General features: G+C 66.3%; 108 protein-coding genes and 1 tRNA gene (1 of these 109 running past the window's edge). 40 read left to right on the top strand and 69 right to left on the bottom strand.

What is annotated here, in order from left to right:
* The 7 genes from C1876_RS03330 to C1876_RS03300 all read left to right on the top strand — a co-directional run.
* Positions 1–217, top strand: the 3' portion of a protein-coding gene (locus C1876_RS03330) for an ABC transporter permease (protein ID WP_114545307.1). Its footprint begins 803 nt before the window's first position; the window shows 217 of its 1,020 coding nt (coding positions 804–1,020); its start codon lies beyond the left edge, outside the window; the stop codon is at positions 215–217.
* Positions 218–222: 5 nt separating this feature from the next.
* Positions 223–1,152, top strand: coding sequence for a nickel transporter permease (gene nikC / locus C1876_RS03325; protein ID WP_211309494.1), 930 nt, complete (start codon positions 223–225; stop codon positions 1,150–1,152).
* A gap of 4 nt (positions 1,153–1,156) precedes the next feature.
* Positions 1,157–2,284 carry an ABC transporter ATP-binding protein gene (locus C1876_RS03320; protein ID WP_114545305.1) on the top strand — a complete coding sequence of 376 codons (1,128 nt, stop codon included), beginning with the start codon at positions 1,157–1,159 and terminating at the stop codon, positions 2,282–2,284.
* Positions 2,281–3,327 carry an ABC transporter ATP-binding protein gene (locus tag C1876_RS03315; RefSeq protein ID WP_114545304.1) on the top strand — a complete coding sequence of 349 codons (1,047 nt, stop codon included), beginning with the start codon at positions 2,281–2,283 and terminating at the stop codon, positions 3,325–3,327. Before C1876_RS03320 ends, C1876_RS03315 begins: the two co-directional genes overlap by 4 nt.
* 255 nt (positions 3,328–3,582) lie before the next feature.
* Positions 3,583–6,579: an insulinase family protein gene (locus C1876_RS03310; RefSeq protein ID WP_114545303.1), complete on the top strand. Its 2,997-nt coding sequence runs from the start codon at positions 3,583–3,585 to the stop codon at positions 6,577–6,579.
* 241 nt (positions 6,580–6,820) lie between these two features.
* The gene (locus C1876_RS03305; RefSeq protein ID WP_114545302.1) at positions 6,821–7,597 is read left to right on the top strand and encodes an ABC transporter ATP-binding protein; all 777 of its coding nucleotides are present in this window, start codon (positions 6,821–6,823) and stop codon (positions 7,595–7,597) included.
* A 60-nt stretch (positions 7,598–7,657) separates the two neighbouring features.
* A complete protein-coding gene (locus tag C1876_RS03300) occupies positions 7,658–8,587 on the top strand; it encodes a SufB/SufD family protein (RefSeq protein ID WP_114545301.1) in 930 nt (309 codons plus the stop codon).
* A 213-nt stretch (positions 8,588–8,800) separates the two neighbouring features.
* On the opposite strand, the gene larC is transcribed toward C1876_RS03300, so the two are convergent.
* From larC to C1876_RS03285, 3 genes are all read right to left on the bottom strand, one after another.
* A complete protein-coding gene (gene larC / locus C1876_RS03295; RefSeq protein WP_114545300.1) occupies positions 8,801–9,355 on the bottom strand; it encodes a nickel pincer cofactor biosynthesis protein LarC in 555 nt (184 codons plus the stop codon).
* Complete coding sequence (larB, locus tag C1876_RS03290; protein ID WP_114545299.1) at positions 9,352–10,131, bottom strand: nickel pincer cofactor biosynthesis protein LarB; 780 nt, start codon at positions 10,129–10,131, stop codon at positions 9,352–9,354. The genes larC and larB overlap by 4 nt, the downstream gene beginning before the upstream one ends.
* Positions 10,132–10,281: 150 nt before the next feature.
* Positions 10,282–11,307 (bottom strand): substrate-binding periplasmic protein, encoded by a 1,026-nt coding sequence (locus tag C1876_RS03285; protein ID WP_114545298.1) that lies wholly within the window; start codon positions 11,305–11,307, stop codon positions 10,282–10,284.
* A 506-nt stretch (positions 11,308–11,813) separates the two neighbouring features.
* On the opposite strand from C1876_RS03285, the gene C1876_RS03280 reads away from it, so the two are divergent.
* From C1876_RS03280 to brnA, 3 genes are all read left to right on the top strand, one after another.
* Positions 11,814–12,635 (top strand): ComF family protein, encoded by an 822-nt coding sequence (locus C1876_RS03280; RefSeq protein WP_244910018.1) that lies wholly within the window; start codon positions 11,814–11,816, stop codon positions 12,633–12,635.
* A 67-nt stretch (positions 12,636–12,702) separates the two neighbouring features.
* Positions 12,703–12,969, top strand: a complete 267-nt coding sequence (locus C1876_RS03275; RefSeq protein ID WP_114545296.1) for a BrnT family toxin — start codon at positions 12,703–12,705, stop codon at positions 12,967–12,969.
* The gene (gene brnA / locus C1876_RS03270; RefSeq protein WP_114545295.1) at positions 12,953–13,213 is read left to right on the top strand and encodes a type II toxin-antitoxin system BrnA family antitoxin; all 261 of its coding nucleotides are present in this window, start codon (positions 12,953–12,955) and stop codon (positions 13,211–13,213) included. The genes C1876_RS03275 and brnA overlap by 17 nt, the downstream gene beginning before the upstream one ends.
* Before the next feature lie 156 nt (positions 13,214–13,369).
* Here the strand turns inward: brnA and C1876_RS03265 are convergent, their stop codons facing one another.
* Complete coding sequence (locus tag C1876_RS03265) at positions 13,370–14,704, bottom strand: glycosyltransferase family 2 protein (RefSeq protein ID WP_114545294.1); 1,335 nt, start codon at positions 14,702–14,704, stop codon at positions 13,370–13,372.
* Between the two features lie 340 nt (positions 14,705–15,044).
* Here C1876_RS03265 and ahcY point away from each other — a divergent pair, with 340 nt between their 5' ends.
* The 4 genes from ahcY (at position 15,045) to C1876_RS03245 (ending at position 18,666) form a co-directional block, all read left to right on the top strand.
* Positions 15,045–16,304, top strand: coding sequence for an adenosylhomocysteinase (gene ahcY, locus C1876_RS03260; protein ID WP_114545293.1), 1,260 nt, complete (start codon positions 15,045–15,047; stop codon positions 16,302–16,304).
* 179 nt (positions 16,305–16,483) lie between these two features.
* Positions 16,484–17,416: an AEC family transporter gene (locus tag C1876_RS03255; protein WP_114545292.1), complete on the top strand. Its 933-nt coding sequence runs from the start codon at positions 16,484–16,486 to the stop codon at positions 17,414–17,416.
* 84 nt (positions 17,417–17,500) lie between these two features.
* On the top strand, positions 17,501–17,992 hold the full coding sequence (locus C1876_RS03250; RefSeq protein WP_114545291.1) for a flavodoxin: 492 nt from the start codon (positions 17,501–17,503) through the stop codon (positions 17,990–17,992).
* A complete protein-coding gene (locus C1876_RS03245) occupies positions 17,989–18,666 on the top strand; it encodes a flavodoxin (protein ID WP_114545290.1) in 678 nt (225 codons plus the stop codon). The genes C1876_RS03250 and C1876_RS03245 overlap by 4 nt, the downstream gene beginning before the upstream one ends.
* A 154-nt stretch (positions 18,667–18,820) precedes the next feature.
* Here the strand turns inward: C1876_RS03245 and C1876_RS03240 are convergent, their stop codons facing one another.
* From C1876_RS03240 to C1876_RS03230, 3 genes are read right to left on the bottom strand one after another with little or no spacing between them, the layout of a single operon-like run.
* Entirely contained in the window at positions 18,821–19,987 is a 1,167-nt protein-coding gene (locus tag C1876_RS03240; RefSeq protein WP_114545289.1) for an iron-containing alcohol dehydrogenase, read from the bottom strand.
* Between the two features lie 41 nt (positions 19,988–20,028).
* Positions 20,029–20,880 (bottom strand): aldo/keto reductase, encoded by an 852-nt coding sequence (locus C1876_RS03235; protein WP_114545288.1) that lies wholly within the window; start codon positions 20,878–20,880, stop codon positions 20,029–20,031.
* 30 nt (positions 20,881–20,910) lie between these two features.
* A complete protein-coding gene (locus C1876_RS03230) occupies positions 20,911–21,342 on the bottom strand; it encodes a cyclophilin-like fold protein (RefSeq protein WP_211309493.1) in 432 nt (143 codons plus the stop codon).
* A 104-nt stretch (positions 21,343–21,446) separates the two neighbouring features.
* On the opposite strand from C1876_RS03230, the gene C1876_RS03225 reads away from it, so the two are divergent.
* Entirely contained in the window at positions 21,447–22,331 is an 885-nt protein-coding gene (locus C1876_RS03225) for a LysR family transcriptional regulator (protein WP_114545287.1), read from the top strand.
* 44 nt (positions 22,332–22,375) lie between these two features.
* Here C1876_RS03225 and C1876_RS03220 read toward each other — a convergent pair whose 3' ends face one another.
* The 4 genes from C1876_RS03220 to C1876_RS03205 are packed head-to-tail and all read right to left on the bottom strand — an operon-like array spanning position 22,376 to position 27,385.
* Positions 22,376–23,140 (bottom strand): dimethyl sulfoxide reductase anchor subunit, encoded by a 765-nt coding sequence (locus C1876_RS03220; RefSeq protein WP_158544589.1) that lies wholly within the window; start codon positions 23,138–23,140, stop codon positions 22,376–22,378.
* Positions 23,141–23,150: 10 nt separating this feature from the next.
* A complete protein-coding gene (locus tag C1876_RS03215; protein ID WP_114545285.1) occupies positions 23,151–24,026 on the bottom strand; it encodes a TorD/DmsD family molecular chaperone in 876 nt (291 codons plus the stop codon).
* On the bottom strand, positions 24,023–24,601 hold the full coding sequence (locus C1876_RS03210; RefSeq protein WP_114545284.1) for a 4Fe-4S dicluster domain-containing protein: 579 nt from the start codon (positions 24,599–24,601) through the stop codon (positions 24,023–24,025). Before C1876_RS03210 ends, C1876_RS03215 begins: the two co-directional genes overlap by 4 nt.
* Before the next feature lie 12 nt (positions 24,602–24,613).
* Positions 24,614–27,385 carry a molybdopterin-containing oxidoreductase family protein gene (locus C1876_RS03205; RefSeq protein WP_114545283.1) on the bottom strand — a complete coding sequence of 924 codons (2,772 nt, stop codon included), beginning with the start codon at positions 27,383–27,385 and terminating at the stop codon, positions 24,614–24,616.
* Between the two features lie 162 nt (positions 27,386–27,547).
* On the opposite strand from C1876_RS03205, the gene C1876_RS03200 reads away from it, so the two are divergent.
* On the top strand, positions 27,548–28,429 hold the full coding sequence (locus C1876_RS03200) for a LysR family transcriptional regulator (RefSeq protein WP_114545282.1): 882 nt from the start codon (positions 27,548–27,550) through the stop codon (positions 28,427–28,429).
* Here the strand turns inward: C1876_RS03200 and C1876_RS03195 are convergent.
* Positions 28,413–29,330 carry a LysR family transcriptional regulator gene (locus C1876_RS03195; protein ID WP_114545281.1) on the bottom strand — a complete coding sequence of 306 codons (918 nt, stop codon included), beginning with the start codon at positions 29,328–29,330 and terminating at the stop codon, positions 28,413–28,415. The two genes, C1876_RS03200 and C1876_RS03195, sit on opposite strands and share 17 nt — an antisense overlap.
* Positions 29,331–29,733: 403 nt before the next feature.
* Here C1876_RS03195 and C1876_RS03190 point away from each other — a divergent pair, with 403 nt between their 5' ends.
* A complete protein-coding gene (locus tag C1876_RS03190) occupies positions 29,734–30,501 on the top strand; it encodes an aldo/keto reductase (protein ID WP_211309492.1) in 768 nt (255 codons plus the stop codon).
* A 40-nt stretch (positions 30,502–30,541) separates the two neighbouring features.
* Positions 30,542–31,756, top strand: a complete 1,215-nt coding sequence (locus C1876_RS03185) for an MFS transporter (RefSeq protein ID WP_114545279.1) — start codon at positions 30,542–30,544, stop codon at positions 31,754–31,756.
* 27 nt (positions 31,757–31,783) lie between these two features.
* Here the strand turns inward: C1876_RS03185 and C1876_RS03180 are convergent, their stop codons facing one another.
* From C1876_RS03180 to C1876_RS03155, 6 genes are all read right to left on the bottom strand, one after another.
* The gene (locus C1876_RS03180; protein ID WP_114545278.1) at positions 31,784–32,470 is read right to left on the bottom strand and encodes a response regulator transcription factor; all 687 of its coding nucleotides are present in this window, start codon (positions 32,468–32,470) and stop codon (positions 31,784–31,786) included.
* Between the two features lie 3 nt (positions 32,471–32,473).
* Positions 32,474–34,165 carry an ATP-binding protein gene (locus C1876_RS03175; RefSeq protein WP_158544588.1) on the bottom strand — a complete coding sequence of 564 codons (1,692 nt, stop codon included), beginning with the start codon at positions 34,163–34,165 and terminating at the stop codon, positions 32,474–32,476.
* 73 nt (positions 34,166–34,238) lie between these two features.
* Positions 34,239–34,895 (bottom strand): TorD/DmsD family molecular chaperone, encoded by a 657-nt coding sequence (locus C1876_RS03170; protein ID WP_114545276.1) that lies wholly within the window; start codon positions 34,893–34,895, stop codon positions 34,239–34,241.
* Positions 34,892–35,473 (bottom strand): 4Fe-4S dicluster domain-containing protein, encoded by a 582-nt coding sequence (locus C1876_RS03165; RefSeq protein WP_338082055.1) that lies wholly within the window; start codon positions 35,471–35,473, stop codon positions 34,892–34,894. The genes C1876_RS03170 and C1876_RS03165 overlap by 4 nt, the downstream gene beginning before the upstream one ends.
* A gap of 6 nt (positions 35,474–35,479) precedes the next feature.
* Positions 35,480–38,260 (bottom strand): molybdopterin-dependent oxidoreductase, encoded by a 2,781-nt coding sequence (locus C1876_RS03160; protein WP_158544587.1) that lies wholly within the window; start codon positions 38,258–38,260, stop codon positions 35,480–35,482.
* Between the two features lie 339 nt (positions 38,261–38,599).
* Positions 38,600–40,036 (bottom strand): helix-turn-helix domain-containing protein, encoded by a 1,437-nt coding sequence (locus C1876_RS03155; protein WP_114545274.1) that lies wholly within the window; start codon positions 40,034–40,036, stop codon positions 38,600–38,602.
* Positions 40,037–40,354: 318 nt separating this feature from the next.
* Here C1876_RS03155 and C1876_RS03150 point away from each other — a divergent pair, with 318 nt between their 5' ends.
* The 9 genes from C1876_RS03150 to C1876_RS03110 all read left to right on the top strand — a co-directional run bounded on the left by C1876_RS03150 (position 40,355) and on the right by C1876_RS03110 (position 51,050).
* Positions 40,355–40,969 (top strand): hypothetical protein, encoded by a 615-nt coding sequence (locus C1876_RS03150; RefSeq protein ID WP_114545273.1) that lies wholly within the window; start codon positions 40,355–40,357, stop codon positions 40,967–40,969.
* A 48-nt stretch (positions 40,970–41,017) separates the two neighbouring features.
* On the top strand, positions 41,018–43,786 hold the full coding sequence (locus tag C1876_RS03145) for a molybdopterin-containing oxidoreductase family protein (RefSeq protein ID WP_114545272.1): 2,769 nt from the start codon (positions 41,018–41,020) through the stop codon (positions 43,784–43,786).
* Positions 43,787–44,371, top strand: coding sequence for a 4Fe-4S dicluster domain-containing protein (locus C1876_RS03140; RefSeq protein WP_114545271.1), 585 nt, complete (start codon positions 43,787–43,789; stop codon positions 44,369–44,371). It begins immediately after the preceding gene.
* Between the two features lies 1 nt (position 44,372).
* Positions 44,373–45,281, top strand: a complete 909-nt coding sequence (locus C1876_RS03135) for a DmsC/YnfH family molybdoenzyme membrane anchor subunit (protein WP_114545270.1) — start codon at positions 44,373–44,375, stop codon at positions 45,279–45,281.
* Positions 45,282–45,335: 54 nt separating this feature from the next.
* Positions 45,336–46,016, top strand: a complete 681-nt coding sequence (locus C1876_RS03130) for a TorD/DmsD family molecular chaperone (RefSeq protein ID WP_158544585.1) — start codon at positions 45,336–45,338, stop codon at positions 46,014–46,016.
* 27 nt (positions 46,017–46,043) lie between these two features.
* Positions 46,044–46,748, top strand: a complete 705-nt coding sequence (locus tag C1876_RS03125) for a 4Fe-4S dicluster domain-containing protein (RefSeq protein ID WP_114545268.1) — start codon at positions 46,044–46,046, stop codon at positions 46,746–46,748.
* Positions 46,745–47,659, top strand: a complete 915-nt coding sequence (locus C1876_RS03120) for a 4Fe-4S binding protein (RefSeq protein WP_158544583.1) — start codon at positions 46,745–46,747, stop codon at positions 47,657–47,659. Before C1876_RS03125 ends, C1876_RS03120 begins: the two co-directional genes overlap by 4 nt.
* A gap of 229 nt (positions 47,660–47,888) precedes the next feature.
* Positions 47,889–49,646, top strand: coding sequence for a GGDEF domain-containing protein (locus C1876_RS03115; RefSeq protein ID WP_114545266.1), 1,758 nt, complete (start codon positions 47,889–47,891; stop codon positions 49,644–49,646).
* Between the two features lie 186 nt (positions 49,647–49,832).
* Positions 49,833–51,050 (top strand): DEAD/DEAH box helicase, encoded by a 1,218-nt coding sequence (locus C1876_RS03110; RefSeq protein WP_244910017.1) that lies wholly within the window; start codon positions 49,833–49,835, stop codon positions 51,048–51,050.
* 25 nt (positions 51,051–51,075) lie between these two features.
* Here C1876_RS03110 and C1876_RS03105 read toward each other — a convergent pair whose 3' ends face one another.
* From C1876_RS03105 to C1876_RS03095, 3 genes are all read right to left on the bottom strand, one after another.
* A complete protein-coding gene (locus C1876_RS03105; protein WP_114545264.1) occupies positions 51,076–53,424 on the bottom strand; it encodes a cation-translocating P-type ATPase in 2,349 nt (782 codons plus the stop codon).
* A 50-nt stretch (positions 53,425–53,474) separates the two neighbouring features.
* Entirely contained in the window at positions 53,475–54,182 is a 708-nt protein-coding gene (locus tag C1876_RS03100; RefSeq protein WP_114545263.1) for a pentapeptide repeat-containing protein, read from the bottom strand.
* 104 nt (positions 54,183–54,286) lie between these two features.
* Entirely contained in the window at positions 54,287–54,883 is a 597-nt protein-coding gene (locus tag C1876_RS03095) for a hypothetical protein (RefSeq protein WP_114545262.1), read from the bottom strand.
* 167 nt (positions 54,884–55,050) lie between these two features.
* Here C1876_RS03095 and C1876_RS03090 point away from each other — a divergent pair, with 167 nt between their 5' ends.
* Positions 55,051–55,818 (top strand): hypothetical protein, encoded by a 768-nt coding sequence (locus tag C1876_RS03090; protein WP_114545261.1) that lies wholly within the window; start codon positions 55,051–55,053, stop codon positions 55,816–55,818.
* Here C1876_RS03090 and C1876_RS03085 read toward each other — a convergent pair.
* Entirely contained in the window at positions 55,815–56,960 is a 1,146-nt protein-coding gene (locus tag C1876_RS03085; RefSeq protein ID WP_244910016.1) for a HAMP domain-containing sensor histidine kinase, read from the bottom strand. The genes C1876_RS03090 and C1876_RS03085 overlap by 4 nt on opposite strands.
* 5 nt (positions 56,961–56,965) lie before the next feature.
* Positions 56,966–57,652, bottom strand: a complete 687-nt coding sequence (locus C1876_RS03080; protein ID WP_114545383.1) for a response regulator transcription factor — start codon at positions 57,650–57,652, stop codon at positions 56,966–56,968.
* A 191-nt stretch (positions 57,653–57,843) separates the two neighbouring features.
* Between C1876_RS03080 and C1876_RS03075 the strand changes: the two genes are divergently transcribed.
* Positions 57,844–58,458: a zinc ribbon domain-containing protein gene (locus C1876_RS03075; protein ID WP_148044603.1), complete on the top strand. Its 615-nt coding sequence runs from the start codon at positions 57,844–57,846 to the stop codon at positions 58,456–58,458.
* A gap of 8 nt (positions 58,459–58,466) precedes the next feature.
* Positions 58,467–59,849 carry a radical SAM/SPASM domain-containing protein gene (locus C1876_RS03070; protein WP_114545258.1) on the top strand — a complete coding sequence of 461 codons (1,383 nt, stop codon included), beginning with the start codon at positions 58,467–58,469 and terminating at the stop codon, positions 59,847–59,849.
* A gap of 15 nt (positions 59,850–59,864) precedes the next feature.
* Here C1876_RS03070 and C1876_RS03065 read toward each other — a convergent pair whose 3' ends face one another.
* The 5 genes from C1876_RS03065 to C1876_RS03045 form a co-directional block, all read right to left on the bottom strand.
* Positions 59,865–60,182 (bottom strand): TfoX/Sxy family protein, encoded by a 318-nt coding sequence (locus tag C1876_RS03065; protein WP_114545257.1) that lies wholly within the window; start codon positions 60,180–60,182, stop codon positions 59,865–59,867.
* Positions 60,179–60,634 (bottom strand): acetyltransferase, encoded by a 456-nt coding sequence (locus tag C1876_RS03060; protein WP_114545382.1) that lies wholly within the window; start codon positions 60,632–60,634, stop codon positions 60,179–60,181. Before C1876_RS03060 ends, C1876_RS03065 begins: the two co-directional genes overlap by 4 nt.
* Before the next feature lie 48 nt (positions 60,635–60,682).
* Entirely contained in the window at positions 60,683–61,012 is a 330-nt protein-coding gene (locus C1876_RS03055) for an outer dense fiber protein 1 (protein WP_114545256.1), read from the bottom strand.
* 83 nt (positions 61,013–61,095) lie between these two features.
* Complete coding sequence (locus C1876_RS03050; RefSeq protein WP_114545255.1) at positions 61,096–62,436, bottom strand: DNA polymerase Y family protein; 1,341 nt, start codon at positions 62,434–62,436, stop codon at positions 61,096–61,098.
* Between the two features lie 162 nt (positions 62,437–62,598).
* Positions 62,599–63,195 carry a TetR/AcrR family transcriptional regulator gene (locus C1876_RS03045; protein ID WP_114545254.1) on the bottom strand — a complete coding sequence of 199 codons (597 nt, stop codon included), beginning with the start codon at positions 63,193–63,195 and terminating at the stop codon, positions 62,599–62,601.
* Between the two features lie 146 nt (positions 63,196–63,341).
* On the opposite strand from C1876_RS03045, the gene C1876_RS03040 reads away from it, so the two are divergent.
* Positions 63,342–64,484: a YhgE/Pip domain-containing protein gene (locus tag C1876_RS03040; protein ID WP_114545253.1), complete on the top strand. Its 1,143-nt coding sequence runs from the start codon at positions 63,342–63,344 to the stop codon at positions 64,482–64,484.
* Positions 64,485–64,522: 38 nt separating this feature from the next.
* Here the strand turns inward: C1876_RS03040 and C1876_RS03035 are convergent, their stop codons facing one another.
* Both C1876_RS03035 and C1876_RS03030 read right to left on the bottom strand, forming a co-directional pair.
* On the bottom strand, positions 64,523–65,515 hold the full coding sequence (locus C1876_RS03035; protein WP_114545252.1) for a DUF389 domain-containing protein: 993 nt from the start codon (positions 65,513–65,515) through the stop codon (positions 64,523–64,525).
* Between the two features lie 111 nt (positions 65,516–65,626).
* A complete protein-coding gene (locus C1876_RS03030) occupies positions 65,627–65,986 on the bottom strand; it encodes an MmcQ/YjbR family DNA-binding protein (RefSeq protein ID WP_114545251.1) in 360 nt (119 codons plus the stop codon).
* A gap of 356 nt (positions 65,987–66,342) precedes the next feature.
* On the opposite strand from C1876_RS03030, the gene C1876_RS03025 reads away from it, so the two are divergent.
* Positions 66,343–67,080, top strand: coding sequence for a class I SAM-dependent methyltransferase (locus C1876_RS03025; protein WP_114545250.1), 738 nt, complete (start codon positions 66,343–66,345; stop codon positions 67,078–67,080).
* A gap of 31 nt (positions 67,081–67,111) precedes the next feature.
* Here the strand turns inward: C1876_RS03025 and C1876_RS03020 are convergent, their stop codons facing one another.
* The 4 genes from C1876_RS03020 to C1876_RS03005 all read right to left on the bottom strand — a co-directional run bounded on the left by C1876_RS03020 (position 67,112) and on the right by C1876_RS03005 (position 72,950).
* A complete protein-coding gene (locus tag C1876_RS03020; RefSeq protein ID WP_114545249.1) occupies positions 67,112–69,586 on the bottom strand; it encodes an excinuclease ABC subunit UvrA in 2,475 nt (824 codons plus the stop codon).
* Positions 69,587–69,659: 73 nt separating this feature from the next.
* The gene (locus C1876_RS03015; protein WP_114545248.1) at positions 69,660–71,168 is read right to left on the bottom strand and encodes a hypothetical protein; all 1,509 of its coding nucleotides are present in this window, start codon (positions 71,166–71,168) and stop codon (positions 69,660–69,662) included.
* A gap of 4 nt (positions 71,169–71,172) precedes the next feature.
* Positions 71,173–71,835 (bottom strand): ABC transporter ATP-binding protein, encoded by a 663-nt coding sequence (locus C1876_RS03010; RefSeq protein ID WP_114545247.1) that lies wholly within the window; start codon positions 71,833–71,835, stop codon positions 71,173–71,175.
* Positions 71,832–72,950: a helix-turn-helix domain-containing protein gene (locus tag C1876_RS03005; RefSeq protein ID WP_114545246.1), complete on the bottom strand. Its 1,119-nt coding sequence runs from the start codon at positions 72,948–72,950 to the stop codon at positions 71,832–71,834. Before C1876_RS03005 ends, C1876_RS03010 begins: the two co-directional genes overlap by 4 nt.
* 373 nt (positions 72,951–73,323) lie before the next feature.
* Between C1876_RS03005 and C1876_RS17590 the strand changes: the two genes are divergently transcribed.
* The 3 genes from C1876_RS17590 (at position 73,324) to C1876_RS02990 (ending at position 75,558) form a co-directional block, all read left to right on the top strand.
* Positions 73,324–73,968, top strand: a complete 645-nt coding sequence (locus C1876_RS17590; protein WP_158544581.1) for a class I SAM-dependent methyltransferase — start codon at positions 73,324–73,326, stop codon at positions 73,966–73,968.
* Complete coding sequence (locus tag C1876_RS02995) at positions 73,958–74,884, top strand: helix-turn-helix transcriptional regulator (protein ID WP_114545245.1); 927 nt, start codon at positions 73,958–73,960, stop codon at positions 74,882–74,884. The genes C1876_RS17590 and C1876_RS02995 overlap by 11 nt, the downstream gene beginning before the upstream one ends.
* Positions 74,885–74,946: 62 nt before the next feature.
* A complete protein-coding gene (locus C1876_RS02990) occupies positions 74,947–75,558 on the top strand; it encodes a type 1 glutamine amidotransferase family protein (RefSeq protein ID WP_114545244.1) in 612 nt (203 codons plus the stop codon).
* On the opposite strand, the gene C1876_RS02985 is transcribed toward C1876_RS02990, so the two are convergent.
* Genes C1876_RS02985 through C1876_RS02965 form a run of 5 tightly spaced genes read right to left on the bottom strand, consistent with a single transcriptional unit; the run spans position 75,555 to position 79,997 of the window.
* Complete coding sequence (locus tag C1876_RS02985) at positions 75,555–76,982, bottom strand: HAMP domain-containing sensor histidine kinase (RefSeq protein WP_114545243.1); 1,428 nt, start codon at positions 76,980–76,982, stop codon at positions 75,555–75,557. The two genes, C1876_RS02990 and C1876_RS02985, sit on opposite strands and share 4 nt — an antisense overlap.
* A complete protein-coding gene (locus tag C1876_RS02980; RefSeq protein ID WP_114545242.1) occupies positions 76,970–77,632 on the bottom strand; it encodes a response regulator transcription factor in 663 nt (220 codons plus the stop codon). The genes C1876_RS02985 and C1876_RS02980 overlap by 13 nt, the downstream gene beginning before the upstream one ends.
* Positions 77,633–77,680: 48 nt before the next feature.
* A complete protein-coding gene (locus C1876_RS02975; protein WP_244910015.1) occupies positions 77,681–78,496 on the bottom strand; it encodes an ABC-2 family transporter permease in 816 nt (271 codons plus the stop codon).
* Between the two features lie 29 nt (positions 78,497–78,525).
* Complete coding sequence (locus tag C1876_RS02970) at positions 78,526–79,302, bottom strand: lantibiotic immunity ABC transporter MutE/EpiE family permease subunit (protein ID WP_114545241.1); 777 nt, start codon at positions 79,300–79,302, stop codon at positions 78,526–78,528.
* Positions 79,299–79,997: a lantibiotic protection ABC transporter ATP-binding protein gene (locus C1876_RS02965; protein ID WP_114545240.1), complete on the bottom strand. Its 699-nt coding sequence runs from the start codon at positions 79,995–79,997 to the stop codon at positions 79,299–79,301. Before C1876_RS02965 ends, C1876_RS02970 begins: the two co-directional genes overlap by 4 nt.
* A gap of 443 nt (positions 79,998–80,440) precedes the next feature.
* Here C1876_RS02965 and C1876_RS02960 point away from each other — a divergent pair, with 443 nt between their 5' ends.
* The gene (locus C1876_RS02960) at positions 80,441–81,487 is read left to right on the top strand and encodes a hypothetical protein (RefSeq protein WP_114545239.1); all 1,047 of its coding nucleotides are present in this window, start codon (positions 80,441–80,443) and stop codon (positions 81,485–81,487) included.
* On the opposite strand, the gene C1876_RS02955 is transcribed toward C1876_RS02960, so the two are convergent.
* Together C1876_RS02955 and C1876_RS02950 are read right to left on the bottom strand one after the other, a co-directional pair.
* Positions 81,459–83,210: a diguanylate cyclase gene (locus C1876_RS02955; RefSeq protein WP_114545238.1), complete on the bottom strand. Its 1,752-nt coding sequence runs from the start codon at positions 83,208–83,210 to the stop codon at positions 81,459–81,461. The two genes, C1876_RS02960 and C1876_RS02955, sit on opposite strands and share 29 nt — an antisense overlap.
* Positions 83,211–83,372: 162 nt before the next feature.
* On the bottom strand, positions 83,373–83,915 hold the full coding sequence (locus C1876_RS02950) for a VanZ family protein (RefSeq protein ID WP_114545237.1): 543 nt from the start codon (positions 83,913–83,915) through the stop codon (positions 83,373–83,375).
* Between the two features lie 195 nt (positions 83,916–84,110).
* On the opposite strand from C1876_RS02950, the gene C1876_RS02945 reads away from it, so the two are divergent.
* From C1876_RS02945 to C1876_RS02935, 3 genes are all read left to right on the top strand, one after another.
* A tRNA-Thr gene (locus C1876_RS02945) sits at positions 84,111–84,185 on the top strand.
* A gap of 417 nt (positions 84,186–84,602) precedes the next feature.
* Positions 84,603–84,911, top strand: coding sequence for a hypothetical protein (locus C1876_RS02940; RefSeq protein WP_114545236.1), 309 nt, complete (start codon positions 84,603–84,605; stop codon positions 84,909–84,911).
* Between the two features lie 4 nt (positions 84,912–84,915).
* Positions 84,916–85,098, top strand: a complete 183-nt coding sequence (locus C1876_RS02935) for a hypothetical protein (protein WP_114545235.1) — start codon at positions 84,916–84,918, stop codon at positions 85,096–85,098.
* Between the two features lie 106 nt (positions 85,099–85,204).
* On the opposite strand, the gene C1876_RS02930 is transcribed toward C1876_RS02935, so the two are convergent.
* The 21 genes from C1876_RS02930 to C1876_RS02840 all read right to left on the bottom strand — a co-directional run bounded on the left by C1876_RS02930 (position 85,205) and on the right by C1876_RS02840 (position 105,805).
* Positions 85,205–85,954: a peptidoglycan recognition protein family protein gene (locus C1876_RS02930; RefSeq protein ID WP_114545234.1), complete on the bottom strand. Its 750-nt coding sequence runs from the start codon at positions 85,952–85,954 to the stop codon at positions 85,205–85,207.
* Positions 85,944–86,087 (bottom strand): hypothetical protein, encoded by a 144-nt coding sequence (locus tag C1876_RS17585; RefSeq protein WP_158544579.1) that lies wholly within the window; start codon positions 86,085–86,087, stop codon positions 85,944–85,946. The genes C1876_RS02930 and C1876_RS17585 overlap by 11 nt, the downstream gene beginning before the upstream one ends.
* Before the next feature lie 2 nt (positions 86,088–86,089).
* Complete coding sequence (locus tag C1876_RS02925; protein WP_114545233.1) at positions 86,090–86,323, bottom strand: phage holin; 234 nt, start codon at positions 86,321–86,323, stop codon at positions 86,090–86,092.
* Positions 86,324–86,353: 30 nt separating this feature from the next.
* On the bottom strand, positions 86,354–86,638 hold the full coding sequence (locus C1876_RS02920; RefSeq protein ID WP_114545232.1) for a hypothetical protein: 285 nt from the start codon (positions 86,636–86,638) through the stop codon (positions 86,354–86,356).
* Between the two features lie 14 nt (positions 86,639–86,652).
* Positions 86,653–90,909 (bottom strand): phage tail family protein, encoded by a 4,257-nt coding sequence (locus C1876_RS17580; RefSeq protein ID WP_158544577.1) that lies wholly within the window; start codon positions 90,907–90,909, stop codon positions 86,653–86,655.
* A gap of 4 nt (positions 90,910–90,913) precedes the next feature.
* On the bottom strand, positions 90,914–91,354 hold the full coding sequence (locus tag C1876_RS02910; protein ID WP_114545231.1) for a hypothetical protein: 441 nt from the start codon (positions 91,352–91,354) through the stop codon (positions 90,914–90,916).
* Between the two features lie 3 nt (positions 91,355–91,357).
* A complete protein-coding gene (locus C1876_RS02905; protein ID WP_114545230.1) occupies positions 91,358–92,212 on the bottom strand; it encodes a hypothetical protein in 855 nt (284 codons plus the stop codon).
* Positions 92,209–95,955 (bottom strand): phage tail tape measure protein, encoded by a 3,747-nt coding sequence (locus C1876_RS02900; protein ID WP_114545229.1) that lies wholly within the window; start codon positions 95,953–95,955, stop codon positions 92,209–92,211. Before C1876_RS02900 ends, C1876_RS02905 begins: the two co-directional genes overlap by 4 nt.
* Positions 95,955–96,419: a hypothetical protein gene (locus C1876_RS02895; protein WP_114545228.1), complete on the bottom strand. Its 465-nt coding sequence runs from the start codon at positions 96,417–96,419 to the stop codon at positions 95,955–95,957. Before C1876_RS02895 ends, C1876_RS02900 begins: the two co-directional genes overlap by 1 nt.
* A gap of 206 nt (positions 96,420–96,625) precedes the next feature.
* Positions 96,626–96,997: a hypothetical protein gene (locus tag C1876_RS02890; protein ID WP_114545227.1), complete on the bottom strand. Its 372-nt coding sequence runs from the start codon at positions 96,995–96,997 to the stop codon at positions 96,626–96,628.
* An 11-nt stretch (positions 96,998–97,008) separates the two neighbouring features.
* Positions 97,009–98,010, bottom strand: a complete 1,002-nt coding sequence (locus C1876_RS02885; RefSeq protein ID WP_114545226.1) for a phage tail tube protein — start codon at positions 98,008–98,010, stop codon at positions 97,009–97,011.
* On the bottom strand, positions 98,007–98,468 hold the full coding sequence (locus C1876_RS02880) for a hypothetical protein (protein WP_148044576.1): 462 nt from the start codon (positions 98,466–98,468) through the stop codon (positions 98,007–98,009). Before C1876_RS02880 ends, C1876_RS02885 begins: the two co-directional genes overlap by 4 nt.
* 32 nt (positions 98,469–98,500) lie before the next feature.
* Positions 98,501–99,256, bottom strand: a complete 756-nt coding sequence (locus tag C1876_RS02875; protein ID WP_114545224.1) for a hypothetical protein — start codon at positions 99,254–99,256, stop codon at positions 98,501–98,503.
* A gap of 2 nt (positions 99,257–99,258) precedes the next feature.
* The gene (locus C1876_RS02870) at positions 99,259–99,459 is read right to left on the bottom strand and encodes a hypothetical protein (RefSeq protein WP_114545223.1); all 201 of its coding nucleotides are present in this window, start codon (positions 99,457–99,459) and stop codon (positions 99,259–99,261) included.
* Between the two features lie 2 nt (positions 99,460–99,461).
* Positions 99,462–100,610: a phage major capsid protein gene (locus tag C1876_RS02865; protein WP_114545222.1), complete on the bottom strand. Its 1,149-nt coding sequence runs from the start codon at positions 100,608–100,610 to the stop codon at positions 99,462–99,464.
* Positions 100,603–101,412: a head maturation protease, ClpP-related gene (locus C1876_RS02860; protein WP_114545221.1), complete on the bottom strand. Its 810-nt coding sequence runs from the start codon at positions 101,410–101,412 to the stop codon at positions 100,603–100,605. The genes C1876_RS02865 and C1876_RS02860 overlap by 8 nt, the downstream gene beginning before the upstream one ends.
* A complete protein-coding gene (locus C1876_RS02855) occupies positions 101,399–102,943 on the bottom strand; it encodes a phage portal protein (protein ID WP_158544575.1) in 1,545 nt (514 codons plus the stop codon). The genes C1876_RS02860 and C1876_RS02855 overlap by 14 nt, the downstream gene beginning before the upstream one ends.
* A 39-nt stretch (positions 102,944–102,982) precedes the next feature.
* Positions 102,983–104,476 (bottom strand): terminase large subunit domain-containing protein, encoded by a 1,494-nt coding sequence (locus C1876_RS02850; protein ID WP_114545219.1) that lies wholly within the window; start codon positions 104,474–104,476, stop codon positions 102,983–102,985.
* Positions 104,466–104,960 carry a P27 family phage terminase small subunit gene (locus C1876_RS17575; RefSeq protein ID WP_158544573.1) on the bottom strand — a complete coding sequence of 165 codons (495 nt, stop codon included), beginning with the start codon at positions 104,958–104,960 and terminating at the stop codon, positions 104,466–104,468. Before C1876_RS17575 ends, C1876_RS02850 begins: the two co-directional genes overlap by 11 nt.
* Positions 104,957–105,295 (bottom strand): DUF2256 domain-containing protein, encoded by a 339-nt coding sequence (locus C1876_RS17570; RefSeq protein WP_158544572.1) that lies wholly within the window; start codon positions 105,293–105,295, stop codon positions 104,957–104,959. The genes C1876_RS17575 and C1876_RS17570 overlap by 4 nt, the downstream gene beginning before the upstream one ends.
* Before the next feature lie 117 nt (positions 105,296–105,412).
* Positions 105,413–105,805, bottom strand: a complete 393-nt coding sequence (locus tag C1876_RS02840; protein ID WP_148044575.1) for an HNH endonuclease — start codon at positions 105,803–105,805, stop codon at positions 105,413–105,415.
* A gap of 211 nt (positions 105,806–106,016) precedes the next feature.
* Here C1876_RS02840 and C1876_RS02835 point away from each other — a divergent pair, with 211 nt between their 5' ends.
* Positions 106,017–106,475, top strand: coding sequence for a hypothetical protein (locus tag C1876_RS02835; protein ID WP_114545216.1), 459 nt, complete (start codon positions 106,017–106,019; stop codon positions 106,473–106,475).
* 342 nt (positions 106,476–106,817) lie between these two features.
* Here C1876_RS02835 and C1876_RS02825 read toward each other — a convergent pair whose 3' ends face one another.
* From C1876_RS02825 to C1876_RS17560, 7 genes are all read right to left on the bottom strand, one after another.
* On the bottom strand, positions 106,818–107,222 hold the full coding sequence (locus tag C1876_RS02825; protein WP_114545214.1) for a RusA family crossover junction endodeoxyribonuclease: 405 nt from the start codon (positions 107,220–107,222) through the stop codon (positions 106,818–106,820).
* 88 nt (positions 107,223–107,310) lie between these two features.
* Positions 107,311–108,000 (bottom strand): phosphoadenosine phosphosulfate reductase domain-containing protein, encoded by a 690-nt coding sequence (locus C1876_RS02820; protein WP_274542576.1) that lies wholly within the window; start codon positions 107,998–108,000, stop codon positions 107,311–107,313.
* A complete protein-coding gene (locus C1876_RS17565; RefSeq protein ID WP_158544568.1) occupies positions 107,997–108,737 on the bottom strand; it encodes a hypothetical protein in 741 nt (246 codons plus the stop codon). The genes C1876_RS02820 and C1876_RS17565 overlap by 4 nt, the downstream gene beginning before the upstream one ends.
* Positions 108,738–109,051: 314 nt before the next feature.
* On the bottom strand, positions 109,052–111,286 hold the full coding sequence (locus tag C1876_RS02815) for an AAA family ATPase (RefSeq protein WP_211309491.1): 2,235 nt from the start codon (positions 111,284–111,286) through the stop codon (positions 109,052–109,054).
* 4 nt (positions 111,287–111,290) lie between these two features.
* A complete protein-coding gene (locus C1876_RS02810; RefSeq protein WP_114545212.1) occupies positions 111,291–112,889 on the bottom strand; it encodes a DEAD/DEAH box helicase in 1,599 nt (532 codons plus the stop codon).
* 4 nt (positions 112,890–112,893) lie between these two features.
* Positions 112,894–113,409, bottom strand: a complete 516-nt coding sequence (locus C1876_RS02805) for a hypothetical protein (protein WP_114545211.1) — start codon at positions 113,407–113,409, stop codon at positions 112,894–112,896.
* Positions 113,410–113,436: 27 nt separating this feature from the next.
* The coding region (locus C1876_RS17560; protein ID WP_158544566.1) for a hypothetical protein at positions 113,437–113,678 on the bottom strand (242 nt) is incomplete at its 5' end.

The following is a 113,678-nucleotide window of genomic DNA, read 5'->3' as shown; positions in this document are numbered from 1 at the left end:
CAGCCTCCTGGGCGGCGCGCTGCTCACCGAGACGGTGTTCGCGTGGCCGGGCATCGGCAAGTTCGCCGTCGACTGCGTGCTGAAGAGCGACTTCCCCGTCGTGCAGGGCATCGTGCTGTTGGTGGCGGTCATCTTCGTCATCATGAACCTCGTCGTTGACATCGTGTACGCCTACCTCGATCCCCGCATCAAGTACGGCGCGAAGGAAGAGGGGTGATCGATATGGCGAAGAACAAGCAACTGGCCGTTGAGCCGGCCGGAGACGCGCTGTTGAGCGGCCAGCCGGTCAAGGAAAAGCACGAGAGCATCTGGAAAGACGTGATCGCGGGCATCGTGTCGAACAAGGCATCGCTCATCAGCGGCATCTTCATCCTGATCCTGGCCACCATCGCCATCGTGACGAAACTGGCGCCGGGCATCCTGCCCTACGACCCGTACGCGCAGAACCTGAGCGAATCGCTGCTGGCCCCGTCGGCGCAGCACTGGTTCGGCACCGACATCCAGGGCCGCGACATCTTCTGCCGCGTGCTCGTGGGCACGCAGATCACGCTGACCGTGGGTCTGGCCGCCGTGGCCATCTCGCTCACCGTGGGCGTCGTGCTGGGCTCCATCGCCGGCTACAAGGGCGGCAAGTGGGACACCGTCATCATGCGGGTCATGGACATGATGCTGGCTATCCCCTCCATCCTGCTGGCCATCGCCATCATGGCGGCGCTCGGGCCCGGCATCGAGAAGGCCGTCGTGGCCATCGGCCTCGTGGCCATCCCCGAATACGCGCGCATCGTGCGCTCGGAGATCCTCTCCATCAAGGAGAACGACTACGTGGCAGCCGCGCGCGTCATCGGCGACTCGAACTTCAAGATCGTGTTCAAGCACGTGCTTCCCAACGTGCTGCCCTCCATCATCGTGCGCGCGACGCTGGGCATCTCCACGGCCATCCTCGACGCAGCAGCCCTCGGCTTCCTCGGCCTGGGCGTGCAGCCGCCTGCCGCCGAATGGGGCGACATGCTGGGTCGCGGCCGCAACGAGCTGTTCCGCGCTCCGTGGCTCATGATTTTCCCCGGCCTGGCCATCACGCTGACCGTGCTCGCATTCAACCTGTTGGGCGACGGCGTGCGCGACGGCCTCGATCCCAAAGCAAGGAAGAGGTGATCCCGTGCTTCTTTCGGTGAAGAACCTCTCTACGGAGTTCCCCGTCAAGAAGGGCATCGTACGCGCCGTCGAAGACGTGAGTTTCGACGTTGACGCGGGCGAGATTCTGGCCATCGTCGGCGAGTCCGGCTCCGGCAAGTCGGTGACCAGCCTGTCCGTCATGGGCTTGCTGGCCGAGCCGGGCCACGTGGCCGGCGGCTCCATGGAGTTCGAAGGCAAAGACCTCACGAAGCTGTCCGAGAAGCAGTACCGCGAGCTGCGCGGCAACGACATGGCGATGATCTTCCAGGAGCCCATGACGTCGCTCAACCCGGTGTACCGCGTGGGCAAGCAGATCACGGAGGCCATCCGCACGCACGAGAAGGTGTCGAAGGCCGAGGCCAAAACGCGCGCCGTCGACCTTCTGCGCAAGGTGGGCATCCCCTCGCCCGAGGCCCGCATCAACGACTATCCGCACCAGATGTCGGGCGGCATGCGCCAGCGCGTCATGATAGCCATGGCGCTGGCCTGCAACCCGAAGCTGCTCATCGCCGACGAGCCCACCACGGCCCTCGACGTGACCATCCAGGCGCAGATCCTCGACTTGCTGCGCCGCCTGCGCGACGACACCGGCATGGCCGTGCTGCTGATCACGCACGATTTGGGCGTGGTGAGCGAGACGGCCGACCGCGTGGTGGTCATGTACTGCGGCCAGGTGGTTGAGGAAGCCGACGTGCGCGAGCTGTTCGACCATCCGATGCACCCCTACACGCTGGGCCTGCTGAAGTCCATCCCCCGCCTCGAGGACGACGACACGAAGCGCCTGTACATGATCAAGGGCATGGTGCCGAACCCGCTCGAGATGCCGCCGGGCTGCCACTTCTCCGACCGCTGCGACTCGTGCATGGACATCTGCCGCCAGCAGATTCCCGACCTCGTGGATCTCGACGGCCACAAGGTGCGCTGCTTCTTGTACGAGAACGCCGAAGGCGAGGCCAAGAGCGCGGACGCCATCGCCGCCGGCGAAGCCGAGGCGTTGGCCGACGTCGAGGCGGCGCGCGAGATGGAAACCGCCGAAGCCCTGCTCGTGGGCGAGGAGATCCGCGAAGCGGAGATCGAAGAGCTGGAGAAGGAAGAGGAGGCGGGCCGATGAGCGAGAACACCGTGCATACCTCCGGCGAGGGCGCTACGCCCTCGCCGGAGCAGGATATCCTGCTCGACGTGCAGCACCTCACGAAGCGCTTCGCCGCCGACACGAACTTCTTCGGCAAGGCGACGTCCTACGTGCAGGCCGTCGACGACGTGAGCTTCCAGATTCGCAAGGGCGAGGCGTTCGGCCTCGTGGGCGAGTCGGGCTGCGGCAAGACCACCGTGGGCAAGATGCTGGTGAACCTGCTCAAGCCCACGTCGGGCACCATCACGTTCGACGGCAAAGAGCTGACCGCCATGAAGCCGGCCGAGCGCAAGCAGTACTGCAAGGACATCCAGCTGATCTTCCAGGACCCCTACGCGTCGCTCAACCCGCGCATGCGCGTGGGCGACATCATCGCCGAGCCCATCATCACGAACAACATCCTGCCGAAAGACCAGGTTGAAGACCGCGTGAACGAGCTCTTGGAGCGCGTGGGCCTGGCGAACTACATGCGCAACCGCTACCCCCACGAGTTCTCGGGCGGACAGCGCCAGCGCGTGGGCATCGCGCGCGCCCTGGCCGTGAACCCGAAGCTCATCGTGTGCGACGAGCCCGTGTCGGCGCTCGACGTGTCGATCCAGGCGCAGGTGCTCAACCTGCTCGACGAGCTCAAGGAGCAGTTCGGGCTGACGTACCTGTTCATCGCGCACGGCCTGAACGTGGTGAAGCACGTGTCCGACCGCGTGGGCGTCATGTACCTGGGCAAGATGATGGAGATCGCTCCGAAGAAGTCGCTGTACGCCGACCCGCTGTCGCCGTACACCCAGGCGCTGCTCTCGGCCATCCCATCGGTGGACCCGGCCACGAAGAAGGACCGCATCATCCTCGAAGGCGACGTGCCCTCGCCCATCGACCCGCCGCCCGGCTGCCGCTTCGCCAGCCGCTGCTTCGCGAAGGTGGAGGGCTGCGACACGGTGATGCCCGACCTCGTGGAGGTGAAGCCGGACCACTGCGTGGCCTGCCACCGCTACGACGAAGGCGGCCCGGGGACGGCCGTTATTTAGAACGTCGCTCTACAGTCCTGACTCGCACGAGGGCCCCACTGGGGCCCTCGTCGCTTATATGCGTACAGATATTTCACGTGAAACATCTGTACGCAGCAGCGCCCCGGAAACCTTCAACCTGTTGGCAACGGTAGTTTGCGGAAGCGGTGATGAGGGCGGCGGAATGCTCTCGGGCGACGGGCGGTTGTGAGACAATGGGGGCAAAAGCTTGAGCGGCATGCGAACGCGCATGCCTTCGCGAAAGGTGTGACCCCTATGGACCTGACTCCCGGCTCTCAGCTGCACGGCTTTACCGTGCGCTCGAGCGAACCGCTTTCCGAAATCGACGGCACCGCCTACGTGCTCGACCATGACAAGTCCGGCGCGCAGCTGCTGTATCTCGCGAACGACGACACGAACAAGGCGTTCTCCATCGCGTTCAAAACCCCGCCCGCCGACGACACCGGCGTCTTCCACATCCTCGAGCACTCCGTGCTGTGCGGCAGCGACAAGTTCCCCGTCAAAGAGCCGTTCGTGAACCTGCTGAAAAGCTCGATGCAGACGTTTTTGAACGCCATGACGTTTCCCGACAAGACGATGTACCCGGTGGCCAGCACGAACGACCAGGACCTGCTGAACCTCACCGACGTGTACCTCGACGCGGTGCTGCACCCGGCCATCTACCGCAAGCGCGCCATCTTCGAGCAGGAGGGCTGGCACTACGAGCTGTCCGGCGACGTGGAGGCCGCGGCGGGCGATTCCGTGGCAGGCGACGCCGTGGCGGCCACCGAGGCGGCCGACGGCTCGGCGAGCCTCGTGCTGAACGGCGTGGTGTACAACGAGATGAAGGGCGCCCTGTCCGACCCGAACTCGGTGCTGTACGACGAGCTGCAGGCGGCCCTGTTCCCCGACACGGCCTACCGCTTCGAGTCGGGCGGCACGCCGCGCGCCATCCCCGACCTCACCTACGAGCAGTTCCTCGAGGAGCATCGCCGCCACTACCGCCTGGACAACAGCTACCTCACGCTGTACGGCGACCTCGACGCGGACGCCATGCTGGCCTTCCTCGACGAGCGGTACCTCTCCCCCGTGGCCGACGAGCAGGCCGCGGCCACGAGCTTCGACGCCGAGGGCGCGCCCCTCGCGCCGCACCCGCTTGAGAAGCAGGCGCCGGTGGTGGCGCTCGGCGTGACGCGCAACATGGTCACCGCGCCCGAGAACGCGTGCGCGGGGCTGGGCTACGTCATCGGCGACGCGGGCGAGCGCACGCGCATCGTGGCCGTGGACATCCTGCTGGACGCCATCATGGGCTCGAACGAGGCGCCGCTCAAGCGCGCGCTGCTCGACGCGGGCCTGGCGGCCGACGCGCAGGCGTTTCTGGCCGACTCGGTGCTGCAGCCCTTCGCGGTCATGCAGCTGCGCGGTCTCGAAGACGACGGCGCCGCGCGCTTCCGCACGGTGGTCGAGGAGAACCTGCGCGCGCTGGCCGACGGCGGGCTCGACCGCACGCTCGTGGAGGCGTCGCTCTCGCGCGCCGAGTTCGTCATGCGCGAGCGCGACTTCGGCATGTCCGACGGCGTGGCCCTGGCCATGAGCGCGCTGGCCGGCTGGCTCTACGACGACGATGCGGCCACGAGCTACCTCAAGTACGAGGACGACTTCGCGTTTCTGCGCTCGGCTCTGGAAGAAGGGTACTTCGAGCAGCTCATCCGCGAGGTGTTCCTGGAAAGCACGCACCTGGCCGAGGTGGAGATCGTGCCGGTGGACGGCGACGAGGACGCCTACGAGGAGGCGCGCCTGAGCGCCGCCGAGGCCTCCATGGCGCCCGAGGACTTCGTGCGCGTGGCCGACGAGGAAGCGGCCCTGCGCCGCCTGCAGGAGGAGCCCGACGCGCCCGAGGCCCTGGCAACGCTGCCTCGCCTGTCGGTGGCCGACATCGGCGCGGCGCCCGTCGAGCCTCCCTACGCGCTCGTCGAGGACGCTCCCGTGCCCACGCTGCGCCACGACGCGCCCACGCGCGGCATCGCGTACGCCTACCGCTACTTCGACCTGGACCGCGTCGCCTTCGACGAACTGCCCTACGTGACCGTGCTGGGACTCGTGCTGGGCAAGCTGGGAACCGCGCGGCACACGGCATCCGAGCTGGACACGCTCGTCAACGGCAAGCTGGGCAACCTCACGTTCTTCGCCGAGATCTACGAGGACGCGGCCGACCCGTCCGTCCTCGCGCCGAAGTTCGTCGTGAGCTCGAGCGCGCTCACCGAGAACGTGCGCGAGCTGGCCGAGCTGCCGCGCGAGATCATGCTGGAAACCGACTTCTCGGACGCGAGCAAGATCAAGGACGTGCTGCAGCAGCGCCGCATCGGCATGGAGCAGGGCTTCGCCAACGCGGGCCACGCGAGCGCCATGGCGCATCTGGCTTCGTACTACCTGCCCGCGGGCGTCGTGCGCGAGCAGCTGGGCGGCGTGGGCTTCTACCGCTTCCTCAAGAAGCTGCTGGCCTCGTGGGACGAGCGCGCCGACGACGTGGTCGCGCGCCTGGCCGACCTAGCGCAGCGCCTGTTCGCGGACGACGCGCTCATCTTGAGCTTCACGGGCTCCGACGAGGACTACGAGCGGTTCTGGGCCGCCGGCGGCGCCCTCGAGCGCACGGGCACGGGCGAGGCGCTCCTCAAGGTGCCTGCGCCCGTCAAGCGCAACGAGGCGTTCATCGTGCCCACCGACGTGTGCTATGCGGCGCTCGGCTTCGACCGCCGCGCCTTCGACGCGGACTACACGGGCGCCTGGCAGGTGGCCGCGCGGGCGCTGTCCTACGACTACCTGTGGAACGAGGTGCGCGTGAAGGGCGGCGCGTACGGCGCGGGCTTCCAGACGGCGCGCACCGGCAACCTGCGCTTCTACTCGTACCGCGATCCGCATCTCGACGAGACGCTCGAGCGCTTCGCGGGCGCGTCGGCGTGGCTGGCCGCGTTCGACCCGGCCGATGACGAGATGGAAGGCTACGTGGTGAGCACGGTGGCCGGCTTCGACACGCCGCTCAAGGCGCGCGGGCTCGTGCGGCGTCAGGACGGCGACTTCTTCGGCGGCCGCACGCCCGAGAGCCGCCTCGAGACGCGCACGCAGATGATCGAGACGAGCGCCGAGCAGCTGCGCGGCCTGGCCCGGCCCATCGCGCGCGCGGTGGAGGAAAACGACGTGTGCGTGTTCGGCAACCGGGACATCATCGAGGCGTCGTCGGCGGACCTCGACGTGGTGGACCTGCTCAACGAGTAGGCGCGCGGCCGCTTCCCAACCCGCTTTTCAACCCGCTTTTCGCGCGAACAAGACGCCCCGGCACGATTGCCGGGGCGTCTTTGCATATTAGGCTCTTTTCCATCATCGGGAAGCGCATTTCGAGCTAGAATACTCCATTGAACGCACAAGGTGCCGCCGATCGCGCAACCGCGCTTGACTGAGCGCCTCATAAATGTTAGTAATACAGTATCAAATAGACGAGAGACGGAGAGCATCTACTATGCTGGAACTGAAGAACCTCACCTTCGAGGTGCCGCTCGCAGACGGATCGAAGGAAACGAAGCGCATCATCGACGACCTGTCGCTCACCATCCCCGACGGCCGTTTCACCGTCATCACAGGCCCGAACGGCGGCGGCAAGTCGACGCTGGCGAAGCTCATCATGGGCGTGGAGCGCGCCACGAGCGGCCAGATCATCCTCGACGGCGAGGACGTCACCGACCTGTCCATCTCCGAGCGCGCCAACAAGGGCATCGGCTACGGCTTCCAGCAGCCCGCGCGCTTCAAGGGCATGAAGGTGAAGAAGCTGCTCGACATCGCGGCCGGCAAGAAACTGCCGATGCTCGCCTGCAACGAGTACCTGGCGAAGGTGGGCCTGTGCTCGGCCAGCTACCTCACGCGCGAGGTGGACAAGAACCTGTCCGGCGGCGAAGTGAAGCGCATCGAGATCGCCACCATCCTCGCCCGCGACCCGAAGCTGGCCATCTACGACGAGCCCGAAGCGGGCATCGACCTGTGGAGCTTCGACCGCCTCACCGAGACGTTCCGCGACATCCACGAGGCGCGCGACGGCCGCTCCATCGTGATCATCTCGCACCAGGAGCGCATCATCCAGCTGGCCGACGAGATCGTGCTGCTGAAAGACGGCAAGGTGATGGAGACGGGCACGCCCGACGAGCTCATGCCGAAGCTGGGCTTCGTGGCGAAGGGCATCCCCGGCTGCCAGCTGAGCACCCCCACCGAGCTTCACATCACCGAGATCCCCACCACCTGCTAACCGCGTGAATACGAACGAATGTTTCACGTGAAACATTCGCCTGGAAGAGAAGGAGCCACTATGGCTGTTGATTTGTCCCCCATCGACGAGGGCTTGCTCGCCGAGATCGCCAATATCCACGGCATGCCGAAGGGCGCGTTCAACATCCGCAAGGACGGACAGCTCGTCGAGCGCCATTCCTCGGCGAACATCGAGATCGCTACGAAGACGGACAACCCCGGTATCGACATCCGCATCAAGGCGGGCACGAAGGGCGAGACGGTGTACATCCCCGTCATCGTCACGCAGTCCGGCCTCAAGGACGTCGTGTACAACACGTTCTACATCGAGGACGACTGCGACGTCACCATCATCGCCGGCTGCGGCATCCACAACGAGAGCCACGAGGCGTCCGAGCACGACGGCATCCACACGTTCTACTGCGGCAAGAACTCGCACGTGAAGTACGTGGAGAAGCACTACGGCGAAGGCACCGGCACCGGCGAGCGCATCCTGAACCCCGTGACGAACGTCGTCATGGAGGAGAACGCCAGCTGCGAGATGGAGCTCACGCAGCTGCGCGGCGTATCGTCCACCGTGCGCGACACGAACGCCGAGCTGGGCGCGGGCGCGAAGCTCGTGCTCACCGAGAAGCTGCTGACCCACGACGATCAGGTGGCCACCTCGAATATGAAGGTGGAGCTCAAGGGCGACGATTCCAGCGTGCAGGTGATCTCGCGCTCGGTGGCGCAGGACAATTCCAAGCAGGTGTTCAACCCGCTCGTCATCGGCGAGGCCGCGTGCCGCGGTCACGTGCAGTGCGACGCCATCATCATGGGCAAGGCGAAGGTGACGGCCATCCCCGGCATCGAGGCCGCCAGCGAGGACGCGCTGCTCGTGCACGAAGCCGCCATCGGCAAGATCGCCGGCGACCAGATCACGAAGCTGATGACGCTCGGCCTGACGGAAGAAGAGGCCGAGCAGGAGATTCTGGAAGACTTCCTGAACTAGGGGAGAAGCGCGAAGAGTGCCTGTTGAAGTGCGAGAGCCCGCCTGACGGCGGGCTCTTTCTTTTCTCTAGCGCCTACGAGCGCTCCGGGATTATGCGCCCTCGCGTCAGGCGCCGTCGCGCCGCGCTCGCAGGACCCGCGAAGCCCCCGACATCGCCCGCACATAAGAGCGGTCGCTCCCTCGGTCTCACGGCGGGCATGAAAAAGGGACCCCCTACCCCTCGTACCTCCTCACGAAATGCAGGATGACCGCTGCCGATGTGGGGGTGCAGCGTTCGCCGGGGAGCGTGCGCTCGCAGACGGGGATGCCGCGGGCGATGACGGCGGCGGTGGCGGGCGCGGGAATGCTCAGCTCGCCGTGGGCGCACTGCACCGTGCCCTCCCCCGTCTGCACGCGGGTGGCCACGATTTCGTCGGGATCGAGCGCTTCCACGGCCAGGCAGATGGCGGCCACGTTGCGCAGGGCTTCGCCGTTGCCCACCTCGTGGAAGTGCGTCTCCTCAACCGTGCAGCCGTGGGCGGCGGCCTCGGCCTCGGCGAGGATGCGGTACACGGCGCGCATGTCGTCCTTCACGCGCGCGCTCGTCGCAAGGCGGTCGATGGTGGCGTTCACCTCGCCCAGGTCGTGATGGTGGGCGTCGGGCACGCCGGCCGCGGCGGCCGCTTCCTGCACCTGCGCGCGGCGCTCCTCGGGCAGCTGCAGCAGCGCTTCGGCCAGCAGGTGGCGGCGCGTGGCGTTCTCTTCGAGGTTCCAAACAAGCTTCGTCATGCGGTTCTCGCTTTCACGTGGTTGATCATATGGGCCTGATAGCCCGCGCCGAAACCGTTGTCGATGTTCACCACCGACACGCCCGAGGCGCAGGAGTTCAACATGGCGAGCAGCGCCGCGACGCCGCCGAAGCTGGCGCCGTAGCCCACGCTCGTGGGCACGGCGATGACGGGGCACGAGGCGAGGCCGCCCACGACGCTTGCGAGCGCGCCCTCCATGCCCGCCACCGCCACGACCACGCTTGCGGACGCGATGTCGTCGGCGTGCGCGAGCAGGCGGTGGATGCCCGCCACGCCCACGTCGTAGAGGCGCACCACCTCGTTGCCCAGCATCTCGGCGGTGACGGCCGCCTCCTCGGCCACGGGCAGGTCGCTCGTGCCGGCTGCGGCGATGACGATGGGGCCGTTGCCGTCGGGCGCGGGCGCCTGCCCCAGGATGCCGAGGCGGGGGCTCTCGCGATACGTGAACGCGAGCGGGCACGCGCCCGTCAGGGAGCGCTCGACCGCAGCGGCCTTCTCGGCATCGAGCCGCGTGACGAGCACGCGCTCCTGCCCGTTGTCCACGAGCGCGCGGCACACGCCCACGATCTGCTCGGCCGTCTTGCCCGCGCCGTACACCACTTCCGACACGCCCTGGCGCATGCCGCGATGGTTGTCCACCGTGGCGTAGCCGAGTTCCGTGAACGGGGCGATGCGCAGCGAGCGCTCGGCTTCGTCGATGGTCGCCTCGCCCGCCGCCACCCGCTCGAGCAGGGCGCGCAATTCTCGTTGCTCCATAGCGAACCTCTCTTCGGTTTCTTTGAACGCACCCATTGAACCACGTGGAGTGCACTCCAAGTCAAGCGCTTTTCCCTGAGCGAGCCCGTCAAACAGAAAAGCCCCGGATACGCGCGGCGTTCCGGGGCTCTCGCTTGCGGAAAAGCGGTGCTAGGCGGCGATGTCTCCCGGCTGCACGGCGTTCTCGCCTGCCGTGTTCTCCGAGCCGTCATCGGCGGGGGTGTCGGTGTTGTCCGCACCCTCCTCCGGAGCCTCGTTGTCGTTCGCGTTCTCGGTGTTGTCGCCTTCGCCCTCGTCGGTGGTGGGCGTCTCGGTCTTCGTGTCCGTCGACTTGGTGGCGCCGGCCGTGAGCGGCGTGGCCGACAGGTCGAGCGCGGTGCCGAGCCACTTCGTCTCGATGACGCCGATGGTGCCGTTGCTGGACAGCGTGGCAAGCGCCTCGGAAACGGCCTGCTTGAGGTCGGTGTTGGAGTCGGACACGCCCACGCTGTAGCCGCCCGCCTGCTGCATGAGCGCCACGATATGCACGTCGTCGCCCGCGCTGTGCGCCGCATACGTGCCGATGATGGCGTCGGCCGCCACGTACTGCACCTGGCCGGATGCCAGTTCGGCGAACGCGCTCTTGAGGTCGTCGGTGGTGGAGAGGGCCTCGGTGCCGAACTCGTTCGTCACCGCCCACGCGCTCTTCGACGACACCTGCGCGGCGAACTTCGAGCCCGACGTGCTCGTGGGAACCGTCGTGTTGGACGGCACGGCGAACAGCGCCACGCCCGTGGGCAGATAGGCGTCCGACTTCCAGAACGTCGTGTCCGAGTCGGTTTTGTCGATGCCCATCACGATGTCGACGGTGCCTTCCTTGAGCGCGGCCTCGGGGTCGGACCCCACGTTCACGATCTCAAGCTTCAGGCCGAAGCTGTCGGCGAGCGCCGCCGCCACGTCCACGTCGATGCCGACGATCTTGGACGACGAGGCGGGCTGCCCCGCCAGCGGCTGGTTGTCGGTGTTCACGCCGACGCGCAACGTGCCGTCTTTGCCGATTGCCGGCGATGCCAGCGTGGCCGCTTTCTCGGGGGGAGTATAGCTCTGCTGCGATGAGCAGCCCGTCAAGACGGCGAGCAGGGCTGCCATGCACGCGACCGCCATGCAGCAGGACGCGAGCGTTTTATAACGCTTCATAACCGGTGAGCCTCCATCTAGCTTGATCTGCATACTGCCTCTTTCGACTGACCTAGTCTTTGCCCCCACACTCGCGCACCGGAGCTCAGCTTGCGCCCCTGCCCTCTCGCCCGTCGCAACCGTATGTCGCGATACACGGGCGGTGCGTCTTACCTCTAGGATACGCCATGCTCGTCGCGCGGAAACCGCGCGGCTTACGTGGATCCTTTCGACCGCATCTGCCATGGACTAAGGTTGATGACAACCCGCAACTACAGACTCGAAAGAAGCATCGATCAGTGTACCAGATAGTGAAAACGCTCGGAAGCGCGCCCTCATAATCTGCGGGAATCGCGGATCGCGGGACGCAGGGGGAAGCGGATGGCGAGCGCGGGGAGGGCTGCGCTGGACGGGCGCTTGATGCGCGTTGGACGGACGCTGGAACCGCGCTGGAATCGCGGCGGGCGGGCGTTGGAACCGCGCGAGATCGGGCGGCGTTGCACGGGGGCGCGCGGCTAGACGGGCGTGTGCGCCGCCGTGCTATCCTCGAAACCATGACGACGCCTTCGACAGCTCCTGCTTCAACCATCGCCCCCGCCTGCTCGGGCCGCACCCGCGCGGCGCAGGTGGCGCGCAGCTACGGCCGCGGGGTGGCCGACGCGTTCACCGAGACGCTCTGGCCCACGCGCTGCGCCGTATGCGACACGCCGGGAGACGTGCTGTGTGCCCGCTGCAGCCTCAACCTGCAACATCTGGACTGGTGGCGCGCATGCCCGCGTTGCGGGTCGCCCTACGGGCGCACGCAGTGCTGCGCGTGCAACGACGTGGTGCTGGGCGCGCTCGGACGCGAAGAGCCACCCTTCGACGCCTGCGCGAGCGCCGTCGTCTACGACGACGCGGCCGCCTCCATCGTGCGCACCTGGAAGGACGCCGGGGAACGACGGCTCGCGGGCGCTATGGCCGCGCTCATGGCGCCCATGGTGCCGCCGTCGTGGCGCGCCGAGCACCCGATGGTGGTGCCCGTGCCGGCCACCTCGGCCGCGCGACGGCGGCGCGGGTTCGACCACGGCGACGAGCTGGCCCGCGAGGTGGCCGCGCGCCTCGGACTCGCAGTGGCGCCCCTGCTGGCGCGCCCGCGCAGCCGCGACCAGCGCGCGCTCGCCCGCCGCGGCCGCCTCGCGAACATGGACGGCCGCTTCACGGCGCTGCCCGGCGCCACCGCGCCGCCCTCGGCGCTCATCGTGGACGACGTGTACACCACGGGCGCCACGCTGTTCGCCGCCTCCGACGCCGTGCGCGCCGCCGGCGCCCGCACCGTCCGCTGCCTCACCTTCGCCCGCGTGCTGTGAGACGAGCGGAGAAAAGTGGCCTATGGATGTTCAATAGGTGTATAATACGCACCAGATAGGAACAGCAATGCAGTTTGAATACGATCCGAACAAAAGCTCGGCGAACCTGTTGAAGCATGGAATAGATTTCGAGAGCGCCCAGAAGCTCTGGGAAAGCAAAACCGTGACGTTCGTTTCCAGACCCGGCACCGACGAGATTCGCTACAAGACGTTCGGCATCATAGACGACAAGCACTGGACGGCAATCACCACCGATCGAGGCGGTTTGACGAGGATAATCTCCGTGCGCCGCTCGCGTGAAGAGGAGGTCGAGCGATATGAGCAAGAGCATTAAGGCATCCGAGATCGACAAGCGGTTCGACGACGGCGAGGATGTGAGCGAGTTCTTCGACATGGACAATCCCATCGTCGAATACGCTCCCGCTATCGAAGCGAAGCGCGTGAACGTCACCATGCCCACGTGGCTCATCGACGAGCTGGACTCCGAAGCGAGGCGCCTCACTATTAGCCGCCAGGCCGTGGTGGTGACCTGGCTCGCCGAGAAAGCCGAAGAGAAAGCCAACCGCCTCGGGCGTTAGCCGCGAAGCGACCTGCCGCCAGCCGCGCACCCCGCCTAAAGCGAACGGATGTTTCACGTGAAACATTCGGCATGGACCAGCGCGAACGCTCTTCAACCTGCAAAAAAGCGGCGGGCCGAGGCCCGCCGCTTGCATGCGTTTCCGTATGCCGCTGCGCTACATCGTGCGCTCGCGCTGCTTCTGCGTGGTGGTGCTGGCGGCGTCGGAGAGCTCCGCCACGTCCACCGAGATGCTGTGCTTGATGGGCTTCCAGTTGCACTTCTTCACGAGCGCCACGAGCGCGATGGGGATGTAGGTGATCATGAACACGGGGAACGTGAACATGTAGAGCACCTTCTTGCCCGTGGTGGAGCGGATGGAGTCCCATTCCACGAACGTGGTGAGCACGCCGAACATGAACATGAAGATGAAGTAGTTCATGAGGCAGAACAGGATGGAGGACACCGACGAGGCCACCATGATGCCCGTGGACATGGCCCCCGTGAGGCTGAGGAACACGATGATGCCGTTGAACAGCACCGACACGATGGTGAGCAGCATGCCCGGCGCGATGGTCATGAGCATGTCGTAGCACGCGAAGCGCGCACCCTTCGGGTTGACGGCGATGCCCTTCGCCAGGCGGGCGCCGTAGTGCCAGAACACCTGGTAGAAGCCCTTCGCCCAGCGGAAGCGCTGGTTCCACGAGTCGCGGAACGTGATGGGCTGCTCGTCGTAGAGGATGGCCGTGGGCGTGTAGCTAATGCGCGTGCCCTCGAGGATGCTGTTCGCCGAGAACTCGATGTCCTCGGTGAGCAGGTGCCACTTCCAGCCGCCGTTCTTCTCGATGATGTCGGCGGCGATGAAGAAGCCCGTGCCCGACACGGCGCAGCTCGTGTTGAGCGTGAGACGCGCCTGGTTGAGGAACTTGGCCTCGCGCAGGAACCACACGGCGTAGCCGGCGGAAATCCAGTTGGAGTCGTAGTTCTTGGAGTTGCGGTAGCTCGTGGAGGCCTTCGCGCCGTTGTCGTAGGTCTTGTTCATCTCGCGGAAGTAGTTCACGTCGAGCACGTTGTCGGCGTCGAACACGAAGAACGCCTCGTAGCCCTTGTCGGCATAGCGCTCGCGGATGCACTGGAAGCCGTAGTCGAGCGCGTAGCCCTTCCCCACTTCCTTGTCGTTGGTGCGGGGGAACACGATGGCGCCGGCTTCGCGGGCCACTTCGGCGGTGTCGTCCGTGCAGTTGTCGGCGATGACGAACACGTCGATGAGCTCGGAGGGGTAGTTCTGCACCTTGATGGAATGGATGAGGTCGCCGATGACGGCGGCCTCGTTGCGCGCCGAGATGACCGCGGCGAACTTGTGGTTCTTCTTCGCCGTAAGCTCCTTCGGCTTACGCGTCAGCACTACGAACACGTAGTAGAGCTGATACGTATAGCAGATCGTGAACGTGAGGAACACGCAGAAGTTGAATATATCAACAAACGAGATCTGCGAAAAAAACTGGTCCAGCACCTTAGCTCCTTTGTCGGGCCGCGTTCTTGCTTTGCGACCGTGCCATCGCGCACCCGTGCCTGCGGGTCGCGCGCCGCCCTCCTGTTGCTGTTCGATTTCGTCTGAGGGTTGTGCGGAACGCAGCGTACGTACGGCGTTCCAAACTGGACAGATTATAGCGGGTGCGCAGCCGTTCAGGGCAACAACGAGTCCGTTCGTTACCGTTTCTTCCGAATTTGTCCGTAGAAATCACCGGTATTCACAAAGGTTCTGCATATGAACTTCATAAATGGGCCGGTTCAGCTGTGATAATCTGAGTGTTTGAGAATCATCACGTCCCTTTGTCAATGGAGGCACCCCCTTGAAGTACGACATCAAAGACATCGAGCTGGCCGACGAGGGCCTCGCCCGCATCCTGTGGGCCGACCGCGACATGCCCGTGCTCGCATCCATCCGCGAGCGCTTCGAGCGCGAGCGTCCGCTCGAAGGCGTGCGCATCGGCGCGTGCATGCACGTGACCACCGAGACGGCGAACCTCATGCGCGCGCTCGTGGCCTCCGGCGCGCAGGTGACGCTGTGCGCGTCGAACCCACTGTCCACCCAGGACGACACGGCCGCTTCGCTCGTGCGCGACTACGGCGTTGACGTGCACGCCATCGCCGGCGAGGACATGGACACCTACGCGCGCCACATCGAAGCCGTCATCGCCACGAACCCGCAGATCATCATGGACGACGGCGCCGACCTCGACACGGCCCTGCACACGACGTTCACCGACAAGCTCGAACACGTCATCGGCGGCACCGAGGAAACCACCACCGGCGTCGTGCGCCTCATCGCCATGGCGGCGGAAGGCACGCTCGCCTACCCCGTGTTCAACATCAACGACGCGAACACGAAGCACTGCTTCGACAACCACTACGGCACGGGCCAGTCCACGCTCGACGGCATCGTGCGCGCCACGAACCGCCTGCTGTGCGGCCGCACCATCGTGATCTCGGGCTACGGCTACTGCGGCAGCGGCCTGGCCCTGCGCGCGAAGGGCATGGGCATGCGCGTCATCGTGTGCGAGGTGGACCCGCTCAAGGCGCTCGAGGCGCACATGGAGGGCTACGAGGTCATGCCGGCCGCCGAGGCCGCGAAGTTCGCCGACGTGTGGGTGACCGTGACGGGCAACTGCAAGGTGGTGGACGCCCCCGCCTTCGAGCATATGAAGGACGGCGCCATCGTGTGCAACTCGGGCCACTTCGACTCCGAGATCAACATCGGCTGGCTTGCCGAGCACGCCGTGAAGGTGGAGGAGATCAAGCCGCTCGTCGAGGAGTACACGCTGCCCGACGGCCGCACCGTCATCGTGCTGGCGCAGGGTCGCCTCGTCAACCTGTCGTGCGCCGAGGGGCACCCGGCATCCGTCATGGACATGAGCTTCGCGAACCAGGCGCTGGCGGCGGAGTACCTCTACCTGCATGCGGGCGAGCTGGAGAACCAGGTGTACGACGTGCCGGCCGCCATCGACGACGGCGTGGCGCGCGTGAAGCTGGAGACGCTCGGCATACAGATCGACGAGCTCACCGAGGAGCAGATCACGTACATGAACTCCTGGAACCTGAGCGAGGCGTAAGCGCCGAGGCGCCCCGCCGTTCCGCACCGACCGAAGACGCCCGCACCTGCGGGCGTCTTTTTTTGTCCCGTGACATAGCTACAAGGCATGAATGATCATGTATCAGAAGTATTGGCTATCGTGAAACATGCTCGGTACACTCTTCTTCGAGGACGCGGACAATCGCGAGGAGGAGCGCCGTGGTCGATCTTTCATCCGCCATCACGCAGATGGCCATCCTGCTGCTCGTCACGATCATCGGATTCGCCGCCGCGAAGCGGGGGTATCTGGACGAGCACGTCAAAGGCAAGCTCACGCTGCTGCTTTTGAACGTCACGCTGCCCTGCATGATCCTGGCCTCCGCCGGCAGCATCGACGCGTCGCAGATGGGCGGGCAGATCGGCTGGACGTTCGCGCTGGGCATCGCGCAGTTCTTCCTGCTGCTCGCATCGGGGGCGCTGTGCAACCTCGTCCTCCGCACGCCGCGCGGCGAACGCCCGCTCTACCTGTTCATGAGCGTGCTCACGAACACGGGCTTCGTGGGCATTCCCGTGATAGCGGCGCTGTACGGCGATCGGACGGTGCTGTTGTCGAGCGTGTTCATCATGGCGATGAACCTGCTCATCTACAGCGTCGGGTTCGCCCTCATCGCCCCGCGCGGAACGAAGACCGGACAATCGCCGTGGAAGGCGATGGCGAATCCCGCCACCGTGGCCTCGCTCGGCGCCATCGGCCTGCTGCTTGCGGGCGTGCGGCTCCCTACCGTCATCGAGGGGACCCTTGACATGGTGGGCGGCATCACCGCCCCCGTGGCCATGCTGCTCGTGGGCGTGATCGTGGCGAACATGCCCCTGCGCGAGGTGGCGACGGAATGGCGGCTGTACCCCTTCATCGCAGTGCGGCAGCTGCTCGTTCCCGCGGCGCTGTTCTTGGCGCTGCGGCCCCTCGTGCCCGACCCGGTGGTGCTCGGCCTGTTCGTCATCATGTTCGCCATGCCGGTGGGCTCGATGGCCTCCATGTTCGCCGGCCAGTTCGGACGCGACCAGGCGCTGCCCGCGAAGGGAACGGTTCTGAGCACCATGGCCTCGTTCGCCATCATCCCCGCCCTCGTAGTGTTCATGGGCACGGCGTGAGGAGGATGCAGGCCGCGGGAGATGCGAAGAGCGTCGTGACCGTCCTCGGCAACCGCGAAGAACCACAAACGATAGGAGCATGACATGAAAAAGAGCGAGAACATCCTGGTGGCGTACTTTTCTGCAAGCGGGCAGACGGCGCGCCTTGCGAAAACCGTCGCCCGCGCCACGGGCGGCGACCTGTTCGAGATCGAGCCCGCCGAGCCGTACACGTCCGCCGATCTCGACTGGAACGACCGGGCGAGCCGCAGCAGCAAGGAGATGAACGACCCCGCCTCGCGACCGGCCATCGCAAGCCGCGTCAAGAACATGGACGCTTACCAGACGGTGTACGTGGGCTTTCCCATCTGGTGGTACGTGGCGCCCACTATCGTCAACACGTTTTTGGAGAGCTACGATTTCGCGGGCAAGACGGTGGTCCCCTTCGCCACCTCGGGCGGCAGCGGCCTCGGCGATACGGCAAGCGTGCTGAAGAGGTGCTGCTCGCCGGCGACGCGCTGGCTGCCCGGCAGGCGCCTGAGCAGCGGCGCGAGCGAGGCGGAGGTGCGCCGGTGGATCGAAGGGATGAACCGATGAGCGCGGGGCGCGGGGCGAACCCCGCGCTCATGGATCGACGGCGGTTCGTGGGCCTGGCCGCAACGGCGGGAGCGGCGGCGATGGCGGGAGCCCTGCTCGGCGGGTGCGCGGGCGAGGAGGAGCATGCGCCTGAGTGGGCGGTGCCCGAAGAGGAAGCGGCTGCGATGGCGGCGCCCTCCCCCGCGGCGCCGGAAGCAAGCGCAACGCTCGTGGCCGTGTTCTCGCGCACCGGCCACACGCTGCAGGTGGCCGAGCGCATCCACGAGCTGGTGGAAAGCGACTTCTTCCGCATCGAGCCCGCCGCGGCGTACCCCGAGGATTACGACGAGATGCTGGAAACGGCGCAGCGCGAGCAGGACGACGACGCACGGCCCGCCCTGGCGAGCGCCGTCGAGAACTGGGACGACTACGATACCGTGTACCTCGGCCACCCCATCTGGTGGGCGCACGTCCCGCAGATCATGAAGAGCTTCGTCGAGCAGCACGACTTGGCGGGCAAGACGGTGGTCCCCTTCGCCACGAGCGGCGGGTCGAGCATCGCCGGCGCGCTGCCCGACCTCGAGGCGCTGTGTCCGGGCGCGACCTTCGCCGAAGGGCTGACGCTCGACGGGGACGCCGTGGACGCGCAGCTCGACCGCGTGGACGCGTGGCTCGCCAACGCGAACCTGCGATAGCGCCCTGCTCCGACCGCCTCGGGGATCACAGGATCCGACTTCCTCGTGGACGGAGGTGCGACGGCCTCGTACTTCTACGGGCCGCTCAAGCCTGCGGCAACGCGCTAGCGCAACGGCAAACGGCCCCTCGGAACACCGAGGGGCCGTTTTCGTCCTACAGGCTTTCCGTCAGAACGCGTTTGGTCTCCGTCTTCGTGAGCGGGTGGTAGCCGCCCTCCATGGGGAAGGTGGCCTCCACGATGCCGTCGAGCATGCCCTCGGTCACGCCGAGCTCGGAGAGGCGCATGACGCAGCCGATGTCGCGCGCCCACGCCTCGAGCGCGTCGATGCCGGCGGCGGCCACGTCCTGCTCGGTGCGGCCCGCGCCGTCCACGTCCCATACCGTGCGGGCGAACCGCGCGAACTTCGCCAGGCCGTACGGCATGACGAGGCGGTAGTAGGCAGGAGAGACGGCCGACAGCGTCATGCCGTGCGTGGCGTCGGTGTAGGCGCCCACGGCCTGGCCGATCATGTGCACCGTCCAATCGGTGGTCTTGCCCTTCGCCACGAGCGTGTTGAGCGCCCACGTGGCCGTCCACATGATGTTGCTGCGCGCCTCGTAGTCGGTCGGATGAACCACGGCGATGCGCGAAGCGTGCACGAGCGAGCGCATGAGGCCCTCCATGAGGTAGTCCGACACGTTGTCGTCGGCTCCGGAGAAGTACTGTTCCATGAGGTGCGACATGACGTCGAAGATGCCGGCCGCCATCTGGTAGCGCGGCACGGTGAACGTGAGCGCAGGGTTCAGGATGGCGAAGCGCGGAAACACGTTCTCGCCGAACACGTGGCCGATTTTAAGCTGCTGCGCATGGTTCGTGATGACGGCGCCGCCGTTCATCTCGCTGCCGGTGCCCGCCATGGTGAGCACGCAGCCCACAGGCACGACGTCGCACGCCACGTCCTCCATGCGCAGGTAGTAGCGCTCCCAGGGGTCCTCGTCGCAGTGCACCGACACGGACACGGCCTTGGCGTAGTCCACCACCGAGCCGCCGCCGACGGCCAGGATAAGATCCACGTCGTTCTCGCGGGCGAGGCGCACGCCCTCGTACAGCTTCTCAACCGTGGGGTTCGGCATGACCCCCGCATCCTCCACGACGGTCTTGCCGCATTCGTCCAGCAGCGCCGTCACCTGGTCGTACAGCCCCGTCTTCTTGATGGAGCCGCCGCCGTAGGCAAGCTGCACCGTGGCGCCGTAGCGCGGGAGCTCGTCGCGCAGGGCGTCGAGCGCCTCAGGGCCGAAGTGCAGGCGAGTAGGATTGACGTAATCGAAGGTTCCAAGCATGGGTTCTCCTGTTCAGGTTGGGTATGAAGCGGACGCGAGTGCTACTGGTCGAAGCGGATGCTGTGGAGGCGGTGGACTTCGTCGAGGGCGCCGACGTCGAGGATGAGGCTCCTCGCCCGGTCGAGGGCGCGGATGCGCTCCACGTCGTCCGGCGACAGCGCGAAATCGTCGAGGGCGAAGTTCTGCTCGATGCGCTCCCGGTGCACCGACTTCGGGATGGCCACGATGCCCTCCTGCCGCAGCCACCGCAGGATCACCTGGGCAGGCGTCTTGCCGTAGGGCGCGCCGATGGCGGCCAGCGTGTCGTTTCCGAAGATGCCGTCGCGACCCTCGGCGAACGGCGCCCAGGCCATGGCCTTGATGTCGGAGCGATCCATGAGCTCGCGCAAGGCGCGCTGCTGGCAGAACGGGTGCAGCTCGATCTGGTTGACGGCGGGCGCGATATCGTGCGAGAGCACGAGGTCGGCCAGGCGGTCGGGCAGGAAGTTGCACACGCCGATGGCGCGCACGCGGCCCTTGCGCACGAGCTCCTCCATGGCGCGCCAGCTACCGTGGTAGTCGCCGTAGGGCATGTGGACGAGATAGAGGTCGAGGTAGCCGGTGCCCAGGTTCGCGAGCGTCTTCTCGAACGAGGCGCGCGTGCGCTCGTAGCCCGCATCCTGTATCCACACCTTCGACGCGATGAACGCGTCCTCGCGCGGCACGCCGCTCTTCGCCAGCGCGGCGCCCACCGCCCGCTCGTTGCCGTAGCAGGCCGCCGTATCGATGAGGCGGTAGCCCACCTCGAGCGCGTCGAGCACGGCACGCTCGCATTGTTCCTGGTCGGTGACTTGGAAGACGCCGAATCCGGTCTGCGGCATGTCCACGCCGTTGTTGAGCTTGACGGTTTCCACGGGTTCGCTCCTTGCCTGCAGCTCGTCCGCTCACGCGGCGGCCGCGATCGTTATCGTCCCTGCGAGGGCTTCGATGCCGTCCGCGCCGGACGTCGCCTGCCCCACTTCGTACAGATCGTCGTTCGGCGCGTACGCGCCGTAGAACAGCACCACGTCGCCCCACGGCTCGTAGTATGCGAGCGTGCCCGCGCCGCCCTGCGCGTGCGGGGCGTCGGACACGTCGAGCGGATGGGGCGGGTAGCATATCTTCTCGTTCGTGCCGAAGTCCTCGACCTCGACGGTGAGCGGCAGCTGGTCGAGCAGCGCGCTCGCGGCGGCGGAGTCGTTGAGCTCGAAGACGACGGTGGCGTCGTTCGCGCTCACCTGGATGGTGCGCGCTTGCGCATGTGCGCACGCCGCCAGGCAGCACGCCAGCGCCACGGCGGCGAGAACCGCCGACAGCTTCTTCATCAATCGCATCATGTCGATCACCTCCTGCGACCCATGGTACGATCGCCGCTTGCAAATAGCCAATACCTATGTAGTATGTTCAAACATAGACACGAGGAATGCTAAGGAGACCGACGATGATCGAGACGCGCCTGCTGCACTACTTCCTGGCCATCGCGCGCGAGCAGAGCATCACGCGCGCCGCCGAGACCCTGCACGTCACGCAGCCCACGCTGTCGAAGCAGATGATGGACCTCGAGCGGCAGCTGGGCACGCAGCTGCTCGTGCGCGGCAAGAAGAAGGTCACGCTCACCGACGAGGGCACCTACCTGCGCAATCGCGCGCAGGAGATGATCGACCTCATGGAGCAGACCGAAGCGGCGTTTCGCGACGAGGAGGAGACGCTCGGCGGCGAGGTGTACCTGGGGTGCGGCGAGACGCGCGTCATGACGTTCGTCGTGGATGTGTTCGCCCGCCTGCGCGAGGAGCATCCGGGGATGCGCCTGCACTTGTACAGCGGCGACGCCGACACCGTGATGGAACGGCTCGACAAGGGGCTGCTCGACTTCGGCCTGCTGCTGGGACCGCTGCACCAGGAGAAGTACGACTACCTCGACCTGGGCATGCACGACACGTACGGCCTGCTCATGCCCCGCGATTGCCCGCTGGCCGAGCAGGAGGCGGTCACGCTCGACGACCTGCAGCGCGTGCCGCTCATCGTCTCCCGCCAACCCTACAGCGGCCATCAGCGCCTCGATTGGTTCGGCGTGGACTTCGAAGCGCTCGATGTGGTGGCCACGTACAACCTGTTGACGAACGCGACGTTTCTCGTGGAGCGAGGGCTGGGCTACGCGTTCTGCATCGACGGGCTGGCGGCCACCGATGGCGCGCGCAACCTGGCCTTCCGCCCGCTCGAGCCCGCGCTCACGCTCGACGCGTGCATCGCCGCGAAGCGCTACCGCGAGCTCTCCCCCGCCGCCAAGCTGCTCCTCGAGCGCCTGCGGCAGGAGGTGCGCGGGTAGCAGCGCAGGCAGCGTCGCAGGCGACAGGCAGACGGGAGGCGCGGCTAGAGGATGCTTGCCATGTAGAATCCGTAGCGCGCGATCATCATCCCCGCAACTCCAAGCACAAGCACGGCGGAGGCCACGAGGCGGACCGAAAGCTTGGGTTTTCCCGCGATGCCCATCCCAGCAGCGACGGCAGCCGCGACCGTGACGACCGCACCTGCAACCAGTAATTCTTGGCCGGCGGCGCCCAAAGCGGCATAGTCGAGGCACTTCCAAATCGTCGCAATGGCGGCAAGGGCGAGAAGCGCGAGAGCGACGATGCCAAACGGCCCCTTGAACCGTCGACCCGACACAAAGGCCCATGTGCAAGCGCCTGCCGACACGTCGCTCAAGACGAAGAGGGCCACCGTGGACGCGCCCGTCCACGCAGGGATGCCGAACACTTCAAGGTAGGCGTAAGACTCGACGGCGATGAGCAGGCAGCCGGCGGCGAGCCCAACGATGCGCACCGCTCGCAAGGTTCGCTTCTTTGCAAGGGCCGTCGCCAAGTCAACGGCGGCGACGAGCCCCATAAGCCCGGCGCAGATGCCCTCGAGCGTCAGCGAGGCCGCAGGGTTGTTGAAGACGCCCAGCACAAGCTCGGGGCGCCCAAGGTGCCCCAAGGCGCCAAAAGAACCGACGGCGATCAGGGCAAGGGAAACCAGGGGAAGGAGCCACGGGCGCTTCTCTTCCTCCTCGGACGGAAACAACGCTGCGATCACGTAAGAGCCTGCCGCAACGCCGGTGAGCGTGGTGAAAACCCAAAGGGGAAATTCTGAAATCATAGTGGCCTCCTTAGCCGTGAGCGGGAACGAGTTCGTTTTCATCCAGTGCGAAGAGCCGCACTGCCTCGAGCCGATGAAGCGCCTCGCGGACGGGCTTCAAGGGGGTATCGCCTTCCGATTCGACAGTCAGCTCGAGAGCGCCGGGGTTGGCTTCGAGCCAGAAGGCCGCCTCGCCTAAAAGCGAACCGTCGGCACGAGCGAACATCGCCAGCGCCTCGGCCGTCTGGGGGTAGGCGATCGCGGTGCGCGATCGCCTCAGAGCCTTGGCGTAATCCGGCATCCACGAATTCAGGTGCTCGTCGACGACGCCCTTCTGGTCGCGAAGCGCAAGCGCCAGCGCTGGCCCGTCTCCGGCGTCAAAGGCCGCAAGCGCACGCCTGGCCAGATGCGCGCAGAAGGCGCATATGAGCGACAGATGGTCGTCGGGCACGCGCTGCAGCCGCTTGGGCTCCAGGCCGTGCTCGCGGTAGCACCTGCGCACTTCGAGCGTCCGCTTCTGCACCGCCGACGGGTCTTTGGTAATGTTGGGCGAGGCCAACGGCACTGCGGGCAAGGAGGCAGGGCCGATGTAGCAGCGGGAGAACTCGTCTCGCATAGCCTCGACGAGCTCGTCTCGATCCGCTTCGCGCAAGGCGTCGAGAAATTCCCGGTAGCTTGCCAGGGCCTCGACGTCGTCGGCGTACTCGTCGAGCGAATCGTGCATGGTATCGCCAAGCAGCAGATCTACCAGCTCCGCCGTGGGCTCGCCCCCCGCAAGCTTGTGGAACATGGTGTAGAGGTAGGCGCGGGCGACCAGCAGAGCCTCCAGAGAGAGCACGTCCCCGGCGCTTGCGGGCCTGTTCGAATCGACCGGCGGCGTTTCCGGCGATTTCGCTGCCGCGGTCATAGCGCTACCTCGTTGAACGTCTCGTCGTCGACGCCCTCGGTGACGCGCAGAAGGAGGTTCGGATGGGTGAGGTCCGCGGGTCCGATGGCCGGGATCTCGCTCACCAAGCCGCTCCCGTACTTCTCCCTCAGCTCGTCGATATCCCCGAAATCGAGCGCGCGCGTGAGGCAGGCATCGACGCATACGGGGTTCTTGCCCGCTTCGCGAAGGTCCATGCACGAGTCGCATTTCACGATCATGGAAGTCGCCTCGTCCCACTGGGGGGCGCCGTACGGGCATGCCATCATGCAGTAGCGGCACTGGACGCACAAGCTGTCGTCGTGAACCACCAGCCCGTCGTCGGTTTTGTGCATGGAGGTGGTAGGGCAGCTCTTCACGCATGCGGGGTCTTCGCAGTGGTTGCACGAAACGGCCACATGGTAGATGCTGGGGTTGGGGAACACACCGCTCTCGTAGCTGGCCACCCGCCTCGTCCTGGGTCCCACCGTTTGCAGATCGTGCCGGTCTTTGCAGGCCACCTGACAGGTGCGGCAGCCGATGCAGCGGCTCATATCGAAGTAGAATCCGTAGCTCATGTTCGTTCCCCCTTAAAACTCGGCTCCGGCAAGGAAGGGCTCGCGCTCGCAATCCTCGACCAAGGGCTCGCCGTCGTATTTCTCTATCTCGAGAAGGATGCTGTTGTAGGTGTTGGAGTGCTGGTAGTAGTTCGAGCTGATGGGGCCGTTCAGTATCTGCTCGGACCCTCCGCGGTCGATTATCTCGTCGCCCGATTCATCCAGCACCGATCGCACGCCGTGGGGTATCGCGACGCAGCCGGGCATGATGGACTGCAGGGGCTGGGCCTTGCGCAGCATGCGGCCGAACTGGTTGTAGCACATGACGGTATCCCCGGCCTCGATGCCTCGATCGGCGGCGTCCGCGGCGTTCATGAACACGGGGTTCAGAAACGCCTCGGAATTCCACGTCGCGTTGTCGAAGTTGGAGTGGGCCCTGCGCATGTAATGGGGCGTATACGCCTGAAGGGGGTAGTCGCCCTTCACCTTGCCGTCCCAGTCGCTGAAGGTGTCCTTGTAGCCGATGGTGGGGTCGAAGTAGTTCGGGTAGGGCTTGATCGGCTCGTCCGCTATGCCGATGACGTTGATCGAGTCCGCCTTTTTCTGGGAGTAGATCTCGAGCTTGCCCGAGCCGGAGGGGCGCGGCCAGGCGGTCTGCGTCACCACCGAGCGGTTGTTCTCGTCGTAGGCCAGCATGTCGTCGCGGTACCCGATGTAGTTGCGGGGATCGTCGTAGTCGCGCGCGACCGTCCAACTTCCCTGGTGGATGAAGTCGTCGAAGGCTATCTCGCCCTGCTGCACGGGGTTGTCGGCGCCGTACTTCTCCCGGTCGGCCTCGGTCCAGGTGATGACGGGCTTCCAGGTCACCATGTCCTTGTCGAGGTACTTGAAGCCGAGGAAGTAGTTGAAGAACTGCTGGCGGTTGTCCACCGGGTACAGCTCGTCGGCATCCAAGCCCACCCGCTCGCAGATGTCGCGGAAGATGTGCTTGTCGTCGCGCGTTTCCCACAGCGGCTTGACCAGCGGGTAGTGCGCGAGGATGACGTCCTTGCGTTGCTTCTGGCCATTGCCGTCGCCGAAGACGCTCGGCCAGTTCAGCTCTCCCCACTCGGGATCGTCGTTGCCCTCGCAATGGGTCGACACGGGGAGGATGATGTCGGCGAACTGGGCGGTGAGCGAGTAGCGGATTTCGAGGGACACGTTGCACTCGGTGGAGCGCATGACCTCGATGGCCTCGGTGAGGTTGGGGCGGGACTGCATGAAGTTCGACTGGTGAGCGAACATGAACTTGGGGTTCACGGTCATCTCGCGCGCCTTATGGAACTCGGGCGTCGAGTTGTTGGTGCTATAGTAGCCTTCGGTGGTCGAGAGGTACTTCCCCTCCTTGAGGGCGCGCCACCATTGCTGTCCCTCGATGCTGGCGTTGGGGTCGAGGGGGTTCGGCGTGGCGTTGTTGAGGTCGGTGTAGTCGCCGTCGGTCACGATGAGGCGGTACCCCGCATCGCCCGCATCCCATGTGTAGGTGCACGCGCAGGCGTTGCCGGGCTTGCCCATGTGCCCGCCGAGCGCACCGACGGTCATGAGGGCCTGCGGAAGGTTCTCGGCGCCCGCGGTGCGCGAAGCGGCGTAGTTATGCAGGATCATCACGTTGTTCTCCTTGCCGCACAGCTCGGCGAACCAGACGATGTCCTCGATCGGGGTGCCGCACATCTCGCTTGCCCACTCGGGCGTCTTCTCCACGCCGTCGTACTCGCCCATGAGGTAGCCGAGCATGCACTCTTCGAGCTTCGCGTCCTCGGGCATGTGGTCCATGTCGAAGCCCACCGTGCGCTCGTTCATGAAATCCCAGTCGATGATGCTTCCGCGCTCCTCGTCGAGGCGCACCATCTCGTGCATGACGGCGAGCAGGAAGGCGGTGTCGGTGCCCACGCGGACGGGGACCCAGCGCGCGTTGTACGTGGACGCGGTCACGTTGCGCGAAGGGCCGACGTACACGAACTCCACGCCCTTTTCCTGGGCCAGGTTATAGAAATGGGGTGCGCCGCCCGTCTGCGCCCAGCAGGGGTTGCAGCTGTAGAACACGATATAGTCCGCATTCTCCAGGTCGTGGCGGTCGTTGGCCATCATGATGTCGGGATGGTCGCCCCAGGAGAACATCCCGATATGGTTGGGAACCATGGGGTAGGTGCCGAACGATTCCGTCTCGGAGTTGGTGATGCAGCCGCCCATCGCCTTGAGGATCAGCGTGCCCGCGTCCCAGTTCCATGCGTTGTTGATGACCGACCGCGGGCCGTAGGCATCGTATACGCGCACGAGCTCGCCTGCCACCAGATCGAGAGCCTCGTCCCAGCTGATACGCTCCCATTCGTCCTTGCCTCGAAGCTCCCCGTGGAAGTCGACGCCGCCGGGCTGCCAATGCTTTCGCTTCATGGGATACTTGATGCGGTCGGTGTTGTACACCATTTGGCGCCAGGAGTGGCCGCGCAGGCAGCTGCGCTGCTGAGGATGGGTCATGGAGTCCTCGTGCGCGTCATCGGTTTTCTGACGGATGATGGTTCCGTCCACCACGTAGCCCATGTTCAGGCACATGCTGTTACAGTTCGAGCAGCAGTGGATGGGAAGCCACTCCCCGCGTTCTTCGACGATGAGCGAGTCGGATGCGACCGCGTCGCGACCGGCCCTGCCCGATGCTTCGGCCGCGCTGGCCTCGGATCCCGACGCTCCGACAAGGGCAGCTGCAGCCGCAGCAGCCGAGCAAGCTTTCAGGAAATCGCGACGACGCAAACTCTTGTCCAATAGAGCCATAGTTCGTACCCCCTTCTCCGGATGCGCGCGCTTCTTGTTGCGCGCGTTTCGAAACTGCTGCCATTGTAGGAAGCTCGCAATCGGTTAGGGAATTGACTAGAATGCAAATAGCTTTTTGCCTCAAAGGCAACGACTGGCCTTCCCCTTGAGAACGGAGCCGATATGGAACTGAGGACCTTGCGATATTTCCAGGTGCTTGCGCAGGAAGGCAGCCTGTCGAACGCCGCCCGCGTTTTAGGGATAACCACCCCTACGCTCTCGCGTCAGCTTGCCGCCCTCGAAGACGAGCTGGGACGACAGCTGTATCTTCGATCCTCGAAGGGAATTGAGCTCACCGACCACGGAATCGTGCTCGCGCGCTATGCCGACACGCTCGTCGATCTGGCGGACAGGGCCGCAGAAGAGGTGTCGCTTCCGGAGCGGTCAGTGAAGGGGACGGTGCGCTTGGCCGTGGGGGAAACCAAAGTCGTCGGGCTCATGGCGCGCGCCATGGCCAAGGTTCGGGAGGGCTACCCCGACATCTCGTTCGCCCTCTATTGCGGGAACACCGTCGATTTGATGGACGATCTCGTGCGCGGCGCTTACGATTTCATGCTCGAATGCGAGATGAAGCCCCGTGCGGGGTTCAACACGCTTCCCCTGCCCATGCGGGACACATGGGGTATCGTCACAAGGCGCGACGACGAATTGGCGACGCTCGACAAGGTTCGTCCGCGCGACTTGGCCGGCCGGCCGCTCATCACGTCGCGGCAGGGGACGACGACGGAACCGCTCCGCTCGTGGCTTTCTGAGGTCGAGGACGATATAAGCGTCGTGGCCACCTACAACTTGCCCCTCAGCGCCAGGTTCCTCGTCGAGGAGGGCCTTGGCTCCATGTTCACGTATGAGGGCATCGTGGAGGAGGGACCGGAGAGCGGTCTCGCCTTCGTGCCGCTCGATCCCCCCATCGAATCGGCGCAGGGACTCGTTTGGCGCAAGACCATACCCTCCAAACCGGCGCAGGTGTTCCTCGACTGCCTCAAGAGCATCATCGAGCAGGGTTGAGCCCTGGCGAGCCCCCTTCCTCTCCGAACGCCGATTCGATGTGGGCCAAGAACCGCTTCGCGATCGGCGAGAGAACGGTAAGGCGCCTCCAGACGAGGTAGATGCCCGTTTCGAGCCTCGGCTCGAGCAGCTTGAACGCCAACCCGCTGCCCTCCGAGACATCGATCAGGTGCTCGAGCGCCAGCAGGTAGCCCAGCCCCTCCCGTGCGAACACGGAGCCGTTGTAGGCGAGCCTGAACGAGCCTTCGAGGACGAGCTCGTCCATCCTGTCCCCGCACCAGCGGGGGATGTCGTTTCTCCAAGCCTGCTCGGAGCAGAACAGCGGGAGCCCCGCCAAGTCGTCGACGGTGACGCAGCCCCCGCTCTTCTGCGCAAGCGGGCTGCCTTCGGGCATCACGACCCCCCACGCATCCTTCTCGGGGAGCGCGACGAACTCGTATTTGTCGGAATCGGGCTCGTCGGCCAGGAGTGCGAAATCGAGCACGCCCCGATCCAGCTTTTCGACGACCTGCTCGGTGTCGCCGCTGGTAATATGGTAGCGCAGGCTGGGGTACGCCCGTCTGAACGCCTTGATCTCGCGGGCAAGATAGCGCACCTGGTACGACTCCGCCAAGCCGAAGTAAACGTCTCCTCCGGCCACATCGCCAAGCGTCGAGAACTCCCCGGATATCCTGTCGGCCAGACCCACCAGGTCCTCGGCGCGCTTCCTGAGAAGAAGACCCTCCTCGGTGAGCCTGATGCTGAAGCTGTGCCGGGTGAACAGCTTTTGCCCAAGTTCTTTCTCGAGCGATTTCATCGCCTTCGAAAGCGTCGGCTGCGTGACATGCAGCAGCTCCGCCGCTCGAGTCATGTTCTCCTCCCGCGCCACGGCGAGAAAGTACCTCATCGTCCTCAGTTCCATGCATCCCCCTTACGATATTCCCAAAAAGAATATCATACATTCGATAATGCAATTAGCGGAATGACACCGCCTCCCTGAAAATGGACACGGAAACGGACAAGATAAAGGACGAGGTCGTGGACGCGATGGAGTCGTTCTTCAAGGAAAACCTCACGCAGTAAAGGAGCAGGCCATGAACAGGGCTTTAACGAGAAGAACGTTCTGCGCGGGCCTCGCGCTTGCCGCGGGAGGCGCTTTGGTCGGATGTTCGCAACCCGCCCTTGAGAGCGCCTCGACACCCTCGACCGATGCGCCCGGCCGCACCGCCGGTGGCGGCGAAGCGCGGCCCGAGATCCAGGAAACAACCCCAGCGGAAGAAAGGGCGCCCCGCATCATGCTCAACGACGGAAGGGAAATACCCGCTTTGGGATTGGGGACGTACTCCCTGACCGGTGACGTCTGTACGGAATCGGTCTACGCCGCCCTGCAGCGCGGCTACCGGTTGATCGACACAGCCTACGCGTATCATAACGAGGCGGAGGTGGGGCAAGCCGTCCGCCGGGCCGTCGCGGACGGCATCTGCGCTCGCGAGGACATCGTGGTGACCACGAAGCTCTACCCCTCGCAGTTCTCGAACGCCGAGGCCGCCATCGAAGAGGCGCTCGGGAAGCTGGACGTCGGCGCCATCGACCTCATGCTGCTCCACCATCCCGGGGACGGCGACGCCGCGGCCTACCGGGCCATGGAGAAGCACGTCGAGGCCGGGAACATCGGATCCGTGGGCGTCTCGTGCTACTACATCGAGGAGATCGCGGCCTTCCTGCCCGAGGTGAACGTCAAGCCCGTTCTGGTGCAAAACGAGATCCACCCCTACTACCAGGATCGGGACGCCACCCGCCACATCCAGTCCCTGGGGATTGACGTGCAGGCATGGTACCCGCTCGGAGGCCGCGGGCATCAGGACGAGCTTCTGGGCGACCCCGTCCTAGCGGCCATCGCCGAAGCGCACGGAGCGACCATAGCCCAGGTGATCCTGCGCTGGAACCATCAGAATGGCGTCATCGTCATCCCGGGATCGAGCAACCCCGACCACATGACCGAGAACATGGGGATCTTCGACCTCGAGCTGACCGACGAAGAGATGTCCCGCATCGCCGCGCTTGAGCGGCGCGAGAAGCACGACTGGTACTAAGAAGGCTCGAAGGCGATCGTCACAAAAAGGAAGTTATCGCATGAAAGTAAGCAAATCCCCACGCACGACGCTCGTGACCGGGCTGCTCGTCGCCCTCGCATTCGCGCTCGGATTCGCCGAGTTCGTGCTCATCGGCATCACGCCGGACGTGGCCGAAGGGCTGGGCGCGCCCCTCACCCTCGTCGGCGACCTCGTGGGGTACTACGCGCTGGCCTGCGCTGTGGCAACGCCCCTCGTCGCGCTGGCCACGGCCCGCGCGAACCGCTTCAAGCTGACGGCGGCGCTGCTCGTCGTGTTCAACGCGGGCAACCTGCTCACCTTGGTCTCCGGCGGCTACGCCTCGCTGCTGGTCTCGCGCCTGCTGCCGGCCGTCACGTCGGGCACGCTGCTGGCCATCGCCATGACCTACGTGCCCGACATCGTGGGCGAGCGGAAGGCGGCGCGCGTCATCGGCCTCGTGCTGGCCGGGTTCTCGGTGTCGAGCGTGGTGGGCGTGCCCGCGGGCACGCTGCTGGCCGATGCGCTCGGCTGGAAGGCAGCCTACGTCTGCGTGTTCGCGCTGGGCATCGCGGTGAGCGCCGCTTTGCTGCCCGCCCTGCCGCGCACCTCGGCGGCAACCGGCGAGCCCGCCACCGTACGCTCGCAGCTGCGCTTGCTGCGCGACGGGCGCGTGCTGCTCAACACAGGCATGATCCTCCTCGGCGCAGCGGCCACCTACGTGTTCTACACCTACCTCACGCCCGCGCTCGAAAGCGTCATAGGGCTGGACGGGGCCGCCGTGAGCGGCGTCCTGCTGCTGGCGGGTGCCGCGTGCGTGGGCTCCAACCTGCTGTCCGGCTGGATTGCCGGACGCTTCGGCCTGCGCGCGCTGCCCTGCACGTTCGCCGCACACGCCGCCGCGCTCGCGCTGCTGGCGTTCACGTTGCCGCTCGGCATAGCGGGCATCGCGAACATCCTCGTCGTCGCGCTGCTCATGTACGTCATGAACTCCACCGTGCAGATGCTGTTCCAGGACGTCGCGCGCGCCGACTACCCGAGCGCCGTCACGTTCTCGGCCTCGCTGCATCCCATGTCGTTCAACGCCGGCATCGCGCTGGGATCCCTCGCCGGGGGCTTCGTGGTCAATGCAGGCGGGCTGTTGGCCACGGGGCCCGTCGGCGCGCTGCTGGCGCTGGCCGCGGCCGGGCTGGCGCTCACGCTCATGCTGGCGACCGGAAGAAAGCGCGCCGCCGCGTCCATAGCCAACGACGCGTAACACGGAATGCTTGCGACGCCCTATTCGCTAGTCGCCGAAGCGGTAGCCCACATGCCATACGGTCTGCACGTAACGAGGCTCGTGCGGGTCGGGTTCGATCTTTTCGCGCAAGCGGTGGACGAGCACGGTGATGCTCGCGCTTTCTCCCGAATATTCCGGCCCCCAAATATCCTCGATGAGGTTCTCCCGCGTGAACACTACGCCGGGATTGCACGCAAGCATATAGAGAAGGTGGAATTCTTTCGGGGTCAGCTCGACTGCCCTACCCTGCGCCGTGACCCTGCGTTTCTTCGAATCGATCACCAGTCCGTCGAACGTGAGCACATCGGGAGAATAGCCGCTCTTCCTTCCTTTCTGGGATCGGCGCAAAAGCGCTTCGATGCGCAGTTGCAGCTCTTCCGGTATAAACGGCTTGACCAAATAGTCATCGGCACCCGCTTTGAATCCGATGTTCTTGTCAACGATGTCGCCTTTCGCAGTAAGCAGCAGGATAGGAGTCGCTGCGTTTTTTGCCCGTAGCGTCGCCGTGACCTCGAAGCCGTTTATCCCTGGCATCATGACGTCAAGAATGAGCAGGTCGGGCCGCTCTCGCTCGTACGTTGCGAGCGCTTCCGCACCGTCCGACACGCAAATGAAATCGTATCCCTCTTCGCGTACGATATGCCCCACGAGCGTCTGCATACCTTCGTCGTCATCGGCTAGCATAATCAACATGGCTTACTCCAAATCTCCCGATTGCCCCGGTTCGGCTTTCAAACGCACGACGAATGCGCATCCCCTTGCATCTCCGTCTTCTGTTTCACGGGGTTGCGTCAGCTCCACGCTTCCCCCATGCAGTTCGGCGAGCTCTCGAACCACTGTCAGGCCCAAGCCACTTCCCCCATGCTTGTGCTTCGATCCGTCTTTACCCTGCACGAAACGTTCGAATATGTAAGGGACGTCTTCGGGCTTTATACCGCAGCCGTCATCGCTTACCGTGAGGACGAGCTCCTCGGTATCCCACAGGTAGCGTGCATCGATGTCTACCGAGCCCTGTTCGTCGACGAACTTGATCGCGTTCGATACAAGGTTCTCAAGAATGCGACGGACTTTCTCGGAATCGATCATCACGACCGGCATATCGCGATCGATGCGCGATGTGATTTTCACCTGCTTCTTGTCAGCGAGGAATCGCATGGTTCCCTTGATCTCGGTAAGCAGATCGGGGATTTCTGAGGGCTCCAGCGCAAGCTCCGAGCGTCCCGCTTCGACGCGAGCCATTTCAAGGATGTTGTTAACCATCGCAAGCAGGATCTGGCTGTTGACGCGCATCTCCTTCATGATGCTTTCTTCTTCCGGGTTGCGCGGATCGTTGGTGCGCGACCAGATGTCGGCAAACGCAAGGATGGACGTAAGCGGCGTGCGTATCTCGTGGCTCATGATGGCCAGAAAATCGCTTTGATAGCGGTTTTCCTGCTCGAGCTTCTCGTTCATGGCCGCAAGTTCTTCCCTTTGTCGCTCGAGAACCCGATTCGACTCGGCAAGTTGCGTTGTTCGGTCTTGAACCTCGCCCTCAAGGTCGCTGTACAGGCGCTTGAGTTGCTCGGCCATGGAATGGAAGTGGGCCGACAGATGCTCTATTTCGTCGCGGTCGCCTATTTTCGTGAGGCTGACATCGAAATCATGCTCTTCGATCTGCTGTGCAGCATCTTCGAGCTTCTTTAGAGGCGAAGTGACGAGCTTCGAAATGCTGAAGAACGTGATGCCCAGCCCCACGAAAACGAACAGGACGAACACGATGGTTTCTTGGATAAGGCTCTCGCGAACGTTGTCCATGTAGGTGTCGGCAGGCATGAGGATGCTCGCCGCGCCCGCCATGTCGCCCTCCTTCATCCCCTCCTTTTCATAGCCCATGATGTCGAGCTCCCCCGCAGGGTCTCCATGACATTCAAGGCATGACTCCGTGATGTAGAGCGGTTCGATATAGCGAAAGACCTTCGTACCGTCCTCTTCTGTTTCGAGCGAATAGTAGTGATCCAATTCCGGATCTGCCTTGAGCGTCTCAAGGGCCTTCGCCTCGAATCCGTCGGGAGCATCGGCAGGTTTGCGTGTGCTCAAGTTGGTATAGTGAATGGCAAAATCGCGTTCGTTGTTCACGGTGAACAGATGGCTGACCGCCTTTGCGGCTACCACGCAGTACAAGTTGCGGGTCCCATCGTCGTTTTCTACGAACTGATTCTCATTGCTCTCCATAAAATCCCAGATAGCATCCATCTCCTGGGCAAGCACTTGGGTGGTTTCAAGCATCTCGTGCTCCACCTGCCGCTCAAGCGTATAGCTCCGCCAGACGATGTTTGCCGCCATAAGAATAGCCATCACGGTTATGAACAACACCGAAAATTTGATCTTGAGCGGTACCTGCTTGAACACCGCGCACCCCCCCCCCGCAAACCGCATTCGCCTTCCTGCAGCCAGCCTGAATCAAGCCGTCCGGACCAAATCGCTACCCGAGCAGACCTTTGAGAACCTTTTCATCAGCGTGGACGAACGCCGCGAGCAATCGGCCCGCTGCGGGATACAGATCCCCCTGCCCGATCCTGGCCAAACCTTCAGAGAACGCATCGACCCACGTGCCGAGATGGAATTCGAGAAACCGCCTGCTAGCATCCAACGCTTTGCCATATTCTACCCGATTGCCCAACATGCATGCATCGACGATGCGATCAGCGAGCGACCGAAGGAAGTCGAGCTCAAGCGCAATGTGATCATCGGCAACACTCGGATACATCTGAGGAATAAGCCCCTCCGACCGGTAGAAATTGCGAACTTCGAGCGTGCGGCGGTGAAACAGGATGCGCTCCTTTGTGACGTACACCGACTCCCATAGCGGTGCGGGAAGCTCGTTCGGACCTATGAACAGGCGTGTATACTCGCCTTTGAGCTTTTCTAGGTCGGTCGATGCGATCTCTATAGCCTCGGACAGCTCATCGGCGCCGCCAATCCCGAGCACGGCCGAAGCCTCCCGCAAAAGCGGGAGGCTGATGGCTTGGAGCCGTTCGCTGCTCGGTTCGTTCCCGAACAGGCTTTGAAGCGCTGCGTACATATACCTGCGAGCCGACAGCGCCGTCTCGAGCTCTTCGCTCGCCATCTCGACCGTCATAGAATCGCTTCCTTGAAGTCTTCACTGAGAGCGGCCGCCTTCGGGTTGATCAGCGTTGAAGGACCCGTCTCTTCAGCCGAGGGGAGGATCGGAAGCTCGCTTACCAGATCGGCTCCGTACTTCTCTTTCAATTCGTCGATATCCCCGAAATCGAGGCATCGCATGTTGCACGCGTCCACGCATACCGGATTCTTCCCAGCATCGCGAAACGGCTTGCACGAATCGCACTTGCCGGCGATGTTCTTCTCCTCGAAAAGCACCGGCACTCCGTAGGGGCACGATTTCACGCACGTGCCGCACCCGATGCACAGCACGTCGTCATGCTGGACGGTGCCGTCATCGGCCTTCTGCATGGCGCTTACGGGGCAGTTCGCCACGCAAGCGGGCGACTCGCAATGGTTGCAGGTTGCGGCGTAGTGGTACAGCGTCGCATCGGGAAACGTTCCCGTCTGAAACGTGCTCACATGTCGGTAGAGCGCGCCGACGGGAAGATCGTTTCGGTCCTTGCAGGCGATCTGGCAAGCGCGGCATCCGCTGCACGCGCTTTGGTTGTAATAGAAACCCAGCGTCATCTCCATGCACCCCTATTCCTCTATGCCCTTCGGCACGACCACAGGCCTTGCTTCATCCGGCAGAATATCCTGCTTCTCGTATTTCTCTATCTCCACGAGCACGGTGTTGTACCCCTGCACGCAAGAGTCTCCGACCGTCGAGTCAGTTAGGAAGTTCGTGCCTCCGTTCACGCTGATTCCTAGATCGGGATCGATTTCCGGCCACGATCCGTGCGGAAGATTGACGACGCCCGGCATCATCGTCTCAAGAGCCGAGACCTGACGCAACACTTCGCCGTTCTGGTTGAAGATGCGCACCCAGTCTCCATCCTGAAGCCCACGCTCCGCCGCATCGTCCGCATTCATGAACACGGGGTTCTTATACGCCTCGCGCATGCAGCCGACGGCGTCGAAGGAGGTATGCGAACGCCTCAGATAGTGGCCGTTGAACACTTGCAACGGATACGCGCCCTTTACCTTGTTGTCCCAATCTTCAAAGGTTTCCTCGTAGCCGTATTTCGGCTTGTGATAATCGACGTAGGGCTTTTGCGGTTCCTTGGAAAAGCCCAAACGATTGAGGATGTTGAGCTTCTCCTGACAATACAGTTCGATCTTGCCGCTCTTGGTGTACGGACGAGGATTGGCTTCGGGGTCGTCGACAAAATCCTTGAAGGCGATGAAACCGTAGTTGTCCCCCTCTTTTCGCGGAACATGGTAGACGCCGGCTTCCATGAGCTCTTTGTATCCGATTTTCCCTTCTTGAACCTTACCCTCCAGGCCTACTTCATCAAGGTCTTCCTGAGTGATGGTGACCAAGGGAACCCAGGTTTTTCCGTCCTCGTCGAGCACCGTGGTGTTGACGATTCGGTCGAAGTGGCGCTGCTCTTCGCTTGCAGGATAGAACAGATCCGCTTCGAACCCAAGCGCTTCGAGCAGGAGGTACTGGATATCACGCTCGCTCTTCGCCTCATAGAGGGGAGCCACCGCCCAATGGGGAATAATGAAAGACTCGCGATTCTGCTGACTGAAAAGCATAGGGTACTTCTCATCGTAGCCGGGCCCCTCCCACGGAGTGGTGCACGGAAACACGATGTCGGAGAATTGAGCGGCGGGCGTGAACACGTAAGATGTGGATACGGCAAAATCAACTTTACGGTACGCTTCGATACCGAGATTGGTGTTCTGGCGCGTCGTGATGAAATTGCACATGTCGGACCAGATCATGCGGATGTCGATCTCGCGCTCTTCGGGTTCCTCGATCAACGACAAGCCCTTCGACCTATCGACGACATTGCCGAAGTACGTGTACTTCCCGTCGACCACGGCCGACCACATGAAGGACGTGAGGATTACATCGTCAACGCGGTTGGGGATGGCCGATCCGCCCAGATACGAAGCTCCGGCTTCTCCGCTCGTATCGAACCCACCGATGCTTTCCAAAACCTTCGGGAGGTCCATATCGCGCATGGAACCAGGCGTGATCAAGGCGGGACCGTCGTTTGATGCCCAGAAATGGTATTGCGGGCCGCAAGCGTGGCCGGGCTTGCCCATATGGCCGCCCATCGACCCGATCGTCATCATCATCTGAGGAAAGCTCTCGGCACCATTGCAGCGCGAAGGGGCGTACGAGAAGATCATAGTTGCAGCATGCGTCTTGCCGATCTTTTCCGCATACCACGCGATATCCTCAGCGGGCGCGCCGCATATCTCGCTCGCCCATTCTGCGGTTTTCGGCGTGCCGTCGTATTCGCCCATCACATAGCCGTAGAAGCATTCTTCGACGGAAGCGTCTTCGGGCAGGCTGTCCATCGTGAATCCTACCGTGTACTTGCCAATGAAATCCCAATCGACAACGTCGCCCTGCTCCTGGTCCAAGCGCAGCATCTCGTGAGCAACGCCCAGCAGAAACGCTGTGTCGGTTGCGGGACGAATGGGAATCCACTTCGCCTCGAGCGTGCTCGCCGTGACGTTGTACTCGGGTCCGATGTAAATGAATTCGGCACCGCTCTGCTTCGCCCGATAGAAGTTGTACAACGGCGTTCCTCCCGAAGCCCAGCCGGGGTTTCCACCTTGGAAGGAAATGACTTCGGCGTTCAGCAGATCCAATCGATCGTTGGTCGAATACGCCGCCTCGCTATGGCCGAAATTGCCACCCATCTCGCCGGTGTACAGAAAATTGCTGCCATACGAATCGGTAAACGTAAAGTTAGTGTAGCCGCCCATGGCCGCGAGAAGCTTCGAATGCGCCTGGGTGCGACCGTAGTTGGCAAACAGCACCGATCGCCCGCCGTGAGTATCGTAGATACGACGCATCTCCTTCGCCGTGAGTTCGATCGCCTCATCCCAGCTGATGCGCTCCCACTCGTCGACTCCGCGCAATTCGCCGTTGACGTTTTCCCCGCCTCCGGGCTGCCAGTTTTTGCGCTTCATGGGGTATTTGAGACGATCTGCGCCGAAGATTGTCATGCGCTGGGATCGCCCGCGAGGACAAGCCCGGTTTTGAAAAGTCTCCAAACTGTCGTCGTATACGTCGTCGGTTTTCACACGCGTGACAACGCCGTCTACCACATACGCCTTGAGCAGGCATTTACCTCCGCAGCTATGCCAACACGGAACGGCTTTCCACTCTCCGCTTACGGCCTCGTCGAGCTCGGCGTCGAGTCGAAACCTCTGTTCTTCGGTTTCCTCCGTCTTCTTGAGCTTGTTCTCGGGTGCGCAACCGGATGCGAGCAGCAAAGCAGCTGCGGCGCTGGCCCCAACAAACCCCCTTCGGCTTATCCCTCTTGCGCTTGCGCTGCGAGCAACCTCTCCCATACTCTTCTCCTCCGCCTGTATCGACATCTCGATCAGCTCAATGAGCATATCAAAAGAATCGCACAGCCGCCTGAGGTCATTCAATTCATCTAGCCTTTCAAATTTATGAACATTTTGAAATATTTGGATAGGGGAGATTGGACAGGAGGCGGTATCGCCCCTCGACGACAAAACCGCAAAGGAAGAGACCCCGGCCTATACTGGGTCGCCTGATCGCATAACGATTTTCCACCGAACAAGCCTTCGAGTCTGGCTAGATTCACGCGCGGCACCGTAGCATCACGACGCATTCCTTAAAACATGCTGCACTCAAGCTCTATTGCTCACCAAGCAATCCCATCAAAAGCAGTTCTCCGCTTCTCGTTTCAGTTCTTCTTCGCTGTGCACTTCGCATTTGAGAAAGATGTTGCGACGATGCGTTCTTACCGTCTCACGGGCGATCACCAATTCGGCGGCAATGTCGTCGATTCCCCTTCCTCGCAGTATCAGTTCTAGAATTTCGACCTCCCGCGCCGTGAGGCCGAAGCGCAGCCCAAGGGCGCGCGCGGCGCGCGCCTCGTCAAGCGCATCCTGTCCCTCCGCCGACAAGGCCGGCTCCTCGCTGTACAAGGAAATGGGCGCGAGATCTCGATCGTCAGGAAGAATAAAGATAGTTGCAGCGATCGCTAGAGCCGCAATGATATTGAACCAGGCGGAAATGTCAGTTTCCGACAACCCTTGAGCCATTAAGGCGAGAGAGGTTTGCCCTCCAAGGAACACCAAGGCTCCATGGACGCCGTACGCCAATCCGAATAGTCGCAGAGCCGAAGCATCATTGCGCCAGCATTGGTGGGTGAGGACGATGATGCACAGGATTTTAACAAGCTCGTCGCAAGCAGATCCGCAGGTGTCGGACACCAATCCCATCAACGGGAAACGGGTGGGCAGCAGCAAGAACGCCACAGCAGTCAGAGGAAGCAGGATGCGGCAAACAAACGAGACGCGAAAACGGGATCCTCCTATGGCCATTCCGACGAGAACAATCAACGCCATGGCAAGAGACCCGACCGCGGTGTACGAACCTGATGAGAACATCTGGTTGCCCATCATGGGCTCACGGAACGCGAGCGCAAAGCCGAACAGGGAGAGCAGTGCGATCATTCGGGCAAGCAAAGGTCCGTTCACCCGGGATTTTGAATCGACGCGACGGGCATCAACGAATCGCACGCCCAGCTTGATGGCAAAGGGCGCAAGCACGGATACCGTAAGACCATACACCGCCAAAGCCTCGAAACCTGCTGCGTAGAGCGGGGAGATGAGCGAGGGCGCTACAAGCGCCGAGAGAAGATAGCAGATGAGAGCCGTGAGAGGTTTGAGTAGCGTGATCGATTCGAACCAGAGCATCGAAACCACGCCTATGCCCATCCCTCCGAGGCTCGCACCACCAAATCGCAAGAAGAACGCCGCTTCGGGAATGTAGGCCGAAGCGAGCATGAGAACCGCCGCCATCACCATGAGGGCCGCACAGACCAGGTAGGGCACGAGCCTGTTAGCGATGGTCGTCAGACGATCCGACAGTGCGAAGCAGACAAAGAACCCGAGCGTGCGAAACAGGATGAAAATCTGATGGGAGCTGTACGTCATGTCGGGAAGATCGATGAGCTCTCCGATAAAGAAGATGTCAGCCCAACCATGAAACAACGCATAGGCCACCACGAGCAATGCGATCGTACGGCACGTCCCAAACGAAACGCCCGTATCACGCATCGCAGCTCCCGTGCGAATTTCGGCCTCCATAAGCCTCGATCTCCCCCCCCCGGTGAGTCTTCGCGAAACGCGCCCTGCGCCTCTCCTCAGCCGTTCAACTCACTGAGCGTAATTATATAGGCCGTCGGGATGGAACATCAAATGACCTTTCGGGGCATATTTAAGTTCGAGTGTATTTTCCAAATGCAAATTCGAACGGAACTATGCAGGTAACTAGAGCAAACCAGAAGTCGGTTAGACAAGCGGTTAGAAGCGGTTAGAAAACATACCCTTCGATTTAAGCGGCGTGCGGTAGTGCTCACTGCCCGTTTTCTTCCTATCGTTGCCCTCGACGAGGAGGTGAATACTATGGAGGAGAACATCAAGCGGCGCATTTCCGTCGAGCCTCGCTACGAGAAGGCGCTGTACCGCATTCTCGGAGACTGCCTCGAACCCATTGCTTTCGAGGATCTTGAAGCAAAAATCTGCGCCTACCCCGAAATGCGAGCAGCACTCCACGAACCGGACATACTCGTTTCGTGGCTCGTGGATGTCGAAGCGCTGAAAACGATACCCAAAGACGATGAAAAGTCCGATATGCGGCAGCTCGCAGCCACCGAATCCGTCAGCATCGAGGCAGAGACAGCCGACAAGCCCGATACGACCAACCACGAGCCCCGTAGCTTCATGCTGGTCGCCACCGAAGCGGGTAGACGGGTTTGGACCGAACACGAGGCGGCCGACGAAGTCGCACGCCTTCTGGAAGCAGCCGATGCTTTCGGATCCACGTACACGCGCGTGCTCGAATTATGCCGCACTCCGCAGTCCACGCGCGCCTTAGAAAAGAAACTCGTAGAGGAAGGGCTTCTCGATCTGAGGCAGCGGCAGGTGAGCTGCTTTCTCGACAAACTCGAGAAAGCCGGTGGACTCGTGTGGGATCGAGGCTGGACGACCACCCGGCAAGGGCTTTCACAGCTAGCCTGATCGAGCCGGCTCTGCAAGCAATCGAGATCAACGGAAAGAGGAGGATCGATGGATAATGCTCGAATCACCCGCAGGTCGTTCGTAAGCGCGACGGCCATTGCGGGTTTGGTGGCCGCAACCGGGGGGACGGGGCTCGTGAGCTTCACTTCCAAACCGCAGGAGGCGCTGGCGGCTGAAGAATCGGAGACCAGGATCGTGAAAACCTGCTGCGCCGGCTGCGTGGGTCGCTGCGGCGTGCTCGCTCACGTGAAGAACGGCCGTGTGGTGAAGCTGGAGGGCGACCCCGATCACGTGTACTCGAAGGGCGCGATTTGCGCCAAAGGCCTGTCGTTCATCCAGGCGCTCTACAACCCCAACCGCATCAAATACCCCCTGAAGCGCGTAGGCGAGCGTGGATCCAACCAGTGGGAGCGCATCAGCTGGGAGCAAGCCCTCGATGAAATCGCTGACCAGCTTTTGGAGATTGAGGAGAAGTATGGCGCCGAGGCCATTCAAGTTGGCTATGGCGGGGGCGGCTCCACGTACTATGACGGGTACGCGAGCCGCTGGTGTCACGTCATGGGCTGCCATAAGTTCGAGCCGGGCGGCTTGCAGTGCCTGCAGCCGCGTCAAACGATGTCGCAGCTTATGTGGGGCAAGAACAACAACGACTTCGTGAGTTACGAGGGGCTCAATGCGGAGTTTATCCAGGGCGATCAAACCAAGTGCATGGTACTTTGGGGATCGAACCCCGCCAGCTCCTGCGTGGCGAGCGGCGGTCGTCCGGCAGCCCAGATTCGCGCAATGGGAGCGAAGACCGTCGTAGTCGATCCGCGCATGACGGCCGATGCCTCCAAAGCAGACGTTTGGCTACCGGTGAGACCAGGATCCGACGTTGCCTTGCTGATGTGCTGGATCAACTACATCATGGACAACGAGCTCTACAACAGGGACTCCGTAATGAAATGGACGAACATGCCCTATCTGGTCAATCTGGAAACCGGCTTTACCCTCAAGCCCGAAGAAGTCGGCATGGAAGCCGAGGATCTTGCCTACCTGGTATGGGATACCAAGACCGACTCTGCCCAGAGCATGTCCTATCCCTACGACGATGCACTTGAGCCAGCTCTCGAGGGCGGTCCCTACACAGTGAACGGTATTCGGTGTACACCCGCTTTTCAGCTCATCCACGAACGCTGCAGCGAATGGACGCTGGAAAAGACGGCCGAGATTTGCTGGCTCGAAGCGGACATGATCGAGGAGGCCATCCGCCTGTACGCCGAGAACACACCCGGGTTCATGTCCATGGGCATGACGGGCGACCATGCGGTCAATTCTCCTCAAGTAGGAATTTGCCAATTCATCCTGGAAGCCATGATGGGCAACTACTCCAAGCCGGGCACCATGATGCAGATGTTCTCTTCCGACGGGCCCTACTGGCCCGAACCTGGCACGTTAGAACACTTCATGACCGAAGAACAGTACAAAAAACGGTTCGGCTGCATCGAATACAAAGCTTCGTGCCGTCGCGAGTGGACCCATAACTCGCTCATGCTCGATGCCATCAACAGCGGCGAACCCTATCGCGTGCGCGCCATCATCGAGCGTTCGCTGAACAAGATGATGAACATGCCCAACGCGGCGAAATGGGGCGAGGCCTTCGAATCTATGGATCTGAATGTGCATCACATCATGTATCCCACATCGTTCTCCATGTACTGCGATTATCTACTGCCGACAACCGAATGGCTGGAGAACCACTGGGGATTCGGGGCCGAGAACAGGTTTTACGTACGCCAACCTACCACGCATCTGTGGGAATCCGTAGAGGACCCGATGTTTTTCTCGATGCTGGCAAAGAAGATGGCGGACAAAGGCCACCAGAGGTTCATCGATTCGTTCGACCCCGAAAAATGCAAGCCGACACCCGAGAACCTGCCGGAAGGCTTTGCCGTCGAGCTGTGGGAAGGCACGGAGATTCCCTGGGAGCCAACGATGGAGGACATGCTCACGGCAAACTTCAAATCCCAAGACCCCGATGCGATGAGCTGGGAAGAACTCTGCGACTACGTTCAGGAACACGGTTACTACGAAACGTGCTCCGACGAGGAATACCAGCAGTTCTACGTGTACGAACGCATCGACGAGGAGACGGGCAAGCCCCAAGGCTTCAACACTCCGTCTAAAAAGCTGGAATGCTACGGAGAGCAGATCATCACTTTGGGCCGCACCGGAGCACCCTGGTCGTTATACGAGCTTGAACCGGCCAGCTTCGAGTACGACCCGCTCCCCTACTATCGCGAACCGAACGAAAGCCCTCTCGACGATGAGCTGGCCGCGCAATACCCGCTTGTCATCACCGGCGGCCATGTGAGCATGTATACCCATGGCACCCTGCGCAACGTTCCCTGGATCCGTGAGCGGTTCCCCGTGCCCGAAGTGTGGATCAACCCCGTGGATGCCGAAAAGTACGGAATCGAACACAAGGGCTGGGTATGGCTGGAAAGTCCGCGAGGAAAGACGCAAGCTCGCGCCAACGTAACCAAGCGCATCGCTCCCGGCGTCACGTGGATGGAGCGCTTCTGGTTCCCCGAAACCGTGGAAACGTCCACGAAGGGCTTCACCGAGATGAACATCAACATGCTGACGAACGACCAAGGCCCCTTCGCAGACTTCATCGGGTCGGTGACCTACCGCGGGTTCCAAGTAAGAGTCACTCCCGCCGAAAGCGCACCGGAAGGCATCTGGACGGAACCCGAGCAGTTCGAGGCATGGCTGCCCGACTTCAATAAAGTGGAAGTGACCGACGATAAGGACCAGTTCAAGGGGGTATACTAAATGACCAAGATGACCATGGTCGTCGATTTGGACCGGTGCATCGGCTGTTATGCATGCGAAATCGCCTGCAAGCAGGAGAACGATGTAAATCTGGGTTCCTATTGGAATAAAGTGCAAACCATGGGCCCCTACGGCGACTTCCCCCATGTGGAGATGTACTTCCTGCCCACCATGTGCCAGCACTGCAGCAGTCCTACGTGCGTGAGCGTATGCCCGACAGGTGCGACGTATCAGCGCGACGAAGACGGCATCGTCCTCATCGACCGCGAGAAGTGCATCGGCTGCCAGTACTGCGCGATGGCCTGCCCCTACGGCGCGCGCACCTTCAACAAGAAGCAGAAGGTCGTGGAGAAGTGCACGCTGTGTGTTCACCTGCAGGCCGTGGGTGAAAAACCCGCCTGCGTCAAATGCTGTACGGCAGAAGCGCGCATCTTCGGCGATGCAGAGGATCCTGCGAGCGACGTCTCGAAGGCTCTGGCAGAGGCCGGCGCCGATGCCGTCCACTCGATGCCCGACGTCGGGAACAACCCTTCGGTCAAGTACATCCTGCACTCGAAGACCGCTACGTGGAAGGAGCTGATCTAGCATGGAAGTCCAATGGTCCCTCGTTTTCTTCGCGGCGTTCATCTGCTGGGGCGCCGGCACGTATCTGGCCACGGTGCTGTTCCGCGAGCTGTTCAAGGCCCCTGAGCGCGTCGTGGGCCCCGCATTCGTCCTGTCGGCCGTTGCGGTGGTCATCGGCGCCATCGCGTCCATGACCCATCTAGGGCATCTCGACCGCATCTTCGGCGTGCTGTCGAACCCGGGGTCCGGCATCTTCGTGGAGGGTCTATCCTCGGCGTTGCTTGTGATGATCGTGATCGTATATCTGGTCGCCGCCGCCCGCAAGGCCTCGAACGGTGTCCTGCGCGTGCTTGCCATCGTCGGCGTCGTTCCTGCGCTGGTAGCCGCCTTCTCGGTGGGGTCCAGCTACCTGATGGCGGCTCGTCCCGCCTGGAACGTTTACGCTCTCCCCCTCCTCTCGGTCGCGACGGCCTTGTCTATGGGCGGCGTGACGGCACTTGCCATCAATGCGCTTACGAGCGGGAAGGCAAAGGATGCCGCCGTCGAGTTGCGAATCGCCAAACGCATGAGCGCGTCGACCGTCCTTCTTATCGCGATCCATGCCGCCACCATCCTCGTCTACGTGATGACGGTGGCGGCCGCCCCCTTCCAGGATGAGACGCGTTCGGCGACCCGCATGCTCGCAGGCGATACGGCCGTGCTGTTCTGGGTGGCCGTGGTCGCCCTCGGCGTGATAGCGCCGCTCATCGCCGCGCTCATGCAGAACCGCAAGAGCTCCGTCGCCTCGGCCTCGGGCGAAGCGGTCGGTCGATCGAGCATGGGCTACCTGCTCGCAGCCGCCGTGGCGTGCAGCGTGATCGCCGTGATCGCGTTCCGCGTCATCATGTTCACGCTGGGCAGCAGCATCATCAACTTCGGATTCACCCTTTAGCTGCGATGCGGGAAGGTCCCGGTGGGCCTTCCCGCACGTCGGATTGGAATGATCATGGATATCTGTGCCGAATACCTCGAGATAGCGGAGAACCGCATGGCCCTGTACGGCTTTTTCGCGCGGATCTATCGCAGCGAGGTCGACGAAAACATGCTCGAAGCTATGAAGCGAATCGACTTCAAAGCGGACGAAGGCGAAGCGGGATACGTGGCCGGTACGGCGAAGCTGCAGGCTTACCTGAGCCGCTCGTCCTTCACGATGCGCAGGGACCTTGCCGTCGATTACGCCAAGGTGTTCCTGTCAGCGGGCATTTCCCAAGGCGGCGCGGCGTTTCCCTACGAGAGCGTGTATACGAGCCCCGAAGGCCTGATGATGCAGGAGGCGCGTGACGAGGTCGTGCGCCTCTATCGCGCGAAGGGCCTCTGCGTCGAGGGCGTCGTCGAGCCGGAGGACCACCTCGCCTTCGAGCTCGAGTTCGCAGTCCGGCTGTGCCGCGAGGGCCTGGAAGCCGCGCAGTCGGGAGACCTGGAAGGGCTGAAGGCGAGCATCGAAGAGCAGCGCGCGTTTCTGAAGGATCATCTGCTGAATTGGGTGCCGCGATTCTGCGAGGACGTCGTCCGCTATGCGAACACCGAGTTCTACCAGGCCGTCGCCGCCATGACGGCAGGCTTCATCAACATGGACGCCGCGATGGTCGATCGTATGGCGGTCGAGAGCCGACCGGACGGCTGCTGAAAGGTTCGAGCCAAGGAGGTGCGTCCTATGGAGCGGGAGAAAGAATACCTCGGGGAAGTCCCCGATCAGAACTTCACAGCCGAGGATTCGACGGCGGGCGAAGCTTCGCCCGCCCGGATCACGCGTCGGTCGTTTCTCGGCGTGGCCGGCGTATCGGCGACGCTGTTCGCCTTGGGCGGCTTCGGCACGCTCACGGCTCAGGGCGCGCTGCTTCGCCCTCCCGGCGGTCAGGACGAGCAAGCGCTTCTCGCCGGATGCAACCATTGCGGCCGGTGCGTGAGCACGTGCCACGCCAAGGCCATCGGCATCGCCACGCTCGCGGACGGCCTGCTTGAGGCCCGCACGCCGGTCATGCGCTACAACCTGGGATTCTGCGACTTCTGCGGCGACTGCGTGGATGCGTGCGCCACCGGCGCGCTACGCCCCTTCGACGTGGAGGCGGCCCAAGCGGGCGATACAACCGCCTGCTGCGTTGGCAAGGCCAGGCTCGATCGAGAGACCTGCCTCGCATGGACGTCCGACAGCTGCAACCTCTGCTACGAGGAATGCCCTTACGAGGCGATCGTTTTGAATGCCAGCGGCCTGCCGGTGATCAACGAGGCGCTGTGCAACGGTTGCGGCGTGTGCGAGTACGTATGCCCCGTGCTCTCGCTGCGAAGCTACATTGGGGGCACCGCGCGCGCCATCTCGGTGGAGCCCGAGTCGAAGAGCGAGAAGGGGGCGTCCCGATGAAAACCGAGGAACGGGTGGAGAAGCCCCGCGCAACGCCGCGGCCCCGTCGCAGGCGCGTGCGCTTGATGCGCACGGCGACCGTCCTCGGCGTTCTGGCCGTCTACCTGGTCGGCGTGACGTTGAACACGGGCCTGGGATCCCTTTCGGCCTTCGGTGTCGGCGATATCGCCGCAGTGTGCCCCGTCGGAGCCTTGGAGACCATGATCGCGGGCAACGTCTTGCTGCCGCTGCCCCTTGCGGCCATCGTCGTCGCCGTCATCGCCACCGTGTTCCTGGGGCGCGCGTTCTGCTCGTGGATATGCCCGGTGCCACTCACCCGCAAGCTGGTCACCAACAAGCACGAGCGCGACGCGTTCGCCGCCGCCCGCAAGAAAGGCCGCTTAGCGAAGCACGAGTGGCCGGGTCTCGGCAGGAACGAGACGTCGGCGCTCGGCGTGCTCGGCATCACCTTGGTCACCACGCTCGTCTTCGGGTTTCCGGTGTTTTGCCTCGTATGCCCCATCGGGCTGGTGTTCGCCACCCTGTTCGCCTTGGTCAGGCTGGTGGTGTTCAACGAGCTGGTTGCCGACCTCATCGTGTTCCCGGCGCTCATCGTTCTCGAGCTGGTGATCTTGCGCAGGTGGTGCGCCACGCTCTGTCCCGTGGGGGCGTTCCTCGGCCTTTTCGCGCGCTTCAACCGCACGCTCGTGCCGACGGTCGACCGGGGAAAATGTTTGACGACGGCGACGGGCGCCGCGTGCGACGCCTGCCATACGGCGTGCAACTCCGACATCGACCTGGTACGCGACACGGGAACGGGCATGCTGCACGATTGCACGAAATGCAAGGAATGCGCCGCCCATTGCCCTGCCGACGCCATCACGTTTCCCTGGAGGGCGAAAGGCGGGGCCAGACAAAATGATAGCGAATAAGCGGATGACGGCGCGGACGGGGCCCTTTTGGCGAAGCGTTACGGCGTCTCTTCTCCAGGAAAAGCGAGCATACCGCCCTGACGCGCTTCCGCGCCGTCGCGCTCGTGCGCAACTCCCATCGAACTCCTAGAGTATCGCAGGTTCGCGGGCGCGCAGCGTGAAACTGGGGGTACAATGACGGAAACGACCCGTCCGTTTCGCACGGCCGTACCCGAGGAAGTTGCCGCTCATGACCGACCGCCAAGACGACGTATCCAACCTGATCTACCTCGCGGATACGGACACGTACGAACTGCTCTACCTGAACCATTCCGCGCGCACGCACTTCGGCGTGGGAGCCGACCTCGCCGGCCGCCGGTGCTACGACGTGCTGCAACAACGCGACGATCCGTGCCCCTTCTGCACGAACCACCTGCTGAAACAGGATCAGAACTACGTTTGGGAGCATACGAACCCCGTGACGGGCCACCATTACCTGCTGAACGATCAGCTGGTCGAATGGGAGGGGCGTCTCGTGCGCATGGAGGTGGCCTTCGACGTCACCGACAGCAAGGAGGAAAGCGTCCGCTTCCGCAACCTCTACCGCACCGAGCAGGCCGTGCTCAACTGCGCGCAGAAGCTCTACCGCGAAACCGACCTCGACGAAGCGACGAACCACATGCTCGAACTGCTCGGCGAACAGCTGTCGGCCGACCGCACGTACATCTTCATCCTGCACGGCACCATGTTCCGCAACACGCACGAATGGTGTGCGCCGGGCATCTCGTCCGAGATCGACGAGCTGCAGGAGGTGGGCATGGAGCCGTTTCGGCGATGGATAGGCCTGTTCGACCGCGACGAGTGCGTGGTCATCGAAAACCTCGCCTTGCTCGAGGGGTCGATTCCCGCGGAGGAGTTCGAGATGCTGGCCGCGCAGAACATCACAAGTCTCGTGGCGGCCCCGCTCGAGCGCGACGGCAAGCTGGTGGGCGTGCTGGGCATCGACAACCCGCCGGCCGAGCTCATCCGCGACATCGCCTCGCCCCTGCGCACGCTGTGCTACTTCTACCTCACCACGATGCAGCGCATCGAGGACGAGGAGCGGCTGCGCGAGCTCAGCTTTCACGACGGTCTGACCGGGCTGTTCAACCGCAACCGCTACATCGACGACACCGAGGCGCTCAAACGCGGCGCCTCGCAGCTGGGCGTGGTGTTCCTCGACATCAACGGCATGAAGGAGATCAACGACTACCGCGGCCACGCCATGGGCGACCGCATCCTGCAGGAGTGCGCCGACACGCTGCGCGCCGTGCTCGGCGAGCGCGCGCAGCTGTACCGCATCGGCGGCGACGAGTTCGTGGCGCTCGCGCCCTCCATCGAGGAGGACGCGTTCGACGCGCTGGTGGACGCGCTGCAGCAGGCGTTCGCGCGCAACCCGCTGTGCAAGATGGCCATCGGCGCGCAATGGCTCGAGCATCCCGAGGACGTAAGCGGCATGCTGTTCGAGGCCGACGAGGCGATGTACCGCGACAAGCGGCAGTTCTACCGACAACGCGTCTACGGCTCGAAAATCGCCACGCCGGGCCCGCTCAGCGAGGCCTCGGCCACCCTGGACGACGCCGAGGACGAGATGGCGAAGGCGTGCGGCACGTTCATGGACGCGCTGCAGGTGGGCATCGCGAAGCACGTGCTGGACGACCGGCTGAGCGTGACGTGGGCGAACGTGCGCTACTACGAGCTGGCCCGCTCCATCGAGCGCGCCGACGACGCGCCGCTGCGCCCCGGCAGCGCGGGCCATGCGCGCCTGCTGTCGCTCGCGCGCGAGGCGTTCGCGCACGGCGATGCGGAGTTCTCCCACCTCATCGAGACGCGCCAGGAGGGCGGCGCCCCGCAGTGGATTCGCCTCATCGGGACGTTCTCCGACGAGATGGAGGACGGCTTCCCCGTCATGCACACCCTGTACGTGGACATCACCCGCATGCAAGTGCCGCCCGCCGACCAGGCGTAAAAGCCCGCGAGTTCCATCGCAGGCACGCTCGGCATCCCGCTGGCGCTTCCAATGCGCTATCATGGAAGCAGGTGATCGGCGCGCACCTCATCCGCGCCGCGCTCGATGCGCGCCACCCGAGCCGCACCGTGCGGACCCCGCAACACTTGGAGATACGCTTTGGGTTCGACGTTTCAAGACCTCGGCTTGTCCGAGACGACCCTGTCCGCCGTCGCGCGGATGGGATTCACGGTCCCCACCCCCGTGCAGGAGCAGGCCATCCCGCTCGCACTCGAAGGCCGCGACGTGGTGGCGGCCGCCACCACCGGCACCGGCAAGACGGCGGCGTTCGCGCTGCCCATGATCGAGCGCATCGGCCACGCCAAGCGCCCCGGATCGCCGCGCGCACTCGTCGTGAGCCCGACGCGCGAGCTCGCCCTGCAGATCGACGCCGCGTGCTCGCAGCTGGCGAAGGGATCGGGGCACCGCATGCTCACCGTGGTGGGCGGCATGCCGTACAAGGGCCAGATCGCGAAGCTCTCGCGCGGCATCGACATCCTCGTGGCCACGCCCGGACGCCTCTACGACCTCATGGAACGCGGCGACGTCAAGCTACGCGACGTGGAGATCCTCGTGCTCGACGAGGCGGATCGCATGCTCGACATGGGCTTTTGGCCCACCATGAAGAACATCGTCAACGCCACGCCCCCGTCCCGCCAAACGCTGCTGTTCTCCGCAACGCTCGACCGCAAGGTCATGCAGAGCGTGTCTTCAATCCTGAAAGACCCCGCGTTCGTCGAGGTGTCCCATAAAGGCGAGACGGCAGACACCGTCGACCAGTTCATCATACCGGTCGGTCCGATGAAGAAGCCGGAGCTGCTGCGCCTCGTGCTGCAAGAGCGGGGCAGCAAACGCGTCATCGTGTTCACCGACACCAAAACCCGCACCGAGATATGCACGAGCCAACTGCAACGGGCGGGTTTTCGCGCGGATTCCATCCACTCCGACAAGACGCAGGCGCAGCGCAAGCGGGCGCTCGCCAGCTTCAGCAAGGGAACCGTCGACGTGCTCGTGGCAACCGACGTGCTCGCACGCGGCATCGACGTGTCGAACATCGAATACGTGGTGAATTACGACCTGCCCGAGAGTCCCGAAGACTACGTGCACCGCATCGGCCGCACCGGGCGCGCCGGCGAGACCGGCTGCGCCATCTCGTTCGTCAGCCCCGAATCGAAGGCGGACCTGCTCGAGATCGAGAAGCTGCTCGGCGCGAAGATCCCCACCCTGGCCATCGACGGCTACGACCCGACCGAGGCGGAGAAAGCGCTCGCAGGCACGTTCGTGCCGAAGGCGACGGCGGGAAGCGCGGCGTTCTCGCGCTCCCTGCGCCGCAACGGCGCGAGCGGCTTCGGCAGAAGGCGCTAACCGACAGCTCGCAGCCGCCCCTCCCCTACACCATGCTCGCGAGGCGCTTGGCGTGCCAGGCGTCGATCGTGGTGTACAGCACGTGGAACAGCACGGCGGTGCCGAGCGCCAGGATGGCGAACAGCACGGTCATGCCGAAGGTGAACGGCTCGATGCCGAACAGGCTGTGCAGAAGCGTCGCCCCGAGCACCGTGCCGCCCACCACCACGACGAGCAGCGCGGCGCGGATGGGCGTGAACGGCACCGACAGCCGCACGATGAGCAGCGCGCCGATCCACGCCGTGAGCAGCACGCACAGCGTGGACACGTGCTCGTAGTCGATGTGCAGCAGGTTGTAGCCCACCGCGTTCACGATGAGGATGGTGAGCACCGCGCAGACGGCGCCGGGGATGGACTTCACGATGACGTTCTCGAGGAAGCGGCCCTTGATGCGGTCCTTGTTGGGCTCGAGCGCCAGCACGAACGAAGGCAGGCCGATGGTGAACGCGCTGATGAGGGTCATCTGGATGGGCTGGAACGGGTACTGCCACGGCAGGAAGATGAACACCACGGCCAGCGTCATGGACAAGAGCGTCTTCACGAGGAACAGCGACGCCGAGCGCTGCAGGTTGTTGATGGAGCGCCGCCCCTCGGCCACCACCTTCGGCATGGCGGCGAAGTCGTTGTCCACGAGCACGAGCTGCGCCACGTTGCGCGCCGCGTCGGAGCCGGCCGCCATGGCCACGCTGCAATCGGCCTGCTTGAGCGCGAGCGTGTCGTTCACGCCGTCGCCCGTCATGGCCACGATGTGGCCCTTCGCCTGCAGGGCCACCACGAACGCCTTCTTCTGCTCGGGCTTCACGCGGCCGAACACGCTGTAGCGCTCGATGGCGGCCGTGATGTCGTCGTCGGTGACGAGCGTCGTGGCGTCCACGTAGTCTTCGGCGCGGGGCACGCCCACCTTCGCCGCGATGCCCGACACGGTGCGCGGGTCGTCGCCCGAGATCACCTTGAGGTCGACGCCCTGCTCCTTGAAGTACGCGATGGTCTGCGCGGCCGTCGCGCGAATCTGGTCGTGGATGGCGATGAACCCGAGCGGTTTCGGCGCGCCCACGATGTCGCCTTCCTCGTCGAAGCCGTCCACCTGCGCGAGCAGCAGCACGCGCGCGTCGGCGGCCAGCTCGTTTTGCTGGTCGGCCACCGCGGCAAGCGCGTCGCCTAAGATGAACTGGCCGGCGCCCATGACGTAGGCGCTGCCGTCGTCGAACACGGCGCCCGACCACTTCTTGTCGGACGAGAACGGCACGACGCGGGAGGCGTGCAGGACGGCCGCGTCGGCGCCCGCGAAGTGCTCGACGATGGCCTGGGCCGTCTCGTTGGGGTCCTCGTCGGCGCGCGCGATGGACGCGAACGCCGTGTCCACCGTCGCCTGCGGCACGCCCGGCACCGGGCGGACGGCCGCCACCTCCATCTTGCCCGTGGTGATGGTGCCCGTCTTGTCGAGGCACAGCGTGTCCACGCGCGCGAGCGTCTCGATGCAGTACAGCTGCTGCACGAGCACGCGGCTCTTCGCAAGGCGCACCACCGCCACGGCGAGCACCGTCGAGGTGAGCAGGATGAGCCCCTCGGGAATCATGCCCACGAGCGCCGACACGGTGGACAGGATGGCCTCGTTCGTCTCGGTGCCCGTGAGGAAGTGCTGCCGCGCGAACAGCAGCGCGCCCAGCGGGAAGATGATGAAGCTGACGAACTTGATGATGCCGTTCAGGCTGTTCATGATCTCGGAGTTGACGGCCTTGTGCTGCTTGGCCTCGGCGCTGATCTTCGCCGCGTAGTTCTCGGCCCCCACGTGCACGACGCGCGCCCACACGGTGCCCGCGTTCACGAACGACCCGCTCATCAGCTCGTCGTCCGAGCGCTTCTTCACCAGCTTGCTCTCGCCGGTGAGCAGGCTCTCGTTCACGTCGCACGCGCCCTTCACCACCACGGCGTCGGCGGGGATCTGGTCGCCGCGCCCCAGCTCGATGATGTCGTCGCGCACGAGCTCGTCAAGCGGCAGCTCGACGAGCGCGCCGTCGCGCAGCACCGACGCCTTCGAGCTGGCCACGATGGACAGCCGGTCGGTGGTGCGCTTCGAGCGGATTTCCTGCACGATGCCGATCAGGGTGTTGCACACGATGACCACCATGAACAGCATGTTCTTGTATGAGCCCGTGATCAGCACGAACACGGCTAAAATGGCGTTGATGGCGTTGAACAGCGTGAGCGTGTTCTCGCGCACGATCTGGCGGATGGAGCGCGTGTGCACCCCGGCGTCCACGTTCACCTCGCCGCGCGCCACGCGCTCGGCCACCTCGGCCGCGCTCAGGCCCTGCAGTTGCACCTCTTCGGTCATCCGTCATAGCTCCTCGGGGTCGCGGCAGCGAACGATGCGCTGCGCAGCGGTCAGTCTTTGATGTTCACGCCCAAACGCCGCGCGATGCCGGCGGCCTGGAACAGGTCCATCGAGCACCCGCGCAACTCGCCCATCGCGTCGGACAGCATGATGTCGGCCAGCTGGCACGAGGACAAGTCCACGCCGTCCAAACTGGCGCGGAAGAAGCTCGTGCCCACGAAGCGCACGTCGTCGAACCGCACGCGGCGCTGCCGCAGCTCGGCCAGGTCGGCCTGCGAGAAATCGGTGGCGGTGACGGAGGCGTCCTCGAGCTTGCCCTTCGCCAAGGACGCGTAGGCGAACGTGGAGTCGCGCACCTCGACGCGCGAGAACACCGCCTCCACGAAGTCGGCGCCCGTGAACTTGCAGGACGAGAATGTGCAGCGCGTGAAGTTCGCCTGCGAGAACGTGCTGTTGGAGAAGTCGCAGTTGGCGAACGCGACATCGGACACCATGGCCCGGTCGAAGTCGCAGCCCACGTACGAGCACCCCTCCACGCGCGATTCGCCGAGCTCGAGCAGGGCGAAATCGGCTCCGGCGGCCGCGTCGCCGCGCACGGAAACGTGCGAGACGCGCAGGTCGCCGCCGCTGCGCTCGATCCATGCGGCGAGGTCGTCCGCCTCCACGAGCTCGCCCGGGATGTCGGGGCGCGCGGGATACGGCGGCTTCGGATCGGCAGCCGCCGCGCGGGCGGCGGTGGAACGGGTTACGGGCGCCATGCGACCTCCTGGCTCCTTATCGGTTGCAATCAACAGCCCCAGTATAGCGGAGCGTCCGCGCCGGGGCCGCAACGCCACCATGGTTCCACTGTTTGCGATAGGCGCTACCCGAACATGAGGGCGAGCACCGCGGTCATGGCCACGGCGAAAGCGCCCGAAGCCGCCAGCGGGATGATGCCGGCCACGTAGGCGGGCCAGGCTTCCAGACGGTAGTAACGCACGTAGCACACGAGGCTGGCCAGCAGCACGGCCACGGCGAGCGCGGCCAGCCCGAGGGCGAAGGGAGCGCCCATGAGGCCCGCGCCGTGCAGCACGCCGAGCACGCCCAGCTCGAGGGCCGCCCACGCCACGAACAGCAGCAGCTCGGTGGTCACGGGCCGTTTGAACAGCTTGACCGTGCCCGTCAGCAGCACGACGTACAGCGCCGCGCCGCAGCCGACGATGCCGCCGAGCGCCGCACCGCGCGCCTCGGGCGGCAGCAGCCCCTGCACGCCGAGCACGCACAGCGTCACGCCGGCGATGCCGAGCACCGCCGCGCCCACGATGCACGCCGCCCCCACGGCGTAACGCGCGCCGTGCGGCTTCTCCGCCGACGGGTTGAAGAACACCTGCCACCATGCGAGGTACAGCCCGCAGCACACGGCGAGCGACGCATGCCCGCCCACGAGCAGGGCGAGCCCCGCCGTCACATCGAATCCCATGGTTGTTACCGCCTCCTTCGCCGCAGCGCACGATCGTCTGCGCCCGTTTATTCTAAGCCATCGGATGAGGGCGCGCAGCGCGGGCGCGACCCGCCGCGAGCGGCCGTTTACCTTCCGTTTACGCGCGCGCCGTACCATGATGCGACGAATCTCCCGGAAGGACAACCATGCACCCGACGAAACCCCGCGCGCAGCGCGCACCCCGCCGCGTCCCATCCGCCCATCGCGCCCCCGTCACGCGCGCGATCGACGCCCTGCCCCTGCCGCCGGGCGGCACGGCGCTGCTCGCCCGCCTCGCCGCCGACCGCGACCATCGCGCCGTCGTCGGCGCGCACGCATCCCTTGCAATCGACGCGATCTGGGCCCTCGCCAACCTTGCGATGGGCGCCCTCTCCGGCTCCATCTGGTTCGTGACGTTGGCCTCGTACTACCTTCTGCACGTCGTCATGCGCATCGTGCTGGTCAGGCACGCCCGCTCCGACGACGGGCCGGCGGACGAGCGGTGCGCGCTGCGCGCCTGCCGGGCATGCGGGGCGCTCGTCGCGGCGTCCATGCTGGCCGTGGCGGGCATCGTCGTCCTCGTCATGCACGAGGAGGGCGGGTTCTTCTACCCGGGCACGCTCATCTACGCTGTGGCGCTGTACGCGTTCTATGCGCTCATCATGGGAGCCGTCAACGTGGCCGCCTACCGCGCGCACGCGAACCCCGTGCTCTTCGCCATCGCGAACGTCAACCTGGCCACGGCGCTCGTGTCGATGTTCGCCCTGCAAGCGGCTATGCTGGCCGCCTTCGACACGACGGGCGACGCGGCGTTCAAAACCCTCATGACGTCGATCACCGGGCTGGCGGTGGGCCTGCTCGTGGCGGGCATCGGCACCTGGCTCGTCGTGCGCTCCACGAGGGCGCTCCGGGCCCTGCGCGCGCCGGGGCGCTAGCAACGCCCTTCCGTTGCGGGCAGCCGCACCTCGAACACGGTGCCGCGCCCCGGCGAGCTCTGCACGTCGATGGTGCCCTGATGCAGGTCGACGATGCGCTTGCACAGCGCGAGCCCCAGCCCGCTGCCCTCCGAGGCGTGCGACGTGTCGCCCTGGAAGAACTTCTCGAACAGCCGCCGCCGCGTTTCGGCGTCCATGCCGCAGCCCTCGTCCGACACCCAGCACACCACCTCGTCGCGCGCTCCCTCGCGCCCCTCCTCGCCCGCGCGGCCGCCGTAGAGCGCCACGTTCACGCTGCCGCCCTCGGGCGAGAACTTGACGGCGTTGTCCACCAGGTTGGTCCAAAGCTGCACGAGGTAGTCGGCGTTTCCGGGCACGGAGCACTCGTCGAGGGACAGCTCGATGCGCACGTCCTTCTTCGCCCACGCGGGCTCCAGCAGCAGCACGGCGCGGCGAATCTGCTCGGCCACGTCCACCCGCTCCACATGCGGCACGATGGCCGTCGCCTCCATCTTCGAGAGCGCGAGGATGCGCTCGGACAGCCGCGCGAGCCGCTGCGACTCCTCCACGACGATGCCCAGGTACTCGTCGCGCTCCTCGGGCGCGAGGTCTTCGTCGCGCGCGAGCTGGGCGAAGCCCGCCAGCGAGTTGATGGGCGTGCGGAACTCGTGGGAGAAGTCGCTCACGAAGCTCGCGCGCATCATCTCGGTGCCCGACAGCTCTTCGGCGGCGGCGTTGAAGCTGCGCGCGAACTCGTCGACCTCGCGGATGGAGAAGCGCCCCCGCTTCCTCATGCGCACGTCGAAGTTGCCGCGGGCGAGCTCGTTCACCGCCGCGGTCATCTCGAGCAGGGGCCGGGTGAGCGTGTAGGAAATGCACGCGGAAATGATAAGGGAGAGCACAGCGGAGCCGATGACGATGCCGTTCACGATGGAGACGGGGCTCGTGATGTCAGCTTGCGAAGTAACGCCATTGGCAACGAGCGCTGCGCCGATAACGCCCAATACGGTGCAGAACGCCGTGATGATGAGCGCAAGCACCAGCGTAAGAGCGGCGCTCAAGGCGACCGTGCGGGCGCGCGGCCACGTACTCATGACACCTGAAAGCGAGGTGGCGTCCTCGATGCCCCTACGACGAGCCACGCCGCTCACCTCTGCTTCCCGGCGGGCACCACGGCCCGGTACCCCAAGCCGCGCACCGTCTGTATCTCGAAGTCGTCCCAGTCGGCGAAGCGCGTGCGCAGCCGGTTGACGTGCACGTTCACCGTGCTCTCGGCGCTGTCGGTGTCCCAGCCCCACACCTCGTCGAGCAGCTGCATGCGCGTGAAGGCGCGCCCGGGGTTCGACAGCAGCTTGAACAGCAGCTGGAACTCCTTCGGCGGCAGCGTGATGCACTCGGTGCCCCGCGTCACCGCAAGCCCGTTGCCGTCGAGGGCGGCGCGGCCCACCACGAGCACGCGCTCGTCCGACACGTCGGCACGGCGCAACAGGGCGCGCACCCGCAGCACGAGCTCCTGCATGTCGGCGGGCTTGGTGAGGTAGTCGTCGGCGCCCACGATGAACCCGGCGCGCTTGTCCTCCTGCTCCTGCTTGGCCGTGAGCATGAGGATGGGCAGGTCCCAACCCGCATCGCGAAGCTGCCGGGTGAGCTCGATGCCGTCCATGCGCGGCATCATCACGTCCGTGACCAGCAGGTCCACGTGGTTGGCGTCGAGCACGTCCATCGCCTCGGCGCCGTTCGCGGCGGGCAGGGGGTCGTGCCCCGCACGGCGCAGCACCGCGCAGATCAGCTTGTTGGCGTTGCGGTCGTCTTCCGCCACCAGGATGCGCGCCATGATCGGCCTTTCCCTCGGGTTCTCTTCGCGATGCTTCGCGAGGTCTTCTACCTTCATTGAACACCGTTTTGGTAAACGGAGGATAAACGAGCGCGTTTACCGCGGATGTACGAAACGTTTATCCCGCGCTTCCATTATAGGCACCGTTGAAACGTTGACCGACGCCGCGGCGTCGAAAGGAGCAGTGAGCTATGTATTGCACAACATGCGGAACCGAACTGGCGGAAGGCGCTCGCGCCTGCGGAGCATGCGGGACGATGGTCGCCGGCGCGTCGGCGACGCGCGGCGCCGACTACACGTCGTGGGAGTATGCGCGCACTTCGGTGAAAAGCGACCTCGCCCAGGTGACCACCGACTGCTACGAGAGCCTTGGCTTCGAGCTGACGGGCGCGAAAAGCGACGCGACGCGCGCCGCCACCACGCTGTCGTTTCGCCGCAGCCGCAAGATGCACGGCAAGGCGCAGCTGACGAAGCTGCAGCGCACCATGGACGACCTCATCGGCAGCATTGCCGACATGGAGGCCGAGAAAACCCGCAAGGGCCGCATCCAGGCGCTTTCGGTGGGAATCCTATCCGCCCTCGTGCTGGGCATAGGGATGTGCTGCACCATGGTGTGGACGGGGCTCATGGCGGTGGGCGTGGTTGTGGGCCTCATCGGCATCGCGGGCTGCGTGGGCGCGTACTTCGTGTACCGCCGCACGTGCGCGAAGGAGGCCGCGCGCATCAACCCGCGCATCGAGGCGGCCTACGACAGCCTGGCCACCGCCAGCGAAGAAGCCCAAGCCGTCGTCCGCTCGCAGGGTTAGGGGACGCCATGCCCGCGAATAAGATACTCGACCCCCTGACGATGACCGAGAGCGCGAAGGCGTTCACCCTGCGCAAGGTGGTGGACTACGTGGCGGCCGACCCTGTGCGCCACCTTCCCCAAGCGCTCGACGTGCTCGACGCGCTCGACCGCACGGGCGTGCTCGCGCCGCACCGACGCGCCGTGCGCACCGTCATCGACGACCCGTCCAACAACTGGAACCGCCTCATGCGCAGCCTCTGGGAGGACATCGACCCCGACGTGCTGAAAACCTTCCTGGAAAACGTGGTGGTGAACGCTTCGCTCATCGGCTATCCCAAGCAGCAGGCGGTGGCGGCCGAGCACGACTGCAACGTGCCGTGGGCCATCCTCGTGGACCCCACGAGCGCCTGCAACCTGCGCTGCACGGGCTGCTGGGCGGCCGACTACGGCGCCAAGCTGAACCTCACCTTCGCCGAACTCGACGACATCGTCTGCCAGGGCAAGGCCCTGGGCACCTACGTCTACCTGTTCAGCGGCGGGGAGCCGCTCGTGCGCAAGCGCGACATCCTCCTGCTGTGCCAGCGCCACCCCGACTGCGAGTTTCTGGCGTTCACCAACGGCACGCTCATCGACGAGGAGTTCGCCGACGCGCTGCTGCGCGTGAAGAACTTCATGCCCGCCATCAGCGTGGAGGGCTTCGAGGCCGAGACGGACGACCGCCGCGGCGCGGGCACGTTCGCCGCCACGCTGCGCGCCATGGAGCTGCTGCGCGAGCGCAGGCTGCCCTTCGGCGCATCGTGCTGCTACACCTCGAAGAACACCGAGGTCATCGGCAGCGAGGCGTACTTCGACTTCCTCGTGGGGCAGGGCGCCAAGTTCGCGTGGTTCTTCACCTACATGCCCGTGGGCGAAAACGCCGCGCCCGAGCTGATCGCGCGCCCGGAGCAGCGCGCGTTCATGTACCGGCAGGTGCGCCGCTTCCGCGACGAGAAGCCGCTGTTCACCATCGACTTCTGGAACGACGGCGACCACATCGGCGGGTGCGTGGCCGGCGGGCGCGCATACTGCCACATCAACGCCAACGGCGACGTGGAGCCCTGCGCGTTCGTCCATTACGCGGACTCCAACATCCGCGAGAAGACGCTGCTGGAGGCCTACCGCTCGCCGCTGTTCAAGGCGTACCGCGCCGGTCAGCCCTTCAACGAGAACCACTACCGCCCCTGCCCCCTGCTCGACAACGAGGGCGCGCTCGCGGCCATGGTGGAGGCGAGCGGCGCGCATTCCACCGACCTCGAATCCCCCGAGGACGTGCGCGCGCTCACGGGCAAGTGCGCCTGCGCGGCGTCGTGCTGGAAGCCCGTGGCCGACGAGCTGTGGGAGGAACGCACGGGCGAGAGAGAGGTCGCATGATGCTGTAGGAGCCGTCTACCGCGCTTTCTTCTTGCGCGGTTTGGGGGCGGGCAGCTCGGGCAGCAGGGCGGCCACGAGGGCGGCCACCTCGGCGGGGTTCTCGCTTTCCACGAGCAGCATGGGCTTCGCACCCTCGTACGGGATAGCCTCGCTGAGCTGGGCGGCACGTGCGGCGGGCACGTCCTTCACGAGCAGGCGCTCATCGTAGATGCCGCCGAACAGCCTGCCCTGGGCGTAGAGCAGGTACTCGCCCATCATGGCGCGATGGGTGACGTCGGGGACGCCCGCGAGCAGGTCGAGGACGTAGGCGAGGTAGTCTTTGCTCGTGGTCATGGGCGGCTCCTTGTCAGGCGCATGTGCAGCAGGGGGAAGGGGCGGCCGGCGTCGTCGGTGGCCGAGCGGCCCTCCACGACGAAGCCCTCGTGCTCGTAGAAGCCGATGGCCTGGGGGTTCTGCTCGTTCACGTCGAGCGTCGTCGCGCCGCAGCGCTCCACCGCGTGCGCGAGCAGCGCGCGCCCGACGCCGCGCCCGCGCGCCTCGGGGGCCACGAACAGCATCTCCAGCTTGCCGTCCTGCACGCCGGCGAACCCGCAGGGCGCACCGGCATCGGAGACGGCGACGGCCAGCGCGGCCACGCCCGCGACGCCCGGCCCCACCTCGGGACGCAGCCCCGCGATGTCGTCCTCGGCAAGGAAGTCGTGCGTCGCCCGCACCGAGCGCTCCCAGACGTCGACGAGGGCCGCCACCAGCTCGGGCGGCCGCTCGGAGGGCGTTTCGATATGCATGAGAAGCTCCAATCGTTCGTTCAGCGCGATGGTTCGAGACGTTCCATTCTACCAGGCCCCCGCCCCGTCGTCGCGAAACGCGCCGGACGCATCGGGCGCGCCGGGCGCGTCAAGCCGCTCGGGCACGATTTCCTCGACGAACCAGCGCGGGTCCTCGTGGAACAGGAACGTGTGCGCGTGCCCCACCACCACGTCGTAGCGCACGCCTGCGCCGCCCACCTTGAGCGACGAGCAGCGCCGCATCCCTAAGATGGCGCGCACGGGAAAGCGCCGCCCGTCGCGCCACACCACGGCGCGCGGCAGGATGCGCCCGTCCTCGAGGAACGTCGCCTCCACTTCCACGTAGCGTTTCCGCCTGCCCGCGATACCCTGCACCATTGCGCATCCCACCCCCTATCGTCTCGCGCATCCCGACGCCCCGCAGCGTCGGCCGGTTCCGGCGGTCGGCAGACCGCCGGAACCTAGAAGTACCCCACCGGGTGCACGACGTTTTCCTTCTTGATGTCGAGGTCGACCAGGCTTTCGTCGAGCAGCTCGGCGCCCCGTTGGATGCAGGTGTTGCCGAAGCGGCGACGCAGCTCGTCGATGGTCGCGTCGAGGTCCTCGAGCAGGCGGCGATGCGGGTCGAAGACCAGCTCGAGCTGTTGGGGCGCGGCGCACGGCTCGAGGTTCGACGCGCGTACGTGCAGGCCGCGCAGGGCATGCTCCTCGTCGAGCGGCTCGTTGGCCACGAGCAGGTCCCAAGCCGTGCGGGCCACGATGCCCGTGACGTTCGTCGCGCGCCGCAGCGTGACCTGCCGCGAGTAGCTGGCAAGGTCGCAGGCGTTGCGCACGCCGATGGATATGGTGGACGCGCGGAACCGCGCCTCGCGCAAGCGCTGCGCCACCGACTCGGACAAGAGGTAGATAAGCGCCTTCGCGTCGGCGGCGCAGGCGATGTCGTGCGGCGCGGTCAGGCCGTTGCCGAAGCTCTTCACCGTGCGGTCCACCTCGTTTCTGGCCTGGTCGTAGGGCTTCACGGGGGTCGCATCCTCGCCGCGGGCGAACGTGCGCAGCACGAGCCCGATCTTGCCGAGGCGCCGGCGCAGCAGCTCGGGCGAAGCGAGGGCCAAGTCGCCGATCGTGTCGATGCCCGACGAGTGCAGCTTGGCGCGCGTCGCATGCCCCACGTACAAGAGCTCGCCCACCGGCGCGCGCCACACGCGCTCGCGGTAGTTGTCCGGCGTGATGAACGTGACGGCGTCGGGCTTGCGGTAGTCGCTGCCGAACTTCGCGAATATCTTGTTCCACGACACGCCCACCGACACGGTGCATCCGAGCTCGGCCTTCATGCGGCCGCTGATCTCGGTGGCCACGTGCGGCGCATCGCTGCCCAGAAGCGCGATCGAGCCGGTGAGGTCGAGCCACGCCTCGTCGAGGCCGAACGGCTCCACGAGGTCGGTGTACTGGTAGTAGATCCTGCGCGCCATGGCCGAATAGCGCTGGTACACCTCGTAGCGCGGCGGCACCACCACGAGCCCCGGGCACTTCGCCCGCGCCTCCCACAGCGCCTCGCCCGTCTTGACGCCGGCCGCCTTCGCCTGCGCGCTCTTCGCCAGCACGATGCCGTGGCGCAGCTCCTCGTGGCCTCCCACCACGAGCGGCAGCCCGCGCAGCTCGGGGCGCTCGGCCTGCTCGACGCTCGCGTAGAACGAGTTCATGTCCGAGTGGAAGATGACGCGATGGCGATCCACCCCCTCCGGCGAGCCGATCACGCGCCCGCCGAACGTTTCGGGAACGCCCCTCTCGCACGCCTTCGCCATACTGCATCGCCGCCTTCCGCACCGCGTTCAAACCCGTAGGAGAACGCATGTTCGCACATAACAAGGCGGCGCGCAAGCGAACAGATCATGGAGTTTAATCCACAAGAATCAACGATTGACCTGGTGATATATAAGCGATCATCTGATGGCTGACCGGGTTGTTCAGCGGATGCGGCTCGCGGCTTGCTCGAAGAGGTCCGGAATCGAGCTGAGCGCGGCGGCGATGATGGGCGATGACCAGATTCTCTCGAGCGGATGCGCGCGCCCCTCCTGCCAGTCGCTCGACCCGATCACGTTGAGCATACCGCCCACGACGAACGTGAGGCTGACGAGGTCGCTCTCGTTCAAGTCGTCCCCTTCTAGACCGAACTCGTCAAGCCACGCCCCGATGAGGGTGCTTTTCGCGATATTCGCCAGCTCGTACGTGCCGTGCGGCCCCGCGAGCAGCCAGAGCTTCGCGTAGTTTGCTTCGTTGGCAGGGTCGGTGAGCAGCGACAACGGGGGCGCTTCCCCTTGCTTCAGGCTCGGCAACACCGAGCGGAACAGGCTTATCGGAATCCGGCCCGCAATCGCCGCCCGCGCCAGGTCGGCCATGTTGTCGAAGTGGTAGTAGAACGCGTTGCGATTCACCTGCGCAAGCTGCGCGATGTCGGCGACGCTGATCTTCGAAAAGGGCTTCTCGCGCAGCGCTTCCCAGAACGCGTCTTCCATGCGCCGCTTCGCGCTGGGGCCTTCGCAATCCTTCCGCGGTCGCGCCATAGCGTCCTCCTCGCTCCACAATAACTAGACAAACTGACCAGTATTAGCCATTTTAACTAGTCATGTTGTCTAATAATATGGGAGCCATCATAAGCCAAGGAGCGGCACGGGTCAAACACACGCGCCGCGAAGAGAAAGGTGATCCGATGCTCGAGAAAGCAAAAGGCGCGAAGTACGTCGTGCCGTTGGTGGTGGTCGCGCTGGCAGCGTGCCTGTTCGGCCTGGTGTTCTACCCGATGGCCAACATGGAGATGAAGAACCTTCCGTTCGCCGTGCTTTCGCTCGACGAGGGCGCGCAAACGCCCCAAGGCGAGATGAACGTAGGCGACACGCTCGTGGAGAACATGGTGTCCTCCGCAGACGCCGAAGACGCGCCGATAGCCTGGACGGTGCTCGACAGTCAGGACGAGTTGGACGAAGCGCTTGAGAACAACGAGTTCTACGGCGCGCTCGTCGTGCCCGAGGGATACACCGCCGCCCAGGTGGCGGCGCAGATGGCGGCCGCGCAAGCCGACCCCTCCGCCGCCGCCCCGGCGGCGACGGACGTCGAGGCCCCCACGCTCGAGGTGATCGTCGATTACGCGAAGAGCCCGCTCGTGGCCCAGCAGATGCAAACGAGCATCTCCTCGCTGTTCGAGCAGATGGGTGCCACGGTTGACGTGGAGGTCATCCATCAGGGCGATGCAACCGACGACGCCAGCGCCTCGCCCATGTCCGGCATGATGAGTCAGCAGGTGGCCATCATGCCGCTGTGCATGGCCATGATGATCTGCTCCATCCTCGTGGCCGTCGTGCTCCTTCCCGTGAGGAAGGCCGCCAAGGACAAGCGGTGGCACGCCATCGGCGTGCAGGCGGCCATTCTGGTCGCGGCATCGCTGGTCGCTGCGCTGTGCGCCTGGTGCCTGGTCACGCTCGTCGCGGGCATGGACGCGCCCGCCGGTCCCAGCATCCTGTTCTTCTGGATGGCGGCACTGTGCGTCGGGCTCCTGCTGACCGGCGCCTTCGACATCGCCGTGCCGCTCGGCGCGCTCGTCGCCCTCTGCCTGTTCGGGTTGGGCATGGCCACCGGTGCGATGCCTCACGAGGCCCTTCCCGCCTTCTGGCAGGACTGGGTAGTGCCGTGGGCTCCCCAGAACTACATCGGCCAGGGCGTGCGCAGCATCCTCTACATGGGGGCCGACGCCTGGAACGTCGGCAGCGGCCCGCTCGCCATCACCGGCATCGTCGGCGCGTGCCTCATGGCAATCGCCGGCTTCATCCCGAAACCGAAGAAGGAAAACGCCGCATAGCGCGATTCGCGCCTTCGGGTAGCGCCGACGCGCCGGCGCTACCCCACCGCGGCGCGATCCTCGTGCAGCACCACCACGCGGGCCTCGTCCACCTCCACGTGCGCATCGCGCAGACGCGCCGCGAGGTCGTCGGCGGAGGGTTCGGGGCCCGCGCCCGCTATCTCCACGGCCACGTCGTCGTCGGCGGTCTTCACGTCGACGGCCTCGTAGCCCGATCCGTCGAGCCACTGCGCCACCGCCGCCTTCGCCGCGTGCTCGTCGGAAGCGCTCTGCACGAGGCGGTTGCTCGCAGCGGCCAGCGGCGCGAGCACGAGCAGCGTGCCCACGAGCGCCGTGGCGTACCACACGCGCCGCGCCACGGCGCCCGCGCGGTCGCGCCGGCCGAAGCCCATGAGGAAGAAGGCCAGGTTGCCGGCCAGTTGGATGGAGAAGAAATTGACGAAGAACAGCAGCAGCGCGCCGCCCGCCATGGCGAGCGCGCCCTGCGTGAGCGCCGCGCCCGCCACGCATAGCGGCGGCACGATGGACACGGCCACCGCCACGCCCGGCAGCGCTTCGGCGATGTCGTCGCGCGCCACGGCGAGCGCGCCCACGAACCCGGACGCCACGGCCACCACGAGGTCCACCACGCGCGGCTCCACCCGCGAGGCGACCTCGGGATTGCCCGCAAGCGGCACCCCCGCCGGCAGCAGCGCCGTCACGAGGCACGCCACCGCCACCACCGCGAGCGCGCCGCCCGCGGCCACGGCCAGCGCTCGAAACGCCTGGCGAGGACGGCCGCGCGTGACGGCGAAGGACGTGCCCACGATGGGCATCATGAGCGGGGCGATGATCATGGCGCCGATGATGATGGCCGGCGAGGCGGCCGCGATGCCGCCCGTCGCCACCACGGCCGACAGCACGATGCACAAAAAGAACGAGGACAGCTGCTTGAGCGGGTCGTCCACCACGGCGAACACGCTGCGCTCCATCCGGGCGAGGTAGGCCTCGTCCACGCTGCCGCCGGACAGCACCCGCGCGATCCCGTTCATGTTGCTCCCATCGTGTCACCGTATCGGCTCCGATGGTACCCCGCCGCGCACCGGCGCGTCCAAACCGGCACCGAACGCGCTCCCAACCGTTAGCCCGCCGTCACGCGAGGGCTAGGCGTCGCGCTTGGGGACGCGGGGCGGCTTCGGCTTCGTCAGCTCGTAGCTTTCGGCGATCATGCTGCGCACGTCGTCGTCGGGCACCGTGCCGTCGAGGATGACGGAGTTCCAGTGCACCTTGTTCAGGTGGTATGCCGGCACCACCGCGTCGAAGCGCTGCCGCAACGCGTCGCGCCACTCGGGGTCGCACTTCAGGTTCACCCACACGCGCCCTTCGCGTTCGAACACCCACGCGAACACCTTGCGGTTGCGCACGTGGCGCGCCACCGTCCAGTTGTCGTCGCGAAACGGCTGGTCGGCGAACGTGCCGGGCAATTCCAGGCACGCCGCGAGCGCCTCGTCCCTCGTCTGCATGCGCCTTCCCCTTTCTCCGCTCGCATCCTTGCCGCACCTGCGTTTCGACCCCATTGTACGCGAATGTAAGGCGCGTGAAAGGTACGGGCAAGCGAGGTGCAAGGTAGGCCGCGTAGACTGGGAACCATCGAAGCGGTGCCGCGGGTGCCGCAGCCGAACGAGAGGAGGCCCTCATGAGGAAGATCAAAGCGTTCGCCATCCTCGTCGCCGTCGCCCTGGGCGTGATGGCCGAGACGCTCCTGCGCGGCGGACACGCACGGCCCATGGCCAAGCGGCGCACGGTGGCGTAAAATCACCCGCACGCCCCGAACCGGGCGCATCCGGCCGACGGATAAGACCCGACGAAAGCGGCATTCATGAAGGAAAACGCCTACGACGACGAAGCGTTCTTCGAGAAGTATTCCCAGTTCCCCCGTTCGGTGGAGGGATTGAGCGCGGCGGGCGAATGGGAGGAATTCGAACGGCTCCTGCCCGACTTCGCCGGCAAACGCGTGCTGGACGTGGGCTGCGGCTTCGGCTGGCACTGCATCTACGCCGCCGAGCACGGTGCGGCGCGCGTGGTGGGCACCGACATATCGCGCAACATGCTCGACGTCGCGCGCGAGAAAACCGCGTTCCCCCAGGTATCGTACGAACGCGTGGCCATGGAAGATCTCGACTTCCCCGCCGACTCGTTCGATATCGTGCTGAGCTCGCTCGCCTTCCACTACACGCCCGATTTCGGCGTCGTGTGCAAGCGCATCGCGTCGTGCCTCGCGCCCGGCGGCAGCTTCGTGTTCTCGGTCGAGCATCCCGTGTTCACCGCCTACGGCAACCAGGATTGGTTCTACGATGCGCACGGCGAGCGCGCCCACTGGCCGGTCGACGGCTATTTCGCCGAAGGGCCGCGCGACGCGGTGTTTCTGGGCGAGCGCGTCACGAAGTACCACAAGACGCTCACCACCTACCTCGACACGCTGCTGAACAGCGGATTCGCCATCAAGCGCGTGGTGGAACCGCAGCCCGCGCCGCATCTGCTCGACGTCGTCGAGGGCATGCGCGACGAGCTTCGCCGCCCCATGATGCTGATCGTGGCGGCCGAGAAGGCCCGCTAGCCGCGCGTCCCGGCGCGCGGCGCACCGCCCCCTACAGGTACGCCGCCGTCGCGCCGACGCCCGAAGCGCGCAGGTCGGCCGGGGTGCCCGCGAACACCACCTCGCCGCCCTTGTCTCCGCCGTCGGGACCGAGGTCGATCACCCAGTCCGCCCGATCGATGACCTGCGGGTTGTGCTCTACCACCACGACGGTGTTGCCCGCATCCACCAACCGGTCCACCAGGGCGAGGAAGTGGTCGACGTCCTGGGGATGCAGGCCGCACGTGGGCTCGTCGAGCAGGTAGAGGTTCGTGCGGCCCTTGTTCTCGATGAGCTCCTTCGCCAGCTTGAGGCGCTGGCCCTCGCCGCCCGACAACGTGGTGAGCGTCTGGCCGAGCATGAGGTAGCCCAGCCCCACGTCCTCGAGCAGGCCGAGCGTGCGCACGATGCGCCGCCCGGCCGCAGTCGCCCGGCCGCTCGCGGCGCGTGCGAAGAACGCGGCGGCCTCCTCCACCGACAGGCGCATGACGTCGTCGATGGACGCGCCCTCGTACGTCACCGCCAGCACCTCGTCGGTGAACCGCTTGCCGCCGCACACGGGGCACGTGGCTTCGATGTCGGTGAAGAACAGCATGTTGCTGGTCACCGTGCCCAGCCCCTCGCAACGCTCGCAGCGGCCGCCGGGCGCGTTGAACGAGAAGTGCTTCGCTTCGAGCCCCGCCCGCTTCGCCGCATCGGTGGCGGCGAACAGCGTGCGGATGTCGGCGGCGGCCCCCGCGTACGTGGCCACGTTCGAGCGCTTCATCCGGGCAAGCGGCGCCTGCCCCACGTCCACCAGCCGGTCGAACTGCGCGGTGCCGCTCACGGTGCCGCCTTCGCGCGCGCCGTCGCCGCAGGCCACGAGCTCGAACACGAGCGTGGACTTGCCCGAGCCCGACGGCCCCGTGACGGCCGTGAGACAGCCCGCGGGGATGTCCACGTCGATGCCGCGCAGGTTGAACAGGCGCGCGTCGCGCACTCGCACGGCCGGCGTCGTCGCCGAGCGGAACGCCGTCTTGGGCGCATGCGGCCCGCGCAGCCACCGCCCCGTGGCCGATGCCGGCACCGCCGCCACCTCGGCTAACGTGCCCGTGGCCACAATGGACCCGCCGTGCGCGCCCGAGCCGGGACCCACGTCCACCAGCACGTCGGCCGCGCGCATGACGTCAGGGTCATGCTCGATGACCAGCACGGTGTTGCCCCGGTCGCGCAGCTTCTTGAGCACCTCCACGAGCCCCTCCGTGTCGCGCGGGTGCAGGCCCGCGGTGGGCTCGTCGAGGATGTAGATGACGCCCGACAGCTCCGAGTCCAACACGCTGGCCAGGCGCATCCGCTGCAGCTCGCCGCCCGAGAGCGTGATCACCTGGCGGTCGAGCGTGAGGTAGCCAAGCCCCACCTGGCGGTAGCGTTCGAGCTTCGTGTCGATGTCGCGCAGGTAGTCGGCCACGAGGGCGCGCTGCGCGGGCGTGAGCGCGGCATCGAGATCGCGCGTCCAGGCCAGGATGCACTCGAGCGACAAGACGGCCAGCTCGGGCAGGCGCGTGCCGCGCACCGTGGCCGTGCGGCCGAGCTCGGCCAGACGCTCGCCGCCGCACGCGGCGCAACGCGCGGAACGGAAGTAGCCGTCCATGCTCTTCGCGCTGCCCTCATGCTCGGACAAGCGCCGCCACAGCAGCGGGAAGAGGCCTTCGAACTTCCCCGCGGCCACCGTCTTCGGCCCCGCAACGTTCGGAAACGCCTCGGCCACCGCGGGGCTCGCCGTGCCGTTCAGCAGGATCTCCCGCTGCAGGCGGTCGAAGTGCGCCACCGGCACGCCCGCGGGCACGTCGAGGCCGTAGTGGCGATACGCCGCGTACAGGCTGTCGATCATGTAGTCCTTGTAGCGCTGCACCCAGAAATCCACCGCGCCGTCCTCGAGCGAACGGTTCTCGTCGAGCACGGCCGTCTCGTCGATGACGAGCGTTTTCCCCAGCCCTCCGCAGGTAGGACACGCGCCCTCCTTCGTGTTGAACGAGAACTGGGTACGCGTGAGCTTCGGCATGCGGAAGTCGCAGGAGGCGCAGCGCATGAACACGAAGAAGTCGCTGCCGCGCTTCTCGGTTTCCTCGACACACGCGTCCGAGCTGATGGGCGCGCCGCAGTGCGGACACGTGCGCACGTGCAGCTTCTCGAACACCATGCGCAGGTCGGTGTACACGTCGGTCATCGTGCCCACGGTGGAACGCGGGTTTTTGTTGGCGTCGGTCTGCGAGACGAGGATGGCGGGCGACGCGCCGCCGATGCGGTCGACGGCCGGCTTGCGGATGCCCTCGAGCCCGAGCGCCTCGAGGTAGAGCCGCTGGCATTCGTTGAACAGCACGTCGATGAGCAGCGTGGACTTGCCGGACCCCGACAGCCCCGTGAACACCACGAGCTTGTCCTTCGGAATGTCGAGCGACACGCCGCGCAGGTTTCCCTCGGTAGCGTTGCGAATGGAAATGTTCGGCATGGGGCGCCCCTTCCGTGAGCGGCAAGCGAGAAAACCCTGATTGTAGGGCATCCGAGTGCCCCAGACAAGCGTCCTACCCCGCGCACTCCACGCTGCTGCGGACGGCGACGGCGAGGAGGATGCAGACGAGGGCCATGCCGGCCGCGATCTCGGGCACCGACGAGCGCAGCGCGAGCAGGAAGGCCGTGCCCACGAACGCGAGGGCGCCGTACTCGTAGCACAGGCGCGGGCCGCGCGGGCCGAGGCGCACCGCGTCGAGCCCGCAGCACAGCAGCGGCCCGACGTTGAGCAGCACGGCCAAGACGAGCACGGCGGGCAACGGCACGGCGGCCGGGGCCAGCGCGACACTCACGGCGCACGCGACGAGCGTCGTGAGCGCGAACGCGGGCAGCGAGTCGAACACGAGCAGCTCGAGCGCCCCGAAGGGCAGACGGTCGCGCACGAGGCGGTTGCGCATGTCGTCGCGAAACGCCCGCGTCGCCTCGCGCACGCCCATCGGCGCCATGACGAGCGCGCTCAGCCAGAACAGGAACAGCGCAGGGCCGCCCACACCGAGGACGGCCAACACGCCGAGCGGCACGACGAACGACCCTTGCATGAGCAGCAGCGGGATGCCGTCGTACTGCCGCAGGTGCGACAGCGCCGCATGCGCCACGAGCGCGGCGCGGCCTTCCCCGCGCGCCAGCCCGAACCGCACGGGCCGGGCCGCGAGCTTGCGACGGCGCTGATAGGCGGCGATGTCGTTGCGGTCGAGGGGCGAGAGCACGTCGAAGCGGCAGAGGTCGGCGTGCAGCGTGCTCTCCTCGATGACGAGGGTCATGTCGATGCGCGGCGCGCGCATCGCGAGCGCAACGCCGAGCGCAAGGCAGACGAGCGCCGCAAGGACGCCCACCGCGATGAGCGTCGCGGGGGCGTACAGCACGGACGGCCCCGACGCGCTCACCGCGGCCGCCCAGCCGACGGCCGCGACGACGAACCCGGCCCCCACCGCCACCGACGTGCGCGTGCGCCAGCGCGCGGCGGCCAAGCGCGCGACGCCGGCAAGCCACCCGGCCAGCACCGCGCCCGTGCCGAGCGGCGCCGCCGCAAGGCCGAGCGCCGCGGGCGGCATCGCCAGCACGCCGGCGCTCTCGAGCCCCACGCCCACGAGGGCGCCGAGCACGAACAGCGCCGCGCCGCCCGCAAGCCCCTGCACGACGGCGGCGACGCCCACGAGCGCCCGCGCGCTCAGGGCGCTTGCCGCAAGGTAGGCGATGTCGGGATGCGACAGCTTCAGCGGAGAGGTGCGCACGGCGGCGATGCCGCGCCGCGCCAGCACGAGGGCGCCGACGAGCAGCACGAGCTGCAGCGCGATCAGGTGCAGGGACGCGTCGGCCGCGGCGAACGCCTCCCGCACCCCGTACAGCAGCGCCGCCGCCATGAGCACGAGCCACACGAGCATGAGGGCAAGCGCGTACAGCTGATAGGCGCGCTCGGCCCAGCCGTCGTCGTCGATGCCCGCGCCCACGAAGTGCATGAGCCGGTTGAGCGTCCAGCGCGCATGCCGCACGCGCAACCACAGGAGCAGCCTCACATCACGCATGGCATCAGGCCTCGTCCCGTGCGGCGCGCTGCGCGAGCCGGCCGCCTTCGAGGTGCAGCAGCAGATCGGGCTGCAGGTTCGGCACGTCGTGATGGCAGCTGGCCAACACGGCGGTGCCCGCGGCGCGCGCTTCGTCGATGAGCTCGCTCAGCACGACGGCCGCATCGGGGTCGAGCGGCCCGTACGGCTCGTCGAGCAGTAGCAGGCGCGGCGCGCGGGCGAAGGCCAGCACGAGCGCGAGCTTCTGCCGCATGCCGCGCGAGTAGGACGAAGGCAGCTGATCGCGTTGCCCGTCGAGGCCGAAGCGCTCCATGAGCCGCTCCGAGGGGTCGTCGGACGCGGGCAGCCGCATCGCCTGCCGCACGAAGCGCAGGTGCTCGCCCGCGGTGAGGTCGTCGTAGAAGGAGGGCACGTCGGGCACGAACGTCACGAGGCGCCGCGCCGCGCGGTCCGAGCCGTCGAAGCGCTTCCCGACCAGCTCGACGCCGCCCTCCCGCGGCGCGTCCCATCCGGCCAAGCAGCGCAGCATCGTGGACTTGCCCGCCCCGTTCGGCCCCGTGAGCAGGGCGATCTCGCCTTCTTGCAGCGCGAAGGACACGTCGGCGAACACCTCGGTCTTGCCGTAGCGGTACGCGAGGCGCTCCACCTGCAACACGGTTCGGCTCATCGGATCGCCTCCAATCGGTCGAGCAGCGGCCTGAACCGCGCATCGTCGGCGCGCTCGGCCCATGCCGGTTGCAACAGCACCGCCTGCTTGCATTGCTCCTTGAAAGCGAACGTCTGAAACTGCGTGCGAGCCGCCTCCTGCTGATCGGGGTCGATCCCCGTCAGCTCGGGCACAAGGTCGTACAACACGCTTTCCCGCGTGCCGAACAGCAGCTCCTCGACATCACGGCCCTCGAGCAGCGCGATGAAACGCTCCAGGTAGCGCTCGGCGCTGTCTTCGTCACGCGCCATCAGGCAGGCCGTGGACGCCCTCGCCAAAAACGTGAGCGCCGTCGTCGGGTTCGTCTCCTCCAGACCGAAGCCGTGCAGCACGCCCTCGCCTGCCCGCAGCAGCGCCTCGAGGTGCGGCGCGTCCTCGGCATACAGCATCAGCTGCGACGAAATGCACGCGATCAGGTTCATCGCGCTCGACCCCATCGATGCCTGGTACAGCTTCTTGCTCGCTTCGATATCGCCCTTCTGATAGTGCATGCTTGCCAGCAGCATCTCGATACCCAACGGCTTGTCGGATTTCAGGCTCTCCATCAACTCGATGGCCTCGTCCACCCCGTCCTGCATGCTGAGCATCACCGCGCGCATCATGCGCGCGCCGCGCACCAGCTCAACGTCGTCGGCGTTCGTCTCGACGCGCTCGAACAGCGCGGTCGCGCGCCGGGCCAGCTCGGGCATGCGCTCGGGCGCAAGCCCCGCGCATTGCAGGTAGAGCAGCCCCATCTGCTGCAGCAGCGGCCAGCAGGAATAATGGTCGGCGACGAGGCGTTCCGCCTGTTCGCACACGGCGTCGGGTTCGTCGGCGAAGCGCGCGAACAGCTGCAGGTACGCGGCGCGGATGTCCTCGTTGCTCAGCTGCGGGCGGTAGTCGAACAGCTCGTCGAGCGTGAGCGCGAAGAACGTGGCGATGCGCGGCAGCAGCGCCACGTCGGGCACGCTCTGCCCCAGCTCCCACTTCGACACGGCCGCCTTCGTCACGCCCAGGTGAGCGGCCAGCTCGCCCTGCGTGATGCCGGCCGCGCGGCGCTCGCGCGCGATGGTCGCCCCCAGGTTGATGTCGTGCATTGCGCTCCCTCGTCTCGGCATCGGTCGGTGCTCCCAGTATGAGGGACGACCGTCGGTTGACGCAAGCGAGCTGCGGTTGACTTCCCGCAGCCGCCGTCAACCGGGCGGCGTGACCCGCGTTCGGCATGCGGAAGGGAGGCGCAGCGGATGCAAAAGGGGCCGCGGGACGCCTTCCTGCGTAACCATCTGGCGTTTTTTGCTCCCAAATCCCCGATCTGCACGTCGAAGGATGGCCAGGCGCGTATGCGTTGAACAATCGATCAGAACAGATGTTTCACGTGAAACATCTGTTCTGACGCACTCCGCGGCGCCTACATGCGAACGGCTCCCCTTATACTGGGACGATCATCGCGAAACCGAGGAGACGGCGCACATGGACAAAGGATTTTGGAACCGATTCGCCGGGCTGTACGACCTGGTGATGAAAACGCGCGGCGCGGCGGCCGAGCGGGCGGCATCGTACGCGGCCGAACTCGTGGCGCCGGACGCGCGGATACTCGACGCGGCGTGCGGGACGGGCCTGTTCGCCTGCGCGCTGGCGCCCCGCGTCGCGCGGGTGGACGCATGCGATTACGCGCCTGCCATGGCGAAGCGCACGCGCGCGAAGGCGGCGCGGCGCGGATTCGTCAACGTGGCATGCTCCGTCGAAGACGTCACGGCGCTCTCGTTTCCCGACGCGACGTTCGATGCGGCAGTGGCGGCGAACGTGCTGCACCTGCTCGAGCGCCCGGACGTCGCACTCGCCGAGCTCGCGCGCGTGACGAAGCCGGGCGGCCTGCTCATTCTGCCCACCTACGTCAACGCGTCGCATGCCGAGGCCCAACGATTCGTGAAGCTCATCGGCGCGGCGGGGTTCTCCCCCGCTTGGGCCTGGACCGCCGACGACTACGTCGCGTTCCTCGAATCGCACGGCCTTGCCGTCGAGCAGCAACGCCTCTTCGAGGCTCAACAGCCCCTGTGCGTGGCCGTCGCGCGCATGCCGGGCATCGCGGGAAGGGGGCGGGCGCATGCGGACTGAACGGTTGCTGGGCATCATGGGCGTGCTCGCCGACACGCGGCACACCACCATCGGGGCGCTCGCCGCGCGGTTCGAGGTGTCGAAGCGCACCATCGCGCGCGACCTCGACGTGCTCGCGCAGGCGGGCGTGCCCCTCGTCACCACCCCGGGCGCGCACGGCGGCGTGGGCGTGCTCGACGGGTTCAAGGTGCGCCGCGACCTGCTGAGCACGCACGATGCGGCCATGCTGCACGCGGCGCTCGAGGCCCTGCGCAGCGTCGACGGCGACAAGGCCGTGACGCAGCTCATCGCGCGGCTCGTGCCGGGCGCAGGCGCACGCGGCGGCGCGGGCGCGGCAACGGCCGACGGGCGCGCGGCGAACGCAACGTCCGACGACGCTCCGGTGGCTATCGATTTCTCGTCGTGGTTCGCCGACAGCATCGTGCAGGAGAAGCTGTCCTGCCTGCTGGAAGCCGTGCGCGGGCGGCGCCGCGTGCGCCTCGTGTACGTCTCGCGTTCGGGCCGCGGCGCGCGCACCGTCGAGCCGATGCAGCTGCTCTTCCGGCAGACGAGCTGGTACCTGCGCGCCTTTTGCCGCACGCGCGCGGAGGTGCGCACGTTCAAGCTGCAGCGCATCGCGCAGTTCGACGTATTGGACGAAACGTTCGAGCCGCGCGAGGCGCTTCCGGCCGCGCCCGCGTCCTTCGACGCTCCCCTGCTGCTGCCCGCCGAGAGCGAGACGCCCGGTACGGTGCTCGTGGAGCTGGACTACCGCGCCGCCGACGAGTTCGCGCTGGCCGGCGCCCTGGATGCCCGGTTCCTCTACCGCGACGAGGGGTCGGACCGGGGCGTCGTGCGCTTCCGCACCGACAACGTGGCATGGGCGCACCGGACAGCAAAGAATCTCGGCGATCTCGTGCAGGTGCGAGAACCATGACATAACGCTGTCATGGTTCCTCCTCTAGCATGGCGGACGACCCCTTACGGAAAGGATGTGCCATGCAAGAGAAGAAAACCGTGCTCGCGTTCGTATTCGACGGATTCGCCGATTGGGAGGGCGCCTACGTCTGCGCCGAGCTCAACCGGGAGCTCAACGGCGAGCCGTCGCCGTACACGGTGAAGACGGTCGCCCTCGACGGCGCGCCGAAGCGCTCGATGGGCGGCTTCAACGTGCTGCCCGACTACGCGGTGGGCGAAGCGCCCGCCGACGCCTGCGCCCTGCTGCTCCTCGGAGGGGACGCGTGGCTCGACGGGAGCAACGACGCCGTGCTGCCGCTGGTGGAGCGCGTGCAGGCGGCGGGGGCGCTCGTGGGCGGCATCTGCAACGCCGCCACGTTCCTGGCGGAGCACGGCTTCCTGGACGAACGCGCCCACACGGGCAACACGCTCGAGTTCGTGCAGCAGGGCGCGCCGCGCTACCGGGGCGCTGCGCGCTTCGTGGAAGCGCAGGCCGTCGTCGATCAGGGCGTGATCACGGCGAACGGCAGCGCCGCCCTCGAATTCGCCCGCCTCGTGCTGCACGCCCTCGAAGCGCGGCCCGCCGCCTACCTCGACTCCTGGTACGGCTTCAACAAGGACGGGCTCTACCCCCAGGCCCCCGACGCCGCCTAAGCGCGCGGCAGCCGCAGCGTCACGCGGGCGCCCGGGGCGTCCTCGCGGTTGGCAAGCTCCACCGTGCCGCCGTGACGCTCGGCGGCCTCGGCGGCCACGTGGAGCCCCAGGCCGCTGTGGCCGCGATCGCTTCGGGCGGGATCTCCCTGGTAGAAGCGCTCGCAGCCGCGGCGCAGGGCCTCGGGCGAGAAGCCGGGGCCGGCATCGGACACGCTCAGCGCCACGTCGTCGCCCTCGCCGCGCACGTCCACCTTCACCGTCGAGCCCGCGGGCGCGAACTCCACCGCGTTCGTCACCACGTTCATCACCGCCCGTTCCACGAGCGTCTCGTCCATCGTGAGCGTCGCGGGCAGCTGCGCGTCCTCGCGCCAGGCGACGTGCACGCCGCTCGCCGCCGCGAGCGCTTCGGCCGACGCGCGCAGGCGCGCCGTGCACGCCCGCAGGTCGCAGGCCGTCGGGGCGAACGTGAGCGCGCGGCCGCGCGACACGTCGATGAGCGCGTCGAGGTACGTCCCCATCTGGCGCGCCCCCTCGGCCACATCGACGGCGCAGGCGTGCGCATCGTCGTCCAAGCTGCCCTCCAGCAGCAGCTCGACGTTGCCGCGCACCACGGTGAGCGGCGTCTTCAGATCGTGCGCGAGCGCGGCCACCTGCTCGCGCTGCGCCTGCTCGCTTCTCCACTGCGCCTCGAGCGAGTCCTTGAGCGAGGCGCGCATGTCGTCCATGGCGCCCAGCACGTCGTCGATCTCGCGCACGCGCGACGAGCCCACCGCGAAGTCGAGGTCGCGTTCCTCGATGCGGCGCGCAGCTTCCTCGAGCGGCCGCATCTTGCGCGAGATCACCCGCGCGGCCCGCGCGGCAACCCCCACGAGCACGAGCACCGACAGCAGCGCGAACATGCCCACGATGAGGTTTTGCGGGTTCGGCAGCGCGTCGCGCAGCCCCTTCGAAACGAACTGCGGCAGGTACTCGTACATGAGCACGCACACGGACCCGTCGTCGAGCGTCACCGGCTCGTAGCGCGTCATCCCGAGCTGGTGGTACGCTATCGCCAGGCCGTCGAAGGCGGCTTCGTGCGCCGCCTCGCGCGCGCCCTGCCCCATGTCGCCGCCAAGATAGGCCCCGTCCGCGGCGAACAGGGCCCACCGGTAGCACGACGGGATGGCGGCGTCGAAGGCGTCGAGGTCGTCGCCCTCCAGCGCGACGATGCGCGCCGTCGTCTCCTCGAGCGCCGTGTCGCCGTAGTTCGCCGGGTACACGGAGCTGCCGCCGACGCCGATGGCGAACGCCAGGTACGCGGCGATCGCCGCCGCCAGCACACCGGCCAGCACGTAGGCGAAGTAGCGCAGGATGAGCACCGACAGCGGAAGCCCGCGCCGCCGCGCGCTGGAGGCGCGGGCGCCGCCCAGCCTCACGCCGTCCATTTGTACCCCACCCCCCACACGGTTTCGATCGGCTCCGCGCCGGCCGCCTTGAGCTTCGCGCGGGCGTTGCCCACGTGCACCGAGATGGTGGCCGCGCCGCTTTCCGCATCCCACCCCAGCACGCCTTCCACGATCTGATCGCGCGAGAACACCTGCCCGGGGCGGCGCGCCAGGAACTCGCACACGTCGAACTCGGTTTTTGTCAGCGCCACGCGCGCATCGCGCACGTACGCCTCGCGCGCGGCAAGGTCGAGCCGCACGTCGCCGAACGACAGCGCGTGCGTGCGCTCGCGACGCTCGCGCCGCAGGTGAGCGGCCACCTTCGCCCGCAGCTCGGCCGCGCCGAAGGGCTTGCGCACGTAGTCGTCGGCGCCCACGCCCAGGCCGAACACAGCATCCTCCTCCGCGGCCTTCGCGGTGAGGAACAGGATGGGCGCGTCGGTGAGATCGCGCATGCGGCGGCACAGCTCGAAGCCGTCCATGCCGGGCATCATGACGTCGAGCAGCACGAGGTCGTAGCGGTCGAGGCGCAGAGCGAGCGCCTCCTCGGCGCACGCGGCGCAGCGCACCTCGTGGCCGTCCTTGCCGAGCGCGCGCTCGAGCAGGTTCCTGATTGCCGCCTCGTCGTCGACGGCGAGTATGCGTGCCATTTTTCGCTCCTTTCAATCGTGCGAGTGTACCACGGGCGCCGCGCGAGTCTATTCCCCGCCGCGGCGGCCTTCGAACCGGTTCGCGAGCGCGAGCGCCGCCGCGCCCACCACCGCCGTCGCCGCGACGCACACGCCGCCCACGGCCGCGTAGACCGCCGAGAGCGCCTGGGCCTGCGCGAGCGCGCCCATGCCCGCCGCGATGGAGGTCTCCAGGGGAAGCGTCGCCAGGCGCGACGGCCACGCGAAGGGCACCCACGCGGCAATCTGCACGCCCGCGCCGCCCGAAAGCGTATCGCTCACCAGCCCGTTCGCCAAACCGCCCAGCAGCGCCATGGCCGCAATGAACCCGAGCGCGCCCATGCCGATGGCGGCGTTGCGCCCGAACTTGAGCGCGATCCACAGGAAGATCGCGTACGTGCACGCGCTGCCCGCGGCGATGCCGACCACCGCGAGCGCGATGGCCGACGCCGCGGGCAGCTCCCGACCCGCCAGCGTCAGCGCCGCGCAGAACAGCACGGCCGCGAGCGCCGCGGCCGCCAAGCCCAGCCCCAGCAGCACGACGAGCTTCGCCGCGAGCGCCGCGCGGCGCGACGACACGCCCAGCAGGTTCGCCCCGTCGCCTGCGCGCTGCTCCGCATCCGCCGCCAACCCGCACGAGATGCCCGCCAGAAGCGGCGCGCCCGCGCCCAGCAGCTGGAAGAACGCGTCGCATCCCATGAGCGAGTCCCATGCCGCGAACGCGAAGTACGCGCCGGCGAGCCCGCCGAGCACGGTCGCCAGCACCGCGTGCAGCCACACGAGCGGCGAGCGCCGCAGCCGCACCGCCTCGGAGCGCAGCGCGTGCGCGAACGTCACGCGCGCCACAGCCGGCGCCCCTCCGTCCCGAGCCGCCATCATGCGGCCTCGCGCTTCGAGAACCACGCCGCGCCCGCGATGGCCAGCAGCGTGAACAGCCCCATCGCCACGAACAGCCCCACGGCTGCCTCCCAGCCGAACACGCCCAAGGCGTCGCCCGCCTCGAGCGGCACGCCCGAGGGCGCCACGCCGGTGAACGGCGACGCCGCGCACAGCGTGACGGCCGGCGGAAACGCGAACCACGCGCTCGACGTCCACAGCGCGATGCCCACGCCCACCTGCACGAGCGCCGGAATGGCGATGCCGGCCAGCGTGCCGAACCGCAGGGTGAGCACAAGCGCCGCGGGCACCATCCACGAGCTCGCCACGGTGAGGACGACCGCCGTGGCCAGCCCGTCCGCGAAGCCGGGTCCCTCGGCCCCCAGCGCCGTGAGCACCGTGGAGAAGGCAAGCACCACGAGGTTCGCGCCCAGCACGAGCGCCAGCGCGTAGGCCGTCTTCGCCCACCACGTGCGCGCCGGCGCATGCGGCAGCCCCAGCACCGGGCGCAGCTTCTGCCGTGCGTCCATGTTCGCGATGGACGCGCAGATGAGCGCGATGGCGATGGGCATCATGAGCGCGTACCAGTAGTTCCACATGGTCGTGGCCATGCCCCCGACGGCCCCCGTGCCCGGGATGACCCCCGACGACAGCACGCCGAGCGCGCAGAACGGCAACGGCGCGATGAGCGCCACTTTCCGCGGCGCGGCGCGATGCCCCTTGAGCACCTCCGCCTTGAACACGGAGCCGAACGTTCCCGTCGCAACCCCCATCATGCCACCGCCCTCCCCATGCACACGTCCATGAACAGCTTCTCCAAATCCACCTCGGCGTCGAGCGGCGCCTCGTAGGCCAGACGGCCGTCCACGATGATGCCCACGAGGTCGGCCACGTGCTCCACCTCGCCCAGGATATGGCTCGACAGCACCACGGTGATGCCGCGCTTCGGAAACGACCGGATGAGCGCGCGCAGTTCCTGGATGCCCACGGGGTCGAGGCCGTTCGTCGGCTCGTCGAGGATGAGCAGCCGCGGATGCCCCACGAGCGCGAGCGCGATGCCCAGGCGCTGCTTCATGCCGAGCGAGAACTGCCCCGCGCGTTTCGAGCCCGTGTTCGTCAATTCCACGGTGGCCAGCACCTCGTCGATGCGGCTTGCAGGAAGGCCGAGCAGCGTCGTGCGCACGAGCAGGTTCTCCCGCGCGGTGAGGTTGTCGTAGAGCGGCGGCGTCTCGATGAGCGCGCCGATGTCGTTGAGGTCGTCGCGGGTCCACGGATGACCCGCGAACGAGATGCCGCCCTGCGAGGGGCGCAGCATGCCGGTGACCATCTTGAGCAGCGTCGACTTGCCGGCGCCGTTCGGCCCCAAGAGACCGTACACCGCGCCTTCGGGCACGCTGAGCGACACGCGGTCGACGGCCGTCTGTCCTTTGAACGTTTTGGTGAGCGCATGCGTTTCCAACAGGGAGCTCATTGATTCTTCCTTTCTCTCGGTCAAGATACAGGATGCGCCCCGTTTCTAAAGAATCGTTAAAGGGAGCGGAAAGGAAAGAAAGCGGGGCGCAGAATGCAGCGCCATCGCCACTCCCGTCGTACTGCTTCTGCATCCTCGCTGGCACGAAATTGCAACTATGCATGATTCTTTGGCGTTCTTCGCTTTCGATTTCGGCAAAATACCTGGTGGTGATTTCTCCTCGTTCCAAAAATCGTTCATATTGGCAATTCTCTGCCATCGAAGGAGCTCCCCACCTCGCTTTTCCCGACGAGCGAACGCGCAGCAAGCCCCCCCCCGCACCCCGAAGCGCCGCCGGACGACCGCGGCGCAAGCCCGCTAGATCCAATCGGCTTCACGCCGGCCGAGCTCCCCCGTCGCTTCGCGTATACTGAAAGCATCGCCCGCTCGAACGGAGGCCGCCCATGACCCCAGCTCCCGCATCCGCCCCCTCCCCCACGTCCTCGCCCGCGCCCGCCGCGCGCACGCTGCGTCGCATCGCCCTGCCGCTGCTCGCCTGCCTTGCGCTGTACGGCATCGACCTCGCCTGCGCGGCCGCCGTGCCCGCCGCCGGCCGCGCCTTCACGGCGAACATGGCCGCGCCCTTCGACCTCATGGTGTGCGTGCCCACCCTGTTCTACGTCCTCGTCGTGCGACGAGGCGGGCTTTCGCCCCTGCTCGTGCTGCCGGTCATCTGGGCGGGCAGCTTCGTGTCGCTGCAGTTCGCCACCCCGGGGCAGTTCTCGCTGCTGCTGCCGCTCAGCGTGGGCGCCGTGGCGGTGGAGGGGTGCATCGCCGTGCACGAGCTGCGGCGGTTCGCGCGCGCCTACCGCGCCGCCCGCACGGCATCGGAGCAGCCGCTCGACTGGTTCTCGGGGGCGTTTCTCGCGCTCGTGGGCAACGAGCGCGCCGCCCGCCTGGCGGGGCTCGAGTGCACCATGTGGTACTACGCGGCGGCTTCGTGGCGCCGCGCCCCGCACGTGCCCGCCGGCTACCGAGCGTTCTCGTCGCACAAGCAGAGCGGCTACGTGGCCGTCGTGGGCGTCATGCTGGGCGTGATGGCGGTGGAGACGGTGGCGGTGCACCTCCTCGTGGCGCGGTGGAGCGTCCTGGCGGCGTGCCTGCTCACGCTCCTGTCGGCCTACACCGTGCTGTGGATGGTGGCCGACGCGCGCGCCGTCGTGCTCAACCCGCTGCTCGTGAGCGACACCGAGCTCGTGGCGCGCTGGGGCCTCCTCTCCTGCGAGCGCGTCCCCCTCGCCCTCGTGGCGCGCGTGGGCTCGCAGGAGCCCGCGGCGGGCAAGCGCGAGCGCCTCAACCTCGCCGCCATGGGCGCGCAGCCGTGTTGGATCGAGCTCGAGGAGCCCATCGAGGTGCGCGGGCTTCTGGGCGCGCCGCGCACCGTGCGCGCGATCAAGGTGAGTCCCGACGAGGCCGCCGCGTTCAGGAACGCGGTGCTTCCGCGAAGCTGACGCGGTTCTTGCCCTCGCCCTTCGCCCGGTACAGCGCCTGGTCGGCCGCCGCGAACAGCGCGCCGTACGTGTCGCCGTCCACGCCCGCCAGGGCAACGCCCACACTCGATGTCACGCACGCCGACGCGTCGCACACGCGCCTCACCCGGTCGTTCACGCGCAGCGCGGCCTCGCACGAACGCGCCCGGTCGGCGTGCGGCAGGAAGGCGATGAACTCGTCGCCGCCGACGCGGGCCACCACCGCATCCTGCTCGACGAGCGCCTCTTCGAGCGCCCGGGCGATGCCCATGAGCAGCTCGTCGCCCGCCAGGTGGCCGTACGTGTCGTTGACGCCCTTGAAGTCGTCGATGTCCACCACGAACAGCGCGCCCGTCGCGCGCATGGCGCATCGGCGCACGAGCGGCTCGATGAACTCGGCCACCGCACTCTGGTTGAACAGCTTCGTCAGCGGGTCGCGACGCACCTGGTCGACCAGGCTCTCGAGACGACGGCGCTCGTCGGTGATGTCCTTCCAGCTGCCGATGGTGCGCACGGGCGCCCCGTTGTCGTCGTACAGCATCATGGCATGGATGCGCGTCCACCGCCACTCGTCCTCGGGCGTGTCGTCGAAGCGTCGGCGAATGTCGAGCGTGGCCTGCTCGTGGCTCAGCAACTCTTCGGACAACCGCTCGAAATCCTCGCGGTGCATGAGCGAGCCCCCGCTCACTTCCTGGGAGTAGCGCTCGAACCGACGCTCCTCGGGCAGGGCGTTCTCGCTCGCATGGGGCACGCGCTCGTATTCCACGAGCACGTCCTGCTCGATGTCGTACTCGAACAGCACGTCGGTGACGCTGCGCATCGCCACGCGATAACGCTCCTGCTCGAAGGAAAGCGCGATCTCGGCCTCCTTGCGCGTGGTGATGTCCATGAGCACGCTGCCGACGAACGCCGCGCCATCGTCGGTTTGCACGCGGCGCCCTGAGTCGAGCACCCAGGCGAGCGAGCCGTCCTTGCGGCGGACGCGGTACTCGGTCTCGTACGTGGGCCCGTCCGCGAAGCAGCGTGCGACGTCGGCGAGGGCGCGCTCGCGGTCGGGCTCGTACACGAGCCCCGGCGCCGTGCCCCCGCTCACCTCCTCGAGCTCCTCGATGGTGTAGCCGAGCATGCGGGCCAGGCCCTCGTTCACGTACGTGAGGGTGTAGTCCTCGTCGTCCTTGCACATCTTGAGGCCGCCCGTGATGGTGTGGGTGAGCAGGTCGATGGTGGCCGTCTTCTCGCGCACGAGCTGCTGCAGGTACGCGTAGCTCTGCGCGCCCGCCTCGAACGGGAAGAACGACTCGTCTTTCATGGGCTGGTAGGGGCTCGACACGTGCACGTGGCGTATCTTGAGCACGCCGTCGTCGTCGACGAGCTCGTAGCTGCAGCGCTGCCACTCTTCCAGCACGAGCCCCGAATCGGCGGCCGTGCGCACGCGGTAGCGACCCATGACGGTGCAGCCGCACTCCGTGACGTTCACCAGGCGGTACTCCTCGTCGAGCACCTCGCAGGGCGGAGCGAGCGGGGCGCGCTCGCGCATGTACGACACGATCTCGGCGGTGTCGGCCGAGAACTCCACCTCGCCGGCGCCGATCCACGAGAAGTCGTCGGCGAAGCGCTCCACCACCTGCTCGGCGCCCGGCCCTGCGTAGAATTGGCGCACCGTGTCGCTCACAAACGCTCGAGCCTGGTCGAACAGGGGGTTCATCGCTTTCCTCTCGCTTGTCCTCCCCTCACGGCCGCAGCCGCCTCCCGGAGGATTCCCGACATACCTCACGCGAGTATATACCTTCAAGCAAGCATTGAAGCAAACCGTAACCGGGGCACCCGTCCGGCCCCGTCGCCGCCCGTCGCACCGCGCTCGTCGCGCCTACCGGTTCGCTCCCACCAGCAGGCCGATGAGCGCCAGCACCGCCACGGTTCCCGCCAGGGCCACGCCGTTGCACACGCGCAGGGCGCGCGCGTCCGACGACGCGAGCAGCCGCACGAGCGCGTACAGGCCCAGGCCGATCGCACCGCCCAGCGTGTTCGACAGCAGGTCGGTGATGTCGGACGCCCCGGCTGCGAAGACGAACTGCAGCACCTCGAGCGCCAGGCTCGTGCCCGCGATGGGCGCCAGCTTCGCCGCAAACGAGCGTTGCGGCTCCAACATGGCTATGAGCAGGCCGAACGGAACGAACGCCAGCAGGTTCTCCACCACTTCCCCGTAGTTCGCCGCGCCGTTCACCACGAGCGCGCCGGCGAACGGCACGAGGTTCACGCTGCGCATCGTGCCGAACACGTCCGGCCCGAACTGCATCTTGAACAGGATGATCCACACGAGCGCCGCCAGGTACACCACGAGCATCGCCACGGTCAGCCCGCGCGCGTCGAGCCACGATCCCCTGCGTGCTTCCCCTTCGATCTTTTCCATGAGCCGTCCCTTTCTCGCATTCCAACGCAGCAAGCATAGAACGGCGGGCGCGGCCGAAACGGCGCGGCGGGAACGTCGTTTCCGCTCATTCAGCAAGGTTTAAGAGGTTCTTAAGGAATGCGACCGCGAAGAGCGCCGATGCGCTTCCCGAAACGGACGCGTTGTCGTACAATACGCAGGCACGATCAACGCATTGCCAGTGTGGCGCAACGGTAGCGCAACAGTTTTGTAAACTGTGGGTTGCAGGTTCGATTCCTGTCACTGGCTCCACGAAAACCCTGATCAGCGGATGTTTTTGCATCCGCTTTTCTTTTTTCATTGTTAGTACATTCGTACGTTTTCCACCCTAAGTTCCCCTAAATTCCCCTAAGATGTTGCACGTTGTTGCATCTTTTCGCACGCATTTCTTGATACTTCATATTGCATTGTTATAGTACATGTACTATACTGTTAACCACAGGGAGGGCAAGGGGCCGTCCCGCAGGAAATGGAAAGGAGAACGGCCATGAGTATCTCGATAAGGCTCTGGCGGGTTCGGATGACGCTCACCATCCGAATCAACCTTCTGAGCCGCCGCTAAGTCGGGAGGGTGCCGGAACCTTCGAGGGGGACGGCACCCCGCCCCTGGCGCTGGATAATCATGGCCGATCCGTATAGTATAGACCGAACCGACGAAAGAGGGAAACCATGAGCGAGTACACCGTGGAGCAGTACGCCATCGAGCGCGCCGGCGTCCAATGGGACGACCAGAGCGAGCGCGACGTGCGCGGGTTCGACAGCGAGGATGAGGCGCGCACGTTCTTCGACGAGGTAGACGTGCGGCAGGACTGGCTCGACGAGCGCGGCGCTTCCGGGCCGGAAGCGGTCAGGAAGAAGTACATGGCATGCGAGCTGTGCCGCAGCGTCGTTGACGACGACGGCTACACGGTGGACGCCGACGTCGTGAAGTACAAGGAATACGGGCAGGCAGACTTCGACGCGGAAGAGCGGGGCTAACCCCATGGAGAGCGAGGCGCAGCGGCGAGCGAACGTCAAGTACAAGTCCGAGAACACAGTCAACCTGCAGGTGAAGCTCTTCCCCGCCGACCGCGACATCATCGAATGGCTCGACGGCATCGACGAGGGCAAGGCCGCCTACGTCCGCCGGCTGATCCGCGAGGACATGGCGAAGCGGTCGAAATAGCGAAAGGGCGCGACGACGAAAAAGAGGGGAAGCAAGCCGCGATGACCGCTTCCCCTCTTTTTTTGCGCTACGCGAGCCGATGCAGAGCGGCCCCAAGCTAACCCTCTTAGAACGACGCGAAGTTGGGGTCGTCTTCGTTGAGCGCCTGCAGGAGCCGCCCGGCGTAGGGGGCCTCGGGCGTGCCGAGCGCGAAGCACGGGATGTCGCGCCCGTGGCAGGCGCGGTAGGTCATGTTGAGGGCCGTGACCTGGTCCATGTGGGCCAGGTAGTGGATCTTCTGGCCGTCGAAGTAGCACAGCTTGTTCTGCCCGTTGGGCTGGATGATGCACTGCATGGTTTCCTCGCTATCGTCGTTGTTGCCGTATTCTTCGTTTTCGCCTCGGTTGATCGCGTTGGCGCGCTCCGCTATCTCGGCCAGGCGCGCGTAGAGCACGCCCGGGCATGCCGTCGCCGACCAGTCGCGGTGGCCGAACAGGTTTCGCCCCGCCTCCAGCTCGCCCATGCCGTTGCGCGCGGCGATCGCCGCGGCCAGCTCGCAGAGCGCGTCCACCGTCTCCTCGGCAACGGGCCAACCTGCGCCCTCGCCGCCCGAGTTGAGGCACTCGACGCCGACGGTCTCGCGGTTTCCACGCGCGTTGCCCGTGTGCCAGGCTATGTCTCCCTCGGCGACGTACTGCTGGGCGTAGCCGGGGCCGACGCCCCAGTGGGCGCTCGTCTGGCGGGATGTATCTTGAAACGTCGACCCGATCGCCTCGAAGCTCGTGCCGGCGGCATGGTGGACCGTGATGCCGGAGCGCGAGTTGCCCCCGGCGTTGCGGTTCGGCGACCACCGGGGGTCGAGCACCCTAATCGCCATCGCCCTCCCCTTCCCCGACCAGCGCCATAGCCTCTCCCAAAGTCATCTCGGCCACCGGGCACGCCTCGGCGGCCTCGGCGTCGGGCCACGCCACCCGCACGGCCTCCTCCACGCACATCTCCCGCGCCTCCACGGCTACTCCTTCCCTTTCTTGAGGCCGTCGAGCACCTGCTGGGCGTCCTGCGCGGCCTGCGTCACGTTGTTGTTGCGCCACCAGGCGACGATGGTCGTGCCGATGGCGAGCACCGCCGCCACGGCCCCCGTGAGCGCGTCGGCGTCGACCATGCCGAACGCGATGGCGAACACGAGCGCCAGCGCGAGCAGCGCGACGCCCAGGGTCGCGATCGCCTTTACCTTTTCCTTGCTCATTTTCGATTCTCCTTCTAGATGTTTGTTTGCCTACATGCCGATGCCGAAATGCGTCGCGACGATGCCGATCGCGATGCCCACGACCGCCGTAAGGACGTAGTCGGTGACGTGCTCCCAGCGTTTCGCAGGCGCCGCCTCGAGCGCGGATATGCGCTCGTCGGCGGCCTCCTGCCACGCCGTGTGCTGCTCCTGCAGGGCGGTGAGCCTCACGACGCACTCCCGCAGGCCGTCTATCTCGTCGCCGTGGGCGTCGAGCCGCCCGTCGTGCGTCCGTATCGCCCTCTCGTGCGCCGAGTGCTCCATGCACGGGTCCAATCCATCACCCCCTCTCATCCCACCGGGTAGGTCAGCGACGCCGCGAAGTAGGCGCTGCTGGAGCCGAACAGGAACGCGGTCACGGCCCCCGCGGGGGTGACGCGCAGCTGGCCCAGGTTGTTGCCCTTGCCCGTGCACGCCGCAAGGACCGTCGACGCCGGCCGGTAGCCAGCCGGCAGCGTCCCGAGCGAGGTTCCGCCGCTCGCGACGGTTATCCCGCTGTCCCCGCCGAGGTCGGCGACCAGGTACACCACGCCCGCCTTGAGGCGGTACTTGACGCCCTGCTTGTCGGTGCCGGACGGGCCTTTCAGCCACACCCACCCCGAGTCGGACACGGTGCTGGCGAGCGACACGCCGTCGACGTAGACGGCCTTGCCGTAGATGCTGTTGAACGGCCAGCCCGCCGTGCCGATCGACGACGCGCCGCCGGACTGGTACGGGATGATGCCCGACGAGGTCGTGCGGACGTAGGCCGATGCGCTGCCGTCGGGGGCCACCAGCCCCCAGTACCCGCCCGAGGACTCCATGCCCGGCACGCTGCGGCCGTTGAGGGTCGCGCTGCTCCCCCCGACGAGCTCGAGGTGGTCGCCCTCGACGGTCACGCCGTAGCCCTTGATCCACAGGTCGCCGTTCGACGAGACCTTGAGGAGGTCGCGCGTCGCGCCGACCGAGCCGGCTATCTCGCCGATGCCGCCGCACAGCTTGACCACGGCGGTCTTGGCGTTGCGCCCGATCTCGACGACGCTCGCGCCGTAGCTCGCTACGATCGTGCCCGCCGCGTCGAGGATCTGAAACGCACCAGCAGCCATGCGCGAGCGGAACCCCGCCCACTTGCCCGACGCCTTGTTGCCCACGTCCAGGCCGGAGGACGTGTACTCCATGTAGTTCGTGGCCGTCTTGGCGGCAGCGTCCGCCGCCGTCTTGGCGGCGTCGGCTGCAGACTGGGCCGTGGCGGCGTTGGCCTTCGCCGTGTCGGCCGTGGACTTGGCGGTGTCGGCGGCCGTCTTGGCCGCGTTGGCCGTCGTGGCCGCCGTGCCCGCCGCGGTCTTGGCTGCGGAGGCGTCGCTTGAGGCCGTCGCGGCCCTGGCGCTCGCGGCGTCGGCCGCGGTCTTGGCCGTCCCCGCTGCGGTGCTGGCGGCGTTGGCCGTCGCGGCCGCGCCTGCGGCGCTGTTCTTCGCGGCGGTCGCGTCGCCCGCCGCCGCAGCTGCTTTAGCGCTTGCCGCGTCGGCGGTCGATTTGGCGGCGTCGGCGGCCGTCTTCGCCGCGGCCGCCGCCTTGTCGGTGTTTCCCAGGCTCACGGACAGGCCGCTCGCCGTCTGCTCCACGGTGGACACGCGAGTCTTCAGCCCGGACGTCTCGCTGACGTTCGACGTTATACGGTCGCTCTCGATCTTCAGCTCGGCTTTCGTGGCGATCGCGTCGGCGGGCTCTTTGCTAACGAGCTTTTTCGCCGTCAGGTAGCCGGACGGCAGGTTCGCAACCGCTGCTACCTGCGTCGTCTTCCACGCGATGGCGATCCTCGACGTGAGGTACTCGTCCACGTCGCACCCGGTGACCGTCGCGGTGTCGTAAGCCTCCGTCTTCGGGCAGTACAAATTCCAAACCCCCGAGGACGCCTTGCCAAGATAGAACGTCGAATCCCCGTCGTGCTCGAACTTCGACACGCCAGGGTCGGTGGAGTTTGCGCTCGAGAACTCGATGTACGCGGTCGAGGGCTGGCGGCCGCGCTGGGACACCGCGACGGCGATAGGCGTGTTCGCGTACGCGCTTCTGACCGATATCTCGGCAAGGAGGAGGATGCCCGCCGTCCCGCTCGTGCCCGACGTCGCATGCACAACTTTCTTCTTCGCCGCATCCGCCGTCGCCTTGACGCTCGACACCGTGGAGGTGATGGCGTCCGCCCGCACCTTGATGGCGGCGTCGGTCTGCGCGCTGGTGTAGTAGCCGCCGAGGGTTGTCGCCACTTCCGCCTTCGTCGCAGCCAGCTTGATCTGCTCGCTCGTCTGGGTGATCTTCGTCTCGGCGGCCGCGACCCTCGTGCCGAGCGCGTCGGCCGCCTTCTGAGCGTTGGTTGCCGCAGTCTTGGCCGCATCGGCCGTCGCCTGAGCCGTCTCCGCGTTGGCCTTGGCCGTCGTGGCGGCGCTCTGGGCGGCGTCTGCGGCGCTCTTCGCGGCGGCCACCGCGGCCTCGGCGGCCTTGACGTCGGCTTCCGTCGCGCCTACGTGCGCGGTCACCGTGTCGAGGTTGGCTTCGGCGACGGCGAGGTTCTTCGCGGCCGCGTCGGCCGCCGTCTGGGCGGCCGTCGCGTTGGACTTGGCGGCCGCGGCGTCGGCCTGCGCCTTGGACGCCGCGGTTCCGGCCGCCGCGGCCTTCTCGGCGGCGTCGTTGGCCTTGGTGTCCGCCTTGGCGACGGACTTCGCCGTGGACTCGATGGCCCCCGCGTTCTGCGTGATCTGCGTCTGCAGGCCGGATTCGACGGTCGTGAGGTCGGTCTTCTTGGCGTACGTCTCAGCCACGGTGGACGTGATGCCCGCCGCGCTGCGCTCGATCTCCGAGACCAGCTTGGCCTCGGTCTGCGTGAGGTCGGTCTTGCGGCTGTAATCGGCGGCCATGGTGTCGGTCACGGTCTTGATCTGCCCGGCGATCTCGGCGCGCGCCTCGGCGGCGTCGGCCTTGGCGTTGGCGGCTTCGGCCTGGGCCGCCTCGGCGGTGGCGATGGCGCCGCCCGCGTCGGCGAGGGCGCTTGCGGCCTCCGACTTCGCGTCGGTTGCCGCCTTGTTGGCCGCATCGGCCTTGGCCGCCGCGCTGCCGGCCGCCTCGCCCGCCGCGTCCGCCGCGCCCTGCGCTGCCGCGACCGCCTGCTTGACCGCCGTCACGTCCGTCTCGACGATCTCCACCTTGGCCGTCGCGCCGTCGGCCTCGCGCTTCGCTTCGAGCGCGTCCTTCGCCGCCTGGATCGCATCGGCCGCGGCTTTGTCGGCCTCGGCCTTCGCCTTGTCGGCGGCCTCCTTGGCGGCGTCCGCCGAGCCCTGGGCGGCGTCGGCCCTGTCCTTGGCGGCTTGGGCCGCTTTGGCCGCGTCCTTCGCCGCCTGGTCGATAGGGGCCATCGCCTCGTACGTCTTGTTGATCGACCCGTTGAGCGCGGCGAGCTTCGAGGACTGCTTTCCCGTCAGAGTGTCGTAGGTGTTGCCGAGGGTGTAGGCGCACCCTCCCGGCTCCCCGGGGTTGAACGGGATGCGGAAGCACAGGAAGTACTCGTCGAGCCCGTGGGGCTTCGAGGTGGCCCGCACGTAGCTGCCGAGCGTTATGCGCTCTACGGACGGATCGACCTGGTGAAGGTCGACCGCCCTTATCTCCAGGGTGTCGCCGACGCGGCGGTTGACGAGGTTGCGCGTTCCGGCGCTCAGCAAGTAAGCGGGCGTGGAAGCGTCGTCGAACTCCACGACCTTCTCGACGATGCCGTACTTGCGCTCCCCTTCGATCGACACGACGCCGTCGCCGCGCTTCTCGTAGCCCTCCTGCAGCGCGCCGTCCGGGAGGGAGGATATCGTGACCTCGTTGCCGTCGTCGTCCTCGCCGACGGGGACGATCTTGGTGCAGTACTCCAGGTAGTTGCGCTCGCGGGCGTAGTCCATGAGGTTCACCCCGAACTCGATCCTCTGCGCGCACGCCTTGCCGCCGTCGGCGAGCCAGTCGATGCGGCGCATGCCGCCCTCGTGGCGCACGCGAACCCAGCCCCCCAGCTTGTCGATCAGCTTCTCCCTCATCTCGGCCCAGACGGTCGGGCGCTGGGAGGACTCGCGCAGCAGGTGGTTGTTGGGATCGAGCTGCGCTCCCTCGTTGACGCCGACGATGAAGCGATGTCGAGGGGACACGCGCGAGTTGTACTCGGCGACGTACCAGTTGAACAGCGCGTCGACCTGGGCGGGAGCTTTTTCGAAGCCTTCTTTGTCGACCGTGGAGTAGGCGGGCAGGACGATGTCGTTGAGGTAAGCCCGCTCGCCCTCGCAGGTGTAGGTGACGTTGCCCAGGAAATCGGGCGCCTCGACCATCGCGCGCCCGCAGAACACCGTCTCGCCGTCCTGCTCGACGACGATCTCCACGTCTTTCTGCAGGCATTCTATGCGCCCGCTGAAGGGGTGCGCGGGCGGCATCGTGAACGAGAACTCGCCGGCCTCGGTGAGCGCGGCCGCGCCCTCCATCCCCGTCAGGGTCAGTTCTGGGTCGCGCGGGTCGTATATGACGTCCGGGCCGTAGAAGACGCGCCACATGGGGCTATTTCCAATCGCCGACGACGAGCAGGTGGATGATCTTCTTGTTGTTCGCGTTCTTGTCCATCGACTGCGAGTAGAAGAACCCGTTCATCCCGGTGTAGGTCACGGTGCGGGACAGGAACCAGACGTTGCTCCACGGGTACGCCTGGACGTAGGGTATGACGGTGGGCGTGTCCTTGACGAGCGGAACGGGGAACGACATGTCGACCGTTGCCGAGCAGTACCCGTTGCCGCTCTCGTCCGTGCACGGGTACTTCGTGCCGCAGTCGATGCGGCCCCACATGAATATCTTGCCGTTTGCGAACTTCAGATAGCTCATGGTGGTGTTGCTGCCGAACGCCGTCGGTATCGGCAGCCCGTCGAGCTTGTCGATCAACCCGTTGTACTTCTCGATCCACTCGCCGAACGTCGTGTCGATAGCCCGCTTGAATTCGTCGAACATAGCCTAGAGGTCCTTCCAGTCGTACTGCACGTATACGGAGAATTTTTCAGACGAGGCGTCCACGGAGAACTCCGCCTCAAGCACCCGCTCGGCTTTATGGGCCTCCACCGTGTCGTCGGCCCATTCGGCGACCGAGACGGCGGCGCCGCGCACGCCCTCCCACATGAGGTCTGAGGCGCGCTGGTCGCGATGGGCCGCCACGGTGTCCTGCAGGTACCTCTCGACGGTCACGTTCCCGTCCCCGAGATAGCTGTTGATGTAGACCTCGTTTCGCCCTTCGCTCAGCCACAGGTCGTTGATCTTGTAGGAGCCGGGCTGCATCCTGGCGCGCACGCCGCCCATTGAGACGATCGTCTCGCTCGCGAACTCGAACACCGGGCACACCGGCATGCGCCCGCTCTCCAACGTCACGACGATGCCGCCGGCGGCGTTCACGCGATAGGTGCGGGTCTCCTTGAGCTTGTAGGGCTCGGTCCTCGTCCTCACCGTGAAACGCGCGAACGTGCTCCCCACGTACTCAGCAGGGCCGAATATCCATCTCCCCCTGTACGTGTAGTCCGGGTCAAGACTGATCCTGTAGTCGACGAGTCGCCCGCTCAGTGCATTCACCAACCGAGACCGCGTCGACCTGATGTCGACGTCGTTGAAGGCTTCGAACACAAGGGTCTGCTCCACGTCTCCGTACACAGGACCATCCGCGAGCGAGTCCGTGAGATCGATGCACCCGTTGCCCCCGGGAATGTCGATCGTGTACTGCTTGACCTCGGCTTCGGGAAGCTCGCTCCCTTCGGTCAACAGCAACCCGAACACGTCGTAGGTGCCGCCGATCCCGTCGATGTAGATCTGGGGAACGCTCATCTTTCCTCCATCGCCCTGATCCGCGCGAGTTTTCCGTTCATCTTCGACGCGATGTTCCCGACGAGAGCTGTTCCGTCTATGTAGACGCCGACCCCTGACAGCGCACCAGGTAGCACCTTAGCCATCTCCTCCGACAGAGCTGAGCCGTCGAACGCAGTCGTCCTCGACTTCGACAGCGCCTCGGACACGCCGTCGCTGACCGCCCTGCGCACGTCCCTGGCGGTCAGCCCGTCGAACGCCGCCTGGGACACGGATGCTAACGCCGTGGTCACCTGGGCGCGCGTCGCGACGTTCGGCAGCGCGAAGCCGGCGGCGGAGGCGTCCTCCGATCCGTCGAGCGATGCAGAAGCGAACCCGTATCCCGCCGTGTAGGCGTCGCCCTCGCGCCTCTCCAGCTCGCCCGTGTACCCGAGCGCGTACCACTTCGCCATCTCCTTGGTCTTCCTGGCTGGCGAGGCGGACTGCTGCGCCGCGTTGCCGCCGGCCAGCGCGCTCGACACGAACCCGAAAGCGGCGTCGAACGCCGACTGCGCCCAGCTGCCTATTGCCCCGATGAATCCGAGCGCGAAGTTGTCGCCGGCGCTGGACCCGTCCACCGAGCTTGCTCCGGAGTCGGCGTTCTGCGCCAGGCTGGCTCCGGCGGTCAGCGATTCCCCAGACATGCTCCCAACGCCGCCGGCGAACTGCCCGCCCATCGTCGAACCAGGGGTGGACCCGTCCGCAGAGCCGAGCCCCGCGACGCCTGCCTGGGCGACCAAAGCCGCCTGGTCCTGCGTGAGCCCGGCCGTCGACCATACGCCTCCGGCGAAGTCGCCGCCCTGGGCCGAGCCGGGCGTCCAACCGTCCCCCGTGCCCAGGCCGATGGTCGCGCTCGAGGCGTTGGCGACGGCCGCCGCCTCCGCGATGGAAGCGCCGTTCGCGATGGCGTCCGCGAACGACCGGACGGCTGTGTCGCCCTGCAGCCCCGCCGTCCCGGCGAACTGGGCCAGCTGGTCGGCCGACAAGCCGACGACCGCCGCTGCGGCGTCGAGGGCGGCCTGGGCGTTCGACGAGAACCCGCTTGCGTACGCCGCCGACGTGTCTGCGCCGATGCCCTCGGCGACGCCCACCTTCGAGCGGTACGCTTCGGCGATCTCGTCGGCGGTGGCGTTGGCCACGTCGATGCCGAGGTCGTCGTCGAGCCCGCGGGCGAGCGCCCGCATCGCCTTGTCGCCGGCGTCGCCCATCTCGGGCGGAAGATCCTCGAACTGCGACAGCAGCGTGTCGATCATCACGGCATTGCTTTCCGTGATCCCGTCTCCCGCGCTCGCCGCCGACAGCTGCAGCGCCAGGAAGTTGGAGTTGCCCTCGGTGGCGAGCGACTTGAGCGCGTCGGACACCTGCTGCACGGCAGCCTCGACGCTGCCGACGTCGGAGTTCCAATACGCCAGGCCGAACGGATCGCGCCACAGCCCGTCGAGCTTCTCGCGCGCTTCGCCGAGCGTCGCCAGCATGTCCTGCGACAGCTCCACGGACGCCTTGGTATGCTCGGCGACGGCGGCGCGCGTGTCGGCCGCCGACTTGTCGAGGTTGGCCTTGGACTCGTCGTAGTAGGCGTTCTCGGCCTGGATGGCGGCCCGGTACTCATCCTCGCTGAGCGACCCTTCGACACTGTACTGCTGGTTGAGCGACTGCAGGCGCGAGCTGTGGTACGCGTCGAGGTCGGCGAGCGACGAGGCATGGTAGTCCGCCGCCGTGGCGAGCAGCTGGGCCGCGCGGTCGGCGCCTATCTCCTCCTCGGCGGCGGCGGAGTCGGCGAGCCCCTGCATCCCCGACTGGTACGCCTGCACCTTCTCGCCCTCGAGGCGCTCTATCTCGGCGTTGTGCTCGGCGATCGACGCGAGCTCCTCGTCGCGCAGGGCGCGCTGCTCCGCCAAGGCGCCGGAGATGATGGCGGTGATCGCCGCCTCGTGGTCCTGGATAGCCGCCGAAACCTCGCCGACGGTCGCCCCCGATGCGGCGAGCGTGGCGCTCATGTCGGACACCATGGACGAGGCGGCCGACAGGCGGTCGCCGAACGAGGTCATGCCGTCTCCGACGGAGCCGAGCGCTTCGACCGAGGCGAGCGCCTCCTTGCGCGCGTCCGTGAGCGAGTACGTGATCTTCGACAGCTCGTTCACGGCCCCGACCGTCGCGAAGGCCACCGTCCCCCGCGCGAGCCCCGTCATGGCGGCGTTCAGGCCCTTCGCCGCGACCGCCGCCCCCTTCGAGCCCGCCGAGAACTTGGCCAGCTGCGCGGTCGCCTTGCCGTACGCTCCGTATCCGGCCCTGACGACGTCCGCCACCTTGCCTCCGACCGACACGAGCGGCCCCATGGCCGCGACCGCGGCCACCATCCCGATGATCGCGCGCTGCTGCCCCTCGTCCATGTCGGCGAACGCCTGGGCGCCGTCGGCCAACGACCGGATCAGGGGCTCGGCCGCCTCCACTGCGTCGAGGAGCGCGTCCGCGAGCGGGCCGCCGAACTGCTCCGCCATCGCGATCGCCCGGTTCTTCACGATCTCGAGGCGCGCCGCGAGCGACTGGTTGCGGTTGTCCACCTCATTCTGCAGCGCGGCGTTCTTCGCCCACTCGTCGTTGGCCGTCGCCACCGCGTCGGCCACGAACTCGGAGTTGCCCGCGAGGCGCTTCATCACGTCGGTCTGCCTGATGGAGTCGATTCCCAGCTCTTCCAGCATCACCGACATGTTGCCGCCCTCGGCGGTCGCGCTCTCCATGCTTGACAGCAGGTCGGAGAGCGCTTGAACGGGATCGTTTTTCCAGGCGGCGGAGAATTCCTCGGCCGTCATGCCGGCGGTCGACGCCCACGTCTCGAGCGCTCCCACCACCTTCTCGGCGTCCTTCTGCGCCATGTCCGACGTGCCAGCCATGACCTCGCCGGAAAGCGCGACGTCCTTGTCTATTTGGGCCATGATGGTGCTGATGGCCGTGCCGCCGGCCTCCGCCTCGACGCCCATGGAGCTGAGCGCCGTCGCCAGGCCCAGGATGTCCGCCTGGGACATGTGCACCTGCGTGCCCGACGCGGCGATGCGCATGGCCATGGACGAGATGTCGGACTCGGTAGTGGCGTAGTTGTTGCCCAGGCCGACGATGGCGCTTCCGTAGTTGGATATCTCCTCGTGGCTCATCTTTGTTATGTTCGCGAATTGCGCCATCTCGGTCGCCGCGGTCTCGGCGTCCATGTTGGTTGCGATGTCGAGGCCGGAGACGACGCGCCCGAACTCGTCCAGCTCGTCGATTGCGAACCCGAGCTGCGCTCCCAGCGCCTGGATGTCGAGTATCTGGCTCGCGGGCACGGCGTTGGTCTGGGAGAAGTCGATCGCCGCCTGCTTGAGCGCCTCGTACTGCTCCTCGGTGCCGTCCACGGTCTTCTTGACGCCCGTGAGGGCCGTGTCTATGTCGATGGCCGCCGCCATGGTAGCGGCGCCCGCGGCCGCTATCGGCAGCGTGATTCCGGCCGTCATCCTGGATCCGACGCTGGTCAGGGTGGACGAATAGCCGGCCCACTTCTGGGCCGCGCGGTCGGCCTGGACCGACTGCTCCACGAGCCTGCGCGTCGTGTCGTCGATGCGGAGCGCGCCGGTGGCCTTGTCCACTTCCCCGTACTGCTTCGTGAACGCCCTTATCGCCCGCTCGGCCTGCTTCGTCCCCTTGTCGTCGAAGGTGGAGTAGATCGACAGCTTGACGGATCCCTTGCCGGCCATCACGCGCCCCCGGCCCGTGACTGGACCTCGGCCGCCGCGGCCTCGACGGCGCGCTTGAAGCTCGACGCGATGTCGTCCGACATGCCGTCTGCGGCCTGCCAGAGGATGCGGCCGCCTCCAGAGCCGCCGGGGCGTCCGTACTTTGCGTTCAGCGCCGAGACGAGCGCCGCGCCCTGCGGGGTCACGGGGCGCCTGGCGAACTCGGCCATGGCCTCGGCGGTCCCGACCTCGCCTCCCGCTCCCGCGACGCGGTACCAGTACGGGCCCTTCTTGTGCGCCCTGTACCTCGGCGACAGCCTGCGGCCGCCGCAGCCCGTCCACAAGCCGTGCGGGCTGGACGGGTCCGCCGCCCCCTGCGCCCTCGCGGCGATCGACGTCGCGGCCATCTCCATAACGGGGACGGTCTTCTCCCTGATGGCCGGCTTGACGTAGTAAAGCGCCGCGTTGACCGCGTCGAGGCCCATCGTGTGCGTTTTTAATTCGGCGAAAAAGATGCGATCCTCCTAGCTCTCGCCTCGGAGGATCGCATCGATGTCACACGAGCCCTGGGCCGGCGGCGGGAAGGCCGAGTACCACAGGGAGTCGAACGAGCGCGGGTCCTCGCGCAGAAGCCTCGCGAGCCCCGCCGGATCGGCGCGCAGCGCCCCAGAGAGGGCCGCCGCCAGGTCGCCTACGCCGCTCCCGGGGCGCCTGCCGGGGCGGCCCTCGTAGGGTCCGACGGCTCCTCGTCCGAGTGGATGCGCTCGGCGGGGACGTTGTCAACCTTGCACAGGTTGACGAACTCGATGATGCGCTCGAGCGTGATCGGGCCGTCGGGATGCAGGCCCTCGGCCTGCGCGGCCTGCATCTGGATGGCGAACGTCATCCTGCGCAGGATCCACAGCTCCGAATGCCTGCCCGACAGGCGCAGGCCGTCGGCGAAGTCGTCGGCGAGCGCCCACATCGACGGCGTTGTGACCGTGACCGCCTCGCGACCGTCCGGGGCAACGATGCGGTAGGCGTTCTCGAGGTTGCCCAGCTTGATCCGCTTTGCCTCTTCCATGCCGCGCCCCCCTAGTACGACGCCACGTCGTTGACGAGGATGAACTCGATGGAGGTGCCGTCAACGCTGATCGCGCCGTCGGTCGACAGCGTGAGCGCGAACGGCCCGCCCTCGGTGGACACGCCCATCGCGTTGATCGACCACGGGATGGCGCCCATCTTGACCACGAGCGACCAGTCGTCGTGCACGGTGTGCTTGAACGTGGCCTGCAGCGAGCCGGTCACGATGGTGGACGCCACGCTCGTCCCGTCGGCCTTGCCCGTCTTGACCTCGCGGTAGAGGGCAGTCGACTCGGTGGTGCCGGAGATCTCCGCGGTGACCGTCGCCGACTTCTCGGTCTGGCGCTTCGGCGCCACCTTGCCGATCCCCGTGGACGCCTCGACGGAGTTCGACACCTTGAAGCTGATGCCCGAGAGGTCGACGCTCGCCGGCACCTCGCCGGGCTCGGCGCTGGCGAGGGAGAACAGCACCTGGACGTCGGTGGTGCGGAACCAGCCTTTCGCGACGTCGAACTCCGGGCCGCTCCATTTCGCCTCGGAGAGCCATGTCGCCGCGCAGCCCTTGAGCGCCACCTCGACGCTGAGGGGCTTGGTGCCCTCGGCCGAGATGGACAGCGAATCGACCTTGCAGTCCGCCAGCTGCTGCAGCGGGGCCGCGGAGGAGCCGACCTGCTGGGCGAACGTGAGGTAGGGCAGAGACTCCCCCATCTTGATATCGTGGGTGTACGGCGCGGCCGACCCCGACACCTCGTCGCTTCCGAGCGCGCCGAGCAGCACGAGGCCCAGGAAGTCGGCGAACGCGAGCGTCGTGAGCGACGCCCCGGCCTCGGATCCCGTGATGTAGCGGCCCGCCGTCGTGTCGCGCTTGCCGTTGGTGAGCTTCACGGCCTCGGTCGACGTCGACACGTCGAGGCCGTCGGAGTCGGAGCTCGCCTGCACCGTGATGGTCGGCGGCTTCGCCGTCCCGATGGCCGACTGCTTGGCGAAGCCGAACGTTCCGTAGTTCTTGTTCATAGCGTCATCTCCTCGATGATGTCCCTTGCTTCCGGCGATGCCGATACGTGCACCGCCGCCTCGAAGTCGAGCAGGTATCCCGCATGCCTGCGGCCGTCCGCGTCGCCCCAGGCGTCGGCCTCCTTGACCTGCGGCGCGCCGATCTCCTCCACGGCCCCGCCGAGCTGCGTGTCGACGAGCGGCACCTGCAGGGCGACAGCCTGGTACGCGTTCGCTATGCGGGCCGCATCCTCGGGGGTCGAAGCGGTCGCGACGACCGTGACCCACACGTGGAACGTGATGCGGCAGACGTTGCCGGACAGCAGCCCGGCGATGCCGAAGTCCCGGGCCGTCCCCCATGCGAACACGTGGAGCGGCTCGGGCTCGGATGCGGGAAGGTCGAGCGTCACGCGCGGCGCCGGCACCCCGGGGGCGAGCTCGCCGATGCGGGCGAACAACTCGCGAAGGTCGGCATGCACGCGCGCTATGGCGGGGCCTGCGACGTCGGGGATCACGCGACCACAACCCTGTGCGAACGGTGCTCCTCGATCACGGCGTCGACGTAGGGTATCCCCGTCCACGACCCGTCCGCACCGGTGGCCAGCGTATAGCTCGTGTACACGCCGTCGACGCTCTGCCCGCGCGCGTTCTCCGCCCCGACCCGTGGGCGCAGCGTCGAGGCGGCCAGGCGCACCGCCGCCTCGCGGATCCGCGCGTCGAGCTCGGCCCCATACGTCACGACGGCCGAGCCGGCCGACGCGGACCGAACCTGTCGGTCGGTGACGAGCTCGCCGAAGTCGACCGACAGCGCGTCCTGGACGGGCAGCTCGTTGAGGCCGGCGGACAGGCGGACGCGGACCGCGCGCTCGCAGAAGCTGCGGCGCGCGCCCTTGTCGATGGCCTCCTCGGCCTGCTGCACGGCGCGGGCGATGTCGTCCTCCGGATAGCGGGCCTCGTCGTCGAACCCGTCGTTGTTCTTGGCCCCGTAGTCCCTCACGTCATCGACCGAGCAGTAGCGCCGCCCGACGCGCTCGACGAGCGTCGCGAACGACTCGACGCCGCAATCCCAGGAGATCTCGAACACGCCGCACGCCGGCATGAGCCTGGCGGCGTCTGCCGCCGCGAGGACGGCCCTGCCGTCCTCCACCCTCGCCTGGGCGCTCACGCTGCGGCAGGTCGCCGTGGCGCTCGCGCCCTTGGTCGGCACGCCGAGCGGGCCGTTCGAGACGGCCCACCTCGTCGTCATGTCGGGCGACAGGAGCAGCACGCCTACTCCACCGCCTTGCGCGCCGTCGCCGCTTTCGAGGCGGCCTTCGCACCGGGCTTGCGGCCCCGGCCGCCCTCGTCCTCGGCGACGGCGAGGCCGCGGCGCGCCGCCTCGACCATGGTCATCGTCTCACCGGCGAACGCGACGAGGCGCCCTTCGCGCTCGACGCGCTCGGCGGACGTGTAGGTTCCGGACGTGTCCATGGCTAGTCCTCCGCTTCTACGCCGAGGTCGCCGCAGTAGCAGAAGCAGCCGGGCATGTCGACGCGCAGAACGGCGGTGAGCTCGGCCAGGATCGTGTACTGGTTCTGGATGAACTGGCTGTTCGTGAGGCCGACCGTGACCTCCTGCGGGTCGGCGATGTCGAAGCTGGCGCCGCCGTTGTAGTACACGAGAGCGGTCTCGGTGGACTTCGCCGACTCGCCCTCGCCCGCCACGACCGTCATGTTGACGTCCTCGACGACCGTCAGCCCGGCGATGGTGCCGCCGTTGGCGATCTCCGGGAACAGGTAGCGCCCGGTCGAGTCCTTCTCCTCGCTCAGCTCCTCGATGGCGTAGGGGGACAGGCACACGTAGTTCGGCGCGATGCCGGTTGCCACGCGGACCTTGCGCTTCATGGCGCAGAACGTGTCCTTGAGATTCTTGCCCGCGCGCTTGGCGTGCGTGAGGATCCCGGCGGTGTTCGCGACGCCGACGATGCCGGAGCTGTTCGAGCCGCGCAGGGCCGCCTCGTTGCACTTGAGGTCGAGGCCCAGCATGAGGGCGCCGGACACGATGCTGTCGAGCTGCGAGTAGCGGCGCGCCGTCTGCTTCTCGATGGGGATCCAGTGCGCGATGGTCTCGATGTTGGCGACGGCCTTGGTCCACTCGATGGAGGACTCGGGCTTGTCGCCGCTCGTCCAACCGGCCGCCTTGTTGGTCAGGACGGGATGGCGGAAGAAGTGCTCGTCGCCGTCGGTCGTGCCCTTCAGCAGCGTGGCGAGGAAGCCGATCGGCGGGGCGATCGGGGACGGGAGGTCGTACTTGTAGATCTGCGGCGTGGAGAGGCCGGCGACGGCGTTCTCGAGCGCGGCTGCGGCGCGGAAGCCGTCCTCCAGCCCCTTGAACGCGGCGCGGTCGCCGAGGATGCGGCGGCCCACGGTCGCGTTCGCATGGACATCCTCCCGAGCGCCCGCGGCGCGCAGGCGCTCGTTCTCGGCGTTCACGCGCGCGATGGCGTCCATGAGGCGCTCGCGGGTGGCGGCCAGGCGGCCGGACGCCTCGGCGGCCTCGATGTTCTTCCCGTCGGCGGCGAGCGCCGCCACCTGACCCTCAAGGCTGCGGATGGAATCCTGCAGCTGGGCGATGTTAGGCATTTTCTGCCCCTTCCTGTCGGTACAGTTTCGAGTCGATGACGACGAAGCGCTCCTGCGCAATGGGCGGAGTGGCCTCCGGGCCCGCGCCCCCGTCGTTGCCTGAGATGGTCGACGACATGTCACCCACCGCACGGTAAAAGCAGTTGGCGAACTGGATCCGGGACGCTTCGACGGTGCCGACCATGGCGATGGGCGCTCCCTCGGGCGCCGAGTCGATGGTCGCCTTGTCCTGGGTGGCGCATGCCGCCACGTGGACGGCCTCGGCCACGCTGTCCACGAGGCCGTGCTCGAGCGCCTCGTCGGCGGTGTACCAGGTGGTCTTCTTCATGGCTTCGGCGAACTCCTCCTGGCTGCGCCCGCTGCGCTTGGCGTAGATGCCGGCGAGCTGGGCGTTCACCCGATCCATCCAGTCGGCGGTCTCCCGCATGTCCTCAGCCCTGCCGAAGCATCTGCCGGCGGCGTCGTGGATCATGATCCACGCCTCGCTCGACATCGACACCTCGTCGGCGGCGGCCAGGAGGAACGACGCGGCCGACGCTGCCACGCCGTCAACGCGGGCGGTCACCTTCGCATCGTGGGCGCGCAGCGCGCCCATCATCGCGAACGCGTCGAACACGCTGCCGCCGCCGCTGTTGATGCAGAGCGTGATCGGCTTGCCCTTCGCCTGCGCGATCGCGTCGAGCAGCTCCTTCGCGCTCACGCTCTCGCCCCACCAGCTCTCGCCGATGTCTCCGTAGATCGCGATCTCCACCGATTCGGCCTCGTCTTTGACGCTGTACCACTGCCTGCTATCCTTGGGCATCTTCCGCTCCCTTCCTGATCGCTTCGTCTACCAGCCTCCCCGTCGCGAGGTAGGCTCCGGCGTGAGCCGCCGCGAGCTCGACCGGCGCCATGACCGACGCCGCGAACTCGCGGGTCCTGGCGCAGTCGCCGTCGGCGCGTGCGCGCTTCTCTATGCGCTTCCCGGCATCGTCTATCACGGGCCCGAGCCTGCGCAGCGCCCCTTCGACCGCCTTCTCGTCGATGCCCGACACGCCGTCGGACTGCCCCGAGGTGCCCTCGGTCGCCGCTTCCGGCAGCTGGGGCACCCCGTCCTCGTCGAGCACGTAGTAGGCCGTCGGCTGCAGCAGGCGGTCCTGCCCCGGCAGCCAGGGGATGTCCTCCTGCGTGGCGCAGTAGGCGCGCGTGAATATCCCGGCGTACACGCCGATGCGGTATCCCTCCATGCGCGCCTTGAAATCGCCGCGCAGCAGGCCGTTGACGTTGAACTTGAGGCGGAACCCGCTGTCGGAGCCGCCGAGGGACACCGCACGGTCGAGCACGGGCTGGAACGCCTGCTCGATCGACGTCACGTCGGGCAGCACGGTGTTCTTCACGAAGTCGATCTCGCTGCCGGTGGCGGTGGTCGCGGCAGCCTTGTCGTCGGCGTACACGTGGTGCATGTCGACGTGGCACGCGCGGCAGACCTTCTCGAGGACGAAGCGCTCCTGGGCGACGATGTCCATGCCCGCGAGCGTCAGTTCCACCTCGTGGTACTTGAGGCCGCGGTCGAAGATGCGGATGCTGCCGGCGTTCTCCGGCCCGCGCGTCGAGTCGAGCGACTCGCGCACCGCCTTGACATCGCCCGCGTCGAGCTTGCCCTCCGTTTCGAGCCAGCCCGGGAAGTGGTTGCCGTTCTCGACCAGCGTTCGGTAGAACCTGACGAGGTCGACGGACAGGCCGATGTCCTCGGCCGCCAGCTCCACGATAGAGCGCCCCGTCCTGCCGCCGTCCTCGCTCGCGTCGGTCTTGATGACCACCACGTCGTCCTCGCGGCACGTCCACGGGTCGTTGAAGTAGTCGCCCGCCGCCGAGTACGTCGCCGTGCCCGTGGCGCGGTCGAAGCTCGAGCTCACGTGCGACAGGACGGGGCGAAGCTCGCGGACGTCGCCCGTGAGCTCGTCGCGCACAGCCTTTACGTACGCCGTGCCGAAGACGTCGCGCCGGATGACCGCCCACGCCACGAGGTCGCCCCAGGACATGAGCGCGTTCGGGCGGTGCAGCACGGCGCTCAGCGGATGGCCCTCCGCCGGCACCCGCCCGTTGTCCTCCCTCCTGAGCACGGACACCGGAAGCGAGCGCATCGCGCGCGCCTTGACCGTCTCGCACGCCATGAAATCGTTCGACAGCAGCGCGCCGTAGCGGTCGATGCGCGCCGGCGCGGGCATCGCGTCGACGAGCCCGAGCTGGCTGTAGGAGCCGCCGCCCGGCGGCGATGTTCGCGCCATGTCGTCGACGGAGGTCCGGGCGTCGCCGTTCCACCATGCCGCAAGCGCCTCTCTGATGGGTCGCATGTGCCTCCTTTGCATCACCAGGCGATGGTCGCGCAGCTGTCACACCCGCCACACGCCGCCGGTCTCGGCGAACGACAGGGACTCGGGCATCGTCGCCGTCATCCACCTCGCCATGGCGGCCGCGACCGCGGCGTCGATGCGCTCGGTGCCCCGTCCGTGCCGCTCGCAGGTGAACCTGGAGCCGAACGGCTCGCGCTCCAGGTCGCGGCAGTTCGACAGGTGGTCGGCCAACTTCGGGCACCCTTCGAGCGCGCACGTATGCGACCTGACCGTCTGCACGACGAGGGCGCACGCCGGGCACATGACCTTGTTCGACTGGGGAACCTCGTAGATCTCCACGCCGTAGTCGTCCTGCAGGTGCTGCGCCATGAGGAGCAGCCGGGCCGGGTCGATGCCGACGGGGCACTTGTAGCGCTGGCAGAGCTCGGCTATCAACTGCTCGATCTGGCCGAGCGGGTAGTACCCCGACTCTCCCGGCTCGTCGAACACCCACTCGGCCCAGCAATCGACGCCGTCGTTCAGCTGGTGCGCCACGATCGCGAACGCGTCGCCGGACGTCGCCCCGTCCACCGCGAGGCAGAACCTGCGGGAAGGGTCGAACCCGTTGCCCAGGCGCTGGCACGCGCGGATGTCGGACATCTTCATGGAGCGGTCGGCCGACTTCTCGAGCGGGAAGCGGTTGAGGATGTAGCGCTCGAAGGACGCCCTCGACTTGTTCCGGCGCTCCTTCCTGACGTTCTCGACGGAGTGCCACGACATGGGGTGCACGCGACGCCAAACCGCCTCGTCGTCGATGTCCTCGTCGTCGCGCGCGCCGAGCCACGCGACGTGGGCGTGCGGGTCGTCCCTGAGCTCGGGGAGGACGTCCCAGAGAAAGCCGCTGCGCGCCTTGGCGGCCGTCGTGATGATGATGGTGAGCGCGTTGAATATCTGCCCCTGCCCCGACGTCACCGCCTCGTAGAGGGAGCGGTCGCGGTAGACGTGGGCTTCGTCGAGGATGCAGACGTTGAAGTGCCACGACTGCATGGCCTCCTCAGAGTAGGGCATGACCATCATCTGCGCGCCGGTCTCCCTGTTGACGATCGCGTCCTTCCGGATCTCCCAGAGCGCGCGAAGCTCGGGATCCTGCCTGATCATCGACTTCAACTTTCCGAAAGCCTTTCCGGCCTGGGTCTTGTTCGCGGCGATGATGCCGTACTCCCCCGCGTGCGTCGGCTCCATGTTCACGATCGTGAGCAGCGTCCCGCACGCGAGGTCGGACTTTCCCCCGTCGCGCGGCTCGCCGAACACCACGATGGACTTCGACCGCTTGAACCGCTTGAGGTCGCCCTTGCCGACCATGCGCCCCTGGGCGAACAGCGGCCTCCAGAACATGTCGCGCTGCCACGGCTCGAGCCGGAACGGCGCCCCGAAGAACTCGTTGTCGGTGTGGCGGACGTGCGTCGTCAAAAACGCCTCGTAGGCGTCCGCCATGAATATTCCCGACTTGCTGCAGCGTACCTTGTCGACGCCAGGCGCGAAGTCAGCCGCCATCGCCGGCCCTCATCTCCCTCATGGCGGCCATGACCTTCTTGGGGATGTCCGCCGCGAGCGAGGTGGTGGCGGCCTGCGTCAGCTTCAAGCGCTCGGCCGTGAGGGTGTCGAGGCCCAGCACGCCCGACAGCTGGCGCATCTGGTTCGCCGCCTGCGCCCACGTCTTGATGTCGGGGTGCTGGCGCAGGTCGCCCGCCGCCGTGGTGGTGTTCGTCTGGATGGTTCCGTCGCCGTTCGCCATGTTGTCGAGCGCCTGGCGGCTGATCGCGTAGGCGACGCAGTACTGCTCGATCAGCGGGAGCTCCTGGCGCCGGAAGCGGGTCTGGTTGTCCATGACGAGGTGCCACGCCTGCTCGGCGTAGGGGTTCATCGCGAGCATCGGCGGCATCTCGATGGCCTCGCCCGTCTCGGCGTCCACCGGGACGATGTGCGCGAGGTCGGGCATCTTGGCGAGCCTCGCCTCCGGCTTGCGTCCTCGGCTCACAGCCCCGCCTCCCTGAGCACGTCGTCGATGCCCTGAGCCACGCGCATGCACATCGCGCGCACGGCCGGTTGCCCGTTGAGGGCGTAGCGCCTGAGCGAGGTCGAAGCGGCGCGCGCCTGCATCACGGCGTCGGCGATGTTGTCCACGGTCGCCGGCTTCGGCGCGACGGGGTGCGGCGGCGCCATCCTGACGGCTTGGATGACGTAGCCGAGGTCGTCCTCGAGGGCGCGGCGCCGGTGGGACGCGGCGCGGCAGGCGCTCGAGCAGTACACGGCCGTCGAGCGCTGGGCCGCGAACCTGTTTCCGCATACGGGGCATGTCTTGGTTTTCTCCATGGAGCACATGGTCGCGGCAGTGTCACCCGGTAGCGTTCGTTAGCGTTCGCCGGGGCGTCCAATTTCGCGGAAACAGAACTTACAGGGTGGCGCGCGGTGGGGATCTGCGAGCGGAAGCTATTGCGACCCCTCTCCCCTTCGACGCTCGGCGTCGATGCGGGCATGGGCCGACGCGGAGAGCAGCACGAGGTTCGCCGGGTCGTCCGAGCCGCCGTCGCACAGCGCCGTGCGGTGGTGGACGCCGGCCCCCGGCTGCACGATGCGCCACGTCCCGTCTCGCTTCACGGCCACCTGCTCGCCGGTGGCGGCGCACCTCCCGCCTTGCCGCTCCATCGCCTGCTGGCGGGCCTTTCGGTAGGCCGAGCCGTAGCCGTCGGCGCGCCACGGCTCGGACGCGAGCCGCTCCGCGTCGGGCCTGCGGCCCTGGCGCATGCGCGGCTGCGCCTCGGTCACCACCTTGCAGCGCGTTCCGTCGGGCACCAGCCGGGGGATCCTCAGCTTCCTGGCCATGTCGTCTCCTGTCGCTCATGCGGCGAGGCCCGCGCCGATGCCGGTCGCGGGCCTGCCGAGGAGGGTGTGGGCGCCACGTCGCGTGGCGGGGCCCATGATGCCGGAGCCGTCACCGGGGATGTTTTCGTATTGTAAGAAAGCAATCATTGCTGACCTCATTACCGTATGTTAGAGTGCGCGCCAAGAGGGGATGAGAGCACAGGAGGGATCCATGGGACACAACAGACGGCAGCTCGCAGAGCACATCGTGCCTCTTTCGGAAGCTGACAATTTCGATGACGCAAAATCGGAATGGATCGTTGTCAAATTCGAGTGGCACGAGGAATCGGGTAATTGCCCGTGCGGCCATTACATCAAGGAATTCTGCTTCATACGAAACACGCTCAACGGGAACGAAACTTACGTTGGCAACGTGTGCGTGAACAAGTTCATGGAGATAGACACCGGAAACGTGTTCGATGGCTTAAAGCGCATCAAGGCCGACCCCTATGCCAACGCGAACGAGGATCTCATCGAGTACGCTCGTAGCCAAGGCTTTTTGTACGGTGAAAAGGAATATGACTTCCTGATGAACACGAGGCGGAAACGCAACCTTTCGGAAAAACAACTCAAATGGAAACGGAGTATCAATCGAAGGATACTGGAGGGCATTGTCGTCGGCGGCAAATGATTGGCCTCTGGGGCTGAGAACAAAAACCGCCCTGTAGGGCGGTTGAAGGGATGCTAAAGAAGTTGAGTCACTATTGCTGCGTTGGCATGGACGACTGCATACTTGTCGAGTCCTAAGTACGCTCCAGCTTCTTTTCTATCTTCAGTTATCACGATAAGCTTGTAAAAACTCTGCTCCTTTTCGTAAACGTAATAGACGCTTGAATTCGAGCTGACGTTGTGAACTACTGGCATTTCGGCTCCTCCTTTCTTCGCTCTATCATATTACCGCCTCAAACCGGGTCCCGCCATCTTCGCGAAACTCGGTCATGGCCGATTGTGTATGCCTTGTGGAGGATCACCATTATGCGTTCGCCGGTATCTCCTCCATCCTCACGTAGATCCCCGCAGGGTCGCTCCACAGCTTCGCCGTCGTATGCAGCGCGATGCGGCTGTCGTCCTCGAAGTAGCCGAGCTTCGCCATCACGTCGAACACGGTCTTCTCCACGTTGTCGGCGTCCGGCTTGGAAGCGTGGGGCGCCCCCTGCGGGTGCTTCCCGCCCGTCGGCCAGCAGATGCGCATCTCCAGGCGGACCGGGCCCCGGAGGGGCGTCTCAGGGGCGTGCGGGGCCAATCGCGCGCGCCATGCCGCCTCCGCCTCGACGAGCTCGGCCGACTTTCCGATCCTCGACGCCTTGCCGTAACGGTGGATCTCGAGCGCGTTGTGCGTCACGGTCGGCGGCACCATCGGCTCGAAGAACTCGATCATGGCTCAACCACCTTCGCACGCAGACGGTCGCGAAACTCTTCGTCGGCATCGGCGCACGGGTTTCCGAACGTCATCGGGCATTTCATGGCTACTCGCCCCCTATCGCTTCGAGCGGCTTGCGCTTCATCTGGCCGAGCCGTGATTCAAGCGCGAGCAGCCGCTGCCAGTAATCCGGCAGATGGTCGTGGATCGCCTTTAGCTCGCGCTGGTTCTTGTTGCGACAGCACCAGCAGCTCACGCGGTCGAGCACGTCGTACAAGCGCATGCCGCCCTCGCTCCATTCGTGGCCGCGCTCGTAGCACGCAGCCAAGCAGTCGGCCTCGGTCATGCCCCAGTCAGCGAGGGGATGGGCTATGTGGTCGTAGCGCTTCTTGGCAAGGCGCGCCGTCTCGTCGGATGCTATCCCCACGTACTGCACCGTCGCGCCCATCGCCTTGGCGTGCTTGTCTATCGCAGCGGTTTTCTCGGACGTGCCCCAACGGCAGACCCCGCCACACCACCCGTAGCCGTACGCGTGTACTTCGCCTGTCGCGCGCGAACGGACGGGACGCACGAGCATGTTGTAGAAGAACGGATCTCTCGGCCGCAGCTCCGTGTAGGCGATGCCACGCTCTCTCAGCAGGGGCAGCGTCGCGTCCCGTTCGGCGTAGATCGCGCGGAACTCAGCGCCCGTGTCGTAGAACACCACCTCGTCGAGCGGCATGCCGCGATCTATCAGCAGATGAAGCATGGCGAGGCTGTCCTTGCCCCAGGAGACGGATGCTATATGCCAGCTCACTTCGCGCCTCCCGTCGTCCGGGTGTGCAACTCCTGCTCGCGGCGCGCAATGTCCATGTCCTGGGCGATGGCGCAGTTTGCGACGCCGTAGTGCTCGCAGGGTTTTTCGTTGCCGATGAGGGACGGGCACGCCTCGCAGTCGCAGCCATCGCATCCCCAATAGCCCTCGAACTCCTCGCCCTTGTCCCAGTCGATGCGCTTCTGGGTGTCGGGCGGGGTGTGGGAAATGCTGCTTGCACTCAAATATCCGCAGGTGGTCTCGATGCCGTCGCGTGCCAGCGCGCAGACATGGAATATGCCGCCCGACTCATCGTAGACCGTCTGCCCGACCTCGATTGGCTTGCCGTCGGCTCCCAGCACCGCAGGCTTCGGCGCACCGTCGATGGCCTTGCGGATACTGCCGCCGATGCTCGCGATGATGGCCTGCATGACGGCGCCGTTGCGAATCAGGTACGGCATGGCGTTGTTCGGCACGAATCTATCGGCTGCGTATTTGAGAACATCATTCGCCGTCCCGTCGATGCACACCCATTGAACGAGACTATCGGCCAGCTCCCGCAGCGCCGCCACGTCCACGTCCTGCTTGCGATAGCCGCGCTCGACTGCGATCAGATCGAACACCTCCGCGTCCACCTTGCCCGCGATGTCGTTGATTGCCTCCGCGTCGAACCGCATGATGGCGCGAACGCCGCCATCGTCCATCTCGATGTCCGTCCTGACGAACCTCCCGTATTCCATAACTGTTACCTCCTGAGTAGTGATTGATTTTGATTTTCGACGCTTTGTCAAGGACAGGGGAAGGGAGGACGGCGGGCGCAGCTTTAGCCCGCCTTCCTTCACCCCTTGACCCTGGGACAGGGACACCCTGCTAATTACGTAGTAATTAGGTTTGTCTGTCCCTCGGGTCAAAGTCGGTATTTCACGAGTTTGTCCCTCAGAGGGACAGGGACACGATTTCCCGAGATTGTCCGAAAGCGACGGACGGACAAAACCGGCGGCGCGCGCCTTTTCGGACGCCCGGACGGGACGCGTGTCCCTCCGATTCTGTCCCTTCATCGCGCATCGCCCTTCCTGCCGATCTCTCCCTCGTCGATCCAGTACCCACCGTGCTCCTTGACCCGCCGGCGGACGGTCTTCTCGGCAACGCCCATGTACTCGGCGACGTCCCGCAGCGTGACCTTGCCGCCCGCGTCGCACGACGCGAACGCCTCGTCCAGCGCCGCCTTGCGCTCCTTCGACCTGTCCTCAGGCGTCTTCTTCTTGCCGAAGTTGCGCTTCCACGGCGGCGCCTCGCCCTCGCTCTCCAGGTCGCCGAGCGCGCCCGTGGCGTCCGGCCGGTGCACCGGGTAGTCGAACCACAGGTTCAGCGGCTCGAAGCGCGGGAACTCGCGCAGGGTGCCCTCGATGCGCCACGCAGTGCGCCCTGCGGCCGCCTTGCGGGCCGCGGCCACCTCCGCGAGCATCGCCCCCTCGGCGGCGCGATCGCCGCCCAGGAGCGCGCGTGCGGCGTCCAGGAAGCGCTTGGCCGTCACGCGGTCGTCGGGGGCAACGACGTCCTCCCAGCCGGTGGGGCCGAGCTCGCCCATGGCGCGCTCGAGCGCCTCGCACACCGCGGCGTCCTCCTGCTGCTGGCGCAGCGCGTCGGTCTGCTCGAGCTCGATCATGTCCAGCAGCGCGTCAGGGTCGCGGGCGAACACGCCCGAGCCGCTCACGCGGTCCATGGAGCGCTTCCCGCCCTGGCTGCCCTTGCTGTGATGGTGGCAGTACACGACGGCGCACCCGAGCTCGGTGGCCACGCGGTCGAACTGGTTGCAGAACGCGGCCATCTGGTCGGCCGAGTTCTCGTCGCCGGTGATCACCTTGTAGATCGGGTCGATCACCACGGCGATGGGCCGCGTCTTGAGGGCGCGCCGTATGAGCGACGGGGCCAGCTTGTCCATGGGCTTGGACTTGCCGCGCAGGTTCCACACGTCGATGTTCCGCAGGTTCGCAGGCTCCACGCCCATGGCGGCGTAGACGTCGCGGAAGCGGTGCAGGCAGCTCGCCCGGTCGAGCTCAAGGTTGACGTAGAGCACGCGGCCCTGCGCGCAGCCGAAGCCGAGCCACCCAACGCCCTCGGCTATGGCCACGCACATCTCGATGAGCGCGAAGGACTTGCCGGCCTTGCTGGGGCCGCCGAGCATCATCTTGTGGCCCTGGCGCAGCACGCCGTCGATGAGCGGCGGCGAGAGCTCCGGCAGGTCGTCCCAGACGCCGGCGAGCGACTCGGGGTCGGGCAGGTCGTCCGACTGCTCCTCCACCCACTCGCGCCACTCGTCCCACGACTCCTTCCCGACGTCCTTCGCGACTATGAACTGCTTGGATCCGCCGCGCTCGAACCCGGGCATCCTCGAAAGGCGGCTCGGGTTCTTGTTCTGCGTGTCCAGGTCGAGCCCGTTCTCGCGGCACACGCGGTACAGGTACTCCACGCGCTTCTGGTACTCGCCGTAGTCGGGCGCGTCCACCCTCACGATCGCGTGGATGCTCTTGCCCCCGCTGTGCACCATGACGGCGATGGGCAGCTCCAGCTCTTCCATGATCGCGCGCTGCTTGCCGAGGCTCATGTTGTCGGATTCCACGAGCGCGTAGCGGAACTCCGTGACGTTGGCGTTCTTGACGCCGGCGCCGTCGAGCGGGTTGAAATGCACCCATGCGCCCGCCTCGGGGTTGGGGTCGCCGAACACCTCCTCGACGTTGCCCTTGCGCGACAGCTCCTCGACGAGCTGCCCGGCCGTGCGGTCGTAGTAGCCGCGGTTCCTGGGGATCCACCGCCCGTTCTTCTGCCACGCCTCGACGACGTAGCCGACGTTCTCCTCCGCGTCGAACAGCGCCTCTATGTACTGGACCGCCTGCGACACCGGGTCCCACTCGGCCGGCTCGGCGACCTCCGACGCCTCGACCCACGAAGGGTCCACGACGCGCTCGCGGCACGTGATCGCGGAGTCCCATCCGTACGCCTCGTCCGACCCCTCGGGCGCGGGCGGGCGCCATCCGGCGTCCTTGGCCATCTGCACGATCGTGCCGCCCGTCACGGGCGTCGCCGACCCTCCGAAGCCGTCCCACTTGCGCCGCATGGCCCCGTTCCCCTTGTAGCGCACTGCGTCCCCGCTGCTCCACGAGTCCCAGACGTCGAAGCCGTAGCCCTCGTGCTTGAGCGCCATGCCGACCTGCACCCAGTCCGAGTACTCCATCGTTTCGGGCGACAGCGCCGCCAGGCACGCTGCGAGGTCGTATCCTTCGGCAGCCACGCGATCACGCCCCCCTCGGGTCGTAGGTCGCGGGGTCCACCGACGACGGCGTGCGCCACCCGTTGGCCGCGATTCGGCTGATCATCCTCGTGGCCGCGTCGAAGGTCCACTCGCCCACGCGGCGGAAGTCCCGCTGCTCGAGCTGGCGTATCTGCTTGGGCGTCGCCAGGCCCTCCGCGCGGCGCTTGGACAGCTTGTCGAGGATGAGCGATGCCTTGCCCGAGCACTCCACCTCGTCGGGGCAGATGCCGGCCTTCTCCAGCGACGCCTTCTGCGCGTCGCTCGCCGGCGCCATCTCCCAGGCGAACTGCGGGACGTAGCCCGACAGGTCCTCGGCCGCTATGCTCATCTCGAACTGCAGCGGGTTGACGAGCTTGCGCTTGCGCTTGCGCATCGCCTCGAGCTGCTCGGCGAGCGCACGCTCGCGCTGCTCCACGACGTCCTCGGCCGCGGCGCGCTCGGCCTCCCCGAGGTCCTCGGGGCACCCGGCCGCCTCGAGGCGCTCGGTCATGGCGCGGGCCACGTCCTCGCTCTCCGCGATCAGGTGCGCCGGGCGGCACAGCTCGTGGCGCTCCACGTGCCACAGGAAGTCGAGCAGCAGCAGGTCTGCCTTGCCGGTCCCCGGCGACAGGCGCGTGCCGCGGCCGACCATCTGGCAGTACAGCGAGCGCACCTTGGTCGGGCGCAGCACCACGACGCAGTCCACGCTCGGGCAGTCCCACCCCTCGGTGAGCAGCATCGAGTTGCACAGCACCGCCCCGCCGCCCGCGGCGTCGAAGGCGGCGAGGGTTTCCGAGCGGTCGGCGCTCTCGCCGTTGACCTCCATCGCGTTCAGGCCGCGCTCCGCGAGGATCCCGCGGAACTTCTTGGACGTGGCCACGAGCGGCAGGAACACGACGGTCTTGCGCCCCATGCACCCCGCGGCCACCATCTCGTCGGCGATGCGGCCCAGGTACGGGTCGAGGGCCGTGCCGAGGTCGCCGGCCGAGTAGTCGCCCGACTGCACCTTGACCGACGACAGGTCGATGGCGAGCGGCACCGTCTGCGCCTTGATGGGGCATAGGTATCCGTCCCTGATGGCCTGCGGCATGGTGTACTCGTAGGATATCCTGTCGAAGTACGCGCCCAGGTCCCTCCTGTCCCCTCGGTCGGGCGTGGCCGTCACGCCGAGAACGTCGGCGTCGGGGAAGTGCGAGAGCACCGCCTGGTAGCTGTCCGACAGCGCGTGGTGCGCCTCGTCAACCACGATGAAATCGAACCTGTCGCTCGAGAAGCGCTTGAGGCGGCTCTCCCTCATCATCGTCTGCACGCTGCCGACGGTCACGAAGTTCCACGTGCCGACGCACGTGCTGCCGGCCTTCTCGACCGAGCACTCCATGCCCGTCGCCGCGCGGATCTTGTCGGCGGCCTGGTCGAGCAGCTCGCCGCGATGGGCGAGCACGAGCCCGCGCCGGCCGCGCTCCACCTGGTTCTTGGCGACGTTGGCGAACACGATGGTCTTGCCCGTGCCCGTGGGCAGGACGAGGAGCGCCTTGCGCGCCCCGCCCTGCCAGTCCGCCTCGATCGCCTCGACCGCCGCCTTCTGGTACGGCCTCAGCTCCATCTCCCTACGCCCCCGTCGGGAAGCTGAACGACGGCTGGACGGGAGTCGGGGCGGGAGCCGGGGCAGAGGCCTGCGCCGAGGCCGCAGGCGCGGGCGGCAGGAAGCGCCTCACGTCGTTCGCGTCGCGCGTCTCTCCGTCCTTGGTGTACTGCCGGCGCTTGAGCGTGCACGTGCCCGAGCGCCCGACGATGGCCGTCCAGTTCGGGACGAACTCCTCGGCTCCCGGGTCGACGAGGCCCAGGCACACGAACAGCGACTTGATCTTCCACGCGTTCTTGCGGTTGAGGAACACGTTCTCCTTGATGTTGGCGTCGCCCAGGTCCTCGCCGCCGTGCACCGTCAATCCGACGACGGCCTTGGGGCACGGCTTGGTGCCCTTCTCCGGATTGCCCTCGTAGCGCCCGCGCTCCAGCGAGACCACATCGAAGGGGTACTCTCCCTCCGGCAGGACGTTGAACCCTCCCTCGTCGGCCTCCTTGCCGATAGGGCTGTCCCAATCGTAGACATCTGCTTCGGTCATATCGTCTCCTGATCTCTCGGATTGCTCTTAAAAGGGGATGCTGTCGGTGTACGGCCTGCGCTCGTCGATCTTGGCGAGAACGTCGGGCCACGAGGCGGCGAGGTACGCCGCGAAGTCGGCGGGGTACACGGCCACGGGCGTCTCGGATGTGCAGAAGCCCATCTGGCCGCAGGCGTCCTGCAGCTGGGCGTCGTTGACGCCGGAGGAGGCCATGAGGCCGCGCAGCGGCTTGAGGTGCTCCGGCTCGGCGGGGGTCGCCTGCGCAGGCG

It is taken from the genome of Eggerthella sinensis (genome assembly GCF_003339815.1).
Lineage (GTDB): Bacteria > Actinomycetota > Coriobacteriia > Coriobacteriales > Eggerthellaceae > Eggerthella > Eggerthella sinensis.
The sequence above is the reverse complement of the archived record's forward strand: the minus strand, read 5'-3'. Positions and strand labels throughout refer to the sequence as shown.

Coding starts and splice junctions, on each gene's coding strand:
- C1876_RS03065 (WP_114545257.1), bottom strand. CDS start 60,182: ATGACCACGAGCAAAGACTACCTCGCCTACGTCCTCGACCTGCTCGCG.
- C1876_RS02865 (WP_114545222.1), bottom strand. CDS start 100,610: ATGCCTAACATCGCCCAGCTGCAGGATTCCATCCGCAGCCTTGAGGGT.
- C1876_RS03115 (WP_114545266.1), top strand. CDS start 47,889: ATGACCGACCGCCAAGACGACGTATCCAACCTGATCTACCTCGCGGAT.
- nikC (WP_211309494.1), top strand. CDS start 223: ATGGCGAAGAACAAGCAACTGGCCGTTGAGCCGGCCGGAGACGCGCTG.
- C1876_RS02860 (WP_114545221.1), bottom strand. CDS start 101,412: ATGCCCAAGGATAGCAGGCAGTGGTACAGCGTCAAAGACGAGGCCGAA.
- C1876_RS03160 (WP_158544587.1), bottom strand. CDS start 38,260: ATGGGAGAGGTTGCTCGCAGCGCAAGCGCAAGAGGGATAAGCCGAAGG.
- C1876_RS03020 (WP_114545249.1), bottom strand. CDS start 69,586: ATGCCGAACATTTCCATTCGCAACGCTACCGAGGGAAACCTGCGCGGC.
- C1876_RS03075 (WP_148044603.1), top strand. CDS start 57,844: ATGTATTGCACAACATGCGGAACCGAACTGGCGGAAGGCGCTCGCGCC.
- C1876_RS02955 (WP_114545238.1), bottom strand. CDS start 83,210: ATGAACCCCCTGTTCGACCAGGCTCGAGCGTTTGTGAGCGACACGGTG.
- C1876_RS03125 (WP_114545268.1), top strand. CDS start 46,044: ATGGAGCGGGAGAAAGAATACCTCGGGGAAGTCCCCGATCAGAACTTC.
- C1876_RS03005 (WP_114545246.1), bottom strand. CDS start 72,950: ATGCACGACATCAACCTGGGGGCGACCATCGCGCGCGAGCGCCGCGCG.
- C1876_RS02950 (WP_114545237.1), bottom strand. CDS start 83,915: ATGGAAAAGATCGAAGGGGAAGCACGCAGGGGATCGTGGCTCGACGCG.
- C1876_RS03045 (WP_114545254.1), bottom strand. CDS start 63,195: ATGGCGCGACCGCGGAAGGATTGCGAAGGCCCCAGCGCGAAGCGGCGC.
- C1876_RS02895 (WP_114545228.1), bottom strand. CDS start 96,419: ATGGGCCTCGACGCGGTCAACGCGGCGCTTTACTACGTCAAGCCGGCC.
- C1876_RS02995 (WP_114545245.1), top strand. CDS start 73,958: ATGCGGACTGAACGGTTGCTGGGCATCATGGGCGTGCTCGCCGACACG.
- C1876_RS03010 (WP_114545247.1), bottom strand. CDS start 71,835: ATGAGCCGAACCGTGTTGCAGGTGGAGCGCCTCGCGTACCGCTACGGC.
- C1876_RS02825 (WP_114545214.1), bottom strand. CDS start 107,222: ATGATCGAGTTCTTCGAGCCGATGGTGCCGCCGACCGTGACGCACAAC.
- C1876_RS02835 (WP_114545216.1), top strand. CDS start 106,017: ATGGGACACAACAGACGGCAGCTCGCAGAGCACATCGTGCCTCTTTCG.
- C1876_RS03040 (WP_114545253.1), top strand. CDS start 63,342: ATGCTCGAGAAAGCAAAAGGCGCGAAGTACGTCGTGCCGTTGGTGGTG.
- C1876_RS03120 (WP_158544583.1), top strand. CDS start 46,745: ATGAAAACCGAGGAACGGGTGGAGAAGCCCCGCGCAACGCCGCGGCCC.
- C1876_RS02885 (WP_114545226.1), bottom strand. CDS start 98,010: ATGAACAAGAACTACGGAACGTTCGGCTTCGCCAAGCAGTCGGCCATC.
- C1876_RS03070 (WP_114545258.1), top strand. CDS start 58,467: ATGCCCGCGAATAAGATACTCGACCCCCTGACGATGACCGAGAGCGCG.
- C1876_RS03015 (WP_114545248.1), bottom strand. CDS start 71,168: ATGCGTGATGTGAGGCTGCTCCTGTGGTTGCGCGTGCGGCATGCGCGC.
- C1876_RS03250 (WP_114545291.1), top strand. CDS start 17,501: ATGAAAAAGAGCGAGAACATCCTGGTGGCGTACTTTTCTGCAAGCGGG.
- larB (WP_114545299.1), bottom strand. CDS start 10,131: ATGGAGCAACGAGAATTGCGCGCCCTGCTCGAGCGGGTGGCGGCGGGC.
- C1876_RS03205 (WP_114545283.1), bottom strand. CDS start 27,385: ATGGCTCTATTGGACAAGAGTTTGCGTCGTCGCGATTTCCTGAAAGCT.
- C1876_RS03305 (WP_114545302.1), top strand. CDS start 6,821: ATGCTGGAACTGAAGAACCTCACCTTCGAGGTGCCGCTCGCAGACGGA.
- C1876_RS02810 (WP_114545212.1), bottom strand. CDS start 112,889: ATGGAGCTGAGGCCGTACCAGAAGGCGGCGGTCGAGGCGATCGAGGCG.
- C1876_RS03105 (WP_114545264.1), bottom strand. CDS start 53,424: ATGACCGAAGAGGTGCAACTGCAGGGCCTGAGCGCGGCCGAGGTGGCC.
- C1876_RS03030 (WP_114545251.1), bottom strand. CDS start 65,986: ATGCAGACGAGGGACGAGGCGCTCGCGGCGTGCCTGGAATTGCCCGGC.
- C1876_RS03050 (WP_114545255.1), bottom strand. CDS start 62,436: ATGGCGAAGGCGTGCGAGAGGGGCGTTCCCGAAACGTTCGGCGGGCGC.
- C1876_RS03035 (WP_114545252.1), bottom strand. CDS start 65,515: ATGAACGGGATCGCGCGGGTGCTGTCCGGCGGCAGCGTGGACGAGGCC.
- C1876_RS03230 (WP_211309493.1), bottom strand. CDS start 21,342: ATGATGCGATTGATGAAGAAGCTGTCGGCGGTTCTCGCCGCCGTGGCG.
- C1876_RS03055 (WP_114545256.1), bottom strand. CDS start 61,012: ATGGTGCAGGGTATCGCGGGCAGGCGGAAACGCTACGTGGAAGTGGAG.
- C1876_RS03185 (WP_114545279.1), top strand. CDS start 30,542: ATGAAAGTAAGCAAATCCCCACGCACGACGCTCGTGACCGGGCTGCTC.
- C1876_RS03240 (WP_114545289.1), bottom strand. CDS start 19,987: ATGCTTGGAACCTTCGATTACGTCAATCCTACTCGCCTGCACTTCGGC.
- C1876_RS03210 (WP_114545284.1), bottom strand. CDS start 24,601: ATGAGCTACGGATTCTACTTCGATATGAGCCGCTGCATCGGCTGCCGC.
- C1876_RS02890 (WP_114545227.1), bottom strand. CDS start 96,997: ATGGAAGAGGCAAAGCGGATCAAGCTGGGCAACCTCGAGAACGCCTAC.
- C1876_RS03215 (WP_114545285.1), bottom strand. CDS start 24,026: ATGACCGCGGCAGCGAAATCGCCGGAAACGCCGCCGGTCGATTCGAAC.
- C1876_RS02970 (WP_114545241.1), bottom strand. CDS start 79,302: ATGATGGGGGTTGCGACGGGAACGTTCGGCTCCGTGTTCAAGGCGGAG.
- C1876_RS17590 (WP_158544581.1), top strand. CDS start 73,324: ATGGACAAAGGATTTTGGAACCGATTCGCCGGGCTGTACGACCTGGTG.
- C1876_RS03025 (WP_114545250.1), top strand. CDS start 66,343: ATGAAGGAAAACGCCTACGACGACGAAGCGTTCTTCGAGAAGTATTCC.
- C1876_RS03200 (WP_114545282.1), top strand. CDS start 27,548: ATGGAACTGAGGACCTTGCGATATTTCCAGGTGCTTGCGCAGGAAGGC.
- brnA (WP_114545295.1), top strand. CDS start 12,953: ATGAGCAAGAGCATTAAGGCATCCGAGATCGACAAGCGGTTCGACGAC.
- C1876_RS03100 (WP_114545263.1), bottom strand. CDS start 54,182: ATGGCGCCCGTAACCCGTTCCACCGCCGCCCGCGCGGCGGCTGCCGAT.
- C1876_RS03135 (WP_114545270.1), top strand. CDS start 44,373: ATGGAAGTCCAATGGTCCCTCGTTTTCTTCGCGGCGTTCATCTGCTGG.
- C1876_RS02805 (WP_114545211.1), bottom strand. CDS start 113,409: ATGACCGAAGCAGATGTCTACGATTGGGACAGCCCTATCGGCAAGGAG.
- C1876_RS03130 (WP_158544585.1), top strand. CDS start 45,336: ATGGATATCTGTGCCGAATACCTCGAGATAGCGGAGAACCGCATGGCC.
- C1876_RS03225 (WP_114545287.1), top strand. CDS start 21,447: ATGATCGAGACGCGCCTGCTGCACTACTTCCTGGCCATCGCGCGCGAG.
- C1876_RS02905 (WP_114545230.1), bottom strand. CDS start 92,212: ATGAGCGTTCCCCAGATCTACATCGACGGGATCGGCGGCACCTACGAC.
- C1876_RS02940 (WP_114545236.1), top strand. CDS start 84,603: ATGAGCGAGTACACCGTGGAGCAGTACGCCATCGAGCGCGCCGGCGTC.
- larC (WP_114545300.1), bottom strand. CDS start 9,355: ATGACGAAGCTTGTTTGGAACCTCGAAGAGAACGCCACGCGCCGCCAC.
- C1876_RS03145 (WP_114545272.1), top strand. CDS start 41,018: ATGGATAATGCTCGAATCACCCGCAGGTCGTTCGTAAGCGCGACGGCC.
- C1876_RS02960 (WP_114545239.1), top strand. CDS start 80,441: ATGACCCCAGCTCCCGCATCCGCCCCCTCCCCCACGTCCTCGCCCGCG.
- C1876_RS03275 (WP_114545296.1), top strand. CDS start 12,703: ATGCAGTTTGAATACGATCCGAACAAAAGCTCGGCGAACCTGTTGAAG.
- C1876_RS02965 (WP_114545240.1), bottom strand. CDS start 79,997: ATGAGCTCCCTGTTGGAAACGCATGCGCTCACCAAAACGTTCAAAGGA.
- C1876_RS03245 (WP_114545290.1), top strand. CDS start 17,989: ATGAGCGCGGGGCGCGGGGCGAACCCCGCGCTCATGGATCGACGGCGG.
- C1876_RS03285 (WP_114545298.1), bottom strand. CDS start 11,307: ATGAAGCGTTATAAAACGCTCGCGTCCTGCTGCATGGCGGTCGCGTGC.
- C1876_RS02900 (WP_114545229.1), bottom strand. CDS start 95,955: ATGGCCGGCAAGGGATCCGTCAAGCTGTCGATCTACTCCACCTTCGAC.
- C1876_RS03060 (WP_114545382.1), bottom strand. CDS start 60,634: ATGCATATCGAAACGCCCTCCGAGCGGCCGCCCGAGCTGGTGGCGGCC.
- C1876_RS03090 (WP_114545261.1), top strand. CDS start 55,051: ATGCACCCGACGAAACCCCGCGCGCAGCGCGCACCCCGCCGCGTCCCA.
- C1876_RS17570 (WP_158544572.1), bottom strand. CDS start 105,295: ATGGAGAAAACCAAGACATGCCCCGTATGCGGAAACAGGTTCGCGGCC.
- C1876_RS02910 (WP_114545231.1), bottom strand. CDS start 91,354: ATGTTCGACGAATTCAAGCGGGCTATCGACACGACGTTCGGCGAGTGG.
- C1876_RS17565 (WP_158544568.1), bottom strand. CDS start 108,737: ATGGAATACGGGAGGTTCGTCAGGACGGACATCGAGATGGACGATGGC.
- C1876_RS02870 (WP_114545223.1), bottom strand. CDS start 99,459: ATGGACACGTCCGGAACCTACACGTCCGCCGAGCGCGTCGAGCGCGAA.
- C1876_RS03195 (WP_114545281.1), bottom strand. CDS start 29,330: ATGGAACTGAGGACGATGAGGTACTTTCTCGCCGTGGCGCGGGAGGAG.
- C1876_RS17580 (WP_158544577.1), bottom strand. CDS start 90,909: ATGTGGCGCGTCTTCTACGGCCCGGACGTCATATACGACCCGCGCGAC.
- C1876_RS03310 (WP_114545303.1), top strand. CDS start 3,583: ATGGACCTGACTCCCGGCTCTCAGCTGCACGGCTTTACCGTGCGCTCG.
- C1876_RS02840 (WP_148044575.1), bottom strand. CDS start 105,805: ATGGCCAGGAAGCTGAGGATCCCCCGGCTGGTGCCCGACGGAACGCGC.
- C1876_RS02935 (WP_114545235.1), top strand. CDS start 84,916: ATGGAGAGCGAGGCGCAGCGGCGAGCGAACGTCAAGTACAAGTCCGAG.
- C1876_RS02925 (WP_114545233.1), bottom strand. CDS start 86,323: ATGAGCAAGGAAAAGGTAAAGGCGATCGCGACCCTGGGCGTCGCGCTG.
- C1876_RS03080 (WP_114545383.1), bottom strand. CDS start 57,652: ATGGCGCGCATCCTGGTGGCGGAAGACGACCGCAACGCCAACAAGCTG.
- C1876_RS03150 (WP_114545273.1), top strand. CDS start 40,355: ATGGAGGAGAACATCAAGCGGCGCATTTCCGTCGAGCCTCGCTACGAG.
- C1876_RS02980 (WP_114545242.1), bottom strand. CDS start 77,632: ATGGCACGCATACTCGCCGTCGACGACGAGGCGGCAATCAGGAACCTG.
- C1876_RS02930 (WP_114545234.1), bottom strand. CDS start 85,954: ATGGCGATTAGGGTGCTCGACCCCCGGTGGTCGCCGAACCGCAACGCC.
- C1876_RS03095 (WP_114545262.1), bottom strand. CDS start 54,883: ATGGGATTCGATGTGACGGCGGGGCTCGCCCTGCTCGTGGGCGGGCAT.
- C1876_RS03165 (WP_338082055.1), bottom strand. CDS start 35,473: ATGGAGATGACGCTGGGTTTCTATTACAACCAAAGCGCGTGCAGCGGA.
- C1876_RS03220 (WP_158544589.1), bottom strand. CDS start 23,140: ATGATTTCAGAATTTCCCCTTTGGGTTTTCACCACGCTCACCGGCGTT.
- C1876_RS03300 (WP_114545301.1), top strand. CDS start 7,658: ATGGCTGTTGATTTGTCCCCCATCGACGAGGGCTTGCTCGCCGAGATC.
- C1876_RS02855 (WP_158544575.1), bottom strand. CDS start 102,943: ATGCGACCCATCAGAGAGGCGCTTGCGGCATGGTGGAACGGCGACGCC.
- C1876_RS03140 (WP_114545271.1), top strand. CDS start 43,787: ATGACCAAGATGACCATGGTCGTCGATTTGGACCGGTGCATCGGCTGT.
- C1876_RS03180 (WP_114545278.1), bottom strand. CDS start 32,470: ATGTTGATTATGCTAGCCGATGACGACGAAGGTATGCAGACGCTCGTG.
- C1876_RS02990 (WP_114545244.1), top strand. CDS start 74,947: ATGCAAGAGAAGAAAACCGTGCTCGCGTTCGTATTCGACGGATTCGCC.
- C1876_RS03155 (WP_114545274.1), bottom strand. CDS start 40,036: ATGGAGGCCGAAATTCGCACGGGAGCTGCGATGCGTGATACGGGCGTT.
- C1876_RS02985 (WP_114545243.1), bottom strand. CDS start 76,982: ATGGACGGCGTGAGGCTGGGCGGCGCCCGCGCCTCCAGCGCGCGGCGG.
- C1876_RS02850 (WP_114545219.1), bottom strand. CDS start 104,476: ATGGCGGCTGACTTCGCGCCTGGCGTCGACAAGGTACGCTGCAGCAAG.
- C1876_RS03315 (WP_114545304.1), top strand. CDS start 2,281: ATGAGCGAGAACACCGTGCATACCTCCGGCGAGGGCGCTACGCCCTCG.
- C1876_RS03170 (WP_114545276.1), bottom strand. CDS start 34,895: ATGACGGTCGAGATGGCGAGCGAAGAGCTCGAGACGGCGCTGTCGGCT.